Below are 112,519 nucleotides of genomic sequence, written 5' to 3'. Positions count from 1 at the left end.
CGTGGTACGTGGCCGCTTGCTCCGCTGGCTGGAGGAATGCAAGGTCAACTGCCGAATCGTTGGCGAGTTCGATGACAGCGCTCTGATGCAGGCATTCGGCTTGGCTGGTAGCGGGGTATTCGTGGCGCCCCGAGTGATAGGCGCAGACCTGATACGCCAAGGGGAACTGAAACTGCTAGGGGAAACCGACGCGGTCATGGAAGCCTTTTACGCAATTTCCGTGGAACGTAGGGTAAACCATCCAGGCATACTGGCCGTCGCCGAGGGTGCGCGTCAGGGGTTGTTTCATTCTTAGAGCGCTACCGCGAAGGGTGGCTTGCCCCTACTCTATAGGCCCGCCCCTTCAGGTACCTCGCCATGACCGACGCTAGCGCCCCTAACCCTCCTGCCCTTAGCGACGTGGACATTCGTATTCTGGGCTGCCTGGTTGAGAAGCAGGCCACTAACCCCGAAACGTACCCACTTACGTTGAACGCACTGGTGCTGGCCTGTAACCAGAAAACCAGCCGAGAGCCGGTGATGCAACTCGCTCCAGGCCAGGTGGGCCAGCAGCTTCGAGCCTTAGAAAGCGCAGGCTTGGCCCGGCTAGTGATGGGTAATCGCGCCGACCGCTGGGAGCACCGCCTGGATAAAGGCTTGGAGCTGGTTCCGGCACAAGTAGCCCTGCTAAGCCTGTTGTTCTTGCGCGGAGCGCAAACCCTGGGTGACCTGTTGACCCGCGGCAGCCGACTGCACCCCTTTGACGATGTGGAGCAGGTGCGCCATCAACTCGAACGCTTGATAGCCCGCGAGTTGGCTCAGCAACTGCCCCGTCAAGGTGGCCAGCGTGAGGCCCGCTATGCTCATGGCTGGGCAGACCCCACCGAATTGACCGTCACGGCCCAGGCTGCCGGAACAGCCTCAAGCACCGCCGACAGCCGGATCGAAGTCTTGGAGGCACGCGTAGCGGCATTGGAAGCGCGCCTGACTCAACTGGCCCTGGATTAACCTACTTCACGGCCGCGAAAGCCGCCGCCTCGATGATCAACGAAAGCGGCGGGCGCTCGCCGGTGTACAGCACAAACTGTTCCAGTGCCTGCAGGGTGGCCACGTCTTGGCCTGTAATCACCGGTTTACCCGCTGCTTCGGCCGCCTGGATCAAGGGCGTGCGCGCGGGCAGCGCCACCACATCGAACACCACCGCCGCCCTAGCCAAGGCCCCATGATCGAACGCCATCGCATTGGCCTCGCTACCACCGGCCATGCCGATAGGCGTGACGTTGATCAGCATGTCAGCCTCGATGCCTTCGGCAGTGGCCTGCCAGGCATAACCGCAGCGCTGCGCCAGGGCCTGGCCTGCTTCAACGTTGCGAGCGATCAGCGTGCCCTGCTTAAAGCCCGCATCGCGAAACGCACAGGCCACAGCCTTGGCCATGCCGCCACTGCCGCGCAAGGCCAGGCGCAGGGAGGTATCAAGCTGATGGCTACGGATCAACTCGCGAATCGCGATGTAGTCGGTGTTGTAAGCCTTCAGATGGCCGTCGGTATTGACAATGGTGTTGATGGACTCGATGGCAGCGGCGGAAGCATCCAGTTCATCCATCATAGGGATACTGGCTTCCTTGAACGGCATGGACACCGCGCAGCCACGAATGCCCAAGGCGCGAATACCGCCGATGGCAGCGGCAAGGTCGCTGGTGGTGAAGGCTTTGTAGAAGTAGTCCAACTCTAGCGCGCGGTAGAGGTAGTTATGGAAGCGCGTGCCAAAGTTGCCTGGGCGCGCCGCCAGGGACATGCAGAGCTGAGTGTGCTTGTTGGGAAAAATAGCCATTGAACAGTCCGACAGGTGTTTGATGTACAAGGAAACCACAGCCGTGAACTTACATAAACTTTACCCTGCCCGCCCATCAGTTTTTGAAGTTCCCTGGCATAGTAGGCACGGCAGCCCCAGAACCCACGCGCGGGTACCTGGCAGGCTGTTATCCGCGGAGGAACCCTCAAGATGCGTCAATTACCCAAGATTGCCTTATTGGTAGGCGCGCTGAGCCTGGCCGGCCAGGCCTCGGCCCATGGCGGCGGGATCGGCCCTGGCGTACTAGGCGCAGTGCTCGGTGCCGCCGTGGTAGGCGCGGTGGTAGCCCGTCCCGGCCCGGTGGTGGTAGAGCGGCCCGTGTACATGGCGCCACCGCCTGTCTACGTACAACCCCAGCCGGTTTACGTTCAGGCACCGCCCCCACCGGTGTACTACCAACCGGCGCCTGTATACGTTGCACCGCCTCCGCCACCGGGCTACTACGCGCCCCAGGGTTACTATTACGGCCCGCCTCGCTGGTAAAACTTACACCCTCGATAGGGCCAACGATGCACAGTGGCCACTATCGACGGGTGCCCGTTTGCGCGGGTGTCACGCGCCCTCAAATGAAGAAACATTTAGCCTGCCAGCCAATCGACAGGCTGCTGAGCATAAAACTACAATGCGGCCACATTTGATGGCATTGCTGCCTTATTTCTATCCTTACCGCGAGCAATTTTCGTGAAAATCTCTTTTTCGATACTTAGCCTGTGTTTCGTGCTCGCAGGTGCTTGCATCGCGCCTACCGCCAGCGCCGCAGATAGCGTGTTCAAGCGTGACCCCTCCCAACTGCACTTGGCCTCCCATAGCGCATTGCTTATCGACCTGGAGACCAAAGATGTCATTTACCAGAATCAACCGGACCAGGTAGCGCCCATCGCATCGGTGACCAAGTTGATGACAGCCATGGTGGTACTTGATGCAAAGCAGTCCATGAGCGAAGACATCACCGTGGACATCAGCCAGACTAAAGAAATGAAAGGCGTGTTTTCCAGGGTCAAGTTGGGTAGCACCTTGAACCGTCGGGACATGCTGTTGATTACCCTGATGTCTTCGGAAAACCGCGCTGCCGCCAGTTTGGCCCACCACTACCCGGGCGGTTACAACGCATTCATCGCGGCCATGAACGCCAAGGCCAGGGCCTTGGGCATGAGCCATACCCGCTATGTAGAGCCTACCGGTTTGTCCGAGCAGAACGTGTCTACCGCCAGGGACTTGAGCAAGCTACTGATTGCTGCGCGCAACTACCCAATGCTCTCGGAATTAAGCACTACCAAGGAAAAAACAGTTGCCTTTAAAAAGCCCAGCTACACCTTGGGCTTTCATAACACCGACCATTTGTTGAACCAGAAGAATTGGGACATCCAGATCACTAAAACTGGCTTTACCAACAAGGCAGGGCACTGCCTGGTGCTGGTGACCCATATGGGCGGGCGGCCAGTGGCCATGGTCATTCTCGATGCCTTCGGCAAATACACCCACTTCGCCGACGCCAGCCGCCTGCGTACGTGGGTAGAAACCGGTCGCGGCGGCAAGCCCCCCGCGGTGGCGATGCAATACAAAGCCGAGAAACACCGGCAGTTGGCCGACTGACGTTTAATCTGAAGCGGCCGGCCAGGCGACCGCATTGCACCCGGTCGCGGCCGAGGCCTGCTGCTACGGCGGCGCTTACCACCTGTAAGAGCGAGCACAAGCTCGCGAAGAGACGGCGCGGGCCTCAATGACGCACTGGTCGCCAGCTTTGCTGGCTTCTACAGGATGAACCGCACACCTGCTGCGCGACAGCGCGGCGCCTTGGCGGCGGGACGGCTTCTGTCATGGGAACCCTATGGGCGGTTTATGGGCCTACCCTGAGTCGGCGGCTAGTCTGCAATCTTTAGGGGCTTGGCTCATTCTACGGTGATGCAACGCCGCCAGATGAAATAATCTTCAAATAGCGCCCTCAGGAAACTTGGCACAATGCCAGGGTCCGCTTATGACTTTGCAGGTACCTCAATGACACGCGTACTGACCATCGAAGACGATGCCGTTACCGCCCGGGAAATCGTGGCCGAGCTGAGCAATCACGGCCTGGATGTAGACTGGGTCGACAATGGCCGCGAAGGCTTGGTCAAGGCCGTCAGCGGTGTCTACGACGTGATCACCCTGGACCGCATGCTGCCGGAGCTTGATGGCCTGGCCATCGTGACTACCCTGCGCACCATCGGTGTGTCCACGCCGGTGTTGATGATCAGTGCGCTGTCAGATGTAGACGAGCGGGTTCGCGGGCTGCGCGCCGGCGGTGACGATTACCTCACCAAACCCTTTGCCTCCGACGAAATGGCTGCACGGGTCGAGGTGCTGCTGCGGCGCAAGCAGGCGGTTACGCCGCAGGACAACACCCTGAAAGTGGCGGACCTTGAACTGGACCTGATGACCCGGGAGGCTCGCCGGGCGGATCAGCCGCTGAACCTGCTGCCTACCGAATTCAAGCTGCTTGAGTTCCTGATGCGCAATGCAGGGCAGGTACTTACCCGTATGATGATCTTCGAAGAAGTATGGGGCTACCACTTCGACCCAGGCACCAACCTGATCGACGTGCATATTGGCCGCCTGCGCAAGAAAATCGACCCTGCCGGCCTGCCGCCGCTGATCAAGACCGTGCGGGGATCGGGCTATGTCATTGCCGAACCCCTCTAAGGGGTGGCGCTCTTCCAGCAGTCGCTTGCTGGCGCTGTACAGCTTTTTATTCGTAGCCTGGAGCAGCATTCTGCTGGGGGTGCTGTACTTTGAGGTGTCCGACTACCTCAACAGCCTAGCGCGGCACTCACTGATGCAGCGCCAGCACCTGTTCGCCCGCTTTGGTGGGCGAGACCTTGAAGACGCCTTGGCCGCGAGCCAGGCCTTCGACGACCGCGCCTTTGACGCCTATGGGCTGTTCGACGACGAACTCTTCCCGGTAGCCGGCGAGCTGCACCGCATCCCTCGGGGCCTGGCGCTGGATGGGGATATCTACGAACTGGACGACTGTATCGACTCTACCGACCCTAAGCTTCCACAAGACAGTTGCGCGGCGGTTGCCATGCCTACCCGAGACGGACGCTGGCTGGTGTTGGTGCGCGATAACGGCTCGGTATTCGCGGTGACCCATATCATTCTACGCGCCCTGCTGTGGGGCGTGTCGCTGACCATACTGCCCGGGATTGCCGGCTGGCATTTGCTGCGTCGCCGCCCCTTGCGGCGGATCCGTCAGATCCAGGTAAGCGCCGAGGCCATCATGGCTGGTGACCTGTCTGGGCGCTTGCCACTGTCGGCGCGGCGGGACGAGTTGGATATGCTTGCGGCCATCGTCAACGCCATGCTTGATCGCATTGAAAAACTCATGTTGGAGGTCAAGGGCGTGTGCGACAACATCGCCCATGACCTACGTACCCCCCTTACCCGCCTGCGCGCCCAGTTATACCGTATCAAGCAGCAGACCGAAGACACCTCGCCACAGGGCATTCAGTTGGATCAAGCCATCGCCGATACTGACACCTTGATGGCGCGGTTTCGCGGGTTGCTTAGAATCTCCGAGATAGAGGACCACCGCCGCCGCTCAGGTTTCGTGGTACTAGACCCCCTCGAGCTACTCCGTGAGCTTCATGACTTCTATCTGCCACTGGCCGAGGAAGGCGAACTGGAACTGCTGCTCAAGGCCCCTGAGGCCCTGCCTGCCATTAACGGGGACCGGGCATTGCTGTTCGAAGCCATCGGCAACCTGCTCAGCAACGCTATCAAGTTCACGCCGGTGGACGGGCGGGTAATACTGCGAGCGCTGGTACACGAGGGCAGTACTCGAATCCGCGTGGAAGACTCTGGCCCAGGCATTCCCCAGCAAGAACGCCAGGCAATTTTCCAGCGGTTCTATCGCAGCGATGAATCGGCCCAGGTCGGGTTTGGCCTGGGATTATCCATCGTTGGCGCGGTCGTGAACCTTCATGGGTTTGGGCTAGAGGTCAGCGACAGCCCCCTGGGCGGCGCCTGCCTGACCCTTGACTGCCGGCCCACCAACGCACTGGTTGCCACATGAACCTTCTCTACATCACCGAACAGCCTGATCACGCCCTGGTGCAGATGTTCACCGATCACACCGGGGCCATCGTCAGCACCCTGCCCGAACAGGCAGACCAGCATTTGCAAGGGCACTACCGCTTTATCGTGCTGGACCTGCCCAGCGCTCGGCCCGAGCTGCTGAACAAGGCCCTGGCGCGACGGGGAGATGCGCGCTTACTGGTGTTGTTGGGGCAAAGCGACTCCAGCACCCGGGCCCAGGCTCTGCACGCCGGGGCAGACCTGTGCCTGCCACGGCCGCTGGCCGCGGTAGAATTGCAGGCACGGATGCAAGCCCTCAGCCGTCAGTACCCCGCTGCAGCGGCCGAACCACAGCCGGCGGTAGGCTTATGGCTGTCTAGCAATCGCCTGCTGCTCGGGCGTGGCAGTGCGCAGCAAAACGTGACGGTAACCGAGCAGCGGCTACTGGCGTTACTGGCGCACCAAGGCAAACCCACCAGCCGCCAGTTGATCGAAGAGCACCTGTGGGGCACCGAACAACCAACCCGCGGCCCGCTGATCGAGCGCCATGTATGCAACCTGCGGCGCAAGCTCAGCGAGCTAGGCGTGCCCTACGCGCTGCAAACCCTGCGTGGCTACGGCTACTGCCTGAACGAAGCCCTGCGCCTGCGTATCGATTGATCAGCAAAACCCATCAGCCGTGGGTGAAGCCCGGCGGGCGTTTATGAATAAAGGCCGACATGCCTTCTTTCTGGTCAGCAGTGGCAAAAGCAGCATGGAACACCCGCCGCTCGAAGCGAACCCCTTCGGCCAGGCTCACCTCGAAGGAACGGGCCACGCTCTCCTTCACCATCATGGCCATGGGAAGGGATTTTTCGGCGATCACTTTCGCCACGGCCAAGGCTTCTTCGACCAGTTTTTCCTTGGGCACGATGCGCGCCACCAGCCCTGCCCGCTCGGCTTCTTCGGCGTCCATCAAGCGCCCGGTAAGGCAAAGCTCCATGGCCTTAGCCTTGCCCACGGCGCGGGCCAGGCGTTGGGTGCCACCCATGCCAGGTAGCACACCGAGGCTGATTTCGGGCTGTCCAAAGCGGGCGTTGTCCGCCGCCAGGATAAAATCGCACATCATCGCCAGCTCGCAGCCGCCACCCAAGGCATAGCCGGCCACCGCCGCGATCAACGGTTTGCGTCGGGCAGCGATGCGGTCGGCTTCGCGGAACAGGTCGTCCAGGTAAATCCCGGGGTATTGGAGCTCGGCCATTTCCTTGATATCAGCCCCTGCGGCAAAGGCTTTTTCAGACCCTGTGATCACCACACAGCCAATACCTGGATCGGCTTCCAATTGGTCCAACGCCCGGTTCAATTCAGCTACCACCTGTGCATTGAGGGCATTCAACGCCTGGGGACGGTTTAGGGTAATGAGCGCGACCCGCTCCTCGGTCGACAGCAAAATGGTTTCAAAGCCTGGCATATCAAACGTCCCCGTCGGTTAGCTTACGCATTCAATGGCCATCGCCGTGGCTTCGCCGCCACCGATGCAGATGGCCGCCACCCCGCGCTTGAGCCCACGGCGCCGCAGGGCCGCGATCAAGGTTACCAAGATCCTCGCCCCCGAGGCGCCTATAGGGTGGCCCAGGGCGCAGGCCCCGCCGTTGACGTTGACCTTTTCATGGGGCAAGCCCAGGCGTTGCATGCAGGCCAACGCCACCACTGCGAAGGCTTCGTTGATTTCGTACAGGTCCACATCGGTTAGAGACCAGCCGGTACGCGCCAACAAGCGCTTGATTGCGCCCACCGGCGCGAGAGGGAACAGGCCTGGTTCATCGGCGAAGCTTGCGTGGCCGTGAATCACCGCCAGAGGCCGCAAGCCCCGGGCGCCGGCCTCGCTCTGGCGCATCATGACCAGCGCGGCGGCGCCATCGGAAATCGAACTGGCGTTGGCGGCGGTCACCGTCCCGCCCTCCCGAAACGCGGGTTTGAGCGTCGGAATTTTGTCCGCGCGGGCGCGGGGGGGCTGTTCATCTTCAGTCACCTGCCGCTGCTCGCGGCCCGCGGGCGCCGTGACCCCGATGATTTCCTCGGCGAAACTGCCGTCTTCCATCGCCCGCACCGCTCTTTCCAGCGAGGCCAGGGCGTAGTCATCCTGGGCCTGGCGGCTGATGCCTTCGCTCGTGGCGCAGTCCTCGGCAAAGGTGCCCATCAAGCGGCCGGGATCATAGGCATCCTCCAAGCCATCGAGAAACATATGGTCCAGCACCTGGCCATGGCCCATGCGATAGCCGCCGCGGGCCTTAGGCAACAGGTAGGGGGCATTGGACATGCTTTCCATACCACCGGCCACTACCGTGGCAGCGCTGCCAGCCACCAGTAGGTCATGGCCGAGCATTACCGCCTGCATGCCCGAGCCGCACATTTTGTTAAGGGTGGTGCAAGGGGTGCGTTTGGCAAGGCCTGCGCCTATGGCCGCCTGCCGGGCGGGCGCCTGCCCTAACCCAGCCGGTAGCACGCAGCCCATCAGCACCTCGTCAACCGCATCAGCTGCCAGCCCAGCGCGCTGCATGGCCCCGGCGATGGCCGCACTGCCCAGTTCGGTGGCGGTCAGCCCCGCCAACGCGCCCTGTAGCCCGCCCATGGGTGTACGGGCGATGCTGACAATTACGATCGGATCGTTCATAGGTCGTGTCTCCAATTAGCGCGCGGCCATGCGCAGAGCGCCATCAAGGCGAATCACTTCGCCGTTGAGCATGTCGTTAGCAATGATGTGCAGGGCCAAGGCGGCGTATTCGGCCGGCTTGCCCAGGCGGGGCGGGAAGGGTACCGCCGCGGCCAGCGAAGCCCGTACCTCCTCGCTCATGCCGGCCATCATCGGTGTTTCGAAGAGGCCGGGCGCGATGGTCATCACGCGAATGCCGTGGCGGGCCAGCTCGCGGGCGGCGGGAAGCGTTAGGCTAGCGATGGCGCCCTTGGAGGCGGCATAGGCGGCCTGGCCGATTTGCCCATCGAAGGCGGCCACTGAGGCGGTATTGATGATCACCCCGCGGTTGCCGGTGGCGTCCGGGGTGTTATTGGCCATGGCGGCAGCGGCCAGACGGAGCAGGTTGAAGCTGCCGATCAGGTTTACGTTCACAACGCGGGCAAAGGTATCCAGGCCGTGGGGGGCGTCGCGGCCCAGAATGCGCTCACCGAGCACCACGCCCGCGCAATTGACCAGCCCGTGTAGAGCGCCAAAGGTTTCGACCGCCGCGCTCACGGCGGTTTGGGCCTGCTGGGCATTGGCGATGTCCGCTACAGCGTGGGGCATTCCCAATTGCTCGGCATAGGCCTGTAAGGCCGGGCCGTTCAGGTCTATCAGAAGGACATCGGCTCCGGCTTCGACCAGCGCGCTTGCGGTTTCCGCGCCCAGCCCTGACGCTGCTCCGCTGACGATGAAGTGCTTATTATTGATGTCCATGGTCGCTCCTAATGACTCACCGTACCGCCGCATGCTGCGGCTTGCACGGCCTAGGAACAATGGCAGGGCCGATCAATCGGCTTGAGCGTTTTCGCCAGTGCCCAGCACCAGGCCGCGGTAGTGGCCGGGGTTGGAACCGAACCACTGGCGGAAGGCGCGGTAGAACGAGCTTTCGTCGGCAAACCCTAGGCGTTCGGCGATCTGCCCCATGCTGCTACCCTCCTCCGCCAGCCAGGCCAGGGCGCGCTCTTTACGCAGCGCTGCTTTGAGCTGCTGCAGGCTCTGCCCTTCGACGGCCAGGCGCCGACGCAAGGTGGCAACCGACATGCCATAGGTCGCCGCCAAGGCCGCGGCTTCTGGCCATTGGCCGGGCGGCGTAGCCTTGAGCAGGTCCCGCACCCGCTTGGTCAAGCCAGTGGACGCGCGGTATTTCACCAGCAAGTTACCCGGCAACCGGGCGCAGAAGGCGTGCAGGTCCGACTCGGTCCGCCGCACCGGCAGCTCCAGGCAGCTAGCGGGAAACACCAAGCGCGTTGCGGGCTGGTCGAAGCGCAGGTTGGCGCCGAAGAACCGCCGGTAATCGGCGCAGTCCGCAGGGGCGGGGCCTCGCAGCTCTACCGCGAGAATGGGCACCCGCCGGCCGGCCAGCCAGCAGGTCAGCCCATGAACGATCATCCAGAAGGTGAAATAGGTAAAGGGCCGAGTGGGTGCGCCGGATTCGGCGAGGGTGACTACAGCAATGCCCTGCTGATGCGCCAGCCTGGCGTTCAGCGCCCCTAGCATCAGCCGGAGAAACTCAAGCGCCAGGGCCAGGCCGGCTTCTACCGTCGCCTGGCCCGAGGCTGCCCGCCATACGAAGGCCAGGCTGCCCGCGCGCAGGGGGCGGGGTGCCATGGCGAAGAACTCGTCGTCCAAGGCAGTGGCAAGGGCTTGCCAGAGCGTGGCATAGGTAGACGCTTGAACCCGCTGGGTCGCATCCATGGCGCTGGGCCAGGCAAGGCCTGCCGCCCCCAGGGCGCGCGCCGCCACCGCGGGGCAGGCTCCCTGCAATGCCTCTCGCACCAGCGTTATGGAAATGCTGTCTTTGCTCATGGCCATCCGGGTAGACGAGTGATTACCCATGGTAGAGTGCGGCGGCGGGAAAGTCAGCGTGGGTGTGCTGCGCTGTTACCTTACTTGTGAAAGGAATTGCCTTATGCGCCTGCGCTTGGTCCGTCGCGTTATCGCCGGGTTGATCACCGCTCCGCTGTTGGCTTGCGTGGCCCACGCCGCCGAGCCATCTTCAGTCTATGGCCCAGAGCTACAAGGGTTCGATTACCCCTATACCCTGCGCCACTATGCCTTCGAGTCTCAAGGCAAGGCCTTGCAAATGGGCTATATGGACGTACCGGCCGCGGGCAAGGCCAACGGCCATACCCTGGTGCTGATGCATGGCAAGAATTTCTGCGCCGCCACTTGGGAGAACTCCATCAAGGCCTTGAGCGGCGCGGGCTACCGGGTGATCGCTCCCGACCAAATCGGCTTTTGCACCTCCAGCAAGCCTGAACATTATCAATACAGCTTCCAGCAACTTGCCGCCAATACCCACGCCCTGCTGGCTGAACTTGGCATCAAGCAGGCCTCGATCCTCGGCCATTCCACCGGCGGCATGCTTGCTACCCGCTACGCGCTGCTCTACCCGGAGCAAACCGAGCGTTTGATGCTGGTAAACCCTATCGGCCTGGAAGACTGGAAAGCCTTGGGCGTGCCTTACCGCAGCGTGGACGATTGGTTCGCCCGGGAAGTGAAGCTCACTGCCGATGGCATTCGCGAGTACGAGCGCAAAACCTACTACGGCGGCCGCTGGAAGCCTGAATACGACCGCTGGGTCAACATGCTCGCGGGGCTCAATCAGGGGCCTGGGCACAATGTGGTGGCGTGGAACTCTGCCTTGATCTACGACATGATCTTCACCCAGCCGGTGTACTACGAGTTTGGTCAGGTCAAGGTGCCCACGTTGCTACTGATCGGCACCGCCGATACCACCGCCATCGGCAGCGATGTTGCCCCTGCCGCGGTGAAAGCCAAGCTCGGCCACTACGACGTGCTAGGCAAGCACGTGGCGCAGATGATTCCCGGCGCCACACTGGTTGAATTCCCTGGCCTGGGTCATGCGCCACAAATGGAACAGCCCACTGCCTTTCACCAAGCGCTATTAAGCTGGTTGTCCAAACCGCCTGCCCATGCGACAAGCCCCGCCACTACGGGGCAACAGCCATGAGCGAACTACGGATCGCGGTAATCGACGACTGGCAAGGGGTGGCCCAAACCGTGGTGGACTGGAGCGTGCTGGCGCCCATTGGCCAAGTGGAATTTCTGCATCAGTATCCGGCCGATGAAGCTACCCTGGCCGAACGGCTGGCGCCCTATAGCGTTATCTGCGTGATGCGCGAGCGAACGGCCTTCACCGCCGGGCTGCTGAAGCAGTTACCCCTGCTCAAATTGCTGGTTACCGGTGGTATGCGCAACGCCGCCATAGACCTCAGTGCTGCCCAGGCGCTAGGCATTGCGGTGTGCGGCAGCGATAGCTACCGCCAGGCCACGCCCGAACTGACCTGGGCGCTGTTGATGGCGTTGACCCGCAACCTGCTGCCTGAAACCCTCTCGTTACAGCAAGGTGGCTGGCAGATAGGGCTGGGCGGTGACTTGGCGGGCAAAACCCTGGGCTTGCTGGGCCTGGGCAACATCGGCGGCACCGTGGCCGGCTATGCCAAAGCGTTTGGCATGGAGGTAGTGGCCTGGAGCCAGAACCTGACCCAGGAACGCGCCGATGCCTTGAGTGTGCGCAAGGTGGATAAACAAACGCTGTTCGAGCAGGCCGACATCCTAAGCATTCACTTGGTGCTAAGCAAGCGCACTCGGCACTTGGTAGACGCTCAGGCGCTGGCCTGGATGAAGCGTGGAGCACTGTTGGTGAACACCTCCCGCGGGCCCATAGTCGACGAGCAGGCCCTGATCGCTGCCCTTGAAAGCGGCCGGTTGGCAGGCGCTGCGCTGGATGTGTTCAGCGAGGAGCCTCTGCCCAAGGACCACCCCCTACGTCGTTTGCCGCGGGTATTGGCCACTCCGCACATCGGCTACGTCACAGAAAACAATTATCGGGTGTTCTTCAGCGCCATGATCGAGAACATTCAGGCATGGCATGCGGGCGCTCCCATACGCGTGCTTAAGTAAACTCAACGGCGCGCACCTGGGGTAGGCCGCACGTACGGCGGGTTGCTCGGCATGCCGTCCGGTTGGCTATAGGGCCGGCCGGCCGGCTGGCCATTTCCAATACCACGGTTTTCCAAGGTAGGTGCCTGCCTGGGGGGTACCGCTTGCTGCCCTTGGCGCTGGGCCGGGTTACTGGGCACCGTGCCCTGCCTGCTGTTGGGGTTGATGCGCCGAATAGGGCTGCCCAAGGGGTTGGTGCTAATCCCCGGCCGAGGCTGGGCAGCTTCTATAGGCTCCAAGGCACCCAGGCCCATCAAGGCTGCTAAGCACAACGGCATCCACTGTTTAAGCATGCTGCTCTCCACGTCTATAAGGGTTGATCGAAGCTGAGCGCGGCGAACGCCCTGGCGCTAGAGCTGTCGCAAGACAAAGCCCCACGGAGTTTTTCATGCCCGCTTCGCTTTGCCGCGCCCTCGCGCTGGCTGTGCTGTATCTGAGCCTTGGCGCCTGCGCCTTGTTCAGCCCCAATGATCCATTGGTGGTCCAGGTCGCCGGCCTGGAGCCGGACACCGGCAATGACTTGGAGTGGCGCATACTGGTGAAGGTGCGGGTGCAGAACCCAAACCGAAACTCGATCGAGTATTCCGGCGTAGCCCTGGCCTTAAGCGTCAATGGGCAGCCCCTGGCCAGTGGCGTCAGCCCGGCCCAAGGCACTGTCGCGGGTTATAGCGAAATCGTACTGGCTGTTCCCATGACCGTCTCGGCATTTTCCGTCTTTCGCCAAGCGTTGGGCCTGGCTAATCTGCACCCTGGCCAGGATGTGCCTTACCGGATCGAAGGGAAGCTGGATCGCCCAGGGTTGCTAGGGGCGGTAAGGTTCAACAACAGTGGCCACTTGAGCACGGCCAGCCTAGGGTTACCCAGCGCTACGCGATAACTCAACGAGCCGCAGCCATCGCTTTGTTTACCTCGCTACGCACCAGGTTGGCGTAGTCTGGTGGCGAAAGTTGCTCGAGTTCGGCGCGTACCCATTCGGCCCATTTGCCTTTGCGCCGAGGTTTTTCAGCAATCAGCCGAGCAGCGTCGGCCTTGGCACGGCCCAGGTTGGCCTTCCAATTTTCGAAATGCCGGGCTTTGTCCGATTCGATGGCTTGACGCTCGGCATAGGTTTTATTCGCAAGATTCAGGCTCATGCGCCCCTACCTGTGTTGATGGCGTGAAGGGGGTAGTTTACACCGCCTGCAACTTTCAGGCTTGCAGGTAATCCGAATGACACAGCCGTGAAAGAGGAACCCGCTATGGCCCGTACACCATCTAACCCCTTGATTGATGAGCAGATCATGGATCAGGCCTTCAGCGAGTTGGCCGCACTTGTGGAAGAGTCCGAGGGCCTGCTGAACGAGGGCCGTGGCCGCCGCTGCAGCCGCAAGCTGCGCCGCCAGTTGGACCAACTACTGCAACGAGCCACAGACCTGGCAAACCAGTTGGCCGAGCAAGCCGCCCCAGCCGTGCGTGGTACCGAGGGCTATGTTCGCCAACATCCGGGCCAGGCCCTGGCTATGGCCGCGGCCGCAGGGGCTCTGGTAGCCCTGCTGGTCAACCGCCGCTGATCAGCCTTCTGCCCACTGTTGTAACTGAGCCAGACACTCTGGCGCCAGCGCGATGCCATGTCGTAAGGCATGGTTTCGATTCTGGTAACGCCGCTCCCCTGCCAGGCGGGTAACCCCCGCTTCGGTCATGCGCTCTACCAACACCTGCGCGCGCTCCGCGAAGGAGCGGCCCCCCGCGCGAGCTGGGTCGATGATGATCATCAGCTGGCCCGTCCACGGCGTTTGTGCTCCCGGATGCTTTGCCCAATCGAACTCGAATGAAAAATTCCCACCCGTGAGCCCAGCTGCCAGTAGCTCGACCATCATCGACAGCGCCGAGCCCTTGTGCCCGCCGAACGGCAATAGCGCGCCACCGTCCAACACCGCGCGCGGGTCTGTAGTAGGTTGACCTTGGCTATCCACACCCGCCCCGGTAGGCAGGGCCTTGCCCTCACGGGCGGCGATTTGCACATCCCCATGGGCCAGTGCGCTGGTAGCCATGTCAAACACCAGTGGCGGCCGGCGCGCGCAGGGAGCGGCGAAGGCGATGGGGTTGGTGCCGAACACCGGGCGCTGAGCGCCCTGGGGAACTACGCAGGTCATGCTGTTGACCACCGATAGGGCGATCAGGCCCTCTTCGGCGAAGGGCTCCACGTCGGGCCAGAGCGCGGCGAAATGATGGGAGTTGCGGATGGCCATTACCGCTATGCCTGCCTCTCGGACCTTGCGCAGCAACAGGGGCCGGGCCGCCGCCAGCGCAGGTTGAGCAAAGCCATTGGCAGCATCCACGGCGACATAGCCTGAGGCAATATCGTCTACAACAGGGGTAGCTGCCGGATCGACCCAGCCGCTAGCGATGGTGGATCGGTAACCGGGGATACGAAACACCCCATGGCTATGAGCCCCATCGCGCTCGGCCGCGGCGCAATTGGCCGCCAGCACCGCAGCTACGGAGCCCGAAGCGCCCTGCCGGAGGAACACCTGCTTCAACAGCGCCACTAGCGCCGTGAACTCGATGGTGGCTTCACCCGCGCCCGTATCACGTTTTTCACCCATAGCGCTGCCTCGTGTTGTCAAGTCACCGAACCCTTTGTGCACTCGAGGGTAGGCTGCCTTAACGGCGCACCTTGCGGCGCATCACCCCGTTGATGATCACGGCCACCACCGCCACGGCGATGGCCAGATACTGGAAGGTCTTTTCATCCAACCGCCCCTGAGCCTGGAGCCACGAAAGCCCTAGCATGATCGCCACGATCACCACGCTAAGCAGTAGGGAATATTTCAAACGCTGCACTTGTGTCATAGCAAACTCATCATGTATCGGTATGCATACCTGGTGGAAACCAAAACGCGGCAATAGCGGCGCCTTTGGGCGTCATAGTACCGCGCCCACTTAAACAGTGGCATGCAAACCACAAGGAGCACCTGATGTTGCGTCGAATTTTCTGGGCTATTGCTCTGCTGTTAACCCTGAGCTTAAGCGGCTGCTGGATGTTCATGCCACCCGGCGGCGGGCACGACGGGCCAGGCCACGGCGGGCCAGGGGCCATGGGCCCGCGCTAAGTCAGGGCTAGGGTAGCGGTTTCCCGTTCAAGTCGTTCCTGCTTAATAACCTTTGAGTGAGCGCGCAGGCTCTTGGGCCTTGCCTACGGAAGGTTATTGTATGCGTATCTTTCTAGCGCCACTGGCGTCCCTCAGCTTATTCACCACGCCTGCCGCGGCGCTGACCGTTGAACAGGTCAGCGAAAAGGAGCTGCGTGGCTATACCGCTACCTTGGCCGAGCACGCTGGGGCGTCCCAGTGGCAACAACTTTGGAGCAATACCCGGCAACAACATCATTTCGATACGTCCGGGCCGCAAGCGCGGTTCACGTTGCCCATGCGTGAAATTCCGGCGCTGGTCAGTCAAACCCTTATGTCCCCTCTACAGGTGCAGCTGCTACCGCCTACGCGTACCCAGGTACGGCGTGATTTCAGCCCAAGGGTCACGGGGGTGGCACAGGATCAACCGCTGACCGCTATTTGCGTGGGGCTGGATTGGCGCGGGGCACCAGAGCGTACCGATCGCCCATTGAGCGCCGCCGACCTACGCTATGTCAGCCTTACCAGCGCCAAGCCTTGCTAGCAATTGCCTTACCTGCTGCTAAGACTTGCCTTTCAAACCAGGCGGAAATTTCCTCTGGGCCAAGCGTAGCCCATGCCCATGTAACCAGGGGTTGGCCTAGGGACAATGCCTGGGCCAACCGGCATAACGGATACCCTCCCTGAAAGGATTTCACATGACTACTCCAGACTTGTCCCAGGTTGATACCACCCGCCTACCCCATTCGCTGCGTGCATTGATCGAGTGCGTGGGCGTAGAGCAAGCGTACCGTTTGACACTTCTATACGGCGGCCGCCCGCGTTACATCCCTAAAAATCCTGCGCGCTCGGCCTTGGCTAAACTCCTACCCGCCGGTGCCCTGCAAGCCCTGACCGCACGCTTTGCGGGCACCTCCCTGGAAATCCCCAAGGCCGATCATTTCGAGCGTCAGTTCCGTGATCGGCAAATCCTTGCAGAAAGCAGCCAGGGGTTGTCACGGGCAGAGTTGGCCAATCGGTACGGTTTGAGCCTGCGGCAGATCGGCAACATTCGCCGCGGCCAAGTCAGTGCACAGGCATAGCTTCCGTCTTCAACGGCCCGCTAAAGGGCAGCACAGTTGACACGCGCGGTAATCGCCGCGCTGACTTTTTAGGAATGGACATCCACTATGACAACACAACATAACGACCTCATTGGATCAGTCATCAATGCTCTACCGCTGGACCGCATGATCGCCGGGCCACTTCAAGCAATGATCCAGGCACAGACCGCTGCGAGCAAATCCTATGCAGACTTTCTGTTGGGCGTGTGCGTGAAAGACGGCAAGGCGGTTTCGGTACAATTCGACTACGACGAAACCATCACTGATGAAAATGGTACCTACAAAGGTACCGTGGCCAAATCCATGCAGGTTCCGCTGCTGGCAGCGGTGACCCACCCCAATATTTCCATCAGTGAAGGTACGATCGAGTTCGAACTCAATATTACCCAAGCTTTCGAAGACACCAGCCAAACCGGCGGCAGTGCTGACCTTCAGGCCGAGCTGGGTTGGGGACCTTTCAAACTGGCTGTCAAAGGCCAGGTAAGCCATAACAAGGCCCAAACCCGCAAAACCGACACCCGCGCCCGCTATGCGTTTAACACCAAGGTCGTGCGGCAGGACCCACCCGAGGCATTGATGCGGGTGATCGATATGCTCACCGAAGCGGCTATCAAACCTGTTCGGTTGGCCACTTCGACCCTCAATGAAGATGAAAAAGCCTACGGCGCCACGGCGCTCCCGTCACCCCAAATCTTGAACGGTACCGTCATACCGACAGCGAGCAATCAGCCTACGGCCACCGCCGCGCCCTGACCCTGGCACTCTCTTCCATCGCCTGAACGTTACCCCGGCTAACCTGGGGTAACACCGCCAAGGAGACCCTCGCATGGGATTTTTTTCACGGAAAGAACCCATGGTCCCCAGCGACCTGCGGGATATCACCCGCGGCCTTCACGAAGCCGCCAGCAGCGCCAACAACCTCATCGCCCAGCAATACATCAAGCTGTTCGACCAGTTTTTCGACTATGACCCTGATGACCTGGGCACCCCAATGAAGGCCAAGATGGTAGAGGTTGCGCTGGATGAGCACCACCGCATGCAGGTACCGCTCATAACGCTGGTATCGCCCCGTGGGCTAGCCCTGGAAACCATGAACGTGGACCTGTCAGTGAAAGTATCCGGCACCGAAGCCGAAGCGGTCAGCCATGCCCTGGAAAACGGCGAACTGACGTGCGAGCGCTTTTACGTAACCATGGGCGGGCCACGCCAGGACCCTGCGCAGCGCAGCCCGGACGAGGTGCAGATCAGCCTGACCTTCAAGGCCTGCGAGCCCCCCGAAGCAGTGCACCGGCTCATCGAGGAGTACACCCAGCTGATTTCCCCGCTGCGTACAGTGCGCGATAAGGCCGAGCCAGACTTGCCCACCGATTAAAAATCCTTCTTGTAGAACAGGTCCAGCGAGCTGGCCACACCGCTGGCGGCCTCTAAGTAGAGCTGGCGGGTCAAGGCGTAGCGCAGCGCTACGGTACTGGCTGGCTCGAACACGCCCACGCCGTAACGCAGGGTAAGGCGCTCACTCAAGTTACCGCTGGCCACCACACTGGTGCTGTTGCCGCTGCCTTCGGTGTCGAGTTGGAAGTCCTGCACGCCGAGGTTCCGCGCAAGCCGGCTGGTAGTGGATGCGCTGCCCATCAGGCCCAAGCCCAAGGCAGCCTGAGCCAGCAGGTTGCTGTCCTCGCCGTTGGTGCTCAGTGGCCTGCCCAGTACCAACCAGGAGAGGGCCTCTTCCTGGCTCATGGCAGGCTCGCCGAATACTTCGCTGGTCGGCTGCTGCGCGCTGCCGTTGAGGCGAATACCGGCGACCACATCGCCTGTCTGGCGGATCGCTTCGACATCCAGATAAGGCTGGTCGATAGGCCCGGTAAAGAACAACCTGGCACGGCGCAGGGTCAGGCGTTGGCCATAGGCGCGGTAGCGTCCGTTACGCAGCTCCAGCGCGCCGCGGGTATCGACATTATCGCCGATGTGCAAGTGGCCAGCGAGGTCGGACTGCAGCCCAAAACCGCTGAAGGTCAGCTTGTCGCTGCCCACATCCACGTTCACATCCATGGCGATCCCCAGCCGCGCCTGAGTGGGTGCTTCACGACCCACGACAACGGCATCGCCGGACACCTTGACCGTGGAAGGCGGCAACTGGCGCACGGTAATGGCGCCCTTGGGTACGGTCACGGTGCCCGCAAGCGAAAGCTGCTGGTCAGCCATTTTCAAGCGCAGGTCAGCCCCTGCCTCAACGTCGGCATAGGGCTGCACGGTGACGGGTAGCCTGCTGGCCCGTACCGCCATATCTAAGCGCAAAGCCCCTGCCCACTCCACCGTGCCTTCGATGTTGCCCTGCCCCTGTGCGCCGCTGCGCCAGCCACCGTCCAGTTGCAAGTGATCGCCACTCATGCGTGCGTTCAGGGCCAGATCCTCCACGGCCAGCGGCAACCCAGGCGCGGACAATGCCCCACCGTTCAGGGTGAACGCACCCTCTACCCTTGGCTGCAATAAGGTACCGCCCAGCTCGCCACTGCCTTGCAGCGTACCTGCCACGTGATCGGCCTGCTCCACCAAGGGCCCAAGCACGGCAAGGTCTACGCCTGCTAAACGGAAGCTGCCTGACAAGGGCTTGGCATCGCCAAAGGGATCAAGGCTGGCGCGCAGGTTCAGTTGGCCCAGGCGGTGGCCATCGAAGTTGAATTCAGTATCGACGCGGCGTGGCGCGACCTGGCTGGTCAGGCGCAACGTGCCATAAGGAAAGGCTAAGCGCTGATCGCCCTGTTTCACACTCAAGGTGCCGCCGCTGGCATCCACTACCAGGCTTCCCCGCGGGCCCGTCTCGCCAAGGTTCAGCTGCACATCGGCGCTGGTGGTGCCTTCCCAACCCAGGTTAGTCGGCAACCACGGCTTCAAGCTGGCTAATGGGAAATCCCGCAGGCGTAGCGTGAGCTGAGGGTTAGGGGCCAGGCGCTGCTGATCGGCGCACAAACTGGCCTGGCCCGAACGCCAACAGTGAGCGCCTAAATCCACCTGGCCGTCAGCCAATCGGCGCAAGCTGGCAGGTGTCTGTAGCGCCCAGGCCTGGCCGTGGCTGGCCACTTTACCGCTAGCCAGGCGCCCGCTCCACGCCCCGGCACTCCACGCACCCTCGGCGTCCAGGGCTACCACCGCCTGCGGTCCATTAAGCCCCAACCGCACGTTATGCCGCTGTGCACTGCCACCGCCATCGACCGTAAAGGTGCCCAGGTCGGTGTCGCCTGCGGCAACGCCTGTTGCTTTGAGCGCGACCTTGGCCTGTTCCCGTACGTCCAGGCTCGCGGCGAGCGTTAAGGCGCCCACGCGGTTGCTTTGCCAGGCCAGGCGTCGACCTTCGAGCTGCAACTGGCCTTCAGGGTGTTCTACGCGCCCAGCCAGGTTCAAACGGCCGTTCACTGCGCCCGCCAGGCCAGGCCAGAGCTGGTCCAGCCGTGGCGCGTTCAGCGCAAGCGTGCCAGCGAGTGCAGGCTTGCTGCTAGCCTGGCCGGTAAGCTGGTTGGTACCCAGGGCGAAATCCAGCCCGGAAAGGGACCACTGCTCGCCCCGCCCCTGGATGCCGCCATTAAGCCGCGCAGCCTGGCCACGCAACCGCCCGCTAAGGCCCAACTGAGCTTCCAGGGCCAATTGCCCGTCTTGCCATGCGCCTTTGCTGCTGACCTTACCTTCCAACTTGCCTGGCAGGCTGGCGACCCAATAGGCGGGGTTCAGGTTAGCCAACGTCAAATCCGCCCCCCATGCCACGCCTTGAGCGAAGGCAAGCTTCACTTGCCCAGCGAGTTCACCGGCACCGGCGCGCAACTGCAACTGAGGCAGCACCAGTTGGCTTGCATCGCCGCTAAAGGGGGTGATCAGCGAGAATGGCCCGGCGGGCCCGGTGAACTGCCCGTCGAGGTTGCCCAGGTAATTGCCATTGCCGTAGCGCACCAAGGCGGTAAGCTTATTGGCCCGTACCGGTGGGGGCGCGGCTTGGGGGTAGAGGCTGGTCCATGGAAAGTCTTGCCAATCCAGGTTCGCTTCGCCGGTCAGGCCGTTCGCCCAACTGGCCTCACCCCGCACCCGTGCACGGTGGTCAGGGTCGGCCGTCAGGCCAAGCTCGCTGACGCTTGCGCCTTCACTGTTGGCCTTACCCTGTAGGCTAAGCGTGACCGGCCCTTGCTCACCCGGCAAGGTGGCGCCGCCTTCAATCACATAGCCCGCCGCCAGGTTACCCTCGGCACGTATTTCCAGGCCTTTAAGGGTCAGCGTAGAGGGCAGTGCCTGCTGGGGCGTAAAGGCATCGGCCTGCAGCCGCACTCGTGCTGGAAGGTGTTCGGCCAACGCCTGCACGGTGCCGGTGAGCGTTGCTGGCAGATAGCCTGAACTGCGTGCGTCCAGTGACAAGGTACCGGCTACTTCACCTTTCAGGGTACCGGTTACGCCCCACGAACGGCCATCGACCGCCGGCAAAACCAGGGCCAGCGACGCCTCCAAGGGCCATTCACCTTCTGGTGCTAGCGTACCTTGCAACGACAGCCGTATGTCGCCATAGGTCAGGTTCAGGTTACCCACCTGCAAGCCTGACGCGCTCCAGCCCGCCGCCAACTGTACGTTGGTAAGCAACGGTCGGCCTGCATAAAGGACTTCATCGACACTTAGCTGTTTAATCGCCAACCCTACCGGCAACTGCACGGCAGGCAGTTTCGGGGGGCCTGAAGACGGCGCGGATTCGTCGGCAGGCCCTGGCTCGATGTTCAGCCGGCGCGCTTGGAACAGGTCGACGCATAGGGTAAGCCGCGTCAGGCAGTTGGGCCGCCATGCCCAGCGTGGCTCATCAAGGGTAACGCGCAGCCCGGCCGGCCCAGCCCAAGTCAATTGGCTGGCCTGCCAGTGCCCACCCAAGCGGCCTTCAAAGCCCTCCACGGTTACGCCAGGGGCATGGGCCAACAACCACCGACTGCCACGTTCGCTGCCCAAGCCTGCTGCCAGCAGGCCCAGTACCAGTGCCACCAGCACCAGCAGCACGCACAACGCCATAACCACCCAACGCCGTACGCGCGTCATAGTTCCGGCCCCATGGAAAAGTGCAGGCGGAACCCGCCACCTTCATCCAGGCCGCGTGCTACATCCACCCGAATCGGGCCCACGGGCGATACCCAGCGCAAGCCCACCCCTACCCCGGTTTTCATGCTGGGCAAGCTCAAACTGTTGAAGGCATTACCCTGATCGACGAAGGTCGCCACCCGCCACTTGGGCGCGAAGGTGTATTGGTATTCAGCGGTACCGGCAATCCGGTAGCGCCCGCCGATATGGTCGCCATCGCTGTTTTCCGGCGAGAGGCTCTGATAATCGTAGCCGCGCACGCTCTGGTCGCCGCCGGCGAAAAACCGCAACGACGGCGGAATGGCCTTATAGCCGTTGGTAGCACTACCGCCCAGTTGCAAGCGGCCGAGAAAACGATGGCGCTCGAACACCGTGGTCAAGCCACGCCATTGCACATCGGCCCTAAACAGGTTGGCGTCTGACAATAGCCCTTCTTTGGCCACTTGCGCCTCAAAGCCGAGGCGATAGCCCCTGTTTGGGTCCATCCGGCTGTCACTGTGCAGGTAGCTGTAGCTGATACCCGGCATGACCAGGTTGCTCAACCCGCTGTCGTCACCCAGGCGGTATTGTTCACGTTGCCATTTGAGCGAGACTACCCGCTGCCAGCCACCGGGTAGCTTGCTGTGCCACTCCGGCCCCAGGGTCAGCAGCTTGCTCAGGCTGTCGGTGTCGGCGATTTCTTCGTACTGGTACCCGGCGGCGTAACGGATTTTATCGGTCAGCGGAGAAGCCAGCGGCACGTCGTACCACAAGCCGATGTTTTGCCGAGGCGCGGCCAACTCTGCCTCAGCCCCATAACTATGCCCTTGAGGATTGACCCAATGGCGCGTCCAGTTGGCTTTGAGCCGCGGCCCCACATCCGTTGAGTACCCTGCGCCCAACCCCAAGGTACGCGGCTCGCGGGCCGAGAGGTCGACGGTCACAGGCATCTGCTGGCCGCGGTTAGGCTGAGGTGCGGCCTCCACGATAACGCTCTGGAAATAGCCGCTGGCTTGCAGGTCATGGTTGAGCTGGGCGACCAGGTCAGCGTTGTAAGGGTCGCCTGCCTTGAAGGGCACCAGGCGCTGAAGGAGTTCGGTCGCGATGATCGAATTACCCTTGAAGTCGACGCTACCGAAGCGGTAACGGGGGCCGCTTTGGTAATGCAGCGCGATATCGGCCGTGCCAGCGGCCGGGTCTATGCGCAACTGTTGCTGTTCGAAGTGACCTTCGAAAAAGCCAAAGCGCGAAGCCTGGTTGAGGATCAGCCGCTTGGCGTCTTCATAGTGCCCATGGTTAAGGGTGGCGCCCGGTACCAATCCTAGACTCCCTGGCAAGCTGAAAGCGGGCAGCGCGGAGGCCGGCCCTTCAACCTTTACCGAGACCTGGCGCAGCTTTACCGGCTCCCCTGGACGTACGCGCAACCTCAAGGTAGGCGACTCGCCTTCACTGACCTCCCCGTCAATCACCGCGTGGTAGTAGCCCAACGCTTCGGCGGCACTGCGCGCCTGGACCTCGGCGGTACGGCGCAGTTGCTCCAATGCGCGCGCGTCACGGTCGGCCACGCTACCTACATACGCCTCGATATTGGCGCGCAGCGCCGCGTTGGGCGGGCTCAGCTCTACCTGAAGGCGGCCTTGTGCCGCGGCGTTTGCCGCAAGACAGGCGAGCAATAGCCCACCGCTTGTTCGTCCTGAATACCTCATGGGGGCAATCCTACCATGATAAGCCTATCGGCCCGAACCTCAGCCCCCGGCTGGCTTGAGCGTGGCGGCTCCGTTAGGATCAGTGTTTTGCGTAAAGGTTGCTGGGTCATGAAAATCGTATCGTTCAACATCAACGGCCTTCGTGCCCGGCCGCACCAGCTGGCGGCGTTGATCGAAAAACATCGCCCAGACGTCATTGGCTTGCAGGAAACCAAGGTAGCGGACGAGCAGTTCCCCTTGGGCGATGTCGAGGCTCTGGGCTATCACGTCCATTACCATGGGCAAAAGGGTCATTATGGGGTGGCCCTGCTTTCACTCAAGCCGCCTCTGAGCGTGCAAAAGGGTTTTCACAGCGATGAGGATGACGCCCAGCGGCGGTTTATCCTGGCCCAGTATGAAGATCAGCATGGGCAACCGGTCACCGTCATGAACGGGTATTTTCCGCAAGGCGAAAGCCGCGATCACCCCACCAAGTTCCCCGGCAAGCAACGGTTTTACTCAGACCTGCAGCAACTGCTGGATACCCAGCACAATCAGGCCCAGCCACTGGTGGTGATGGGCGACCTGAACATTTCGCCGGAAGACACCGATATCGGCATCGGTACCGACAGCATCAAGCGCTGGTTACGGGCCGGAAAATGCAGCTTCCTGCCAGAAGAGCGGGAATGGTTGAGCCGCCTCAAGGGCTGGGGCCTGGTTGATACCTGGCGGCATTTGCACCCTGAGGTCAACGACGTGTTTAGCTGGTTCGATTACCGCAGCCGAGGCTTCGAGGACACACCCAAGCGCGGGCTGCGTATCGACTTGATCCTGGCCTCTACCGGCTTGCTGCCTAGGGTGCAAGCGGCGGGCATCGACTATGAATTGCGGGGGATGGAAAAGCCCTCGGACCATGCGCCGATCTGGTTGCAGCTAGGTTGAGCACTGTCATGGGACGGTAACCTAACTGTCTTAATCTGCGGGCCATTGATAGAGGGTCCGCCATGTTGTCAATCAAGGCTCGCCATTTGCTCTGCGCCTGCTGGGCCGTGCTTGCGATAGGGTCTTGCCTCGCGGCCGAGCCACTGACCGTGCTGCGCGTTCAAGGCTCGAACACCATCGGCTCGCGCTTGCTACCGGCCTTGGTACAGGGTGTGTTCGAAGCCCGTGGCCTGGGTAATGTTCAGCGGCAAGCCGTTGGCGAAAACGAATGGGTGGTCACCGCGGTTTTGCCATCCGGCGATCGAGTACAGGCCAGGCTTAGCGCCCATGGGACCGCTACCGGCTTCGCCGCCCTCGCGGCAGGCTCGGCAGACCTGGCGGCCGCATCGCGGCCTATCAATGAACAAGAGCGCGCGCGCGTATATGTGGCGGCTAATTCCGCTCAACAGGGTACCGAACAGGTCATCGGCATCGATGGCGTAGCGGTGATCGTCAATCGGAACAACCCCCTGCGCAGCCTGGATGCCGAACAACTCGCTGCCGTATTCGCTGGCGCCATCACCCGTTGGGAAGAGCTGGGCGTGGGGCTGGGGCCTGTTCACCTGTATGCCCGGGACAATCGTTCCGGCACCTGGGAAACCTTTCGTGACCTGGTACTGGCGCCTCGGGCGCTCACCCTGGCCGAAGGCGCTCGGCGGCTGGAATCCAGCGAAGCCTTGAGTAGCGCCGTTAGCAGCGACCCTCAGGCCATTGGCTTTATCGGCCTGCCGTACGTATTGCAAAGCCGTGCCCTGGCGATTGGCGAAGCCGAAGGTCGGGCTCTGTCTCCCACCGCTGATAACGTCGCCACCGAGGACTATCTGCTGTCCAGGCGGCTATATTTGTACAGCGCTCCAGGTGCGATCAATCCGTGGGCCGCCGCCCTGCTGGAGTTCTCACAAAGTACCGCCGGCCAGCGGCTCGTCGCGAGCGAGGGCTTCGTTGCCCAGCAGGTGCATTCGGTGCCGGTGCAACCCAGCGCGGGCATGCCCAAAGCCTACCTCGACCTGGCTCGCGACAGTCGACGGCTAACCCTGAACTTTCGCTTTACAGGCGCCAGTGCCAGCCTGGATAGCAAAGCCCTGGCGGATGTGGATCGGCTGGCCAACTACCTGCGCGGGCGCCCCGCCGAGCGTGAGCATCTGGTATTGGTAGGCTTTGGCGACGCCAAGAGCGAGCCTGGCCGGGCACTGCTGCTGTCCCGCCTGCGCGCGATGACCGTGCGCCGCGAATTGGCCAAGCGGGGAATAGCGCCCAGCGCCGTGCTGGGGCTGGGGGCTCAACTGCCCGTGGCCAGCAATACTACCGAGGGCGGCCGCCTACGCAATTGCCGGGTTGAGGTCTGGATTCAAACGGGTGTGCGGTAACGCGCCAGCTCGTAGCTGGCCACGGCAGCGCGGTGGACTTCGTCCGGCCCATCGGCGAGGCGCAGACTGCGCTGCATGGCGTACATGTAGGCCAGCGGCGTATCGCTACTGACCCCCGCGGCGCCATACAGCTGTATGGCGCGGTCGATGACCCGCAGCGCAACATTCGGCGCGATCACTTTGATCTGGGCGATCTCGCTGCGGGCCCCTTTATTGCCTTGGGTATCCATCATATAAGCGGCGCGCAGGGTCAAAAGCCTGGCCATTTCGATCTCCATGCGCGAATCGGCGATCAGGTCGCAATTACCCCCGAGGTAGGCTAATGGCTTGTTAAAGGCTTGCCGCTCCAAGGCTCGCTGGCAGGCCAAGGCCAGGGCCCGCTCCGCCATGCCGATCGAGCGCATGCAATGATGAATACGGCCAGGTCCCAGCCGCCCCTGGGCGATTTCAAAACCCCGGCCAGGGCCGAGTATCACGTTATCCAACGGCACGCGAACGTCCTCGAACGTCACTTCGGCATGGCCGTGGGGCGCGTCGTCGTAACCGAACACCGTCAAGGGCCTCACTACCTTTACCCCTGGCCAATCCATGGGCACCAGCACCATGGAATGTTGGCAATGGCGGGGAGCGTCGGGGTTGGTGAGCCCCATGAAGATAATCACCTCGCAGCGAGGGTCGCAGGCACCAGAGGTCCACCACTTACGGCCGTTGAGCACCCACTGCTGGCCTTGTTGGACGGCGGTGGCTTGCATATTGGTCGCGTCCGAAGACGCCACCCCGGGCTCGGTCATGGCGAAGGCCGAGCGTATCTTGCCCTCCAGCAATGGCTCCAACCAGCGCTTCTTCTGAGCAGGGGTACCGTAACGCACCAGCACTTCCATGTTGCCCGTGTCTGGGGCCGAGCAATTGAAGGGCTCTGCCCCAAGCACGGATTGGCCCATCAATTCCGCCAGGGGGGCGTAATCCAGGTTGCTCAGGCCAGCGCCGTATTCGGAATCAGGCAAGAAGAGGTTCCATAGCCCCTCGGCTCTGGCCAAACGCTTGAGTTCTTCCATGGTGCCTGTGGCATGCCAGCGGCCCTTTGAAGCCAGCTCTTGGGTAAATCGAGCCTCGGCAGGAAACACAGCAGCATGCATAAACGCACCAATGCGTGCGCGTAGTACTTCAACCTGAGGCGGATAGGCGAAATCCATGGGACGTTTCACGCTCCGGAAAGGCCGGGCGGCCTAGTGCGCCGAGAGTAGAAGAGATAGCAGGTATTTTTCGAGTCTATTATCCTTCTGTATAAACATTCATAAGCTCTATACGTTTTCAGTTAACAATGACGAGTACATCGCCCATGAATCTGAGCAAAGTCGACCTTAACCTCTTCGTTGTTTTCGATGCGATCTATACCGAAGCCAACCTCACCCGCGCGGGGCAGATCGTGGGCATTACCCAACCCGCGGTGTCCAATGCCCTGGCGCGCCTGCGCGAAACCTTCAACGACCCGTTGTTCGTACGCACCGCGCAGGGCATGGTACCTACGCCCATGGCTCAGAACATCATAGGGCCGGTACGCAACGCGCTGGCGTTGCTGAGGGTGTCCGTCCAGGAAAGCCATGTATTCAACCCCGCTCAAGCTGTCAAAACCTTCCGCATCAGCATGAGTGATCTGGTAGAAGCGCTGCTGCTGCCACCGTTGTTGCGACGCCTTCGCCATCAGGCACCCGCGGTTACCATCGAGAGCTATTTGTGCAAACGGCGTGAAACCACCAAGGAGCTGGCGGCCGGCCGCCTGGACTTTGCCGTGGACGCCCCGCTCAATACCGACCCCCAGGTGCGTCACGTGAAACTGATGGAAGACCGCTATGTGTGCGCCATGCGCCAAGGGCATCCACTGCAAGGGGCTTCGCTGACACTGGACGCCTACCTGGCCCAAGCGCACATTCATATCTCCAGCCGTCGCAACGGCCTTGGCGAGGTCGATCTGGCCCTTGGGAAAATGGGCTTGCAGCGAAAGATCACCCTGCGCTCCCAGCACTACATGATGGCCTCTCAGGTATTGCAACAGACCGACATGATGATCACGGTGCCCGAGCACTTCGCCCGGCGTCATGGACTGCCGTTCAGCCCCTTGCCGATACCGGAGGTCAGCAAGGTTGAGTCTCACCTGTATTGGCACGAGAGCACCGACCAGGACCCGGCCAACACGTGGATGCGCGAACAAATCATCGAATTATGCACAGTGATCGCCGAGCTTGAGGGCGCCAGGCCAACACACGCTTCACCTATGTGAAGAAAGTGTTACCCCAATACCACGGCTACACACCGAAACGGGTAACCGCGAAACACTTTGTTGACGAAAAGAGTCAGTGCTTCTTCTTCTGACCTCGCAAGTAATTGATTTATATAGTTTTTTAAAAATTGGCACGGCATCTGCTATCTAGATCAGCATAAGAACAAAAAAAACCATGCACTCCCTAATAACAACAATACGAACGGCTCTGACATAACAAGAACAACCACGGCAGAGGCGAAGCCAACAGATTTTTTTGAAGAAGGTGCGTTTTCCAGGGCATTGCCCGCAACCGAGCTTATAAAAATAAAACTGCCCCGAGGCAGCAAGTGACCGGTTGGACCTGTAGGTGAAGATGAATCAGCGTTCAAAAAAATACGTTTGCTCTTGGCCCCGAATGGGGGCTGGATACGCGCGCGGGCTGCTACCAAAAACAATAACAGGTAGCCTGAAAACAATAAGAAGAGCAAATGCAAAACACCTAGAGGGGAGCTTCGGCTCCCCTTGTGCATTCAGGCCAAAGCCAATATCGCGCGCACCACCACCCCCTTGATACACCAGTTGCCGTCCCAGGCCATTACCGGCCAGGTGGGATTGAGCGCTCGCAGGTAGCGCTGCCCACCCTCCTCGACCAACTCTCTGAATACGGCCTGTTGCTGCCCTGGCACGCTGACAATGACCAGGCTTCCCGCCAAGACTTCGGCCCGAGGGTCCACCAAGATAAGGGCGCCTGCGGGAACACTGCGGCCAAAGGGCGCGCTCATGCTTTCCCCCTCTACCCTTAACCAAAAGGCCGGGCCACAGGCGTGGTAGTCCGAGAGGTGCATGGTGCCGGTACTGTGCCGAGCGATAGAGGGATGATCATCTGCCGCGGCGCCCCACTTCAGTAGCGGGTAGCTGTAGCCCGGGCCATTGACGGCCCATTCAGTGCCCGGGGCCGATGGTGCGAAGCCATAGGCCGAACGCTGCTCATTCACGCGCAGGATCTGCACCACTTCCATATCGACTTCGCCCAATTCACGCAATACCTCGTTCATGGTGTCCAGGTCGGGGCGTCGGCGCCCACTGAGCCAGTGGTTTAGCGCGCCTTGGGAGCGGCCGATACGTTCTGCCAGCTGCTCTTGTGTCAGCCGCCGTTCGCGCATCTTTTGTTTGACGAGTTCTATCCAAGTGTCCATGGGGCGTACCTTACCGGCGCGATGGCCGAGGACCATACATACCGCGTAATAGATTAGGCCGTCAGCGACTACGCGCTGTAATTATACTACGGCCTGAACCACTATTGAGCGACACCGCAAGGACCTGCCATGACCCCGCCCGCACACGCCTCTTGGAACTTACCTTTCCACCCCAGTGCCCATCTGGATATCAACCAGGCACTGACCCATGCCGATGCCTTACTCCGCTGTGCATGCGCGGTGGCTTACGAAAGCGCGGATCAGCAAACAGGCGAAGCCCGTCATCTTGCCTTGACGGTCGTACACTTGGTTGGCATGGCTCGCAGCCTTGTCATACATGGGCTTGAAAGCGATACCTTGAACCCAGGCGGCGAAGTGGCCAAGGCTGATGGCTAATTGGCCTGCAGGCAGGCATTTGTGCTACTAAGGTGTACACTTTGGTTTTGTTCGAAAGCGAATTTTCCATGTCTGTATTGTCATCTGCTGTCGAGATTACCGCTGACTTCGATACCGGAAACATTCAGGTACTTGATGCCAGCGATTCGTCCCTTGTCCGCTTGGCCATCCGGCCAGATACCCACAGCCAGCACTTCCAATGGTTTCACTTCAAGGCCTCGGGCTTGCCCCAGGGCCAACAGTGCGCATTCACGTTGGAAAACGCAGGCAGTTCATCCTACCCACGTGCCTGGGAGGGCTATAACGCCGTTGCCTCCTACGACGGTAGTGACTGGTTCAGGGTACCCAGTACATTCGATGGTCAAACCCTGCGGTTCGAGTTGGTCGTGGAGCACCCGGAGGTGTCCTTCGCCTATTTCGAACCCTATCGCCAAGCCCGTCATCTTGCCTTGTTGGCCCGGGCCAAGGCTACCGCCGGGGTCGAGATAGTGGCCGAAGGCAAAAGCCTTGAAGGCCGACCCCTACCGCTTTATCGCGCTGGCAGGGGCGATTCGCGCAAGCGCAAGGTTTGGGTTATTGCCCAGCAGCACCCTGGCGAACACATGGCCGAATGGTTTATGGAGGGGTTGGTGGAGGCGCTGGAGCGTAATGAGCCCTGGACGCAGGCGCTGCTGGAACAGGCAGAGCTGTATTTCGTGCTCAACATGAATCCGGACGGCGCCTTCCATGGTCACTTGCGTACCAATGCGGCCGGCAGGGACCTCAACCGCGCTTGGAAAGATGCAACCGAGATGGACGCCCCTGAGGTGCATTTCGTGCTGGGCCAGATGGACACCTATGGAGTGGATGCGCTGATCGACGCCCATGGCGACGAAGAAATACCTTACGTATTCACCGCCGCGTGCGAAGGCAATCCAGGCTACACGCCACGTATCGCGAAACTGGAGGCCACCTTCCGCCAGGCGCTCTGTGAGCAAACCCAGGACTTTCAACAGCAGCACGGCTATGTTCGCGACGAGCCTGGCCAAGCCAATATGACGTTGGCATGCAACGCCGTGGGTCAGCGCTTTGACTGCCTGTCGCTCACCCTGGAAATGCCCTTCAAGGACCACTTGAACGCCCCCGACCCTAGGGCGGGGTGGTCTGGCGCCCGTTCCGCCCGCTTGGCCCAGGACCTGCTCAAAGTCATCGGGACGATGGCTCAGCAGCTCCGGTAAAGGCTATACCCCCTCCCTGGGCCGGCAGAGAGGGAATAAGCTTGGGCCCCAGGCGTCTAGCACGGTCACCTAAGGACAGTGTTGCCTCATGCCCAACCTCAACGATGAACTGCGCGAATTGCTGCCCCGGCTGCGGCGGTTCGCTCTGTCGCTCACCCGAGACACCAGCAACGCTGACGATCTGGTGCAAGCCACCTTGGAACGCGCCTTTGCTCGCTGGGGGAGTAAGCGCGCCGAGGGTGATCTGCGGGCCTGGTTGTTTGCCATCCTGTATCGGCGCTTCGTCGATGGCCATCGCAGCGCACGCCGCTATGCGCGCATGCTGGAGCTATTCAGTGGCAGAGAAGAGGCGTTACCTTCGGCTGAACGTACGGTAGTCGCTCAGGCCGCGCTGGGGGCGTTCGATCAACTCAAGCCCGAACAACGCGCCTTATTGTTCGCCGTGACTGTCGAGGGCCTTAGTTACCAGCAGGCCGCCGACATGTTGGGCTTGCCCATTGGCACGGTAATGTCGAGGCTTTCCCGTGCCCGCAAGGCGCTTCATGAATTAACCGAAGGCGAAATCAAGCCCCCTCCCGTGCGGATATTCAAACGATGACCCTCCCCCCGAGTGAACAGGACCTCCACGCCTACGTAGACGAGCGCCTGCCGCTGGAAGAACACCAGCGTCTGCAGGCCTGGCTGGTGAGCCACCCCGACACGGCCGCCCAGGTGCGCGCCTGGCAGCGCGAGGCACAGCAATTACGCGCTGCCTGGAGTGGCGCCTTGCAGCTAGACGAGAACCCGCGCCTCGATCCACTGGTGGTACGCCACGCGTTGCGCGCACGTAGAGCCAAACGTTTGGCCCAGGCCGCAGCCTTGGTAGTGGCGGTGGGGATTGGTGCCGTTGGGGGTTGGCAGGCCCGCGGGCCGGAGCAGCCCATGGTAGCCGCCTCCGCCCCCATGACCGATGCGCTGGAGGCTTATCGGATGTTCGCGGTGCAAGGGATGCTGCCTGCCGATTACAGCCCCGGCAGCGCGGACGCGTTGCAGGCATGGCTGGACCGGTATTTCAGCAGCGCACAACGGTTGCCGGACCTGACCGCCGCAGGTTTGCGCCCCCGAGGCGCGCGCTTGCTTACCACTGAGCAAGGCCCGGCAGCCATGGTCATTTACGAAGGGGCCAATGGCCAAAGGGCGAGCTTCTATGTGCGCCCGCCCGGCCCAGGCTATCGCTTACTGCCCCGAGGCAGCCGGCGCGATGGTGAACTGCAGGCAGACTACTGGTCCGACCCCTCCTACAACTATGCCATGGTCAGCGCGGTGGGCTTTGCGGGTCGAAACGTGCTCGAACGCGCCATGGGCGAAGGCATTTAACAGACGCGCCCCGCAGGCCAAGGCCAGGGCTGTGTATACTCCGCCTTTTTCGGCAAGCGGGGCCCCGTGGATACGCTAGAGAAACTTCGAGCTGGCGAGCTGGCCGGTGCTACTCGGCTTGATTTGCACAACCTGGGCCTGACCCAGGTACCCCAGGAGGTGTTCACCCTCGCGAACTCTCTGGAGGTGCTTAACCTAAGCGGCAATCAGCTAACCTCGCTGCCCGATGAGCTGCCCAGGCTGCACCGGCTCAAAGTGCTGTTTTGCTCAAACAATCCTTTTGAAGAATTGCCGAAGGTATTAGGTAGCTGCCCGGCGCTTGAAATGATTGGGTTCAAGGCCTGCCAGATCGCCAGGGTCCCGGCCGAAGCACTGCCTCCTCGGTTACGCTGGCTGATTCTGACCGACAACCATATTAGAGAGCTTCCCGATCATTTCGAACGCTTTCCTCGCTTGCAGAAACTGATGTTGGCAGGCAATCGCCTAAGCCACTTGCCGCCCAGTTTGGGCCAGTGCCATGAGCTGGAATTGTTGAGGCTGGCCAGCAATGAACTGCAAGGGCTACCTTCCTTACTGTTCTCGCTGCCTAAACTGGCGTGGCTGGCCTATGCGGGTAACCCCTGCTGTTGTTCACCCAAGGCGCAAGTACCGCTCACCCAGAGCATTGCCTGGCACGCCCTTACCCTCAAACAGAAGCTAGGGGAAGGTGCCTCCGGCGTGGTGTACCAGGCTGCCATGGGCAACGCGCTCGTAGCGGTCAAGGTATTCAAGGGTATGCGCACCAGTGATGGGCTACCGGCCGATGAGATAGCGGCCTGCTTGCAAGCCGGTCATCATCCCAACTTGGTACCTATGCGTGGGCAGCTTACGGAACATCCAGAGGCTTTGCCTGGCTTGGTGATGGACTTGATAAGCCCGGCCTATCACATGCTTGCGGGCCCGCCCACCCTAAACAGCTGCACCCGTGACGACTATTGCAGTGATGCAAGCTTTAGCCCCAGCCAGGCCCATTCCCTATTGCTCGGCGTTGCCCAGGCCGCCGTGCATTTGCACCAGCACGGCGTGATGCACGGCGACCTCTATGGCCATAACCTTATGGTGCGCGGCGACGGGCATGCCCTGCTGGGAGATTTTGGTGCCGCCAGCCGTTACCTGCCGGACAACGGCGCGATGGCCAGTGCCCTGCAAGGCATCGAAGTACGGGCTTTTGGGATTCTTCTGGCTGAAGTGCTGTTGCGGTGCCAAACACCACCTGCGGGCTGGCAGGCGCTCGGTGAGGCTTGCCAGCAACCTAACGTGGCCGCGCGGCCACGCTTTGCAGAGGTGGTAGCCGCTTTAGGCTGAAATCAACCCGCCAGGCCTACGTACACATTCTGTACGTCGTCATGGCCGTCAATAGCATCCAAAAAGGCTTCAACGTCGGCCAGTTGAGTTTCGTCCGACAGGGTAACCGGGTTCTTGGGCACATAGCCAATCTTGGCGGAAAGTACGTTGAACCCTTGATCGGGCAGGGCTTTTTGTACCGAGTCCAGGTCTTCGGGGGCGGTCAGGAATAGGGTCGCGCCCTCTTCCGCGGGCTCGCAGTCTTCGGCGCCCGCTTCGATGGCGGCCTCTTCAGCGTCCAGGCCCTCTTTGATAGGCGCCGCCTCGATCATGCCGCAGTGCTTGAAATCCCAGGACACCGACCCCTCGGCCCCCAACTGGCCCTTGCGGAACAGCACGCGGATCTCGGCAACGGTACGTTTGACGTTGTCCGTCAGGCACTCGACGATTACGGGTACTTGGTGCGGCGCGAAGCCTTCGTATTTCACCAGGGTGTAGTTCACCACCTCGCCGCTCAAGCCCGCGCCTTTTGCGATTGCACGCTCCAGGGTTTCACGGGTCATGGAGGCTTTTTTTGCCTGCTCCACCGCCAGGCGCAGGCGGGGGTTCATATCGGGGTCGGCACCGTTGCGGGCCGCAATTTGAATTTCCTTGGCCAGCTTGCCGAAAATCCGCCCTTTGGCGTTAGCCGCTGCTTCTCTGTGTTTAGCTTTCCACTGTGCGCCCATGGCTATTCTCTTTTTTCCGCTTGCTCATACGCAGGCCAATCGGCCCGCCGGTGGCGGCCAGTTTATACGATTGGCTTTGCTTAAAAAAACAAAGGCCACCCGAAGGTGGCCCTTGTTACTGCTTGGCGTGAATTACTTCACGGCCCAACCAGTCAGCTCAGCCAGGGCTTTGCCGATGTCTGCCAAGGAACGCACGGTTTTTACACCAGCGTCCTGCAGGGCGGCGAACTTCTCGTCCGCGGTGCCTTTACCGCCAGAGATGATCGCGCCTGCATGGCCCATACGCTTGCCGGGCGGCGCGGTCACGCCAGCGATGTAAGACACCACCGGCTTGGTGACATTGGCCTTGATGTAGGCTGCGGCTTCTTCTTCAGCGGAACCGCCAATCTCACCGATCATTACGATCGCTTCGGTCTTTGGGTCTTCCTGGAACAGCTTCAGGATGTCGATGAAGGTAGAACCTGGGATCGGGTCACCGCCGATGCCCACGCAGGTGGACTGGCCGAAACCGGCATCGGTGGTTTGCTTGACTGCTTCGTAGGTCAAGGTGCCGGAACGCGACACGATGCCGACCTTGCCTGGCAAGTGGATGTGACCGGGCATGATGCCGATCTTGCACTCGCCAGGGGTGATCACGCCAGGGCAGTTAGGGCCGATCAGGCGTACGCCCAGCTCGTCACATTTAACCTTCGCGTCCAGCATGTCCAGGGTAGGAATGCCTTCGGTGATGCAGACGATCAGCTTGATGCCAGCGAAGGCCGCTTCAAGGATCGAGTCCTTGCAGAAGGGTGCTGGAACGTAGATGACCGAAGCTTCGGCGCCGGTTGCTTCTACCGCTTCCTTGACCGTGTTGAACACGGGCAGGTTCAGGTGGGTGGTGCCACCCTTGCCTGGGGTCACGCCGCCAACCATCTTGGTGCCGTAGGCGATGGCCTGTTCGGAGTGGAAGGTACCCTGGGAGCCGGTGAAGCCCTGGCAGATGACCTTGGTGTCTTTATTGATCAGGACGCTCATTACTTGCCCTCCGCGGCTTTGACGACTTGTTGCGCAGCGTCGGTCAGGCTGGTAGCCGCGATAATGTTCAAACCACTTTCTGCGAGCACTTTGGCACCCAGTTCAGCGTTGTTGCCTTCCAGGCGAACAACCACGGGGATTTTGACGCCCACTTCCTTCACCGCGCCGATGATGCCTTCGGCAATCATGTCGCAACGAACGATACCACCGAAGATGTTGACCAGTACGGCCGCGACGTTGGAGTCGGACAGGATGATCTTGAACGCTTCGGTCACACGTTCTTTGGTCGCGCCGCCACCTACGTCGAGGAAGTTGGCTGGCTTGCCGCCGTGCAGGTTGACGATGTCCATGGTACCCATGGCCAGGCCGGCACCGTTGACCATGCAGCCGATGTTGCCTTCCAGAGCAACGTAGTTCAGTTCGAACTTGGCGGCGTGGGCTTCACGGGGGTCGTCCTGGGACGGGTCATGGAACGTCTTGAGCTTAGGCTGACGGTACATGGCGTTGGCATCGATGTTGATCTTGGCATCCAGGCAATGCAGGTCGCCGTCAGCCTTGATCACCAGCGGGTTCACTTCCAGCAGGGCCAGGTCATGGTCCTGGAACAGCTTGGCCAAGCCGGTGAAGATCTTGGCGAATTGTGCAACTTGCTTGCCTTCCAGGCCCAACTGGAACGCCAGGTCACGGCCTTGGAAGGGCTGAGCGCCGACCAGTGGATCAATAGTGGCCTTGAGGATTTTCTCTGGGGTGTCGTGGGCGATCTTTTCGATGTCCACGCCACCTTCGGTGGACGCCATGAATACGATGCGACGGCTGGAGCGGTCCACTACAGCGCCCAGGTACAGTTCCTTGGCGATGTCGGTGCACGACTCGACCAGGATCTTGGTCACTGGCTGACCATTGGCATCAGTTTGATAAGTGACCAGGCGCTTGCCCAACCACTGGGCCGCGAACGCCTTGGCGTCTTCGCGGCTCTTGACCAGCTTTACGCCGCCCGCCTTGCCACGGCCACCGGCGTGGACCTGAGCCTTGACGACCCATTCGGTGCCGCCAATCTTGTCGCACGCTTCTGCGGCGGCTTCTGGGGAATCTACCGCAAAGCCTTTGGATACCGGCAGGCCGTACTCAGCAAACAGCTGCTTACCCTGATACTCGTGAAGGTTCATGCTTATTACCGTCTTCGTTAAGTACTGCGCTATCGGCGCTGCGCTCATGGGAGTGCCGCGCCACCTGTGACTGCTACTCCAGGCAACTGCCCATTGACCCTTTCGTAGGACGATCGGCGGGCTGGTCACCTAAAGGTCGAGTCCAACGTGCGTTCCGCGGCAAGCCTGCTAGAGGCGAACGACGGGCAGCACGCTGTGGTTTCTTGTTGTTAACGCTTCTTGCGGTTGGCAATGTGGATGGCGCCGCCATTCACCGCCAGGGCTGCTTCATGCAGCGCCTCGGACAGCGTTGGGTGCGAGAACACCATCATGCCCAGGTCCTCGGCGCTGGTGCCGAATTCCATGCCGATCGCGCCTTGCTGTACCAGCTCGGCGGCGCTTGGGCCAATCACATGAACACCCAGCACGCGGTCGGTCTTGGCATCTGCAATCACCTTGACGAAACCACCGGTGTCGTTGGCGGCCATGGCGCGGCCACTGGCTGCGAACGGGAACGTACCCACGTTCACCTCAACGCCTTCGGCCTTGAGGGTTTGCTCGGTTTTACCTACCCACGCGATTTCCGGGTGGGTGTAGATCACCGAAGGAATCAGGTCGTAGCTCATGGTGGCCTTGTGGCCTTTAATGCGCTCCACGACCATGATGCCCTCTTCCGAGGCCTTGTGCGCCAGCATCAGGCCGCGCACCACGTCACCGATGGCATAGACGCCTGGAACGCTGGTCGCGCAGTAGTCGTCGACGAAGATAAAGCCACGTTCGTCGATGTCCACGCCGCTGTCCGAGGCCAGCAGATCAGTAGTCACCGGGCGGCGGCCCACTGCTACGATCAGCTTGTCGAAGACGATTTTCTGTTCGCCATTGGCATCGGTGTAGGTGACTTCAACTTCTTCGCCATTAACCTTGGAGCCGGTTACCCGAGCGCCAAGGCGAATGTTCAGGCCCTGTTTGGTCAGGGTTTTGAAGGCTTCCTTGGACACGGCTTCGTCAGCGGCCGGGAGGAATTTCTCCAGGGCTTCGAGCACGGTCACTTCGGCACCCAAGCGGGCCCAGACCGAACCCAGTTCCAGGCCGATCACGCCAGCGCCGATCACGCCCAGGCGCTTGGGAACGCTCTGGAATTCCAGAGCACCGGTGGAATCCACGATGACCTTCTGGTCAACCGGGGCGGGCGGAATGTCGATTGGGCGCGAGCCGGAAGCCAGGATTACGTTATCGGCCTCGACCAGCTCGACGTTGCCATCCTTGCCGGTGACTTCTACTTTCCTGCCAGCCAGTAGCTTACCGTGGCCTTCGAGCAGGGTTACGCCGTTGGCCTTGAACAGGGTAGCCACGCCAGAGGTGAGGTTCTTCACGATCTGGGCTTTGCGACCGACCATGGCCGGAACGTCCATGGTCATGCCAGCGTGGTTGATACCGTGGGCCTTGAAGCCATGCTCGGCTTCATGGAATTTCCACGAGCTGTCCAGCAGGGCCTTGGACGGGATGCAACCTACGTTCAGGCAGGTGCCGCCCAGGGCGGTCTTGCCCTCTTCGCTCTGGTATTTCTCGATGCAAGCGGTTTTCAGACCAAGCTGAGCCGCCTTGATGGCTGCTACATAGCCGCCAGGGCCAGCACCGATCACAACGACGTCGAATTTCTGAGTCATAAGAATTCCTTAGCTACAAGCCTTGAGCAACAAGCTACAAGCTACAAGCTACAAGTCAATGCGGGTAGGAGGCCCGATCATGTGGGTTGACCTACTACTATCCAACTTGCCGCTTGCAGCTTATGGCTTGAAGCTCGCAGCCGGGGCTGCGATTAGATGTCGAGGAGCAGACGAGCCGGATCTTCGAGCAGGTTCTTGATGGTGACCAGGAAGGTTACCGCTTCCTTGCCATCGATCAAACGGTGATCGTAAGACAACGCCAGGTACATCATCGGGCGAATCACCACCTGACCGTTGACGGCCATGGGCCGTTGAAGAATGTTGTGCATGCCCAGGATCGCGGCCTGCGGTGGGTTGACGATCGGGGTCGACATCATCGAACCGAAGGTACCACCGTTGGTGATGGTGAAGGTGCCGCCGGTCATCTCTTCGATGGACAGCTTACCGTCGCGAGCCTTCTTGCCGAAGGTAGCGATGCCGTTCTCGATCTCGGCCAGGCTCATCTGCTCGGCGTTACGTAGTACCGGTACCACCAGCCCACGGTCGCTGGACACCGCAACACCTACGTCCGCATAGCCGTGGTACACGATATCCGAACCGTCGATGGACGCGTTCACCGCTGGGAAGCGCTTGAGCGCCTCGGTGGCAGCCTTGACGAAGAACGACATGAAGCCCAGGCGCACGCCGTTATGGCTCTTCTCGAACAAGTCCTTGTACTTCGAGCGCAGGGCCATGACTTCGGTCATATCCACTTCGTTGAAAGTGGTTAGCATGGCCATGTTGGACTGTGCTTCGACCAAACGCTCGGCGACCTTGGCGCGCAGGCGCGTCATGGGCACGCGCTTCTCGACGCGGTCACCGCTGGCGGTGATCGGGGCGGCAGGGCTGGCGGGCTTGGATGCCGGAGCCTGAGCAGGAGCGTTTTTCTTCGCTTCCACCGCCGCGACTACATCTTCCTTAGTGATGCGGCCGTCTTTGCCGGTGCCTTTGATGCTATTGAGCGCGATGCCATTTTCTTCGGCAAGCTTGCGGGCAGCCGGGCCACCCATGGCGTCGTCGTCGGCGCTTGCAGGCGCGGCGGCAGCGGCGGCAACGGTCGCTTCGGCGCTCGCGGGCGCAGCGGCCGGTACCGCGGCTGGCGCGGCACCGCCTGCTTCGATCGAGCCAAGTAGCTCATCGGAAAGCACGGTGTCGCCTTCATTCTTGACGATAGCGCCCAACACGCCATCAGCGGTAGCCAGCACCTCCAGCACAACCTTGTCGGTTTCGATGTCGACGATCAGTTCGTCGCGCTTAACGGCGTCGCCCGGCTTCTTGTGCCAGGTAGCAACGGTACCGTCAGCGACCGATTCCGGGAAAGTGGGGGCTTTGATCTCGATAGCCATTATCAGTGGTTCCTTAATTCGGTTTCAGTACGCGTTGGCGTTAAACGGTAAAGGCATCACGCAAGAGCTTTTCCTGCTGCTCGGCGTGCATCGAGGCGTAACCCACGGCAGGCGCGGCTGAAGCTTCGCGGCCCGCGTACTCCAATACCAGCGACTTGTTGTGGTTACCGATGATGCGACGCATGTGATGCTGGCTGCTGTACCAGGCCCCCTGGTTCATGGGCTCTTCCTGACACCACACCACGTTTTGCAGGTTGGTGTAGGGCGCGAGGATGTCGCCAAGGTCCGTGTCCGGGAACGGATACAGCTGTTCCAGGCGCAGAATGATGGTGTCTTCCCGGCCTTCGGCACGGCGTTTTTCCAGCAGGTCGTAGTACACCTTGCCGCTGCACAGCACCAATCGGGTCACCTTGGCCGGATCGAGGTTGTCCACCTCTGGAATCACGGTCTGGAAGGAGCCTTCGGAAAGGTCCTCGAGGGTTGAGACCGCCAGCTTGTGGCGCAGCAACGACTTGGGCGTAAGCACGATCAAAGGCTTGCGAAGTGGGCGAATCACCTGCCGACGCAGCAAATGGTAGATCTGCGCGGGAGTGGTAGGCACGCATACCTGGATGTTGTGCTCGGCGCACAGCTGCAGGTAACGCTCCAGACGCGCGGAGGAATGCTCCGGCCCCTGCCCTTCGTAGCCATGAGGCAATAGCATGGTCAGGGCACAGAGCCGGCCCCATTTGTTCTCGCCGCTGGTAATGAACTGATCGATCACCACCTGGGCGCCGTTGGCGAAGTCGCCGAACTGCGCTTCCCAGATCACCAATGAATTGGGCGAAGTGGTGGCATAGCCGTACTCGAATGCCAGTACCGCTTCCTCGGACAGCAAGGAGTCGTACAGCTCGAAGCTTGGCTGGCCGGCGAACAGGTTACGCATCGGCACGTAGCTGGTGGCGTCTTTCTGGTTGTGCAATACCGCATGACGGTGGGAGAACGTCCCACGGCCAATGTCCTGCCCGGTCATGCGCACCGGATGGCCTTCGAACAACAGGGTGGCGTAGGCCATGGTTTCGGCATAACCCCAGTTGATTGGCAAGCCGCCGGCCTGCATCTTCTGGCGATCTTCGTAGATCTTCGCCACTTGCCGTTGCACGACCAGGCCTTCGGGCACTTGCAGCAACTTGGCAGACAGCTCTTGAAGCGTCTTGAGGTCGAAGCGGGTGTCGTGGCGGGCGGTCCAGGCATGGCCCAGGTAAGGGCGCCAGTCCACGAACAGCTCTTTGTTGGGTTCCTTGACCAGACTTTTGACCACATGCAGGCCGTTGTCCAGCGCGCTGCGGTATTCATCCACCTGGGCTTGGACCACGTCGTTGCTCAAGGCGCCGCTCTGGATCAGGCGTTCGGCATACAGCTCACGGGTAGTGCGCTGCTTGGCGATCTGCTGGTACATCAACGGCTGAGTGCCGCTAGGCTCGTCGGCTTCGTTGTGACCACGGCGGCGGTAGCACACCAGGTCGATCACCACGTCGCGCTTGTACTGCATGCGATAGTCGATAGCCAGCTGGGTCACGAACAGAACCGCTTCCGGGTCATCGCCATTCACGTGCAGGATGGGCGCCTGGACCATCTTGGCAACGTCGGTGCAGTACTCGGTGGAGCGAGCGTCCTGCGCGTTGCTGATGGTAAAGCCCACTTGGTTGTTGATCACGATGTGCACGGTGCCGCCGGTCTTGAACCCACGGGTTTGCGACATCTGGAAGGTTTCCAGCACCACGCCCTGGCCCGCGAAGGCCGCGTCACCGTGGATAGACACGGGCACGACTTTATCGCCGTTAGGATCGTTGCGGCGGTCCTGGCGGGCGCGTACCGAACCTTCCACCACCGGGGAGACGATCTCCAGGTGAGAAGGGTTGAACGCCAGTGCCAGGTGAACTTCGCCACCGGAGGTCATGACGTTGGAGGAGAAGCCTTGGTGATACTTAACGTCACCGGACCCGAGCTCAACCTTCTTCTTGCCTTCGAACTCGTCGAACAGGTCGCGAGGATTCTTGCCGAAGGTATTGACCAGCACGTTCAAGCGGCCACGGTGGGCCATGCCGATTACCAACTCCTTGGTACCGTAGGAACCTGAACGCTGAATGATCTCGTCGAGCATGGGGATAAGGCTCTCACCCCCCTCGAGCCCAAAGCGCTTGGTGCCTGGGTATTTGGTGCCCAGGTACTTCTCCAGGCCCTCGGCCGCCGTCACGCGCTCAAGCACATGGCTTTGTACCTCGGGGGAATAGACCGGGCGCCCGCGTACGCTTTCGAGGCGCTGCTGGAACCACGCGCGCTGCTCGGAATCGACGATGTGGGTGAACTCCGCGCCGATGGTGCGGCAATATGTCAGCTGTAACGCTTCTTGAATCTCGCGTAGGCTCGCTTCTTCCTTGCCGATGAACAGGTCGCCGGTACGGAAGGTCGTGTCAAGATCGGCATTGGTCAAGCCGTAATGATTGATCGACAGGTCTGCCGGAGTGGGCCGCTTCCATAAGCCCAGCGGGTCTAGCTGGGCCGCTTGGTGGCCCTGCATCCGGTAGGCGTGGATCATGCGCAACACTTCAACTTGCTTCTTCTCGTGCTCGCTGCTCACGCTCCCGGCGGAAACCGGCTGGGCGCGGCGTTGGTTCTTCGCCAACAGAACGAAATGATCGCGGACGGTCGAGTGCGAAACATCGGGGGCGGTGCTGCCTTCGGCGGGCAACTTCTGGAAGTAGGTGCGCCACTCTTCTGGCACAGCGTTAGGGTCGTGCAGGTAAAGCTCATAGAGCTCTTCCACATAGGCAGCGTTACCACCTGAAAGGTGGGCGCTTTCCCACATGCGCTGCATCACGCTTTCTTGCATGCTTGGTCACCCTCGGTTAGGGGCCACCATCGGCGCGAACCACGGTAGACGTGTACAAATCCGATCCAGCGACTTGTACAAAAGCCACCACAGGTCTCGCAGATAGTCCGGGTACCAGCCCGGATGCCCCTGCTGGTCTCATTTCTTCAAAGTAAGGGCCACGGCTTGCAAGCCGCTACCCACGTTTACGCCGTAACCAGGCTGGCGGGCCCGGGTACGGCGCTTGTACGTGCAGCTGGTGTATCAGATACCGCTTTGCAGCAGCATGTTACGAACGTGGCCGATGGCTTTTGTCGGGTTCAAACCCTTGGGGCATACGCTCACGCAGTTCATGATCCCACGGCAACGGAAGACACTGAATGGGTCGTCCATGGCCGCCAAACGCTCGCTGGTGCGGGTATCACGGCTATCCGCCAAGAAGCGATAGGCCTGCAACAATGCCGCGGGGCCCAGGAACTTGTCTGGGTTCCACCAGAAGGACGGGCAGGACGTCGAGCAGCAAGCGCACAGGATGCACTCGTACAGGCCATCGAGTTTTTCACGATCTTCCGGAGTTTGCAGACGTTCTATAGCCGGCGCGGGGGTATCGTTCTGCAGGAACGGCTTCACCTTCTCGTACTGCTTATAGAAGATGCTCATATCCACGACCAAGTCACGGATAACCGGCAGGCCCGGTAGCGGACGCAGGATCAGCGTGTTGCCCTTGACCGCGGCCGACAGCGGCGTGATGCACGCCAGGCCGTTCTTGCCGTTGATGTTCATACCGTCGGAGCCACACACCCCTTCACGGCAGGAGCGACGATAAGAGAAACCCTCGTCCTGCTCCTTGATGAGCGCAAGCACGTCGAGCACCATCAGGTCCTTGCCGCCGGTATCGACCTGGAAGTCGATCATCTTCGGCGCGGCATCCTGGTCCGGGTTGTAACGATAAACACTGACTTGCAACATAGCGGTCATCACCCTTAGTAGGTACGGACTTTAGGTTCGAAAGTCGGCACGGTTTTCGGCGAGAAGTTAACGGCCCGCTTGGCGACTCGTTTCTCACCCGGGAAGTACAGGGTGTGGCACAGCCAGTTCTCGTCGTCGCGGTCTTCGTAGTCTTCACGTGCATGGGCACCACGCGATTCCTTGCGCTCCTCGGCCGCGATAGCGGTGGCCTCGGCGACTTCCAGCAAGTTTTGCAACTCCAGCGCCTCGATACGGGCGGTGTTGAAACCCTGGCTCTTGTCGTTGATCTTTACATTACCGATTCGTTCACGCAGGGACGCCAGCTGATCAATACCCTTTTGCATGTATTCGCCGGTACGGAACACCCCGAAGTAGTTCTGCATGCAGCTTTGCAGCTCGCGCCGCAGCGTGGCCACGTCCTCGCCGGTGGTGCGCTCGTTCAAGCCGCTCAGACGAGCCAGTGCAACCTCCACGTCAGTGGAGCTGGCATTGCGGTATTCGATACCATCGCTAAGGGCTTTTTCCAGGTGCAGACCGGCGGCGCGGCCGAAGACCACCAGGTCAAGCAGCGAGTTGCCACCCAAGCGATTGGCGCCGTGTACGGATACGCAGGCCACTTCACCCACTGCGAACAGGCCAGGGATGATGGTGTCGGTGCCGCTGGCGTCCTGGGTGATCGCCTGGCCATGAATGTTGGTGGCCACGCCGCCCATCATGTAGTGGCACGTTGGGACAACCGGTACCGGCGCAACCACGGGGTCGACATGGGCGAAAGTCTTGGACAGCTCGCAGATCCCTGGCAGGCGGCTATGCAGCACTTCCTCGCCCAGGTGATCGAGCTTGAGCATTACATGGTCACCGTCCGGGCCACAGCCATTGCCGGCGATGATTTCCTTGACCATGGAGCGAGCAACCACATCGCGGCCGGCCAGGTCCTTGGCGTTGGGCGCATAGCGCTCCATGAACCGCTCGCCATGCTTGTTGATCAGGTAACCACCCTCGCCTCGGCAACCTTCGGTGACCAGTACACCTGCCCCGGCGATGCCGGTTGGGTGGAACTGCCACATTTCGATGTCCTGCACCGGAACACCCGCGCGCAGGGCCATGCCCACGCCATCACCGGTATTGATCAGGGCATTGGTGGTGGACGCATAGATACGCCCGGCCCCACCGGTGGCCAATACGGTGGCCTTGGAGCGGATGTAAACGGTTTCACCGGTTTCGATGCAGATGGCGATAACGCCCACGAAGGCGCCGTCCTGGTTCTTCACCAGGTCGACCGCATACCACTCGTTGAGGAAGGTGGTGCCGGCCTTCAGGTTACCCTGGTACAGGGTGTGCAGCAGCGCATGGCCGGTACGGTCGGAGGCCGCGCAGGTACGTGCGGCCTGGCCGCCCTTGCCGAAGTCCTTGGATTGGCCACCGAACGGGCGCTGGTAGATACGGCCGGTTTCGGTACGGGAGAATGGCAGGCCCATGTGGTCCAGCTCGAAGACCGCGGCCGGGCCTTCCTGGCACATGTATTCGATTGCGTCCTGGTCACCGATGTAGTCCGACCCCTTTACGGTGTCGTACATATGCCAACGCCAGTCATCGTTCGGGTCCGCTGAAGCGATCGCGCAGGTGATCCCGCCCTGGGCCGATACGGTGTGGGAACGGGTTGGGAATACCTTGGTGACCACTGCGGTCTTGTGGCCGCCCTGGGCCAGTTGCAGCGCGGCACGCATGCCAGCACCGCCACCACCAATGATGATGGCGTCGTAATTGAGCGTACGAATGTTGGACATGGATCAAATACCCCAGAGAATCTGCACACCCCAGACGAAGTAGGCGAACATTGCGACGCCACATACCGCCTGGAACAGGAAACGCACGACAGTCGCCGACTTGCCCAGCGCCATGGGCGTGAGGTAGTCGGTGGAGATGGTCCACATGCCGACCCAGGCGTGAGCGCTCAGGGCCACGAGGGACAGCAAGCTGAAGATACGCATCCAGTTGTTGGAGAACAGGGCATGCCACTGGGCATAGTTCAGGCCTGGGTGAGCTACCATGTAGCCGATCAGGAAGATGAAATATACCGCGAGAACAACGGCCGAAACCCGCTGTGCCATCCAGTCGTAAAGGCCCGAACGGGACAGGTTAGTGACATTGGTTACCATATCCAGACTCCCGCCAGAACGATCAGCACTACGGAAACGACGATCACGATCTTCGAGCCCAGCTTGCCGCCCTCGAGCGTCTCGCCTACGCCAGTGTCCATGATCAGGTGGCGTACGCCGGCCACCAGATGATAAAGCAGAGCGGAGAGTAGGCCCCACATCACAAGCTTGGCCAGCGGACTGGTCAGATACGCCTTCACCTCGCCAAAGCCTTCCTCGGACTCCAGCGATTTGCCCAGCGCGTAGAGCGCGATGGCAATGCCGACGAACAGGATGACACCGGAAACGCGATGGAGAATGGACGTGTAAGCAGTGACGGGGAGTTTGATGGTCCTTAGGTCTAGGTTTACAGGTCGTTGGCTATTCACGGCTTTTTTCACACTGAAGAGCCCCCAGCTAGCAGGGCAAAGTTGTAGGGAAGTGTACTGGTCAGGTACCCACACCCGGGGAATGACGACGACAGCGGAACGGGCCAAAAAGCCCCTGACGGTCGGAGGCCGAGTATAGACAGTTAGGCTACTAATGACAACGTAAAGGACTGTTCCACAATACGCATTGCAACACCTGGGCAAAAGGCGTAAACGGCATTGAAAAGAATAGAAAAGGCAGCACTCTCAAGGCCCTGCGGCAGGGTTTTGGCAAATTGACTTTAGGATTTATCACACTATAGTGGTGCGGGCCCTGCGTGGGGGGTCTGTCTGATGATTTGAAGCATTAATAGGAGGCCACATGGCTGACAAAAAAGCGCAGTTGATCATCGAGGGCGCAGCCCCCGTCGACCTGCCGATTTTAACCGGCACCGTTGGTCCCGAAGTTATCGACGTGCGGTCCCTGACAAACACCGGCCGCTTCACCTTCGACCCTGGCTTCATGTCCACCGCCTCGTGCGAGTCGAAGATTACCTACATCGACGGCGACAAGGGCATCTTGCTCCACCGCGGCTACCCTATCGAGCAGCTCGCCGAACAATCCGATTACCTCGAAACCTGCTACCTCTTGCTCAATGGCGAACTGCCAAATGCCGAGCAGAAAGCCAAGTTTGTCAGCAACGTCAAGAATCACACCATGGTTCATGAACAGCTGAAGACGTTCTTCAACGGTTTCCGCCGTGACGCCCACCCTATGGCTATCATGTGTGGCGTGGTGGGTGCCCTCTCGGCGTTCTATCACGACTCCCTGGACATCAAGAACCCGCAACACCGTGAGATCTCGGCCATTCGCCTGGTGGCCAAGATGCCTACCCTGGCGGCGATGGTATACAAGTACTCCATGGGCCAGCCCATGATGTACCCGCGCAACGACCTGTCCTATGCAGAGAACTTCCTGCATATGATGTTCAACACGCCGTGCGAGATCAAACCGATCAGCCCTGTGCTGGCGCGCGCCATGGATCGGATCTTTATCCTCCATGCCGACCACGAACAGAACGCCTCTACCTCTACCGTGCGCCTGGCAGGCTCCTCCGGGGCCAACCCTTTCGCCTGTATCGCCGCAGGCATCGCGGCGCTCTGGGGCCCCGCCCACGGTGGCGCCAACGAGGCGGTGCTGGCGATGCTCGACGAGATCGGTGATGTGTCCAACATCGAGACCTACATCGCCAAGGCCAAGGACAAGGACGATCCATTCAAACTCATGGGCTTCGGCCATCGGGTATACAAGAACTTCGATCCGCGCGCCACGGTGATGAAGCAAACCTGTGACGAAGTGTTGGCCGAACTGGGTATCACCAATGATCCTCAGTTGGAACTGGCTATGCGGCTGGATGAAATCGCGCGTAACGATCCTTATTTCAAGGAGCGCAATCTTTATCCAAACGTAGACTTCTACTCAGGCATTATTCTGAAGGCTATTGGTATTCCAACCAGTATGTTCACTGTGATCTTCGCACTGGCGCGCACAGTGGGCTGGATTTCACATTGGAAAGAAATGCTTTCAAGCCCGTACAAGATTGGCCGCCCGCGCCAACTTTATACCGGTGAAACACAGCGCGATGTAAAATCGCTTGAAACACGTTAAGTTTCTGACTTAACCGTTTCAGTTATAAGAAAGGCCACCTGTTCGGTGGCCTTTTTATGCAGAGTCAAGGCTGTTCGGCACGCGCCTTGAGGTTTTTCAGTGTATTGAAGGGTGCGTCCACCACAAACTTATTGGCAATCATCGAAGGTACGCTACCACCGGGTTCGGTGTGTACCTGGTAGGTCACCACCGTAACGCCAGGGCCTTTGGGTTCCAACTTCCAGTACCCGTCTACCTCTGCCACTCGCACGAAGCCTTTTTCCTCAGGCAGGTATTTGGGTACCCCCTTAAGGGTGCGGGTAACAGCGCCGTCCTGGTTCACCTCAGTGGTTACCTCGATAACGGAATCGCGCGGTGTTACCGGCCAGGGGGTGTTGAACTGGCTATAGGTCCAACTTTTGGCGCCTTCGACCTTTAGTAACTTTTGCAGTTTGCATTCGTGAATCCACGCGCAGGCGCCGCTAGCGTCCTCCTGCAAGGCCCGCACCTTGGCCAGGCTGGCATTGATGGTGGCAACGCCCTTATAGGCCTTGTAATCCGAGCCCGACACTTTGCTCAGGGAGACCTCGATGCCGTTTTCCTGCTTGGCTACCTCCCAGGTTTCGGCCTGCGCCTGCGCAACCAGTAGGGGAAGCACACACAGTGCGGCCAGTCGATACATCGCTCTCATGATTTTTCCTTTTTGTTAACGAGATGGCGGTGGTTTATCCGCGCCCCTTCGTCTCCCCTTCTAGCCAGCCGAGCACACGCATGGCTTCGTCGTCATCGCTGCCGCAAATGGCTGAGTCTGCCTTGAACGCACCGCAGACCGCCGGACGCTCCGGTTGCCCAAATAGCTTGCAAAGGTTATCAGCGCCCAACTGAATGCAGCGCATACCCGCGGGTTTACCCAACGGCATGCCAGGTATGGGGGACGAAATGGAAGGGGCGATGCAGCAAGCCCCACAGCCAGCGCGGCACAGCATGGTCAGGCGACTCCAAAGGGCAGAAGCGAACAGGGTAATGCCCCGCGATACTAACGCTGTAAACGGCCGTTTGAAACTGCTGCTGGCGCTGCTGGTACCCAGCTACTGGCGAAATTTGAAGTCCAAGGCCGCGCCTTCGACGTCCCGGCGGTTTTCACTGCGCAACTGCAAGTCCATTTCATTGGTCAACAAGCGTCCATCGAGCTGGAACGGCTCAGCGTTGGTTTTGGGGCCAAAAAGGGACGGCAGTAGGGGTTTACCCTCGGTGCCTTGGGCGACTTTCGCTTTGGAAGTAGCCTGCTGGCCGGGGGGTTGCAGCTTGTCAACCATGTCTTTTGGCAGCGTGAGGTCGATTTTCGCAGGGGGTACACCGTTAGCAATCACATCGGCCTTTTTACGGGATTTGCTTTTCGCCGCGGCTTTACCCGTACTCTGGGAACGCTTGGTAGCGGTTTTTTTCGAGGCTTGGGCAGGCTTGGCCTTGGCGCCCCCGGGCTTGCCAGGCTTTGTCGTAGCATCCGTAGCAGACGCGGGCAGCGCCTTAGGTGCCGCGATAGGCGCGCCAAGCTCAAAGGCGGCCGATGCTGCCATTGAAACGGGCGTTACGCCCCACAAGGGCACGGTTAGCGTTAATGCAAGCAGCGCGGGCTTTAAGTGCCTCATGATAGAACCACCACCCCTGGTCATACACCCTATGCTCCCTCTGGCCAACGCCGTTGGCAAGTAGGCGTGTTCGTTAAATATGACCTTTGGTTACCACACACTGTTCCCAGCGTCTTCGCACAGCTGTGTAGCCAGTACCCCTAGGGTCATCAATGCGCGTTCAGCCTCGCGATTCCATGGAATCCCACAGTTGAGGCGAATACAGTGATTGAACTGCTCTGTATTGCTGAAGATCATCCCAGGCGCGATGCTAATCCCCTGTTCCAAGGCCCGTACGTGTAAATCCTGCGTGTTCACCCGCCCCGGCAGGCTGACCCACAGAATGAACCCCCCCAGGGGGCGCGTCATCTGAGTGCCTTCTGGAAAGTGCTGTTGTACCGCCAGTTGATAGGCAGTGAGGTTCTTGCGGTACTCTTGGCGAATATGCCGCAGGTGCCGGTCGTAACCGCCGTTTTCCAGGTAACTGGCGATCGCCATCTGGGTGACGCTGCAGGCCGAATGGGTACTAAAGGTCTGCAGGCGTTGAATCTCAGGCTGATGCTTGCCCGCGATCATCCAGCCAATACGCACACCGGGCGACAGGGTTTTGGAAAAGCTCGAGCAATAGATAACCTGGCCCTGGCGATCATAGGCCTTGAGGGCTTTATGCCGGCCTTGGTCGAACATCAGCTCGCCATGAATATCGTCTTCAATCAGCTGAATGTTGAAGTCGCCGGTCAGCCGCAATAGTTGTTTCTGCCGTTCCTCGGGCACTACCCCACCTAAGGGGTTACTCAAACGGGAAGTGACCATCAAAGCCTTGATCGACCACTGGTTGGCGGCCAGTTGCAAGGCTTCCAGGCTGATACCGGTGTTAGGGTCGCTGGGGATCTCAATTACCTTCAGCCCTAACAGGTCGGCCAATTGCAATAGCCCGTAATAGGTAGGCGATTCCGCCGCGATCAAGTCTCCAGGCCGGGTGACCGTGCGCAGGGCCATCTGCAAGGCGTCGACACACCCATGGGTGATCACAACGTCGGCAGGGTCCACTACTACGCCGGCGTCACGCATGCGAATCGCGATCTGCCGACGAAGCGGCTCGTAGCCAGGGCTGAACATGTAGCTAAACGCGCGAGGGCTTTGGAAGCGGGTGACCTTGGCAATCTGCTGGTGCAACGCCCGCACTGGCAAATACTCCACATGGGGCACCGCGGCGCCTAGCGCAAATACGCCGTCGCGACGGGATTCATCCAGCACTTGTTGAATGATACTACTGCGGGTGACCAGCCCAGGCCGCTCTACCCGGGCGATATCGGGCGTAGGCGCGGTGAGGGCGGGTGTTTGGTGAACATAATAGCCCGACTGCGGCCGCGCGCGAATAAGGCCCTGATCTTCGAGGTTGGCGTAGGCCTGCAACACCGTGGCATGACTGACGTTGAGCTGGGCGCTCATCTTGCGCACTGAAGGTACGCGTTCACCGGGCTGGTAGACGCCTTTTTGGATATCGGCGGCCAACTGTTTGGCGATGCGTTGGTACAACAACAGGTTGGTCATCGGCGCGGCCACTTCGGCAATGAAGCACTGCAACAGTTATGAACTGTATGGGAACAGTTCGCTCAATGCGCGAAGAATAACGTGCAACGCCAGTCATTGCGACTGGCAAAGGCCGGCGCACGGGCAGTGCCCGGCGCCTGCCCATGGCCTGATATTAACGCTTCTGACCCAAAACCCCGTCACGGTCGGAAATCACGACTTCCACCCGGCGATTGAGCGCCCTGCCCCGCTCAGTGGCATTGGCCTCTACAGGATACTGATCCCCATACCCCTCCACTTCGATACGCCTTTCTTCCACACCCAGGTCAACCAGCATATCGGCCACGGCCTGAGCACGATCACGCGATAACTTAAGGTTGTCCGCCGCCATGCCGGTACTGTCGGTGTAGCCCTCGATGCGTATCGCGCGCTTTGGATTGACCTGCAGGAACTGCACGAGCTTGAGCACTGTGCGATTCGCCGCAGGCTTGAGGTCCGCTTCGCCAGTGTCGAACAGCACGTCCCCCAGCGTGAGTACCAGGCCACGATCGGCATCGGTGGTGGTCAAGGCCAACAGCTGCTCTTCGAGCCACTGGCCCTGGCGCTGCACGCTTACCAGTTTGGATTCGCGCAGCGCCAGCTGAAGCCGCTCCCGTTCCAACGCCTGACGCTGGATTTTTTCCTGGTTGATACCCACTTCGCCGTGGGCCATGGCGATGTCACTGTAGCGAGTACTCAGGTAAGCGTAGTGAAGCACGTCGTCTTGGGCGCCCCAATAACCGGACAGCCGCTCGGCACGTGCCAGGGATTCCCCCGCCCGAATCACATCCTTGGGCGCGAAACGCAGAACCTGGGTATTGTCCCGCACGCCTTGGAAGCGCGCCGAGGCCTGGGCCAGGGCATCCTCGGTGTTATGGCTGGCACAACCGGACACTACACCGGCCAGGCAGGCGCTGATCGCCAGCGCCAGATAGCTATGCACGCGGGTCATTGCGTATCTCCCAACTGCTTGTGCAGGCGCTGGATACGGGCGTTGACCTGGGCCAATTGTTCGCTGCTTTTACGTGACAGCTCGTTGGCCTCCGCCAGGCGAGCATCGAGTTCGGCCTGCTCAAGGGCCATGCGCGCGGCTTTATTGTGTTGGCCAGCCATGTCCGCACGGGCCTGTGCTGTTTTGGCCAGCGCTTCGGCCAGGGGCGATATGGTATCGGCAGCGCCCACGGCCCGGGCCTGGTCGATGGCCTGCTCGGTCAGCTTCAGCTGTTCGTCCGGTGCCGGCGCCGTGGCGCAGCCAGCCAGGGCCATCAGCACCCCGGCGAAGATCACTCGCTTATTCACACCGCATTCCTACTCATTTAGTAACCAAAAAGTAAAAGATGATGCCAGTTCATATCAGGCGCAGCCAGCCCAAAGGCGCCAGCGCGCTTTAAAGGCTGCACATGATCAGTGCACCTCGGTGGCGCTTGCCGCACCGCGCACGAACACGGTGCCGCTGGAGCCGGACATTGGTTCGCTTCTGGGCGAACCAATCCCCCATAGTAAGGGATCCGTGATCGGACCAATCATCGATTGGCCCAGGCCTGGGCCGGGTATTACCCGGCCTTCGGGCTCACTTCCCCTCTCAATTGCGAACCAATTTTCATTGGCACCACTATTGCTACTGCTTTCATACGATCGCCCGCAGGCCTGGCCTGTCGGCCAAGGCTGCATTGAGCGCGTTGCGAGGGGAAGGATGGAAAGGTTCGAGAGCCACACCTCACAGGATGCGACGTCAAAGCTGGCACTGGATGCATTGCGCCAGATGATCGCCCAGCACGCAGCCTTTCCCCAGCGGCCGCTGCCTACCGAGCGGGAATTGGCCGCCGAATTCGCCGTCAGCCGCCGCGCCATTCGCCGTGCGTTGGCCGTTTTGGAAGCCGAAGGCCAGATCTGGCGCAGGCAAGGTAAAGGCACGTTTGTAGGCCCTACCCCACCAAGCGCGGCCATGAGTTTCGCCAAACTATCGAGCCGAACCAATTTCACTGAGGTCATGGAAGCCCGGCTGCACCTGGAGCCTGCGCTGGCCTCCCTCGCCGCCCTGCGCGCCAGTGGTGAGCAGATGGCGATCCTGCGCCGGCTCACCGAACGCACTACCGGCCAGCAAGGGGCCGTGGAGGTGGACCCTGACAGCCTAGAACTGTGGGACAGCGCCTTGCACCGAGGCATCGCAGAAGCGGCCGGCAACCGTCTACTGCTGGATATCTTCGAAATGCTCGATGCGATTCGCCTAGACCCTGCCTGGCGCCATCTGCGCCAGCGGGCCCGTAACAGCGACCGCCTGACGACCTATAGCCACGACCACGACGACATTGTTCAGGCTATCGAGCAGCGCGACCCCATCAAGGCGGCAACCGCAATGCGCAGTCATTTGAGGGCGCTGCAACACGCGCTCGATAACGTCATTCATCACGACCTGGAGGCTAGCGCATGAGCCAGCAATCCCCCGCCGCCGGGCGGCCTGTATTAAGCGTAAGCGACCTGACCGTACGCTTTAAAGGCGCGCCCGCCAACGTAGTGGATGGCGTGTCGTTTTCCGTACAGCCCGGCCAAACCCTGGCCATCGTCGGTGAATCGGGGTGCGGCAAGAGCGTAACCTCCATGGCGCTGATGGGCTTGCTACCCGACACCGCCCAGGTGACTGCCAGCGCCTCTGACCTGCTAGGCGAACCTTTGCTGGGAATGCCTGCGCAGCGCCTGCTGGGCATACGTGGCAATCGCATGGCGATGATTTTTCAGGAGCCGATGACCTCCCTGAACCCGGTGTTTACCATCGGTGATCAGATCGCCGAAAGCGTGATGCGCCACCAGGGCCTGAGCCAGGCGGCGGCCCGCCAACGCGCCTTGCAGATGCTGGAGAAAGTGCGTGTGCCGGATGCCGCGCGGCGCCTGGAGGCTTACCCCCATGAGTTGTCCGGGGGCATGCGCCAGCGGGCGATGATCGCCATGGCGTTGGCCAACGACCCGGCGCTGATCATCGCCGATGAACCCACCACCGCCCTGGACGTGACCATACAGGCCCAAATTCTGGCCCTAACGGGCAACCTGCAGGCTGAAACCGGTACCTCTATGATCCTGATCACCCATGACCTGGGGGTAGTCGCCGAAGTCGCCGATCAGGTCATGGTCATGTATGCCGGCCAGGTGGTTGAAAGCGGCTCGGTCAAGGCCCTGTTCGATGATCCACAGCACCCTTACACCATTGGCCTGATGGGCTCGATGCCCTCCATCGGCCCTCGCGAAGGCCGCCTGGCAACCATCAACGGGCGCGTTCCAACACCTGCCGAGATGCCCAGCGGCTGCCGCTTCGCCGGGCGTTGCCCGTTCGTTATCGACGCCTGCCGACAAGCGCGCCCACCCTTGTTGGAGCTCTCCCCTGGGCATAGCGCTGCCTGCATCCGAGCCCCCCTTGAACTGCACCTGGGAGCCAGCGCATGAGCCGAACCGACCACACTATCGCACCACAGGCAGATGCCGCCAAACCCATCCTCGAAAGCATCGCGGTGAGCAAGCATTTCGGGACCGCGCAAGGTTTTCTACAACGCAAAAAGCCGCCAGTACAGGCCGTAAATGAAGTATCCCTGGCCGTGCGACGGGGCGAAACCCTGGCGCTGGTGGGCGAGTCCGGCTCGGGCAAATCAACCCTTGGCCGGCTGCTACTGAACCTGCTCAAGCCCACCGCTGGCGATGTGATCTACGAGGGCCGCAACCTGGGCAACCTGGCGCCAGAAAAACTGCGCCAAGTGCGCCGTGACTTGCAGATCATCTTCCAAGACCCCTTCGCCTCGCTGAACCCGCGCATGAGCGTAGAGGCTATCGTGGGTGAGCCGATCTGGCTGCACCGTGACGACAGCCGTAGCGCGCGCCAGGACAAGGTAGCCGAACTGCTGCGCACGGTGGGCCTGGCACCGGAACACGGCGGGCGCTATCCCCATGAGTTTTCCGGCGGCCAGCGCCAGCGCATCGGCATTGCCCGGGCCCTGGCGTCCGAACCGCGGCTGATCCTTGGGGATGAACCGGTGTCGGCGCTGGACGTGTCGGTACAGGCCCAGGTGGTCAACCTGCTGGAAGACCTCAAGCATCAGTTCGGCCTGACCCTGGTCATCGTTGCCCACGGCCTTGCGGTCATTCGCCATATGAGCGATCGGGTGGCGGTAATGTACCTGGGTGAGATCGTCGAGCTGGCGCCCGTCAACGCGCTCTTTGATACCCCCCTGCACCCCTATACCCAGGCGCTGATGGCCGCGGTGCCGGTCAGCCACCCAGATTTGCGCCAGGCCCGCCCCGTGCTGGGCGGGGACATGCCAAGCCCTAGTCAGCCGCCCTCCGGTTGCCGTTTCCATACCCGCTGCCCGCACGCCCGCGCGCTGTGCAAGGCGGTCAAGCCTGTCTTCGAACCGGTGGCGGGCGGGCGGCAAGTGGCTTGCCATTTCTGGCGGGAGATCGCCAACGCCGGTGGCGATGCCCTGATCGCGCCCGCGCCCAGCGCGGCCTACACCCAGCGCCTGAATCTATTCAAACACCATCAAGCCCTAGCCTTGGAGAGTCAGCCATGAAAGTCGCCCACCTGATGACAGGAACGCTCCTACTGCTGGCCGCCAATGCCGCCATCGCCGAGACCACCCTGCGCATCGGCATCCAGGATGATCCGGATGTGCTCGACCCGCACCGCTCCCGCACGTACTCAGGCCGGCTGGTGTACACCGCGCTGTGCGACAAGCTGGTGGACGTAAGCCCCCAGCTTGAGTACCTGCCTCAGCTGGCTACTGCCTGGGCCTGGAGCGCCGATGGCAAAACCCTGACCATGACCCTGCGCGAAGGGGTGACCTTCCACGATGGCGAGGCCTTCGACGCGGCAGCGGTGAAGTTCAACCTTGACCGGGCGCGTACCCTGCCGGACTCTCTGCGCAAGAGCGAACTGGCCTCGGTGGACAGCGTAGAGGTGATAGACCCGAAAACCGTGGCGATCAAGGTCAAGCAAGCGGACGCCACCTTGATTTCTCAACTTTCCGACCGCGCCGGCATGATGCTCGCGCCCAAGGCTTCGGCCACGGATGTGGCGGCCAAACCGGTGTGCTCCGGCCCCTATAAGTTCGTTCAACGGGTTCAGCAAGACCGTATCGTGCTCGAACGCTTCGATAACTATTGGAACAAGCAGGCCTATCACTTCGACAAAGTAATCTTCTTGCCCATCCCCGACACCTCGGTACGCCTGGCCAACCTGCGCTCAGGGGACCTGGATATCATCGAGCGGGTGGCACCCACGGACGTCAAGACCGCCAAGGCCGACAGCAAGCTGCAGGTGTTCAACACCCCTGGACTTGGCTACATGCAGTTGGTGTACAACGTAGGCAACGGCGAGCGGGCCAAAACGCCAATGGGCCAGGATGCGCGCGTGCGCAAGGCGTTCGAGCTGGCCATCGACCGTGATGCCATCAACCAGGTGGTGTTCGAAGGCCTGTATACGCCTAGTGCTCAACCCTTCCCCAGCAGCAGCCCCTACTACGATAAAACCCTGCCCATCCCGGCCCGAAACGTGGAGCAAAGCAAGAAACTGCTGGCCGAAGCTGGCGTGAAGCTGCCGTTGAGCATTGACCTTAAGGTTGCCAACAACCCCATTGCCCAGCAGGTGGGGCAAATCATCCAGGCGATGACGGAAGAGGCAGGGTTCAAGGTCAACCTGATTGCCACGGAATACGCCACGCTGCTCAGCGAGCAAGGGGCAGGCAACTTCCAGATTGGCATGAGTGCCTGGTCGGGGCGGCCTGATCCCGACGGCGATATTCACCAATTCGTGACCTGCAAGGGCGCCCAGAACGACGGCAAGTTCTGCGACCCGAAGCTTGATGAGTTGCTGGACAAGGCGCGCACCGTGAACGACCAGGGCCAACGCCAGGCACTGTACAACCAGGCCCTACGCTTGCTGGCCAGTGATGTACCCACCAGCTACCTGTACTTCGACCCGCGCATCATTGCCATGAGCACCAAGCTGACTGGCTTCGTGCCTAACCCGGACGGCCTGATCCGGCTTGCCGACATGGCCTTCAAATGAGCCACGCCCCGCGCTTCGAGGAGCCAACATGCTGACGTTTATCCTCCGACGGTTGCTCAGTGCCATCCCCACATTGATTCTGGTGTCGCTGTTCGTGTTCACCCTGCAAAAACTGCTGCCCGGCGATCCCGTTTTGGCCATGGCAGGCGAAGAGCGTGACCCGGCAGTGATGGAATACCTGAGGGAGAAATACCGCCTCAATGACCCGGTGCCGCTGCAGTACATCCATTGGGTCGGCAGCGTGCTGCAGGGCGACTTCGGCACGTCGTTGCGCACCGAGCAGCCGGTGACCACACTGTTGGCGTCGAAGCTGCCAGTGACCCTGGAGCTGGCGGTATTGGCGTTGCTCATCGCGCTACTGATCGGCCTGCCCACTGGGGTGATCTCGGCGGTACGCAAAGGCACCGCGGTGGACTACGGGGCTAACGTCGTGGCGCTGTCGGGGATCTCCATCCCGCACTTCTGGCTGGGGATCTTGCTGATCCTGGTGTTCGCGGTGAAGTTGCAGTGGCTGCCGGCATCGGGGTTTGTGCCGCTGGGCGAGGACCTGGGGCAGAACCTCAAAACCCTGATCCTCCCGGCTTTCGTGCTCGGGGCCGGGCTATCTGGGGTACTGATGCGCCATACCCGCAGTGCCATGCTTGAAGTGCTGCGTGCCGATTACGTGCGTACGGCGCGGGCCAAGGGCCTACTGCCACGGGCGGTGATCCTCAAGCATGCCCTGCGCAACGCGCTGATGCCTATCGTAACCCTGACCACGCTGTTGTTTGGGGAGCTGCTGGGTGGCGCGGTGCTGACCGAGCAGGTATTTAGCATCCCAGGTTTCGGCAAGATGATCGTCGATGCGGTATTCAACCGCGACTACGCCGTGGTGCAGGGCGTGGTGCTGTGCGTGGCGGTGGGCTTTCTACTGCTGAACCTGCTGGCCGATGTGCTGTACCGGATGATAAACCCGCGTTTGAGGACGGCCTGATGACTGCGACCCTGACCCCTGCTGCAAGCCTCGTCGACGTTGCGCCCATCCCCCGTACACGCTCACCCTTCGTGCGCAAGTTTCTCGCCAACAAGGGCGCGGTACTGGGCCTGGCGGTGCTACTGGTGTTTGTCCTTGCCGCGCTTCTGGCGCCGTGGATCGCCCCTTACGACCCGCTGAAGGCGAATTTTCTGGCGGTGCGCAAAGCGCCGTCGATGCTGTACTGGCTGGGCACCGACGAACTGGGGCGGGACTTGTTCTCGCGTTTGCTGTGGGGCGCGCGCAGTTCGCTGCTCGCGGGCGGCGTGTCGGTGGCCATCGCCATCGTCATAGGCGTGCCCCTAGGGCTGCTGGCCGGTTACTTTGGCGGCAAGCTGGACGCGGTGATCTCACGCATTATGGAAGCGCTATTGTCATGCCCGTTTCTGGTACTGGCGATCGCTCTGGGGGCGTTTTTAGGGCCCAGCCTCACCAACGCAATGATCGCCATCGGCCTGTCAGCCATGCCGATCTTCGCCCGGCTGACCCGCGGCCAGGTACTGGCGATCCGTCATGAAGATTACCTGGAAGGCGCTCGCGCCATCGGCTTGCCAGACCGCTGGATCATCTGGCGGTATGTGCTGCCGAACGTGCTCTCGCCCCTGGTGGTGCAAGCAACGCTGACCATTGCCTCGGCGATCCTGGCCGAAGCCAGCCTGTCCTTTCTAGGCCTGGGGCAGCAACCGCCCTCGCCGTCCTGGGGCTCGATGCTCAATACCGCGAAGAACTTCATGGAGCAGGCACCCTGGATGTCCATCGCGCCAGGCGTGGCGATCTACATCACCGTGTTGTGTTTCAATCTGCTGGGCGATGGCTTGCGTGACGCCCTGGACCCTAAAAGCTGACCCCTTGCCAAAGAGACGACCCTATGTTCGATGATCTGGATTACCGCCAACCCTACCCCTCGGCCCGCTCGCCGGTGATGGGCAGCAATATGGTGGCCTGTTCTCAGCCGCTGGCCGCCCAGGCCGGGCTAGACATGCTGCGCAAGGGTGGCAACGCCGTGGACGCCGCCATCGCCGCCGCCATGGTGCTGACCGTGGTGGAACCCACCGGTTGCGGTATTGGCAGCGACGCCTTTGCCATCGTTTGGGACGGTGAGCGCCTACAGGGCTTGAATGCCTCGGGCCGGTCACCCAAGGCCTGGACCCCGGAACACTTCGCCGGGCACACTCAGATGCCTCAGCGGGGCTGGGGGGCGGTTACGGTGCCAGGCGCAGTATCGGCGTGGGTGGCGTTGTCGGAACGCTACGGCAAGCTGCCGTTTGAAACCCTTGCGCAGCCAGCCATTGGTTACGCCCGGGACGGTTACCAGGTGACCCCGATCATCGCTGAACTCTGGCGTCGCGGCGGCGCCCTGCTCAAGGATGAACCCGGTTTTGCCGAGTGCTTCCTGCCAGGCGGGCAAGCACCCAAGCCTGGGGAGAAAATCAAGCTCCCCGATCATGCCCGCACGCTCGAATCCATCGCCGAAACCAAGGGGGAGTCCTTCTACCGTGGCAAGCTGGCCCAAGCCATTGTCGCCCATGCCCATATCCACGGCAGCGTGATGAGCCTGGACGACCTGGCCACCCACAGCGTGGACTGGATCGATACCCTGGCCGTGCCCTACGCTGGTGCCGTGGTGCATGAACTGCCACCCAATGGCCAAGGTATCGCTACGTTGGCTGGCCTGAGCATGCTGGAAACGCTTGGGGTGGGTGAACACCCGGTTGATAGCGTGGATACCGTTCACCCGGTACTCGAAGCCATGAAACTGGCCCTGGCGGACCTCAACGAGCACGTAGCCGAGGACGCCCACATGCGTTTGCGGGCCGAACAGCTGCTGGCCCCTGATTACCTGGCCGAGCGTGCCGCGCGGGTCACTGAACAGGCCGCCAACCCTGGCCATGGCGCGCCCAAGGCCGGTGGTACGGTGTACCTGGCCGCGGCGGATGAGAACGGCATGATGGTGTCGTTCATTCAGTCCAACTACATGGGCTTCGGCTCCGGCGTGGTAGTGCCGGGTACCGGGATCAGCCTGCAAAACCGCGGCGCCGGGTTCACCCTCGACCCCGATCACGTTAATACCGTCGCGCCCGGCAAGCGGCCCTTCCACACCATCATCCCAGGCTTCGCAATGAATGCCGACGGCACGCCCTTGATGGCCTTCGGGCTGATGGGCGGGCCGATGCAGGCTCAAGGGCATTTGCAGATGATGATGCGTATTCTGCGCTACAAACAAAACCCCCAAGCCGCTGCCGACGCGCCCCGCTGGCGGATCGAATCCGGCGTAAAGGTCGCCGTGGAACGCAGCTTCGACCCGGCCGTGGTGCAGGCGCTCAAGGCCAAGGGCCACGCTATCGAGGTGGAAGAACCCAGTGGGGTGTTTGCCTTCGGCGGCGCGCAGATCATTCAGCGCACCGAACAGGGCTATGTGGGCGGCACCGACCCACGCAAGGATGGCTTGGTCGCGGCTTACTGAGCCGAACCCTTGGCCTGCTGCTCAAGCTTCCAGCGCTCGGCATTGCGCTGAACAATGGCCTGGATGCCCCCGGATGCGGCCAGCTCGGTCATTTTCTTGGCCAACTGGCCGCGCAGCCAGCCGTCGTTGCAGGCCGAATCCTGAGCGATGGCCAGGTACACCCCGGGGCGGTCCACGGTCAGGGCCTGAGGCTGCAACTGGTCGGTAAAGCCTAGCGCCGCCACTGCCGCACTGCCGGCATAGCGCGGCGCGATGGCGTAGTCGGCCTGCCCCAACATCAACTGCTGCAAGGTACGGGTAAGATTCTCGGCGGTTTTGAGCTGCAGGTGCTCGCTGGCAAAGCTGGCGAACGCAGCCGTTGGGCGGGCCTTGGCCGAGATCAAACCCGCATGCCCGGCCAGGTCCGCAAGCGCGACGTAGCGCGTGGGTGCACCTTGCCGCGACCAGATCAGGTAGTCGTTGAACGCCAAGGGTGGATACACGTAGTCCAAACGGTCCAGGTTGGCTTCGGTCAAGGCAGCATCGGCCAGGATGTCCACCCGCCCATTTCGCACCTCCTCCAGTGCCTGAGAGCGCTTGCCGCTGTACAGCACGTCCACCTTCACGCCCAGTTCGGTCGCTACCTGGTTCAGTACGTCGATGCTGGCGCCAACAAGCCGGTGAGGGTCTGCGGGGTCACGCCAGGCGAAAGGCGGCGCGTCGGGGCTGGCGGTGGCCACCAGGCGCTCACAGCTGCCCGCCCCTAACGCCAGTGAGGGCAGCAGCGTTATACCAGCCAGCCAGCGGAGGGGGATAGGCATATCAAAAACGCTCCAGGGCGGGCTGCTACGCGTGTACCCGCGTTCGTGTGTAGCAGCAAGCCTTGGCCGCGACCGGGTTCACACCGTGGTGAGGCCAGTCGCTGGCAAGCCAGGCTGCTACGCGTGTACCCACGTTCGTGTGCAGCAGCAGGCCTTGGCCGCGACCGGGTTCACACCGTGGTGAGGCCAGTCGCTGGCAAGCCAGGCTGCTACGCGTGTAGAACCTGATCACTGCGCCTGCTCAATCACACCAGCTTTTCCAGCTCCGGGATGATTTCGAACAAGTCACCGACCAGGCCATAATCGGCCACTTGGAAGATAGGCGCTTCTTCGTCCTTGTTGATCGCCACGATCACCTTCGAATCCTTCATGCCCGCCAAGTGCTGAATCGCACCGGAGATACCCACGGCAATGTACAGCTGCGGTGCGACGATCTTGCCGGTTTGCCCCACCTGCATGTCATTGGGTACGAAGCCTGCGTCCACGGCGGCGCGAGAAGCACCCACTGCCGCGCCCAACTTGTCGGCCAAGCCATACAGGTGCTTGAAATTATCGCCGTTCTGCATGCCACGGCCACCGGACACCACGATCTTCGCGGCGGTAAGCTCAGGGCGGTCAGACGCGGCCAGCTCTTCATTGACGAAAGCGGACACGCCTGCATCCTTGGCCTCAGAGACCGCTTCGATCGCTGCCGAGCCACCCTCTGCGGCAACGGGGCCGAAGCCTGTGGTGCGCACGGTGATGACCTTGACGCTGGCGCTGGACTGCACGGTAGCGATGGCGTTACCGGCGTAGATCGGCCGCTTGAAGGTGTCCGCGCTTTCAATGGCGATGATTTCAGACAGTTGATCGACATCCAACTGAGCGGCCACGCGCGGCATGAAGTTCTTGCCATTGGTGGTCGCCGGGGCCAATACGTGGCTATAGCCCGAGGCCAGGCCCACGATCAGCGGCGCGACGTTTTCCGGCAGTTGGTGCGCATAGGCGGTGTTGTCTGCCACCAGTACCTTCGCCACGCCACTGACCTTTGCGGCGGCCTCGGCAACGCTGTCTACGCCTTGCCCGGCTACCAATACATGCACATCGCCACCGATTTGCTGGGCGGCGGCAACGGTGTTGAGGGTGGCGCCCGCCAATGCGCCGTTTTCGTGTTCAGCGATAACCAGGATTGCCATCAGATTACCTTCGCCTCGTTCTTCAGTTTTTCGACCAGTTCGGCCACCGACTTCACCCTGATACCCGCGCTGCGGGTAGCGGGTGCTTCGACCTTGAGCGTCTTATTGGTCGAGGCGGTGCTGACACCCAGCGCATCGGGGGTGAGGCTTTCGAGCGGCTTCTTTTTGGCCTTCATGATGTTAGGCAACGACGCGTAACGCGGTTCGTTCAGGCGCAGGTCGGTGGTCACGATGGCGGGCAGGCTCAACGCCACGGTTTGCAGGCCGCCGTCGATTTCCCGGGTGACGTTGACCTTGTCGCCGGCGACTTCAACCTTGGAGGCAAAGGTGCCCTGGGCGTAGCCCGTGAGCGCGGCGAGCATCTGGCCGGTCTGGTTGTTATCGCTGTCGATGGCCTGCTTGCCGAGGATCACCAACTGAGGCTGCTCTTTGTCGACAACGGCCTTCAACGCCTTGGCGATAGCCAGCGAGCCCAACTCTTCGGTGGTTTCGACCAGTATGGCGCGGTCGGCACCCAGCGCCAGGGCGGTGCGTAATTGCTCCTGGGCGGTGGCCGGGCCAACGGTGACCACTACCACTTCGGTGGCTACGCCCTTTTCCTTCAAGCGAACGGCTTCTTCCACGGCGATTTCGCAGAAGGGGTTCATGCTCATCTTGACGTTGGCAAGATCGACCCCGGAGTTGTCCGCCTTCACGCGGACCTTGACGTTGTAATCGACCACTCGTTTGACAGCTACAAGAACCTTCATGGATTCCTCGTTACTCTCCGGTGAATAAAAATGTCGCAGGGCGGGCCTTGCGGTCGCTGACGGGCCTGTTCGTGGCAGGAACCCGCAGCGTAGCAGACCGTGACCGCCCGCCCCGGAGCCCTGGGCCCGGAAGCCGCCACACGGCGCGAGACCAGCCGTTGCGGGTAACGACTGACCAGAAACCGCCCGTATCTTGACCGCATAGGAAAACCCGGTCAATACGTGGAACCCGCCAGTCATACCCCTGGGCGGGGCGAGTTTATTGGTCTGCGGCCAATTCAAACAAACGTTTGATTTGGACCACCCGCATGGTGTAGATATAATGCGCCACCTGTGATGAGCGTGTACGGTCCATGCCAAGTAGCGCTATCGAGCGGCTGCTACCGGTAGGGCACGCGCGCCGCTGCCCTTATTAGAAAAGCCGCACCTGCCTGCGTTAGGAGAAAAGCTGTGGAACGCGAATACATGGAATTCGACGTGGTCATCGTCGGGGCTGGCCCCGCGGGCCTGTCCGCTGCCTGCCGTATCAAGCAGAAGGCCGCCGAAGCCGGTCAGGAAGTGAGCGTGTGCGTGGTGGAAAAAGGCTCCGAGGTGGGCGCCCACATTCTGTCCGGCGCCGTGTTCGAGCCCCGTGCCCTGGAAGAGCTCTTCCCCGACTGGCAGGCCCTGGGCGCCCCGCTCAATACCCCGGTCAAGCGTGACGATATCTATGTGCTCAAGAATGCCGAGCAGGCCCGCAAGGTGCCGGGCGGCTTCGTGCCCAAAACCATGCACAATAAAGGCAACTACATCATCTCCCTGGGCAACCTGTGCCGGTGGCTGGGCCAGCAGGCCGAGAACCTTGGCGTTGAGGTGTACCCCGGTTTCGCTGCCCAAGAGGCCTTGATCGACGAGCAGGGCGTGGTGCGGGGGATTCTTACCGGTGACATGGGCGTGGACCGTGAAGGCCACCCCAAGCAAGGCATGTATACCCCAGGCATGGAGCTGCGCGGCAAGTACACCTTGTTCGCCGAAGGCTGCCGAGGCCATATCGGCAAGCAGTTGATCGAGCGTTACCAGCTCGACAGCGATGCCGACGCTCAGCATTACGCCATTGGCCTTAAGGAAATCTGGGACGTGGACCCTGCTCGCCACGAGCAAGGTTTGGTGGTGCATACCGCCGGCTGGCCACTGGACGACGATAACCCAGGCGGCTCCTTCCTTTATCACCTTGAAAACAACCAGGTGGTGGTGGGGCTGATCGTGGATCTTTCCTATAGCAACCCCTACCTCTCGCCGTTCGATGAATTCCAGCGCTACAAGCATCATCCCGTGGTGCGCCAGTATCTGGAAGGTGGCAAGCGGGTCAGCTACGGGGCGCGCGCCATCTGCAAGGGCGGGCTCAATGCCTTGCCCAAGATGGTATTCGCTGGCGGCGCGCTGATCGGCTGCGACCTGGGCACGCTGAACTTCGCCAAGATCAAGGGCAGCCACACGGCGATGAAATCCGGCATGCTCGCAGCTGATGCCGTGGTGGAGCGTTTGCTGGCCGGTAGCGAAGGCGGCGACGTACTTACCCGTTACCCGGAAACCTTCAAGGCCAGTTGGGTCTATGACGAGCTGTTCACCAGCCGTAACTTTGGCGCGGCCATTCACAAGTGGGGCGCGATCAAGGGCAGCGCGTTCAACTTCGTGGACCAGAACCTGTTCGGCGGCAAGCTGCCCTTTACCTTGCGGGATAAAACGCCCGACTACGCCTGCCTCAAGCTGGCGGCGGACTCGAAAAAAATCGAGTACCCGCGGCCAGACGGCACGTTGAGCTTCGACAAGCTGAGCTCGGTGTTCCTCTCCGGTACCAACCATGAGGAAGAGCAGCCCTGCCACCTCAAGCTCAAGGACCCAAGCATTCCCATCGCCAAGAACCTGCCCTTGTACGACGAACCCGCCCAGCGCTACTGCCCGGCTGGCGTTTACGAAGTGGTGACTCAGGAGAGTGGTGAGAAGCGGTTCCAGATCAACGCCCAGAACTGTGTGCACTGCAAAACCTGCGATATCAAAGACCCGGCCCAGAACATCGTGTGGGTCGCGCCCGAAGGCTCGGGCGGGCCTACTTACCCTAATATGTAATTGCAGGTACAAAAAAACCCCGCTTTTTATAGCGGGGTTTTGATGAGCTATGCCGTAAAGGTTAGAGCGTCCACTTAAGTGAGAACATCACGTTGCGGGGGTCGCCATAGACGCCGCTACCGGAGCCGGTGGGGATACCCTGCCAGTAACGCTGGTCGAACACGTTATTGAAGTTTACGCGGCCATCCCAGTGTTCATCGAACTGATAGCCGGCCATCAGGCCGACTACGGCGTAGGCGTCTTGATGAGCGTTCGCGGTCTGGCTGACTTGCTCGAAGGTTTTGCTCTGTGCAAACACATCAGCGCCAACCCTCAGCTTGCTCAGGTCGCCGCTCAGGTGATACGTCGTGGCCGCTTTAAACAAATGCTTAGGCTGGTTAGGGGCGAACAGTCGGCCCTCATTGCGCTCGTTCTTATCCTCAGATACTTGGCTAAGCACATAGGTATAGGAGGCCGAGAACTGCCAATCCGGCGTCAAGGCACCCGTCAACTCCGCATCAATACCCTGGCTACGCACTTCGCCAGCAGCTTCGTAACACGTGCGGTTTGCCGCCTTACATAGTGCAGGTTGCGGCGCCATGCGGTACGCGCGGTTATCTTGAGTCATGTTGAACAGGGCCAGCGATGCATTCAGCGCCCCGTCAAAATACTCACCCTTGATCCCAAGCTCATAACTTTCGCCTGTCATTGGATCAAGTGCCGCCCCACTAAGGCCTTGCTCGCTCTGCGGTTTGAAGATCTCCGTATAGCTGGCATAAACGGAGTAAGTGTCGTTCAGATCATAGATTACGCCGGCATACGGGGTCACCTCGCGGGTGACGGCGTAGTCATTCTGACCATTGACTCGATCCTCGTAGTCAAACCAGGTGACCCGGCTGCCTACGATCACATGCAAGGGATCGATGGGGTTAAAACGCGCAACGGCGTATACCGCTTTTTCAGTGCTGGTATTGCGGCCGCTGTAAGGTGAGCGATCTGCCAATGCAGGCTTGGCTATCACCCCTGGGTTAAAGTTGTAAGGGTCTATCTTGACGCCTTCGTTCCAGTACCCACCGACCTGATCGAACTTTTCCTGCCGCCGGCTAGCCCCTACGCTCAGTTCATGTTCACGCCCAAACAACTGGAAGGGCCCACTCAGCGATGCATCCAGGTTGGTCTGCACATCATCGTCTTTATACTGGCCCGAATATTGGTACAGGTCTGCGTCGATATAGCTAAGGTAATTAGAGAAGGTATCAGCCTTGGCCCAGATCTTCGACCCGGCCACCTTGGCCGTCCAGCCATTATCGAAATGGTGGGTAACGTCGGTGAAGAGCGAGTAGTTGTCTTTGTCCCAATAAGCCCAGTCGTTACTTAAAAAGGCGGAACGCTTCAGGTGCAGGTCTTCACCATTAGGCCCACTGGGCAGGCTGCCCCAGTCCGAGGTATTGTCGTCCCGCTGCTTGGAAGCGCCGATGGTCCAGGTGGTGGCTTCGCTCAGGTCCGCTTCCAATACTCCATAGAAGGTTTGGCGCTGATTATCTTTCTGATCGGTAAAGCTGTTGCCATCTTGGTACGCCGCTACCACGCGGCCGCGCAGCGTGCCGGCTTCGTTAAGCTTGTTGGAGGCATCTACTTCGGTGCGATAACGGTCCCAACTGCCCGCGCTGGTAGTCACACTGACCTGCGGCTCGGACGTTGGGCGCTTGCGCACTAGGTTCAAGGTGGCCGAAGGGCTGCCCGCGCCAGACATCAACCCTGTGGCTCCGCGTACCACTTCGATACGGTCATACATGGCTAGGTCGGCCGATGAAATCGTATCCTGGGTATAGGTGCCGCTGCTGGTGGGCAGCCCGTCATACATGATGTTGTCGATCTTGAACCCACGGGACAAGAATGACTGCCGGTCCCCGCCATATTTGCGCAGCGTAATACCCGGCGCATATTTAACCAAATCATTCAGGTCATTCATGCCTTGGTCTTCGATACGCTGGCGAGTCATTACGCTGACCGACTGCGGCGTTTCGCGCACGGACAACGGCAGGCCCGTGGCGGTGCTCATCGCCCCAGTGGTGTAGGACTGGGTGCCTTCAGTGGTGCTCTGCCCCCGCAGCGTTGCGTCGGCGTTGACGTTGACCGTGCCAAGGGTGATGGGGCCTTCCACGGGCTCCTCGGCGTAGGCGGTGCCATACAGGCCAAGCGAGATCGCAACGGTAAGGGCGGAAAGAGCGGGACGAAGCATCTTGTGATTCCTGTAGAAGGCAAAATGCACGTATCACCCAAGGCTGGGAGCGGCCAACTAGACGGCCAGATAGCAAAGGGCTACGTGAGGGCCCGCAAAGTAACAAAAAGTTTAGGTCCGTGTAAATGGGAAGGATTTGCGTTCTTGTTCGTTCCAGTGCCAGCCTACCGACGCCGCTCCAGGCTTTGCACGGTCAGCTCCAACGCTTTTTGCATGTCCAGGCGAGCGGAGCGGCCTACATCTGGGTGCTTGAGGTCGAAGTTACGCTCCGACGGTAGAATAGGCGCGGTCAGGTCTTCTCCGTCCACGGGTTCGAAGTCATCGTCAGTGCCGATAGGCAATGCACTGCGGCGCAGCAGCATGCGCAGTTGTTCAGGGGTCAGGCGCGGGTTGATGGACAACATGGCCGCTACTGCCCCGGCCACCAGAGGCGTGGCGAAAGACGTGCCGCAGTGCACGCTGCCCTGCCCGTCCACCCCTGGGTCTACCCCATGAGTGCAGGCCGCGGCGGCGATGTCGACCCGCCGGTCCAGGTTTGAGGAGGCGCGGCGCACGGCGTAATCCGGGCTTTCCAGGGCGACACCCGCGCGTTCGCTGCGCTGGTGCCCGCCCACCACCAGCAATTGATTGGTTACAAATGAGGACGGCAGGCGGTATTCGTCCTGGCTAGCGGCGGCCGCGGCATTGCCCGCGGAGTTGATCACAACGACGTCCGGGTGTTTGTCCCTCAGCCAGCGAAAGAACGCTTCGAGCAGTTCCTCGTAACCTGCCATGGCCAGCCCGGAACGCAGTTGAGTGTCCGCTTCGCCGCCCTCAACGGTGCGCGTGCCAATGCGGTGCAGGCCCCAGCTCCAATTGAGGATGCGCGCGCCGTCTTCCACCACATTGACCGAGGCTGCGACATTGGCGGTGATACCCGCGTCCGAATCGCGCTCTACGATGACTTCAAAGCCCTTGCTCACCCCCTCTAACCCCCGAAGGAACCCGGTATTGCCGCCCTTTTGCCAGTGCGCCATCAGCACACCGGCCACGGTCGACCCATGGGCCTGGGGCGATTGCGCGTCCCCTGCGTACAAACAGGTGCGTGGCAGTGCGCAAGGGCCCGCATAGTCGGCAAAATCCGCCGAGTCGAAATCCACGTTGCGTTCGATCACGCCGATTCGGATGGGGGTTGGGTTTATTTCCGCGCTCCGAGCCGCCACCCGTCGGCGATAGTAGTTGAGCGCGTCGGCAAAGCGGTTGGCGGCCCACTCGTCCCCGCTCGGCTGGCGCGGCACCTCGTGCTCGGCTTCTTCGGCGGAGGTTTCCTCGATCACCACCGCGTCCACTTCCAGCTCATGGCTGAGCCGAAGCAGTAGCGCATCGCGCTCGATCAAGGTTTTGACCGGCAAACGCAATTGCCAGGTATTGAGCGCAGCAATGCCCCCTACCACGCTGGCGCCATAGCGCTGCGCAAGCTGACGGGCGCGCTCCAAGCCGTTGTAGCGCTCCTCGATCACCACGCTTATCAGGTTCAGGTAAGTGTTCAGCCCCTCGGCATTGGTAGCCATTTCGTTGGGCTTGGCCGCCAACACGTGGTTGCCCGCCATGCTCACCCACACGCTGTTGCTGCTGCGCCCTGCCTGCTCCAGGCGCAAGGGGCCGCTGGCATCCTTACCGCTGCGCAAGGTCAGGCGCAGTTGATTGCCCTCGCGCTCGATGGGCTTGGCCACACCGCCCAACCACGCCTGTACCGGCTCGGCGCTCAAGCCATTGGCTTTGAGGCAAAACACCTGGCTTTGACGCTCAAGCAGGTCATCGCAACGCTCGAGGCGCTCGACCCGCAGGGGTGATTCCGCGTAAGCCGTGGTGGCGAGCCCGCAGAGCATCAAGGTAAGCAGCCAGCGTCGTTCCATGAGAGGGCCTTGTTGTGTTTGCTGGTGTGACTGTCCACCGCGCCGCTTGGTTCAGCTAACAGCCCCCAGCGCCTGGCTCAGGGCCAATGCCGTGGCTTGCACCTCGGGCGTAAGGGCCTGCATGCGTTCCAGCGACATATAGGGGGCGGTACTGGCCACGCTGATGGCGGCTACGATGCGGGCACTGGCGTCTCGCACTGGAGCCGCCACGCAGCGAATGGACGGCTCGTTGTCTTCCAAATCGAAGGCGTACTGCCCGGCCACGTAGGTCAGCATTCGCTCATGAAACGCACCCCAACCGGGCTCTTCCCGACCGGGCCAGAGCGTAGCGGGCGGGGGTTGCTCATCGAACAGGCGGCGCCATTCGCTTTGCGGGCTGTCCAGCAGCAGGGCCTTACCGATGCCGGTGCGGGTCAACGGCATGCGCAGGCCTACCCTGGAGCGCATTTCCGGGCCGTTGCGCCCAGGGTTCTTGTGCAGGTAAAGCACCTGGTCGCCATCGCGCATGGCCAAGTGAACAGTGTCCCCAGTCAGTGCAGACAACTCGTCCAACAGGGGGCCGGCGAGTACCGGCAACGGTAAGTCATCCCGGGCCTGGAACCCCAGTTCGATCAACTTGGGGCCTAGGCGGTAACCGCTGTGGCTGGTCATGCGCAGGTAGCGCTCCTCCACCAGGGCACTGGCTAACCGGTGGGTGGTACTGCGGGTAGTGCCCACATGGGCGGCAATGGCCTTGAGGTCGTGAGCGCCGGCCGCGACTGCCTGTATCACCGCCAGCCCCCTTAACAGGGTTTGGGTGCCGGCGGGCGCGGCCGTGGAAGTATCGCTGGATGTCATAACTCGACCTGGCTGGGAAAGCGGCGAACATTATCGACGGGGCGGCTGGCGCCGTCATCCTGGCTAGGCATCGATACGCTGCACCTTACCCACCAGCAGCACATAACACAGCGCCCCCACCAGCGCCGTAGCGGCCACATAGGTAATGGCTGGCGCGAAAGACTCCCCAGTCGCCAGTAGGCCTATGACCACGGGGGTGACGATGGCTGACAGGTTGCCGATGAAATTAAACATGCCGCCGGTCAGCCCCAGCAGGCGCGCAGGTGCCAGGGTGGACACCAGCGACCAAGTGATAGACGCCAGCCCATTGCCGAAGAACGCCAGGGCCAGGCACGCAATGACCATAGGCGTTGAGTCGAACCAGTTCGCGCCGATGATACAGGTGGAAATCAACAGCCCGGCAATGATGGGCAGCTTGCGCGCCAGGCCAACGGTTGCTCCTCGGCGAATCAGCCAGTCGGAGAACAGCCCGGAACACAGCACACCCACGAAGGCGGCCAGGAAAGGTACCCCGGCCAGCCAGCCGGACTTGATAAAGTCCATGCCGCGGTACTTCACCAGGTAGGTGGGGAACCACGTGAGGAAAAACCACAGGGTGGAGTTCAGGCAAAACTGCCCGATGTAGATGCCCCATAGCTTGCGCTGGGTCAGTACGATCTTCAGGTCACCCAGGTCGATGCCACGGCGCTTGGGTTTGCGCGCGATGTCCACCAAGCCGCCGCCGTCGCGGATCAGCGCCACCTCAGCGGCATTGGCCCCACGAACATCCTGCGGTTCCCGATACAGCGCATACCAGGCCAGCGCCCACAGAATACCGATGGCACCGGTGATCACGAACACCATGTGCCAACCATAGGCAAGCTGCAGCCATGCCAGTATCGGCGTAAGAAATGCCAGGCCAACGAACTGCCCGGAGGTGTAAAAACCAATGGCCGTGGCGCGCTCGCGTTCGGGAAACCAAGTGGTAACCACGCGGCTGTTGATAGGATAAGCCGGCGCTTCCAGCGCCCCCACCGCCATGCGCAAAACGAACAGCGCCACGAAACTGCCCACAAAGCCCAAGGCCACCGTGGCCACCGACCACAACAACAAGGCTACGCTGTAGAGAATGCGCGGCGGCACGCGGTCCACCAGCCAGCCGCCGGGAATCTGCATGGCGGCATAGGTCCAGCCAAAGGCTGAGAACACCAGGCCCACATGGGCTGGGTCCAGGCCCAGTTCGGCGGTCAGCGCCGGTGCCGCGATGGACAGGTTGGAGCGGTCCAGGTAGTTGATCACCACCGTGATGAACAGCAGCACCATGATAAAGAACCGCTTATGGGTCGGCCGAGCCAGCGCGGCCTGGGTGGCTACCGGGGTTGATGCCTGGGTATGCATGCCTTGGGTCTCTTGTTGTTGTGGGGCGTTCCACGCGGTGGGCTATGGCTTCACCATTCGGCGAAGCTGCCATCGGCATGGCGCCAGATGGGGTTGCGCCAGCGGTGGCCGACCGTCGCGCGTTCGCGCACGTACGCTTCGTTGATCTCGATGCCCAGCCCTGGGCCATTGGGGATCTTCACAAAGCCTCTGTCGTAGTCGAACACCTCTGGCTTGCGCACGTAGTCGAGCAGGTCGTTGCTCTCGTTGTAGTGAATGCCCAGGCTCTGTTCCTGAATAAAGGCGTTGTAGCACACCGCATCGAGCTGCAGGCAGGCGGCCAGGGCGATGGGCCCCAGTGGGCAGTGCAGGGCCAGGGCCACGTCGTAGGCCTCGGCCATGGCGGCGATTTTGCGGGTTTCGGTAATGCCGCCGGCGTGGGAGGCATCAGGCTGGATGATGTCCACGTAGCCTTCACTGAGGATGCGCTTGAAATCCCAGCGTGAATACAGCCGCTCGCCCAGGGCGATGGGGGTGCTGGTCAGCGGCGCCAGCTCCTTGACCGCCTCGTAGTTCTCGCTGAGTACGGGCTCTTCGATAAACATTAGCTTGTAAGGATCCAGCTCTTTGATCAGTACCTTGGCCATGGGCTTGTGTACCCGGCCATGGAAGTCCACCCCGATGCCGACGTTAGGCCCTACCGCATCGCGTACCGCAGCCACACTGGCCAAGGCGCGGTCTACTTTTTCGAAGCTGTCCACGAACTGCATCTCTTCGGTGCCGTTCATTTTCACCGCGGTAAAGCCCCGGGCCACGGCTTCGCTGGCCGCCTTGGCGGTTTCGGCCGGGCGATCACCGCCAATCCAGGAGTACACGCGGATGCTGTCGCGCACTGGCCCGCCCAGCAGGTCGCTGACCGACACCCCCAGGGCCTTGCCTTTAATGTCCCACAGGGCTTGGTCGATCCCTGCCAGGGCGCTCATGTGAACCGCGCCGCCGCGATAGAAGCCGCCTCGGTAGAGCACCTGCCAGTGGTCTTCGATATGCCGAGGGTCTTTGCCCACCAGGTAATCAGACAGTTCTTCAACAGCCGCGGCCACGGTATGGGCACGCCCCTCGACCACAGGCTCGCCCCAGCCGCAAATGCCCTCGTCAGTCTCGATCTTCAGAAACAGCCAGCGCGGGGGAACGATAAAGGTGCTCAGTCGGGTAATTTTCATCGCGTATCTCTTGTTATCGAACGTAAAAGCGGTAAAGGGGCTGGATCAGCGAGCGCCCTGCCAGCCGCGCATGTAGGCATCGGCACGGTCACGTACCTGCGCTGCCGACAGGCCTGGCTTGAACAGCCCCGAGCCTAGACCAAAGCCGGCGACCCCAGCCTCCAGGAAGGGCGCCATGTTGTCCGGGGTGATTCCCCCAACGGGTACCAAAGGCGTGCCCTTGGGCAACACGGCCAGCAAGGCGCGAACCACGGCGGGAGTGAGTGCCTCGGCGGGGAACAACTTGAGCGCGTCGGCCCCCTCCTCCAGGGCCGCGAAGGCCTCCGTCGGGGTCATCACCCCTGGGGCCAATTGCAGGCCAGCGGCCTTGGCCGCGCGCAGAACCTTAAGGTCGCTGTGGGGCATCACGATCAGTTGGCCGCCGGCGTCACGTACAGCCAATACGTCCGCTTCGCTGAGGACCGTACCGGCGCCGATCAGGCAGTCGCCAGGCAAGGCGTCACGCAGGGTACGGATGCTGCGCAAGGGCTCTGGGGAGTTGAGCGGCACTTCGATGACCCGCAGGCCGCTGGCATAGAGCTGCTCACCCATGGCCAGCGCTTCTTCGGGGCGTAGCCCACGTAAAATGGCGATCAGCCCATTGGTGGCCATGGCGTCTTTAAGCAACATGCAAAGCTCCTTGAGAAAGGGTTAAACCAGGCCGGCCGCCAAGGCGATGCGCCATAACCCACGTTCGGTGGCGTTTTCGGCGATATCGACGTGGCCCAGGCCACAGGCGGCGAGCGCCCGCTGGTAGCGCTGGCATAAGCGGGTGTTGCCGATCAGCACCACCCGTGCGCCAGGTTGAGAAAGGTCGCGGTTAGCGTTAACGAGGGCCGCGATTTCATGGCCAATCATTAGCCCAGAGAGGTAATCCGCTTGTTCGGTGGGCGCCAGGGCACCGGTCAGGCCGAGGGTACGGGCGCTGAACAGCGTGGCGAGCACGCCTAGTTGCCCGGCGTCGGATAACGCGACCTGAACGCCCCGGTCAAAGGCCTCAGCCTGGAAACTGTCACTAGGGCGCTGAGTGCGGGCCAGGATGGTGTGGGCACAAGCAGCGGCGTAGAGCTCGCCGGTCATAAAGGTGTCGAAGTGCTGAATGCGCTCGGCATCGGCCTTGACCCATTTACTGTGGGTGCCAGGTAGGCCGATCAGCATGGGGAGTGCGGTATCCCCTTCTACCTGTGGCTGCTTGGCTTGGCCGCGACCAGGCTGCAATGCTTCGAGCAGGCCGAACACCTGGGTTTCTTCCCCACGCATCACGTTGGGCAAGGCGCCGTTTTGCAGAATGCCAGGCACGATATGTAGGTGCCCACCGCCCTGCAAGGGTACGGCCAGCAGGCCATCGGCAAGGCGCTCGGCGCTGGTCGGCGCGGGGCAATACGGCACTTCCCGCCAGCCCTGGGCGCTGCCAATCATGCCGCAGGCTATCAATGGCACAGCCCGTTCAGCGGCACGCCAGTCACCGCATGCCTCAGCCAGTGCCTGGTCGAAGGCACCGTCCTGTACCTGCATGATGCCCTGCGCCAGCTCCCGGGTATCCAACACCCGCCCGCCTTGGCCAAAGCGATAGGCGCGCAGTGAGGACGTGCCCCAGTCCAGCCCGATCAAGTGTGCCTGCATCGGATTACCTATTGTTGTTTTGATAAGCGGTGAATAGTCAGACTATAAACCCAGCCCTAGCAATATCTCAATATATAAATTTGATTCCCACATTATGGGACATAGCTGCGCCTGTAGGAGGCAGCTAAGCGGCCGAATAGACCTAAAAGAGGTTGTTCGCAAGCTTTGCTCGCTCTCATCAAACAAACATAACCTATTGATTAAAAATCTAAATCACACCGCTTTAACTGGCGCTATGCGCGGACGTGTCGGCCCTATTCGCCAGCTTCGCTGACGCCTACACGATGACCTGCGCACCTGCCCAACCTTCGGGTGCATCAGTGTGTAGGCGTGAGCGAAGCTGGCGAAAGCTGCACCGCGAGGGTTGCCGTCAGGCGCCATGTACCCCTGTTTGCTGTGCGACAGCCCGGCGCCTTGGCGGCGGGACGGCTCTTACAAAGAGTAACGGGGTGGCGCAGTGGCGGGGTCAATCGAAACCGCGGCGGCCTTGCAGGCCACCGGTATGCACGAACATCACGCGAGTGCCCGGCTTGAGCTGGCCCGTGAGCACATGGTCATGCAACGCTAACAGGGCTTTGGCGGTGTAGAGCGGCTCCAAGGGCACACCCGCCTGGGCTTCGCACTGGCGCATAAAGGCCATGAGTAAGGCATCGACCTTGCCAAAGCCACCCCGGCTAGCCTCGTGCCATTCCACGCCTTGATCGCCAGCCAGGGCCCGTACGTTCGCCTCGGCGCCCTGCCCTGCCGGTACCGCCAGGGCCCCGTGAACGCGGCGCTTGCCCGCTTCGCCGCAAACCAGGCCTGCCAGGGTGGTACCGGTACCCGCCGCCAGCCACCAGGCGTCGAAATCGTCCCAGCCCAGGGTGGGCAACCGGGCCTCCACCCGCGCGACCAGCGTAGCGCAGGCGAGCATGCCCTCGGCGCAGGCACCGCCTTCGGGTATGGCGAGCATCCCAGGGTAACGGGCCAGCCAAGGGTCCCAGAAGCCTGGCTGATAGCGCGCGCGGTAACCACCATAGCCTAACCAGTGCAGGTGCATGCCCATGGCCTGGAGGTCTTCGACGGTGGCAGTGTGCTGAGGCTCGCCGCGTAGCAGCCCCACGGTCTGCAAGCCTTCACGATGCCCCGCGGCGGCCAGTGCATGCAGGTGGTTGGACCACGCCCCACCCAGGCTGATCAGGCCAGGGGCACCGCTACGTTGTGCCCGCGCCAGCCAAGGCTTGAGCTTGAACCATTTGTTGCCGCTGACCAACGGGTCGATAAGGTCCAGCCGTAGCACCGCCGCCTTAACGCCTGCGGCGGTCAGCCAAGGCAGGCGCAGGCGTTGCAGGGCCAGGGGAACGCTTGCCAGGTTGGCCTCATTCACAATACGGCTGCCAGCCGCGCCCCTTGGCCGATGGCCCGCTTGGCATCAAGCTCGGCGGCCACATCGGCACCGCCGATCACGTGCACCTTCAACCCGGCCTCTAGCAGGCCTTGTTCCAGCTCGCGCAGTGGGTCCTGGCCGGCGCACACCACCACGTTGTCTACCGCCAACAATTGCGGCTCACCCTGGCCTACTCGAATGTGCAGGCCTTGGTCATCGACCTTCAGGTACTGCACCGCATTGAGCATCTGTACTCGCTTACTTTTAAGGCCAGCCCGGTGAATCCAGCCGGTGGTCTTGCCCAGCCCATCGCCGACCTTGCCGGCCTTGCGCTGCAGTAGCCATACCTGGCGCGCGGGCGGGCTGACCTCGCCCTGAACACCCGCAACCCCGCCGCGTGCTTCCAGGGCAGGGTCGATCCCCCACTCACGCCAGAAGGCCTCCGGGTTCAGGCTACTGACCGTGCCCTGGTGAACCAGAAACTCGCTTACGTCGAAGCCAATACCACCGGCGCCTATCACCGCCACTCGATCACCCACGGGGCAGCGACCCAGCAGCACGTCCAGGTAGGTGAGCACCATGGGGTGGTCGATACCGGGGATTGGCGGCACCCTAGGCACAATACCGGTCGCCAGGATCACTTCGTCGAACCCTTCGGCCAGCAGTTGCGCCACCCCTACCCTTTGCCCCAGTTTCAGGGTCACCCCCGTGGTATCGAGCTTTCGGCGGAAGTAGCGCAGGGTTTCGTTGAATTCTTCCTTGCCTGGAATACGCCGAGCCACATTGAACTGCCCGCCTATCTCAGGCGCGTCGTCAAACAGGGTCACCTGATGACCACGCTCGGCCGCTACGGTGGCGGCAGACAGCCCCGCCGGGCCCGCGCCGACCACCGCCACCCGGCGGACCGCCGTGGTAGGCAGATAGCGCAATTCGGTTTCGTGACAGGCACGGGGGTTGACCAGGCAGGTGGTGAGCTTGCCGGCGAAGGTATGGTCCAGGCAGGCCTGGTTGCAGGCGATGCAGGTGTTGATCTCATCGGCACGGCCGGCCGCGGCCTTGGCCACAAAGGCAGGGTCGGCCAAAAATGGCCGCGCCATGGAAACCATATCCGCGTAGCCACCGGCCAACACTTGCTCGGCAACCTCGGGCGTATTGATGCGGTTGGTGGTGATCAGAGGCACGTTGACCGCGCCGCGCAACTTGGCCGTTACCCGTGCGAAAGCGGCGCGGGGGACCTTGGTGGCGATGGTGGGAATGCGCGCCTCATGCCAGCCGATGCCTGTGTTGATCAGCGTGGCCCCTGCCGCTTCTACGGCCTGCGCCAACTGGACCACTTCCGGCCAGTCGCTGCCGCCTTCGATCAGGTCCAGCATCGACAGTCGGAAGATGATGATAAAGGCTTCGCCTACCGCTGCCCGGATCTGGCTGACGATCTCTACCGCCAGGCGCATGCGGTTTTCATAGCTGCCGCCCCAGTGATCGGTGCGATGGTTGGTCCAGGCCGCCAGGAACTGATTAATGAAATAGCCTTCCGAACCCATGATTTCCACGCCGTCGTAGCCGGCCTGCTGGGCTAGCCGGGCGCAGCGCACAAAATCAGCGATCTGCTGTTCTACCCCCGCGTCGTCCAGCTCCCGTGGTTTGAACGGGTTGATCGGTGCCTGTAGCGCGCTGGGCGCGACCAGGTCGGGGCTATAGGCATAGCGCCCCGCATGGAGGATCTGCATGCAGATTTTCCCGCCCTCGGCATGTACCGCATCGGTCACCAGGCGGTGGCGCGCGGCTTCCTCAACGGTAGTGAGCTTGGCGGCGCCCTTGTATACACCGCCCTCTTCGTTCGGTGCGATACCTCCCGTAACCATCAGGCCCACGCCACCGCGCGCGCGCTCGGCAAAATACACCGCCATGCGTTCAAAGCCGCCTTTGACCTCTTCCAGGCCCGTGTGCATCGAGCCCATCAGCGTACGGTTAGGCAAGGTGGTAAAGCCTAGGTCGAGGGGGGCCAACAGATGAGGGTAGGCTGCGTTGCTCATGGGGTACTCCGGCATCAGGCCCGACTGCTCGACACGTCGTCCAGGGGCGGTAAAGGTGTGCAAAGCCCTTCCAAAACCGGGCTATCACACTGATGGCTGCGACAGTAAAGAGCCAAGGGGCTCGGCTCAATGATCCGAAGTAACAAGTCGTTGATCGAAATGCACAGGGTGCTACCCTGTGCGTCACTGTCTGCCGTGTTGTGCCGTTATGCGTAAAGTTGCTGTGCTGTGTTTCTTCGGGCTGTTGCTAGCAGGCGTGGCTGGGTATTCCTGGTGGGCCGCGCAACGGCCGGTGGCCCATTACCTCTCCGACCTGCGCATCGAGGAATTGTCGAACCAAGGCACCCCAGGGGCCGTGGGTAATCTGCTAGGGCTTGAGCCGCACATGGCCCCGGCGGACTACCAGACCCCCCACCGCTTGCAAATGAAGTTCGAAGCCTACCTGCGCCAGGCGCGGGCCATGGGGTTGCTAAGCTCCAGAACCATCGTAGTGCTCCCTGAACATATCGGCACTTGGCTATGGCTCAGTGGCGAAAAAGGCCAGGTGTACCAGGCCGACCACCTGCAAACGGCCAGCAACTGGCTGACCTTGAGCAACCCTGTGGCTTTCGCGCGAGCCTGGTTCGGGGGCGAAGGTAAACATCGCTTTAGCGAAGCCCAACTGCGCATGAAGGCCACGGGCATGGCCGAAGATTACCAGCGGGTATTCGGCGGGCTTGCCCGGCAGTTCGGGGTGACCTTGGTGGCCGGGTCTATCATCCTGCCCGAGCCCAGCGTGCGTGGGGGCCGCCTGGTAATCGACGATGGCCCGCTCTACAACGTAGCGGTAACCTTCGCCAGCGACGGCCGCCCTTTGGCTGAGCCTTTGCGCCAGCACCAGGTGCGCTGGCGGCGCTTTTTAAGCCCAGGGCCCGCCCCTGCCATGCAAGTGCTGCAAACCCCGGCTGGCCCCTTGGCTTTGGCCTTGGGCGAGGACGCCTGGAGCCTGGCGGTACAGGCCAAGGTGCGGGAATCCGGGGCTCAAGCGCTGGCCGTGCCAGCATTCATGGCCGCTGATGTGGGCCAGGCAACGCAGGCTGCGGGCCCGCTGCCGCTCACCGGGGCAAGCACCGCGGGCCTGGTGGTTTACCTGCATGGGCGCTTCTGGAACCATCGCGGCGAGGGTGAAGGTTACAGCTGGCAGGCGGGGCAAGCCGCGCCAAGGACCGCTGGCGGCAAGGGCGCCGGGCTGTTCAACCTATGGCTGTGAGCGCCACGCCCATTCGCTTGGGTGAGGTATCGGTAGGCTTTCTTCAAGCCTTGGCGGGCGCTGTATCTGCCCATGGCCTGGACCCCGCGCCCTTGTTGCAGCGCTACGGCTTTGACCCCGCGCGGCTGGCGCAACCGGAAGCAAGCTTGTCCATTGCCCGGTATATGCGCCTGGGCCATGGGGCCATAGAACTCACCGGTAACCCGGCGCTGGGCTTGGCCATGGGCCAGGCCGCGCGGCTGGCCCAGGCAGGCTTGGCGGGGGTAACTGCGGCCCAGGCGCCCACCGTGCGCGAGGCGGCGCGGGCACTGATTCGCTTTGAGCCGCTCTATGGCACCAACTACCGGGGGCAGTCCAGTGTGGTGGAAGACGCCCAAGGCGCCTGGCTGAACTTCTATTCCATCAGCCCCTATAACGACTACAACCGTTTCGTGGTGGAGGCCCTACTGAGTGGCTGGCTGCGGCAACTGGAAACCGTAGCCGGGCAACCACTGCGCGCGCAGCAACTGGAGATCGAATTTGCCGCCCCGCCCTACGCCAGTGCCTATGAGCCGCTGTGCGAAGGGCCGGTGCAATTCGGCGCCAGTGGCAATCGTCTGCGGCTGGGTAAAGCCGTATTGGCCCTGCGTAATGCCGAGCATTGCCCCAGCACCTGGCACCAATTACTGGGCCTGTGCGAAGAAGCGCTGGCCCGGCGCACCCGCGCCCGTAGCCTGACCGAGCGTGTTACGGCGCTGCTGGGGCCTTTGCTGGAGGGCCGCCGCGAACCAGACCTGGACCAGGTAGCCGCGCGCCTGAAACTGCCGCCCTGGACCCTAAGACGCAAACTGGCCGAGGAAGGCACCGGGTTTCGAGATATCCTCAACCAGACCCGCCGCGACCTGGCCCTGGCCTATATCCGTGATACCGAGCTGAGCCTGGGGGAGATTACCTACCTACTGGGGTTCACCTCCGCCGAGGCCTTTCAACGGGCCTTCAAACGCTGGGCTGGCCATCCGCCGGGGGCGTATCGGCGGCTGTGCAAGGCCGACCGAGCCTGACCCACGCTGTACTCCCTATTGTTGAGGCTCAGGCTCGGGCGTGGGCTCGGGTTCTGGCGCTGGCTGCGTGGAAACGGCAGGGCTGATCGCCGTGGGCTGCGCAGGAGGGGCCAACGGCTGCGAACCCTGTGCTGGTTCAAGACCGCCATCTGGCTGTGAAGCAGGCTCTGGCGAAGGCCTGGGTGCAGGTGCAGGGGTTGGCACCAGCGCGGCAGGTTCAGGTACGCCCAGGTCCGCCTTGGGTTTATCCGGGAGGTGCCGGGCTTCTTTCACGGCCTTGGGCAAGAAGCTTTCCACCAAACCGAAATACCGCTCATAGAACTCAGTAGCCGCTACCGTTTCGCTGGCCACCTTCACCATGGAGTCATCGGTGGAGCCGATCGGCATGGACACCGACCCTAGTACACCCACGCCCAGGCTGGCCGAGTTGTTGACCTTCTTGAGGGCGTAACGATCCTGCAAGGCATTGGCGAACATGGTGGAGCTACGGCCACTGTCACTGTCTGCGGCACACACCACACTGAAGGAAATCTCCAGGTGCGTATCGCCGTTTTGTTGGAAGCTCTTGTGGCCGCTGACCAGCTTGGGGTCGCTGCTGGTGATGATATAACCCTGGCTGAGCAAGGCCCGCCGCGCGGCTTCGCAGGAGGCCGCGTCACTGACCGGGTAGCTGCGCGAAAAGGTGCCCGAGTCGTTGAAGTGCTCGTGTTCGTAAATGGCCTGCCTTGGCGAAGAGCAGCCAGTGGCGGTGGCCACGATCATGGCCAGCACGCTCCCGGTACGCGGGGCAGTGGCGGCAATGGTTTTGAGCATGGAGGTAACCTGCAAGACAGTCGACAGGGCATTGTGCAGCACAAGGCCGGCCCTGGTGTGAAATTGGCATGAAGGGCGGGATTTTACTACGCACCGCCTTTGGGCGACACCCGTCACATGGCCGCGCCCTGCTCCGTGCCGTATAGTGCGCTGCGGCGCGCGCTGCCCGAGCCCGCCTTTCGTGTGTTGGTTACCGCCTTGAGGAGCCGGTTATGTCCCGCCGCCTGATGCCTTCGATGACCGCCCTGCAATGCTTCGAAGCTGCCGCCCGGCACCTTAGCTTCACCCGCGCCGCCCAAGAGCTGCACTTGACCCAGAGCGCGGTGAGCAAGCAGGTCGCGCAACTCGAAGACATGCTGCGCCATCACCTGTTCCAGCGCGTGCGCAGGCGCTTGCAGCTCACCCCGGCCGGCTCGCTGTACGTGGCCGAGGTGAACAAAATCCTCACCCAGATCGACATGTCCAGCCGCTATATCCTGTCCTACGGGGCTGAAACCGAGGTGCTCAGGGTAGCCACGCAACCCACCTTCGGTGCCCGCTGGCTGATCCCGGCGCTCAAGGGCTTCGGCAAGCGCTACCCACAGATTCACCTGGACATCAGCAACGCCCTGGAACCCTTCGACCTGTCTCAGGCCCGTGCCGATGTTGCGTTTTTCTTTGGCCAAGGCACCTGGCCGGGCGCCACCTGCCTGCCGTTGTTCAAAGAACAGGTGGTACCGGTGTGCGCGCCAGAATTGCTGGCTGAACAGCCCCTGACCGATGCCGTGGCCCTGGCCGATGTGGTGCTGCTGCAATGCACGTCACGCCCAGAGGCCTGGCACGAGTGGTTCCTCGCACAGCAGTTGCACTCGCCCAATAGCTACCACGGGCCGCGCTTCGATACCTTTTATATGTGTATCCATGCCGCGGTGGCGGGCTGCGGCGTGGCCCTGATCCCCCGTTACCTGGTCGAGGACGAGCTCGCCTCGGGCAAGCTGGTGATCCCGGTCGGGCCGGCCATGCCCAGCAACGGCGCGCACTTCATTGCCTATTCCGAGCACGCCGCCGAAGTGCCTAAGGTCAAGCACTTCGTCGAGTGGATTCTCGAACGAGCGCGGCAACCCTAGGTTGCCTGATAACCACCCGGTGCTTCGCGCCCAGGAACGCCGTATCATTACCGGCATTTCATCTTCGAGCGCTCCCCATGCATTCCGCACCCTCGTTGTCCCCGGCCCGTGGCTGGTCCTTTTGGTGGAAACCTGCGCTGTTCCTGCTAGTGGCGGCGCTGGGGCTGTACTACGTAAAGTGGTCGCCGTATTACCTGAAGTCATTCGTGGCCGCGCAGAACCACAGCATCGGCGGCTCGATCATCGCTGACAACCCGGCCTCGCCTCTACTGGCCGCGCTGACCTATGCCCACGTGTATTTCCTGGCGATCTGGAAAGCAGCGGTGCTGGCAGTGATTCTGGGTTCGCTGTTACAGGTGCTGATTCCCCGCGACTGGCTATTGCGCCTGTTCGGCAAGGCTGGGCTGGGCTCCGCGCTGCGCGGCGGACTGTTCGCGCTGCCGGGCATGATGTGCAGCTGCTGCGCCGCACCGGTAGCGGCGGGCCTGCGTAAGCAGCAGGTGTCCGTGGGCGCGGCCTTAGCGTTCTGGATCGCCAACCCGGTGCTCAACCCTGCCACCCTGGTGTTTATGGGCTTCGTTCTGGGCTGGTCTTTCGCGGCTTTGCGCTTGGTGGGCGGGGTGGTGCTGGTGCTGGGGGTGGCGCTGTTGGCGCAGCGTATTTCCCGCCCCCAAGCCCTGCCGGAGCCAGCGGTGGATGCGGTACAGGCCGCTACGGCCAACCCTGAAGGCAGCGTGTTGCAGCGCTGGGCCGTAAGCCTGTGGCAGCTGTTCTGGAGCACCATTCCGGTTTACGTGCTGGCGGTGCTGCTACTGGGCGCGGCGCGGGTATGGCTGTTCCCCCATGTAGAGGGGGGCTTTGGTGAAGGCCTGGGCTGGCTGGTACCCATGGCGGTGGTCGGTACCTTGTTCGTGATCCCCACGGCGGCGGAGATTCCCATCGTACAAACCCTGATGACTCTGGGCCTGGGAACCGCGCCGGCAGTGGCCTTGCTTATGACCCTGCCTAGCGTAAGCTTGCCCTCGCTGCTGATGCTGCGTAAATCCTTCGACGCACGGGTGCTATGGCTCGTGGGCGGGTCGGTGATGGCTTTTGGCGTGGTGTGGGGGCTGCTGGCGACGCTAGTGCTTTGAGGCGCCAAGGCCTGGCGCCCGCCAGGCCTCGCTCATTCCCTCAACTCAACCGCGCTGACGCAAGTACTCGATAACCTCTACGCGCTCCCCGGCAAACTCGATGCGCTCGGCCATGGCATCCCGTTGGTAGGCGTAGATTGGGTCGTAGTATTCGGTCAACAGGCCCTCGATCCAGCCGTGGTGGCCCTCGACTATCCCGCTTGAGCCTTGCGCTTGTAAGGCACTGTCCATAATCGCGTTCAAGCGCTGATAACGTTCGCCACCCAGGCGCTTAGCGATGCCTGCCAGGCTTTGGCGCAAGCGCTGAGCAAAGGCGTCGAACCCCGCCTCGGGGCCATGCAACACCACAAACTCCGCGCACAAGCCCACTACATAATCCTGAAGAATGCGCGCCACCCGAGACTCAAGCCGGTCCTCTAGCCAAATCACAGGGCTGTGCTGCATGCGCCGGTACAAGGTCAACGGCAACGCGCAACTGCCGATCATGCGGCTTTCATCTTCTACCACAAAGGCATGTTGCCCCCGGGCGCGGCGCTTGAGCAGGTCTACGGCCAGGGCGTTCTCGAAGGAAATGGGCGCGGGCTGCGCGGTCGCACGCTTGCCGAAGCCAGAGCCTCTGTGGTTGGCCAAGGCTTCCAGGTCTACGGCGTTGCTTAGCTCGGCCAACACTTCGGTTTTGCCGATACCGGTCAGCCCACCCAGGCAGACGAAATCACACTCATGCACCGCCGCCTCGATGTGCTCCATCAAAAACGTGCGCATGGCCTTGTAGCCGCCGACCACTCGCGGATAGTCGATACCGGCCTCATCCTTGAGCCACTGCTGGGTGATCTGCGAACGCAGGCCGCCCCGGAAACAATACAGGTAGCCTTCAGGGTGAGCCTTGGCGAACGCGGCCCAGGCGTCGAGCCGCCCCTGTTTGACCTCACCGGCCACCAACTTGTGGCCCAGCTCCAGCGCGGCCTGTTGGCCGTGATGCTTATAGGCGGTGCCCACCCGCTCGCGCTCACGATCATCCATCAGCGGCAGGTTCACCACGCCAGGGAAGGCACCTTTGTGAAACTCGACTGGGGCGCGCACATCCATCATCGGCGCGCCTTCCAGGAACAGCCGCTGGAAGTCGGTGGCGTTTTCGGCCATCACACAACCTCGACCGCGTGAGGGCCACGGGCGATCATTTCGCCTATAGGGTTCAGCATCAGGCCCAGCGACTGAGCACAGGCCAGAAAGGCTGCTTCTGCTTCCGGCGCCACTGCTACCAATAAGCCACCGCTGGTTTGCGGGTCACACAGCAACTGCCGGGTAAGCTCATCCAGTGGGCTGACGCCGGTGCCATAGCTGTCGAAATTGCGCTGGGTGCCGCCGGGGGCGCAGCCTTGGGCCAGGTAATGTTCCACCTCCGGCAACCGGGGCACCGCCTGGGCGTTGAGGCGCGCGGTGAGCTTGGCGCCATCGGCCATCTCCAGCAGGTGGCCCAGTAAGCCAAAGCCAGTGACATCGGTCATGGCCTTTACCCCTGGCAATCGAGCGAAGTGCTGCCCTGGGGTATTAAGGGTACACATCCAGTCCCGCGCCACGCCCGCGTCGGCCTCACGCAGCAGGCCCTTTTTCTCGGCGGTGGTGAGAATACCGATGCCCAACGGCTTGGTCAGGTACAGCCGGCAGCCACCGGTGGCGGTGTCGTTGCGTTTGAGGTGAGCTTTTTCCACCAAACCCGTGACCGCCAGGCCGAAGATGGGCTCAGGGGCATCGATGGAATGCCCGCCAGCCAAAGGAATACCTGCCGCGTCGCATACCGCCCGGCCACCGCGGATTACCTCACGGGCGATTTCCGGCGCCAGTACGTTCACCGGCCAGCCCAGAATGGCGATGGCCATCAAGGGTGTACCGCCCATGGCGTAGATGTCGCTGATGGCATTGGTGGCAGCAATACGCCCAAAGTCGAACGGGTCATCGACGATAGGCATGAAAAAGTCCGTGGTGGACACCACGCCCCGCTCGTTATCGATGCCGTACACTGCTGCGTCATCCCGCGAGGCGTTACCTACCCATAGTGCGGGGTCGAGGTTCTGCGCGCCGCTGCCGGCCAGTATCACGTCCAGCACCTGGGGTGAAATCTTGCAGCCGCAACCAGCCCCATGGCTGTATTGAGTGAGGCGAACGGGTTGGGTCATGGATGAGCCTCCAGGTAAGGGCCGGCCAGTTTACCACCCATAAGCCCGCCATGGCCTGGCCTCGGCAACAGTCAAGTTGCCGCCCTCGGTGCCGATAGACTGGGCACACCCCTGTTTTGCCATCAACGGATAGCGCCCATGCCCTACGCCTGGCCCCTGCGCCTGAAACGCACCGCTTATGCGGCCGCGGCGCTATTGGCGTGCCTGGCGGGCCCTGTGCTGGCGCAAAGCGCCACGGCGCTGCAAGTGGTGAGCGAAGAGCTGCCGCCTTACAACATGACCGTGCAGGGCAAAGTCAGCGGCTTTTGCACCGAGGTAGTACAAGCGGTACTCAAGGACATGGGCCTGGAGCCGCACATCCAGATGATGCCCTGGGCCCGCGCCTACGACCTGGCTCTGCATGCCGAAAACGTGATGATTTACTCCATTGCCCGTACCGCCGAGCGCGAAGCCCTGTTTCAATGGGTTGGGCCCATCGCCCCGACTCGCTGGTTTTTGTTTTCTACGGCCGCCCGGCCGATCCAGCTCGCCAGCCTGCGGCAGGCCCTCGAACAGCGTTATCAGATCGCCACCGTTCACGAAGACGCCGGTGAACAGTACCTGCGCAGCCAGCATTTCGAGGTGGGTCAAACCTTGCAGCAGAGCAATAATTACGCGCTCAACTACGAGAAGCTCAAGCAGGGCCATGTGGCCCTATGGATCTCCGACGGCCTCAGCGCTTCCTATACCGCCCGGAACTTGGGCGACATACCCGGTCGGGCCCTGTATCGCAGCCTGGAGTTACCAGAGCTGGGAAATCCAGGCTTGAGCGTGGCCTTTAGCCGAGGTACTCCGGTACAGACCGTGGAACGGTTCCGCGCCGCCTTGCAGCGGCTACAAGCTGACGGCCGCTACGCAGCCATCGCACACAGGTGGACAGGGTTGTGAAACACGAACACTACGACGACCCCACTCACACCACCCTGCACACCGAGCGCCCGTTGGCGCACCGGCTGGTGGTGGCTACCTTGGTGTTTTGCCTGGCCTTTACCTTCGCCACGGTGGGCGTGCGTACCTGGTTTGCCTGGAATAACGGGGTGCAGGCTGAAACCCGCGAGTTGGAGCTGATCGACCAGGTATTCCAAGGGTCGTTGTCCAAGGCCATCTGGGAAATGGACCGCGACAGTTTGGAAGACCAATTGCAAAGCGTGGTGCAGGCCGCGCCTGTGGGGCGCGTGACCTTACGCATCCCGCGACCCGAGCGTAGCGAGGAAGTGCTGGTACGCCAGCGCGAAGGCTTTATAGGCACGGGCCCGGCGCCCTCCCTGGAGCGGGCACTGACCATCGCGCCCTACCCCGGCACCGTGCAAGCGGTGGGCAGCTTGCTGATCGAGGGTGACCCCAATCTACTGCGTGAACGCCTATGGAAAGACCTATGGAGCATCATGCTCACCCAGGTCATACAGGCGCTGGCGCTGGCCGGGCTCACCATGCTGATGTTCAATAACCTGGTCACCGTACACGTGCGCCATATCGCCCGGCACCTGGAACAGCTGACACCGGCGACCCTGAGCAAGCACCTGCGCCTGAACCGGCTGGGCACCCGCAACGACGAGCTCGACCTGCTAACGGTGCGCATCAACAGCTTGCAGGAGAACATGGCCCAGTACCTGCAACGGCAACACCAGGCCGAGCGTGCCCTGGCCGCCAGCCGTGACGATCTGGCGCTGAAGGTAGAGCAGCGCACGGCTGAGTTGGTCAACGCCAACGAGCAGTTGCAAAACCTTTCACGGCTTGACCCGCTCACAGGCCTGGCCAACCGACGTTACTTCGATGAGCTCAAGCATGCCGAATTCAACCGTGCCATACGTAGCGGGCGCCCGTTGACCGTGCTGATGTGTGACGTGGATTTTTTCAAGCGTTACAACGATACCCACGGCCATGGCGGCGGCGACCGCTGCCTGCAGGAAGTGGCCGAGCTGATGAAAAACCTGTTCACCCGGGGCGGCGAAGTGATCGTTCGCCTAGGTGGTGAAGAGTTCGCTGTGTTGCTGCCTGACAACGACGCAAGCCAAGCGCGTCTTGCTGCTGAACGCCTGCGCGAAGCCCTGATGACCAGGAGCATACCCCATGGGGCCTCCCCCATCTCGCCCTACCTGACCATGAGCATCGGCATTGGCGAGCTGGACGCGCGCGTGATGACAGCCTTTGACCACGTGCTCAGCCGTGCTGATGAAGCCTTGTACCGGGCTAAGAATGGAGGCAGGAACCGAGTATGCGAATAAAGGCTTGGGTACGCGGTTATTACCGTGCGGCATTGGTTACGGTCCTGTTCAGCTGGCCCCTGGGCCTGGCGAGCGCTGCGATGCTTGAGGCAGTAACCGAGGAATCCTCTTACAGCTACCTGGAGAACGGTCGAGTGGCTGGCCCGGCTACCGCAGTAATCACCGCGACCTTGGAGCGCGCCGGATTGGAAGATTACCGCCTGACGATCTACCCTTGGGCCCGGGCCTATGACTTGGCCCTGACCGAACCTGACGTGCTGATTTACCCTCTTATCCGTACGCCCGAGCGCGAGCAGCGCTTCAAGTGGGTCGGCGAGTTCGAAGAAATCAAAAGCGTGCTGTATAAACTGCGAGGACGAACCGACCTTCAGTTGCAAGGGCTCAATGAGGCAAGGGGCATGAACATAGGTGTGGTGCGCGACGACGTTCGTGAGCAATACCTGAGAAAAGCCGGGTTCAACCGGCTGGTGGTGTCGGCGTCGGCCATGGACAACCTGCGCAGGCTGCTCACCGGTCAGGTAGACATTGCTCCCCTTTCCCCCCAAGACGCCAAGCGCTTTTGTGAGCAACTAGGTGTACCTTTCGAAGATCTGGAAGCTGTACTGACCCTAGACCAGATCACCGCCCATGCTTACCTGGCGTTCAGCAAGCAAACCTCAGATGAAGTTGTTCAGCGCGCCATAGCGGCCTTCGGCCAACTCAGGCAAGAAGGCCAAGTGCAGCGGCTGATGAAAGGGCGCTAAACGCCAGCTTCGGTGGGAAAGAACTCGCCCTCAAGCTGCTGCTCACGCAAGCGTTGCTCGATTGCCGGGCGCAGCCGATCAGCTGTCGCTTGCGCTTGCGGGTCGGCCACCTGTAGCCATACGCGGCGAACATTCTGCTCGTGGGTACCCTCGCTGAGCATTTCATGGCTGACGACCGGGCGGCCACGCCAAAGGCACAGGCCCTGGGGTTCGTCGCCTGCTTCAGGGTTGGCGCCAGGCGCCACCAGCCACAGCTCTACCGTGCCGCGCAGGTCCAGGGTACTGATATTGGTTTCTTCAATGGTTATGTTCATGGAACTCCAGTGTGTAAAACAGGTGTCGTAACTACGAGCCTGCCCTTGGCCACGGGTTCATTTCCATTTTACGGCCCCCTCGCTCACAAGGACACCCGATGAAACTTTACTACCTGCCTGGCGCCTGTTCCTTGGCCCCTCATATCATCGCCAACGAGTTGGACACCGCGTTCACAGCAGTAAAAGTCGATCGTCAGACCAAGCAAACCGATGACGGCGAGAACTACATGGACATCAACCCCAAGGGGTACGTGCCCGCGCTTAAACTGGACAACGGTACCGTGATCACAGAGGCGCAGGTGGTGCTGCAATTTCTGGCAGACCAGGCGCCAGAGCGCGGCCTGGCACCCAAGCCCGGTACCCCGGAGCGCTACAGGCTGCAGGAATGGCTAAGCTTCGTGTCGACCGAGTTGCACAAGAACATCGGCTCGATGTTCAACCCCAAGCAGACCCCGGAATGGCGCGCCATGGCTACCGAAGTATTGGACAAACGCCTAGGCTGGCTGGAAAAACAGCTGCGAGGTCGTGAGTATGTGCTCGATCAATTCAGCGTGGCAGATGCCTACCTGTTCACCGTGCTTAACTGGACCGGCCGAGTCAACTTCAAGCTCGATGCCTGGCCGGCCGTGCAGGCGTATCATCAGCGCCTGAGCCAGCGGCCTTCGGTGCAAAAAACCCTGAAAGACGAGGGCTTGATCTAACGTCCTCCCTGCTCGCCCGTGGGTTGGGATCTACAGGCCTGCAGGTAGCGTGCCTGGCCTACGGGTACTGGATATTTTTTCGCACGGGGCAGCGCCTTGCTGCCTATTGTCAGTTCAGGTTGATAACCGCTGTACCGGCCACATCGACCACCACACCGGCCAAGCGGATGGTGCCATCGGCGTTCATCACCAGGCTGCTCGCCCCCACCTCCAGGGTGATTGAGGTGGCTGCCCGGATCGTCACCGCGCCTTGATCCACACAAACGCAATAGCTGCCCTCTTCCACGGCAAGGCCGGTGTCCAGCCTGATGGTTTCGTGATGGGTGCCCTCAACCTTGATCGAGCGGTGTCGGCCCACCCAGTGATGCTCATCCACCTCTACCGTGGTCTCGAAATTGCGCTCGGCATGCAGGCTTATCTGCTCGGCGCCGGCCTTGTCATCAAAGCGCAAGCTGTTGGCGTTAGCCCTGTGCCCTTTGATGGACCGGGTCAATACACCACTCTGGGTTTTGTTCGCCGGCAGGGCCCAGGGGGGCAGATTAAGGCTGTTGTACAGGCTGCCGACGATCAAGGGCCGATCAGGATTGCCATCGAGGAATACCACCACTACTTCATCGCCCACACGAGGGATTTGAAGGCTGCCAAAACCGCCGCTGGCGCTGGTTTGAGCCACTCTTACCCAACAGGAACTGCTGTCGTTGTACTGGCCAGTACGGTCCCAGTGGAACTGCAGCTTCACTCGGCCCAGAGCGTCGGTAAAGATTTCTTCGCCGGGTGGGCCGACCACAATGGCGGTTTGTGGGCCGGGTACAGAGGGCCTGGGTGTGGTCAGGGGCGGCCGAAAGGGGATTTTCCGGCGGATGCAGGTGAAGGTGTTTCGGTAGCCTGCTTCATCTTGCTCGCTATAGTTGTTCTGGCCCCAATGGCTGACTGACAGGAGCAAAAACTGGCGGTCTCCCGGGGGGTCCTGATCATGGTCGTAGTGCTGCGACAATTCAAAGGTAAACCCTGGCGCCATTGCTCGGCAATTGCTTGCGCCACTGAATACCTTGCCCTGAACTTCCATGGCCTGCAGCCGATGCCGCACTTTGCTCAAACCCTCTTCATGAGTTGCATAACCGTAGGGCCCGTCGTAGGTGTATACCTCGAAGCGCCCCACGTCGCCCTGCTCGCTCACGGTGTTCAGCCCTACTTCCCCCTGATTACGCGGCTGCTTGTAATCGAAGGACTTGTATGCCAGGCGGGTGGGATGCATATGGCGGCTGGCCGCCCAGGCAGTGATCGCGTCTTCGGTTTCCGTCATTGCAGCGCGGTGGTAACGGATCACAGGTTGCGCGGGCAGTGGCTCAAATTCGCTGCTGTCCGCGACGATGATCATGCGGTGAGCATCCTGACTATGCTCGAACCTGAAGAACAAGCCTTCGTTTTCCAGCAAGCGCAGCACAAAATCCAGGTCGGTTTCCTGGTACTGGGTGCAATAGCTGATGGGCTTGAGTGGCTCGGTCAGGCGAAATTCGTAATCGGCCAACCCGGGGTAGCCAGCAAAAACCTCTCGAACGATCTGCTCAGTGGTTTTGGCCTGGAAGATACGGGTGTCCTGACGCCGGCTAAGCATCCATAACCAGGGTACCAACCGCGCCTGGTAACTCGCGACACCGCCATCGGCTCCCGTATGGGTAAAGTCTGACACATAGCCGTTGATATATTTAAGGTCGCCATTGGCCAAGGCAATACCCAAGCTGACCTTCTGGCTCATCAAGCTTTTTAACTCGATCCGAGCATCCTTGGACAGCAATGCCAGTTCAAAAAGGAAAAGTTCCGACAACGCCTCGCTGCCACTGAAGCGCTTTAAGATTAGTTCTTGCTCACTACCGCCCAATGGCGAATTGAATGCAATCAAACGCCGACGTTTGGAAGATAACGACTCAAGAGCGACCCTACTCATCAAATGCTTCCTGCTTAACCTATGGAAGGTTGCATAAAAGAACCAAGTGCTACGGGTGTCAAGCAGAAAATCTGTTGTTACGATTTCAAATATTACTTAACAATATCAGCCACCACTTCAAAAAATCTTCTGCTACCCAGACAGGGAAAGGCTCCAGCAAAAAACATTTAGCGGATTGACATAAATTAATCCACTTTTCTAACGTTACCCTGCACTACATGAGTCTCGGTATTTGAACCAAAAAAAATTCAGCGTGTAAGCTCATGCGCCGTGAACGCTAGTACGCCGAGCCGCAGCCCAGACAACAAGGAGAGTTCTGTATGCGCCTGCCGTCCAGTGCTTTGGATCAACTAGGTATCGAGCTTGATCGCAACCAGCACGAACTGGTTGTGTTGCCTGTAACCCCAGCTCTTGTAAACACAGCGAAAGCTCGTTCAAATGCCCTATCCACGCCTGCTCTTCGGGCATGGCAAGGGCAGTATTCAGACACCTTCGCCCATGCGTGGGATACACGTCAATCTGTATACAGGGCAACCCTAAGCCCTTATGTCAATACCCCATGGGGTATTCCCGCAGCTCTTGGGATCTATGCCCTATATGGTATTTGGCCTGCTAATGGTTCCGCCTGCTATCGTCATCTTGGTCATCGGCGCAGCAATTTCGGCCTGGACCGGGAAAAAGTTTGACCCACCCAAAGGTTCACGCCTTTTTCGTTTCCAAAACTTTATGCTATCAAGCTCGTTCAAAACGCTTAAATACATTGTGCCCACGCTTATCATCTTGACCACCACAGCCCTACTGGCACGAGGCTATTCTCCCTGCCCAAAACTTCTTATCTCGGGTTCGGCATGGCAATTGTTTTGGGTTAACGACGAACGCGCTTGCTTTAAGCCCGATTATTACATCAACGACAACTGGCCCTGTAGACGCGTCGATCAAGAAGATATCAGCATCCAGGCTGACGGTCGCTAGCAATGCAAGGTTAAGTGGGCGACAACGGACCGCGGCGCTCGCCGTTAAAGAGCACTTCGGTAGGAGGCGCTCCCTGGGAGCCTGATGCACACCGGTAGCCTCACTACCGATGAGCGCCGGCGCCCAAGTGATACACCGGTTAGTGAAGCGCCATGGGCGCGGCACCAGCAACCGGCACAGGGGCACCGTAGCGCCGGGTGGACCAGCCACACAAGGCCAGCCCTACCAGGGCCAGCACGCCACCCACCCAACCCACATGCCCGGCTCCCAGACCACTGGTGACCACGCTACCGAGCAATGCGCCGCCACCAATGCCGATATTATAGATACCCGAGTGAAGCGCCATGGCCACGTCGGTGGCATCAGGCGCCAGGTTCAACACACGGGCCTGCAACACCAGGCCAAAGCACATGATGAAAATGCCCCAGAGCGCGCTCTGCAAGGCTAGCGCTGGCAAGGCCCCGGCCACGGGCGTCATCAACAGCAGGCAGGCCGCCAAACCGCCGATCACCACCAACAGCAACCCGCGTGGAAAACGGTTGTTATACCGGCTAAACAGGACCGACCCGAAGATACCGGCGCCACCGAACACCAACAGCAGGCCAGTGGTGGTTTCGCCTTTGAGCTTGGCTACCAAGGCCACGAAAGGCTCGATATAGGTATAAGCGGTAAAATGGGCCGTCACGATCACGGCAGTAAGTACATATTGCAGCATCAAAGCCCGACGTTTGAATAACACCGGTAGGCTGCGCAGCGACCCCGAGTTATGGCTGGGCAACGCAGGCAGCGCCCGCACTAGCACGATCATGGTGGCACAGGCCGCCACACCGATGGCAGCGAAGGTCACGCGCCAGCCAAAGGCCTCTCCCAGCACGCGGCCCAGCGGAATGCCCAATACCATGGCCAGGGACGTGCCAGTGGCCAGCAAACCCAGGGCCTGTACCTGCCGCCCTGGCGGCGCTACCCGTACCGCCAGGGACGCGGTAATGGACCAGAACACCGAATGGGCGAACGCAATACCGATTCGGCAGGCGAGCAATAACACGAAGCTACTGGCGAATGCCGACAGTAGGTGGCACAACACGAACACCGCGAAGATGATCACCAGCAACCGTCGCCGCTCGATGTTGCGGGTCAGCAGCATGATGGGCAGAGAGATGAGGGTCACGATCCAGGCATACACCGTGAGCATCAGGCCCACCTGCGCGCTGGTCATGTCGAAACTACCGGCAATGGCCGACAACAGCCCTACGGGCACGAACTCGGTGGTGTTGAAGATAAAGGCACCCAGGGCCAGGGCGATCACGCCCAACCAGCTCTCAGTGGCAGGTGCTGCTTGTGAGGTCATGCTTGTCACTCGAATCAAGGGCCGCTCACACAGACGCGTTATGAACGGCAAAACGGAAAAACGCCCCGCGCCGGAGCACGCGCACGCCGCTATGGACCTTGAGGCCAGGCAAGTGTGCGGTCTGATTATTATGAGTGGCAACGCGAGGGGTACGTGGGGCGGATGCTACCCTGTGCCCTCAGGCCGGGGCAATCCCATGGTCAGGCCCGGTGCTTGGCATGGGTGCGTAGGCGTGAGCGATAGCTCGCGAAGGCGGTACCGACAAGGGTTGCTGTCAGTCAGGATTCGCCAGCTTCGCTAGCTCCCACCTGCTGATTTGCACCTGTCCTGCCTTCGGGCGCGGTTCACCCTGGCGGAGCATGTTCATCCTGCTTCAGCGCCTCGCAACTCCTGGGCCAGCGTTTGTATCAACTCGACGGCCGGTAGCCTTCTGGCCAGGGGCGCGCCCTGCCCGGCCCACTGCACCGCAAACGCATCGCTGCCCTGGCGCGCAGCCGCGGCGGCCAAGGCTTTCTGCCCGTCATAGGTCAAGGGGTACGCTGGCAGATGGTCCTGGGGCAGGCAGGTAAAGTTACGGTTCACCAAGCCTCTGGCTGGGCGGCCCGAGATCGCTGCGGTGACTTCGGTGCAATGGCCTCTGGGACCGGTCAGGGCCTCTCGGTAAGCATTATTGGCGGCGGACTCCGGGCAGCCGATAAAGGCAGTGCCCATCTGCACCGCGCTGGCCCCCGAGGCAAGGCAGCCTCGAATGGCCAGGCCATCCATAATGCCCCCCGCCGCAATTACCGGCAAAGGCTGGCGCTCACACAGCAATCGCACCAAGGGCAGGGTACCGGTGCAGGTATCTCTCTCAGGCACGAACACGCCGCGGTGCCCACCCGCCTCATACCCCTGGGCAACCAGTGCATCGACCCCAGCGGCCAAGGCCAGTTGGGCTTCTTCCAGGCAGGTCACCGAGCACAACAACAGGCAACCTGCCTGCTTCAAGGCCGCGATAGCCCCGGCGCTCGGCAGGCCAAAGTGAAAGCTCACCACCGCTGGCTGCTGCTCCACCAACAAGGCCAGCATAGGTTCGTCTTCATTAAAACTGCGATAGCGTTCACGCAGCCCCGCCGGTGGGGTGGCGCCAAATGCATCGAAGCAAGGCGCGATCTTCGCCAGCCACTGGGTTTCCAGGGCCGGGTCAGGCCGCGCAGGCGCGTGACAGAACAGGTTGTAATTCACCGGCCCTTGGGTCAAGTCGCGCACCTGAGCGATCAGCGCCCGCGCCTGCTCGGGGTTGCAGGCACCTAGCCCAATCGAACCCAACCCACCCGCTTGGGTAACCGCTGCCGCCAAGGCCGGTGTGGACACGCCCACCATAGGCGCCTGAATCACTGGCACGGTGAGGTTTAAACGCTCTAGCAACGATGTAGTCATGGACGGTCTCCTAGGGGTGGGAAGCTGTGGCCCTGTACTTTGGCCTTGAAGAAGCAACGGCCCGCGCGTTGTTCGGGCCAGACCGTAGCCCTACATCCATTGCCGGTGTACGGGACTGGCTACGGGATCATCTGTCGGTCCACCCAGCCCTTCCCTGCACCCGGGCGGCCAGTTAGCACCAGGATCGACCGGCGTATGCATTCCGCGCTCAAGCCAATGCCAGTCCATGCCGATAGCAGTAACAAGCCCAGCGCGAGGGTGGCCTGTACAGGCTGCGGCGGGGAGGCTATCGAAGAGATGGGAGTGCGCCATGGAACACAGCAATCAGGTAGGGTCGTATACGGTTGCCCATAAAGGGCTGATGAACCTGTTGACCGATAGCGTCATGGCCCAGCTTTGCCAGCCTGTGAAGCCAGACGCCCCTGCCCTTGCCGAACAACCCCTGGACCTAGGCGGCCTGGACACTTTTTATTTTCGTGCTCGCGGCAAGCGCTGCGGTTGCGCGCAATGCAAGGCCGTACGCGCCGCCATGTAATAAAAAAGGGCCGCCCCCGAAAGGTGCGACCCTTATGTGTACCACTACGCGATCAACGCTTGGCTTGCAAATCCGGGTTTTCGGAGCGGCCCAAGAATTGCTGCGTGGTCGGTGCCAGGTGCTCAAGAATCCACTGAGCCATGGCCTTTTCCTGCTCAAGAATCTTTTCGCACACCGTGGCGGTCTGCGTGTCGCCGGCTGCCTTGGCCGCTGTGATAATCACCGTGTACGTAGCGATCTCCAAATTCTCAAACACGTAGCCGCTCATGGAACCTTTGATCACTTCATCGGACATGGCCGAACCCGCGACTGCCTGGCCAAAGGCCATGAGCTTACCGGTCATGTCCTTGAAGGTTGATGGGCTGCCACCGAGCCGCTTGATAGCCGCGTCTACTTCTTGCTGCTGCCACTTGGTTTCTTCAATGTGCTGTTGAATACGCTGCTTAAGGTCGGGGTAGTTCTCCAGCCGCTCGGCCTGGGCGGTAAGCATGCTCTCGGCTTGCTGCTCCATGGCGTGCGCGTCTTTGAGCCAGTCGAGCAAGTTCTCTTGTACCGTTGCCATGATGCTGTTCTCCAAGGGTGATATGAAATCCCGAACGGGCCTTTGAATAAGACCCAACGCTTTGGGGCCTAGCTGCTTTTAATCGGCCGAGGGCTGACCAGCGGCAAGCCTAAGCCGCTATAGCACGGTCTCAGCCTTCGCTTTGGCTAGGGTCGGCGCTACGGGGATAGGTGCGTTCTTCCTGAATGCTGCCGTCGATTTTATGAATCTTCACCGATGCGGTCTTACCTTCAAGAAACAGTGCGGTTTCCTTGAGCAGAGCCTCTTTGGTCGGGGCTGTTTTGGACGCACGGCTGGCACCCTCTTTTTTCAGCTCCCAATGATCTCCAGCGTGGGTAACGTGGTAGTTGTCCATGGTTTCCTCCTAATGGCGATAAGTCTGTAGAGGGAAGAAAAACGCAAGGGTTCTAACGGATGTGAGTTCGTTTTGTTTTTTCGCCATAACGCTCGTTGGCGGGGATCGAAGGGCGTTACACAGGGTCCTAGAGGTAGCCTTTGTATATGCCTGAGAATCTTGTATGAATGAGTACATCGCCCCGGTCCCTCTGGATAAAGCCTATCGGCTGATTAACCATGGCCCTACGGTATTGGTATCTGCAAGCCACGCTGGGGTGGATGATGTAATGGCTGCGGCCTGGGCCTGCGCGCTGGACTTCGCACCGCCGAAGTTAAGCGTGGTACTGGATAAAAGCACCCGTACCCGCGCACTGGTGGAACAGGCCCGAACCTTCGTGGTGCAAGTGCCCTCGGCGGCCCAAGTGCAAATGACCCACGATCTGGGCAACCGCTCCCTCTACCAAGACCCGGCCAAGCTGGCCCGCTGCGGTACTACCCTGATGCAATTAGGCGAGCAAGCCCTGCCCTTCGTTGAGGGCTGTAGTGCCTGGCTGGCGTGCCGGTTGATCCCTGAGCCGCATAATCAACACACCTACGACCTGTTCATTGCCGAAGTGATCGGTGCTTGGGCAGACAGCCGGGTATTCCGGAACGGGCATTGGCATTTCGGGGAGGCCGACCCTGATCTACGCAGCATTCACTACGTGGCCGGGGGGCAGTTTTACGCCATTGGCGAGCCCTTGGTGGCTCGCCATGGTGAAGAAGCGCAGCCCTTATAACGGGCTGCCGGGTGTGATGCCTTGATAGCCGTCACACCGCATGGGGCGGGGAATTACAGCGCGATGTCAGCGTTCGGAGCATCCGGGCCTGGCGTCGGTATCTTGGATGCTGGGGTTTTGCTGGTATCCGGTGCCTTGGCATCCATCACCGGCGGCGGGGCCAGTTGCAGTACCTTGCTGGTGTAAGCCCATTCTTCGGCAACGTGCTCACGGCTATCGTTCAGGTGAGTGCCGTAGCTCGGTATGATTTCGTGGATCTTCGCCTGCCACTGCGGGGTGGCGACTTTATCCTTGAACACCTTTTCCAGCACACCAAGCATGATAGGCGCAGCGGTCGAAGCACCTGGGGACGCGCCCAGCAGGCCGGACATGCTGCCGTCCGCGGAAGTGACCACTTCGGTACCCAACTTCAGTACACCACCTTTGTCTGCGTCACGCTTGATGATCTGTACACGCTGGCCGGCTTGCCACAGGCGCCAGTCTTCTTTCTTGGCTTGCGGGAAATACTCACGCAGTGCGTTCATGCGGTCTTCGTCCGACAGCATCAGTTGGCCGGCCAGGTATTCCACCAGCGGGTATTCCGCGATGCCTACCTTGGTCATGGGCCAGATGTTATGCGTGGTGGTGCTGGTGAGCAGGTCGAAGTACGAACCATTTTTCAGGAACTTGGTGGAAAAGGTTGCAAATGGCCCAAACAGCAGCACCTGCTTGCCATCGAGTACGCGGGTGTCCAGGTGCGGAACAGACATGGGGGGCGAACCGACCGAAGCCTTGCCATACGCCTTGGCCAGGTGCCTCTCGGCCACGCTCGGGTTTTCAGTCACCAGGAACGAACCACCTACCGGGAAGCCCGCGTATTCCTTGGCTTCTGGAATGCCAGACTTCTGCAGCAGGTGCAAGGCGCCACCGCCAGCACCAATGAACACGAAGCGGGCGTCGGTGGCCGTAGTGGTACCGTCTTTCAGGTTCTTGTACTCGACGTGCCAACTGCCATCTTCGTTACGCTTGATATCGCGCACTTCGCTGGACAGCTTCAATTTGAAGTTCGGCTGTGTTTGCAGGTGGCTAACGTACTGTCGAGTGACTTCACCCCAGTTGACGTCGGTGCCTATTGGCGACCAGGTGGCTGCGATCTTCTGCGCAGGGTCCCGGCCTTCCATCATAAGCGGTACCCACTGCTTGATCTGCGCAGGGTCTTCGGAATATTGCATGCCAGCGAACAGCGGGCTTGCCTTCAGGGCCTCATAGCGCTTCTTGAGGAACGCAATGTTCTCATCGCCCCATACAAAGCTCATATGTGGAGTAGAGTTGATAAACGAGTGCGGGTTCTTCAGCACATCGCTACGTACTTGCCAGGCGAGAAACTGCCGGGTGACCTGGAACGCTTCGTTGATCTCGACTGCCTTGGGGATCTCGACCTTCCCGTCTTTGTTCTCGGGGGTGTAGTTCAACTCGGCGAGGGCCGAGTGGCCGGTACCCGCGTTGTTCCAGCCATTGGAGCTTTCTTCGGCCACGCCGTCGAGGCGCTCGACCATCTCCATGGTCCAGCCAGGTTCCAACTCATTGAGCCAAACACCCAGGGTCGAACTCATGATGCCGCCACCGATGAGCAGTACATCCACAGGTTTGCCATCGGCCGCCAGCGCGGAACCGCTAGCCAGGGAGACCGCCAGGGCGAGCAGCGCCCCGCTTGCTTTGTTAAACATATTCACGTCCAGATAATGAGGCCACTAGCCTGCGTATGCGCCAAGTACTCGGCACAGCCAGCCGCATGAGCCAGCCAGGCATGACCGCCAAAAAAGGCAGGAGATCTTAAATTCGCCGCGCCCCACTCTCTGGGGCACCATTGGCGGAACTGCGCGCGCAGGCCATGGCCCGAGCGGCCGGGGCCACTGCCCTACCGTCAATGCGCGGCCAGGGTAGTGGCACATCCTTTCACGAAGCTTTCACCAGCCTTTCATTTATTTCCTACAGAAATACGATCTTTGGCCGAGGGGCTTCAATCCTTGTGCTTATGCGAAACGGATAATTTCTGGAAAACCACTCGCCCGCCTTCGCTGCTGTAGCCGGTGTTGTCCTGAGTATATACGCCGGCTTTGAAGTATAGCGGCTTGTTCTTCCAAGACGAGCTCAAGTCGGTTTTCCAGCCGTAATCCGCGGCAGCGACAGACAGCATGCCCCCCTTAGTGAGCGTGATTACATAAGAGAAGGGTTTTTGCAAAGGCACTTTTTCCGCCACGGTGATAACCGTAGGGTCATTCTGACCTGGCGTTTTGCGCAGCTTGGCCACGATAGTGCCTAGCCGTTGATTATCCACCCATTGGTACTCAACCTTCAGCAGGGGGTCGTTGCTGTTGTACTGATGAATCTGGCCAATCACCACTCGCCCACTGGACGGTACCTCGCTCACGGTGAGCTTGGCACGCAGGTAGTTGTCAGCCTCGGTGTACTTCCAATTACGCAAAGAACCATCGCTGTAGGTCTCGCGCAACTCGCTACGGGGGTACTTGGCGCTGTCAGTGGTAGACCCGTTTACCGGTGCCCAAAAGTAGAGCCTGCTTCCGTCTTTGCGGAAGTACTTGTCCTTGTAGCCCTTCATCAATACCGGGGTTTCGATGATTTTAGCGGGCGAGCCGACCGGAACACTGAGGTTCCACGTGGAGAGATCAATCATGTCAGGCGTTACCTGTGGTTCGGCTCACACTTACGTGCTACCGCCGATTGCGGATAAGACCTAGCACCGTCCAGGAGCTAAGCGGGGCGGCAGGTTTTATATACGCCTTGGTCACACTTGTTAATGATGGCACGCCAACAGAACGGCGCCTGATAAATGACAAACGTGTTTAAGCCTTTATGTACAGGCAATTACGTTCCACGACCGTTAGTCGGGAATTTTGCACGATGACAATTCATGGCTTATTGCTACCATTCAACTGGCTGGGATCCTTTCTAAGAGGCACCCGCGTACCAATTAGGGGAAAAGACGCTATTGAGTAAAAAATTGAATTTTATTGCAACCGCCTGTCGGGTAAATCAAGCCCATTTTAGAGCGATGTTAAGTCCTAAAATAGAATGCGCCAATTATCAGACGCCATATTAACAGCGCAAAGCCTTACCAGCCGTGGCTGCTACTATTGAGCCACTACCTTGAGGAATGATATCTCATTGATATCGCCCGAGCCGTTACGTCGTTTTTCTGGCGAAACCCCCGAAAACACGGGGCTTTAGCCCTGGCAACCGGTGCCGAAAACCCAAGTAACCAAATGGTGAGCAGCCTGCTCGCCGGCCCCTACTAAGTTTTCTGGAGTTCGCCATGATTGACCTCGACACCTGGAACCTGAGCATTCCCGTCGGCAGCCCTGCTATCACTATCGACACCCCTAAACTCGCTTCCGGCTATAAAGACGGGTTTTTCAAGTCCGGCGATACCCTGTTCTTCTGGGCACCGGTTACCGGCAGCACCACCAAGAGCGCCAAGTACCCCCGTACCGAGCTGCGCGAAACCAAGCCTGACGGCAGCCTAAACAACTGGAAATACAACGCTGCGGACAATATGCTGCGGGCAGCGCTTGCCGTTAATCAAGTGCCTTCGTCCGGCAAGATCGTGATTGGGCAGATCCACTGCAATGGCAGCACCGAGCCGATGCTCAAAGTGGAATACCAGTGGATGGACGCCAAGCGCCTGGGCAACATTGTGGCTAAATACCGCGCCACCCCTACTTCCGAGCCTTCGGTGGTCATCATCGCCCAAAAGGTACCGATGAATCAGCGGTTCACCTACACCATCCACTTGACCCCATCGGGCAACCTCACCGTGAATGCCGCCAACTTCCAGTGGGGCGTCAAGGTGGATAACAAGTGGGCCTCCTCGGCGCTGTATTTCAAGGCAGGCGTGTATACCCAGGACAACACCGGATACGCCACCGAAGGCGGCGCGGCGACCTTCTACAAGCTGGTGATCGAGCACAACGCAAAGGGCTGATCTAGCGGCGTTCAGTGAACCTACATTTTCGCCTGTCTTCGGACAGGCTTTTTTTTTGCCTTGCATTTGCCCGCAGCCCGCGAGAACCGTGCTCATTGAACGAGTCTATGGTTATGATAGTTTTTTTAAATGAACCATCGGCCCGCTCAGCTCCCTATATCCCTGTAACCGAGAAAAAAGCATTTTGGTTATTAGCCGGGGCCTGCAATCACCGGCACGCAACACAGATGAAAGTGGACTACCGGATTAAAACCCATCTGCCTTGAAGCAGGGGGGGATACCAGGCGATGACTTGGCTTACATCCTAAAACCGTGACGAACCGAGGACGAACGTATGTTCATACATAACAAGCGTCTACAGTACACCGTACGCGTAGCAGGGCCTAACCCAGGCCTGGCAAACCTTATGCTGGAGCAATTCGGCGGTGCCCAGGGCGAACTCGCGGCAGCAATGCGCTACTTCACCCAGGCCGTGACCGAAGAAGATGCAGGTCGTAAAGACATGCTCTACGACATTGCTACCGAAGAGTTGAGCCACCTGGAAATCATTGGCTCGATCATCGTAATGCTGAACAAAGGTGGGCGCGGCCAATTGGCTGAAGGCGTGCAAGAAGAAGGCGAGCTGTATCGTTCGCTGACTGGCGCGGGCAACGATTCCCACATCACCAGCCTGTTGTACGGTGGTGGCGCGGCGCTGGTGAATTCGGCCGGGGTCCCATGGACGGCCGCTTACATCGATACCATCGGTGAACCCACCGCTGACCTGCGCTCGAACATTGCGGCCGAATCCCGTGCCAAAATGGTTTATGAGCGTTTGATCAACGTCACCGATGATCCAGGCATCAAAGACGCCCTAGGCTTCCTGATGACCCGTGAGATCGCTCACCAGATGTCCTTCGAGAAGGCGCTGCATTCCATACAGCCAAACTTCCCGCAGGGCAAGATTCCGCCAGTTCCGGAGTTCACTAACGTGTACTTCAACATGTCTCCTGGCAATGACATTAAGGGTCCATGGAACACTGGTGAAAACCCGATGGGTGAGTGGGAAATCCGCGAGGCTGAGCCCGCGGTGGATGGTGGCGATGGCCTGGCTAGCGTCGACCTGCCCCCAGCGGACTTGGCAGCGGTCGAAGCCATGAAACTTCGCACCATGTCCGACCCTGATGCCACGCCGCAAACCGGCGCTGACATCGGCAGCAGCGGCGCGCCAAAGCTTAACTAAGCTTAACGCGTGACTGTTGTAACGAAGCCGCCCTAGGGCGGCTTCGTTGTATTTGGCGGTTAAATATGTTCGCTAAAAGGCCTAAGCGCCCTCGCCTTTCAACGTGCGTTGGTGGTACGCCTTAATGCCTGCCAGTGCATGGTGAGCTGCCTGACGGATCACCTCGTCGCGGTCACCTTTAAACCGTTCGGTATGCGTAAACACCGCTTGCTTACCTTCGTGGGCAAACGCCCAGGAAAAGCACACCGTGCCAGGTGGAATGTCATCCATGGGCTCAGGGCCCGCCACGCCGGTCGTCGCCACTGCAACATTAGCCTCACTGTCGAGCAAAGCCCCTACAGCCATTTCCCGCGCCACCTCCTCACTCGTCAACCCGTAGTTATCGATAGTTTCAAAGCTAACGCCAAGCAAGCGGTGTTTTGCCGTGGGCGAGTACACCACGTAACCGCTTTCCATGATCTTCCCACCGCCAGGCACCGCTCCAAGCGCAGCGGCGATCAATCCGGCCGTGCAGGACTCGGCCGTGGCCAAATAGAGCGAGTGGTTCATCAGGTAGTCGACAACGGCTTCGAGTTCTTCCAGCTTTTTGTTTGGCAATTCCATAAGGCAGGCTCTTCTTAAGTTATTAGGTGCGCACAGCAAGCGTATTGCCTTGTCCTGCGATTAGAGCCGTCCAGAGACAAGACGGGTTCAATCAGTTGGCTCATCGGTCCCTTACCTAAAAAGCTCGACCGCTGATCGCCCAACCATGACCGCTGGCGCCCTGGTTTGAACTTGGCAGGCCTTCGCTTAACTGAATACACATATACGTTGGCTGCACGGTTGTACATTAATTTGCCAACGACAGTGCCGATCACACTCAGGAGGTTTAACAATGAAAGCGTTACGCTGGCATGGAAAGAAAGACATCCGCTGCGATGATCACTTGCCCGACCCCACCATTGAAGACCCACGTGACGCCATCATTAAAGTCACCTCTTGCGCGATCTGTGGGTCGGACCTGCATCTGTACGATGGTTTTATGCCTGGCATGAGCCATGGCGACATCATGGGCCATGAGTTTATGGGCGAAGTCGTGGAAGTCGGCTCGGCCAACAAAAAGCTTAAAATTGGCGACCGCGTCGTAGTGCCGTTCACCATTTGCTGTGGCGAATGCCACCAGTGCCGCCGGGGTAACTTCTCGGTGTGCGAACGCAGCAATCGCAACAAGGACCTTGCCGACAAAGCCTTTGGCCATAGCACTGCTGGCCTGTATGGCTATACGGCCCTCACCGGTGGTTATCCAGGCGGGCAGGCTGAGTACGTGCGTGTGCCCTTCGCTGATTTTTCACCCGTGATCATTCCCAATGGCCTGACTGATGAGCAAGTACTGTTTTTAGGGGATATTTTCCCCACTGGCTGGCAGGCAGCGGTGCAATGCGACATCCAGCGCACCGATACAGTGGCCATCTGGGGCGCAGGCCCTGTTGGGCAATTTGCGGTTCGCAGTGCGGTCATCCTTGGCGCGGAGCAAGTGGTATGCATCGATAACGTACCTGAGCGTTTGGCCATGGCCAAAGCGGGCGGCGCCATTACCATCAACTTTGATGAAGAAAGCGTGGTGGAGCGCCTCAATGAACTCACCAAGGGCCGGGGCCCTGAGAAGTGCATTGATGCGGTCGGGATGGAAGCCCACGTAACGGGTTCATTGGACTCCATGTATGACCGGGTCAAGCAGGCGGTAATGCTCGAATCCGACCGGCCCCATGTGCTGCGGGAAATGATGTACGTGTGCCAACCAGCCGGGACGCTGTCCATTCCAGGTGTGTATGGCGGGCTGATCGACAAGGTGCCCTTCGGCGCGGCCATGAACAAAGGCCTTACCCTTAAAATGGGGCAAACCCACGTTAACCGCTGGACCGATGACCTGCTCAACCGAATCCAGGAAGGCCAGATCGACCCAAGCTTCGTGATTACCCACACCGTGAGCCTGGAAGAAGGCCCGGAAATGTATAAAACCTTCCGTGACAAGAAAGATGGCTGTGTGAAGGTTGTTATCAAGCCCTGATCGCGGCGCCTTGTTCGCCAGCTTGGTTGGCTCTTACGGGATTGAAATCCAACTGTAGGAGCCAGCGAAAGCTGGCGAATCACCCTCCCCTACCTCCGCCTACCGCTATTTTCCCCGCGTTTACATCCCACTTTCAGCGCATTGACACCCCGAAAACACCGTCATAGGATGTCGTACGAATCCATTCGTGCCTGTTATCGAAATGGACGCCGGTTGTCTCGGCAATAACAAAAACAAAAAAGGAAGCCACCTCTATGACCCTACAGGTCCCTTCACAGGCCTCGGCCCAAAGCCGCCCCTTGGTTCATGAGCAGTCGCGCATCGGTCGATACCGGTGGGTGATCGTTGCCCTGCTGTTTATCGCCATCGGCATCAACTATATCGACCGGCAGATGATCGGCATCTTGAAGCCCACGCTGGCCGCTGAACTCAAATGGTCGGAGACCGACTACGCCAATATCGTGTTCTGGTTCCAGTGCGCCTATGCCATTGGCTTTCTGACCTTTGGCCGTATGATCGATAAAGTTGGCGTACGGGTAGGCTACGCCCTGGCATTTACCGTGTGGACGGTGGCCAGTATCGGCCACGGGCTGATCAGCACCGTCACTCAATTCGCCTTGGCCCGCTTTACCTTGGGGTTCGGCGAGTCAGGTAGCTTTCCTGCCAGCCTCAAGGCCGTGTCGGAGTGGTTCCCACAAAAAGAACGCGCCCAAGCCACCGGTATTTTCAACGCCGGTACCGCCATGGGCCCGATCATCACGCCACTGCTGGTGCCGGCTATCACCTTGGCCTGGGGCTGGCGCGCGGCGTTCATTTCCATTGGCCTGGTGAGTTGCCTGTGGCTGGTGGCTTGGCTGCTGATGTACCGTCGCCCCCATGAGCATCCTAAGGTTAGCCCCGAAGAACTGGCGTATATCCAGGCCGACAACACACCGGTGTCAGCCAAGCCAGCCCCGGCGGTTAAAATTTCCTGGTTCAAGCTGCTGCGGTTTCGCCAAACCTGGGCGTACGCGGCGGGTAAGTTCCTAACCGACCCCATCTGGTGGCTGTACCTGTTCTGGCTGCCGGATTTTCTTGGCAAAACCTACGGCCTTAACCTGAAAACCTTCGGCCCGCCCTTGATCGCGATCTACCTGCTGGCGGACTTGGGTTCGGTATTGGGCGGTTGGGGATCGTCGCGGCAAATGAAAAATGGCCTTGGTGCTAACAGGGCACGTAAAACCACCATGTTGATCTGCGCCCTGGCGGTGATTCCGATCGTGACCACGCAGTTTATTTCCAGCATGTGGCTGGTGGTGGCGATCATCGGCTTGGCCGCCGCTGCCCACCAAGCCTGGTCGGCAAACCTGATGACGCTGCCCTCTGATATGTTCCCCAAAGAGGCCGTGGCCTCGGTGATCGGTATTGGCGGCATGGCGGGTGCCATGGGCGGCATGCTGATGACCACTTACAACGGCTACATTTTGGACGTGTTCAAATCCTACCAACCGATCTTTATCGTGGCCGGTAGCGCCTATCTGGTGGCTATCGTTGTAATCCACGTGCTTACGCCTCGGCTCAAGCCTGTCACCCTGGACCGCCTCTCGGCCAACTGACAGCAAGCCATCACCGCTCCACCTTTGGCTGCGTCGCAGGTTGACGCAGCTTTTTTTTGCCTGCAAATCCCCTAGCCGGGGCCGACCTTCCTGAAGAGGCGGTGGTCCAAGCGCCAGCTTCGACGCTGCCGAAGTGCTGTTTCGATACGCTACCGGAGTTTTTACCCATGCCCGCATTGCACCGCCTATTGGCTTTTGGAGACCAGGCCCGACGCGCCGTTGCGCTGGTGTGGGCGACCTCCAAGGGCCTGTTTATCGGGCTGGTAGTAGCCACGCTGATTGCCGGTTTGCTCCCAGCGCTGGCGGCCTGGCTGGGGCAGCGGATCGTCGACGCGGTGTTGCAGGCCATGGCGCTGCATGCCCAACAAGGCCAGGCGCCCTTGTGGCCGGTGCTGCGCTATGTGGTGGCCGAGGGCGGTGTGTTGGCGTTGCTGGCCGGGGCCCAACGGGCGCTTTCGGTTCAGCAATCGCTGTTGCGGGTGCAACTGGGGCAGAAGGTCAACCTGCTGATCCTGGAGAAAGCGCAAACCCTGACACTGTTGCAATTCGAGGATTCAGACTTCTACGACAAGTTGGTGCGGGTGCGCCGAGACGCCTCCACTCGGCCTTTAGGCTTGGTGATCAAATCCCTGGGGCTGGTGCAAAACCTGGTCTCCCTAGTGAGCTTTGCCGTGTTGCTGGTGCATTTCTCACCCTGGGCCTTGGCCATTTTGGTGGTCGCGGCCTTGCCGGTGTTTTTCTCCGAAACGCGCTTTTCCGGGGATGCCTTCAGGCTGTTCACCCGCCGCGCCCCCGAAGCCCGTCGGCAGAATTACATCGAAGCGCTGCTTTCCCAGGAAGCCCATATCAAAGAGGTGCGCCTATTCAGCCTGGCCCCACTGCTGCTGCAACGCTACCGAGATACCTTCGCGCGGTTGTACGCCGAAGACCGTAGGCTGACCCTGCGCCGGGATGGCTGGGGCTTTGCTCTGGGTTTACTGGGCACCCTGGGGTTTTACCTGGCGTACGCCTGGGTGGTGCTGGACACTATCGAAGGGCAGATAACCCTTGGCCAGATGACCATGTACCTGGTGCTGTTCAAGCAAGGCCAGGCCGCGATCAGTTCCAGCTTGAGCGCCATCGGTGGGCTTTATGAAGATGGGCTGTACCTCACTAACCTCTACGATTACCTGGAGCAGCCAGTGCCGGCGAAAACCGGCCACCTAACCCAGGGCGCCCAACCCGGTGATGGCCTGCGTTTCGAGAGCGTGGGTTTTAGCTACCCCGGCGCGCCCCGCCCAGCGTTACAGGGCATCGACCTGCACCTGAGCCCAGGGCGTAGCCTGGCCTTGGTTGGGGAAAACGGCTCGGGCAAAACCACCTTGATCAAACTGCTTACCCGCCTGTACAGCCCCACCGAAGGGCGCATTCTGCTCGATGGCAGTGACCTGCAGGCTTGGGACAGCGAGGCACTGCACCGGCGCATTGGGGTGATTTTCCAGGATTACCTGCGCTACCAGATGACCGTGGGCGAAAACCTGGGCGTGGGCGACGTTGCTGCGTTCAACGATGAACAACGCTGGCGCCAAGCGGCGGACCAGGGCATGGCCTCGGGGTTTATTGAAAGCCTTGGCCAGGGCTACGGGACACAATTAGGCAAATGGTTCGCTGGCGGCCAGGAGCTGTCGGGCGGGCAATGGCAGAAGCTGGCACTGTCTCGGGCCTACATGCGCCAAGAGGCGGACATTCTTATTCTCGACGAGCCCACCGCAGCGTTAGACGCAGGCGCCGAAGCGGCGGTGTTCGAGCACTTCCGCGCCTATGCCCAGGGGCGCATGAGTCTGCTGATCTCCCATCGATTTTCTAGCGTGCGCAATGCCGAGTACATTGTGGTATTGGAGCACGGGCGAATAGTGGAACAGGGGCACCATGCCAGCCTGGTGGCCCAAGGGGGGCGCTATGCGCGCCTGTTCGACCTGCAAGCCCAGGGTTATCGCTAGGCGGCACCCTGCTAGCACCTTGGGTGGACGCCTGGAGCCTGAGGTGCCAGACTGTGGCGCCTGATGTAAAGGCATCTACCTGAACGAGGCCTCGATGGCGGCTCCGCTTTCTACCCCTTCACTGCCCGATGCCGACGTGCCGTTGAGTGGCCAGCGCGCGACCCTGCTGCGCCTGACCCTGGTGTTTACCCTTGGCGTTATCGGCATCATCGTGGCACTGGAAGCGGCGCGCCTCTGGCACGAATACAAGCGGGCCATCGACGACGCCACCATGTCCGCGGGTAACCTCGCCCGTGCCTCGGCCCAGCACGCTGAAGCCGCCGTGCGCCAGGTGGAGTCCATGAGCGGCGGCATTACCGAACGGATCGAAGGCGACGGGCTGGCGAACCTGGACGTGCCACGCGTGCACGAATTGCTCAAGCGTCAGGTCACGTTGCTGCCGCAACTGCACGGCCTGTTTATCTACGGCCCGGACGGCCAATGGCGAGTCACTGATAAAGACAAGGTGCCGCCTAACGCTGACAACGCCGATCGTGAGTATTTCACCTATCACCGCACCCATACTGACCGCGGCCTTCACATTGGCCCGGTGATCATCAGCCGCTCCACGGGCGAGCAAGTGATTCCGATCTCCCGGCGAATCAACAACCCAGACGGCAGCTTCGCGGGCGTGTTCTTGGCCACCTTGCGTCTAAGCTATTTCGAAAACTACTACGCAGGCTTCGAGATCGACGAGCAGGGGATCTTCCTGCTGGCCCTGGCCGATGGCACCCTTCTGGCTCGCCGCCCGCAGTTATCGAGCGCCATTGGCGCCAGCCTGGCCAAGGGTGAACTGTTTTCACGCTACCTGACGATGATGAACAGCGGCGTGGCCGATATTACCTCCAGCCTGGACGGCGAACGGCGCTTTCTAGGCTTTCGCCGGGTAGAGGGTTACCCGTTGGTCGTAGGCGCGGCGCTGTCACGCGCCTCAGTGATGCAGCCGCGCGAGGTAGACCTGATCAAAACCCTGCTGGTGCTAGGCCTGCTCGGCTGCGGCATCGGGTTGTTCGGCGCCGGGCTGATGCGCCAGTTCAAGCAGCGGCTGCTTATTGAGCAAGCGCTACGCGATGCCCAACACAGCCTAAGCCAGATGGCGTTCTATGACGGGCTAACGGGCCTGGCCAACCGCCGCAGGCTGGATATCGCTTTGATCGACGAGCTCAGCCGCGCTCGCCGCCTGAGCTACCCAGTCAGCATGATCATGCTCGACCTGGACAGGTTCAAGCTGTTCAACGACCGCTACGGCCACCCCGCCGGGGATGAATGCCTCAAGGCCGTGGCTCAGGTGCTATCGGCCACGGTCAACCGCACCAGTGACCTGGCAGTGCGCTACGGTGGTGAAGAAATGGCCTTACTGTTGCCCAATACTCCATTCGAGGGTGCCTGTAAGGTTGCCAATGACCTGCTCACCGGGATCCGGGCCCTGGGTATCGAGCACCAGGACAACGACCGAGGCATCGTGACCTCCAGCCTGGGTGTGTATGTGTGCGAACCAGCGCTTCAAGAGGTTACGCCGGCGGCCATGATCAAAGGCGCCGACGCACTGCTGTATACCGCCAAGCATTCAGGCCGGGACTGCTGGCGTGCCCTGGGCGGCGAAGCCATGGCGCAGTCCCAGGTCTAACCCGTGGCCGCGCCAGCGTGAGGGCTCAGGCGGGGTGCCCGGCGCCCAATGCCTGGCGCAAGAAGGGCGCGGTCCGGCTTTGCGGGCAAGCGGCTACCTCTGTCGGCGTGCCACTTGCCACCAACTGCCCACCGGCGCCGCCCGCGCCAGGGCCAATGTCGATCACCCAGTCGCTACCGGCAACCACGCGCATATCATGCTCTACCACAATCACCGTATGGCCTGCTTCGATCAGCCGGTTGAGCTGCACCAACAGGCGGTCTACGTCCAGGGGGTGCAAGCCGGTAGTGGGCTCATCCAGCACATACAGGGTCGCGCCCCGGGCATTGCGTTGCAGCTCGGTGGCAAGCTTGATGCGCTGCGCCTCACCACCAGACAGCTCCGTCGCCGGCTGGCCCAGGCGCAGGTAACCCAGGCCAATGTCCTGCAGTACGTCCAGCGAGCGGCGTACGGGTGCTTCTTCAGTGAACACCTCTAGGGCCTGTTCCACTGTAAGCCGCAGTACCTGAGCGATGGTCAGGCCTTGCCAGGTGATCGCCAGGGTTTCGGGGCTATAGCGGTCCCCATGGCAAGTAGGGCACGGGGCGTACACACTGGGCATGAACAACAGCTCCACGCTCACGAAGCCTTCGCCTTCACACGTAGGGCAGCGCCCTTTGGCCACGTTGAAGGAGAATTGCCCGGCATCAAAGCCCTGGGCACGGGCCTCAGGGGTGGCCGCGAAGCACTTGCGCACATGGTCGAACAACCCGGTATAGGTAGCCAGGTTGGAACGTGGGGTACGGCCGATAGGCTTCTGGTCCACCGGCACCAGGCGTTTCACGTGCTCCAGCCCTTCGCTGATACGCCCTTCACTAGGCGCGGCCGGGGCGTCCTCCAAGCTTAGCTCGTCCGGCTCCGCGACCGGGGCACCCTGCCCTAACCGTGCGCTGACTAGCTCTAACAGTGCCTGGCTGACCAGGCTGGATTTGCCTGAGCCAGAGATGCCCGTCACCGCCGTCAGGCAGCCCAGGGGGAAGGCCACGTCCAGATTTTTGAGGTTATTGCGGGTTACCCCGGCAAGGCGCAGCCAGCCTTGGGGCGTTCTTGGCGCGCGCAGGGCCGAGCTTGCTTGGGCGAATAAATAGGCGCCGGTACGAGACTGCGCAACCTGTGCCAAACCTTCTGGCGGCCCGCTGTACAGCACCTCGCCTCCACGCTCGCCGGCGTCAGGCCCTACGTCCACCAGCCAGTCGGCCCGGCGCAGGGTGTCCATGTCATGCTCGACCACGAACACCGAATTGCCCGCTTGCTTAAGGCGTTGCAAAGCTTCGAACAAGGCTTCGCTGTCTGCCGGGTGCAAGCCCGCGGAGGGTTCATCGAGCACATAGATCACCCCGAATAGCTGGGAATTGAGCTGCGTGGCCAGGCGCAGGCGCTGTAATTCCCCCGACGACAAGGTTGGGGTGGCGCGTTCCAGGTCCAAGTACCCCAGGCCCAGGTCGATCAGCGTACCCAGGCGTTCCAGCAGTTCATTGGCGATGCGCTGGGCAGCCAGGCGCTTTTCGATGGACAGGTTCGGTGTGAAGCGCACGTCCTTGCCACTGGCGTGGGCGCTGCCCCCCGCCGCCACTCGCGCGTCTCGCCCTTGGCGTGCTTGCGCAGGGCTCAATACGTCGCCTGAGGCCTGGCCCTCGCTTAAATAGTCCGCTGAGGCTACAGGTTTGAGCAGTTGCACTACGTCATCCAAAGACAGCCGTGAAAGCTCGACGATATCCAGCCCCGCGAAGCGTACGCTCAGGGCTTGGGGCTTAAGGCGCTTGCCGTCGCACACCGGGCACGGGCTGGCGCGCATAAACTGTCCTACCCGCTTGCGCATCATGGCGCTTTGGCTGTGGGTGAAGGTTTGCAACACATAGCGGCGAGCGCCGGTAAAGGTGCCCTGATAGCTGGGCTCAAGCTTACGCCGCAGGGCCTCTTTGGTTTGCTCCGGGGTAAGCCCGGCATACACCGGTACCGTGGGGGTTTCTTCGGTGAACAAAATCCACTCGCGCTGCTTTTCAGGCAAATCCCGCCAAGGGGTGTCCACGTCATAGCCTAAGGTAACCAGAATGTCCCGCAGGTTCTGGCCCTGCCACGCGGTCGGCCAAGCAGCGATCGCCCGCTCGCGAATGGTCAAGGAGGGGTCGGGCACCAGCGAGCTTTCACTCACATCGAATACACGGCCAATACCATGACAATGGGTGCAGGCCCCTTGGGGCGTATTGGCGGAAAAATCCTCGGCGTAAAGCATGGTTTGCCCGGCTGGATAGCTCCCAGCGCGGGAATACAGCATGCGGATCAAACTCGATAGCGTGGTCACGCTGCCTACCGAAGAACGCGCATTGGGCGTGCCCCGCTGCTGTTGCAAGGCCACCGCTGGCGGCAGGCCTTCGATCGAATCCACATCTGGCACGCCAGCCTGGTCGATCAGCCGCCGCGCGTAAGGCGCCACGGACTCGAAATAGCGTCGCTGCGCTTCGGCATACAGTGTAGCGAAGGCCAGTGACGATTTACCGGAACCCGACACCCCGCTGAATACCACCAGGGCATTGCGAGGGATGTCCACATCCACGTTCTTCAGGTTGTGTTCACGGGCGCCGCGCACCCGCACAAAGCCGTTACCGGGCGTTTCCCCAGGAGCGTCTGGCGTGGAAGTCATCAAGTATTCCCTGCTATTTCAGTTCAGCGTTCGATCTACATCGAACCGTGATCGTTCAGCAGGGGAACCCTATAAAGCCGCTGCGTTTCGCCGTACGGGCTTCAAGGCTTGAGCGGGGCGGCCTCGGGAACGGCAGTGTTGGACGTTGCCGTAGTCGCCAAATGGGGTTTGGTTGAGCGGCGGTCTTCACTGACCATAAATTGCGAGGTAGCAGCGCAACGGTA

General features: G+C 60.9%; 105 protein-coding genes (2 of these 105 only partly in view). 50 read left to right on the top strand and 55 right to left on the bottom strand.

Going from position 1 to position 112,519, the window contains the following annotated elements; genetic code table 11:
* Both nhaR and ACWKV4_RS05965 read left to right on the top strand, forming a co-directional pair.
* Positions 1 to 295: the 3' end of a transcriptional activator NhaR gene (gene nhaR / locus ACWKV4_RS05970; protein WP_483830604.1), read on the top strand. 605 nt of this gene lie to the left of the window's left edge; only the last 295 of its 900 coding nucleotides appear in the window; the start codon falls outside the window, past its left edge; its stop codon occupies positions 293 to 295.
* A gap of 62 nt (positions 296 to 357) precedes the next feature.
* The gene (locus ACWKV4_RS05965) at positions 358 to 987 is read left to right on the top strand and encodes a YceH family protein (protein WP_483830605.1); all 630 of its coding nucleotides are present in this window, start codon (positions 358 to 360) and stop codon (positions 985 to 987) included.
* A gap of 1 nt (position 988) precedes the next feature.
* Here ACWKV4_RS05965 and ACWKV4_RS05960 read toward each other — a convergent pair whose 3' ends face one another.
* Positions 989 to 1,810 (bottom strand): shikimate 5-dehydrogenase, encoded by an 822-nt coding sequence (locus ACWKV4_RS05960; protein ID WP_483830606.1) that lies wholly within the window; start codon positions 1,808 to 1,810, stop codon positions 989 to 991.
* 171 nt (positions 1,811 to 1,981) lie between these two features.
* Between ACWKV4_RS05960 and ACWKV4_RS05955 the strand changes: the two genes are divergently transcribed.
* From ACWKV4_RS05955 to ACWKV4_RS05935, 5 genes are all read left to right on the top strand, one after another.
* A complete protein-coding gene (locus ACWKV4_RS05955) occupies positions 1,982 to 2,314 on the top strand; it encodes a hypothetical protein (RefSeq protein WP_483830607.1) in 333 nt (110 codons plus the stop codon).
* A gap of 198 nt (positions 2,315 to 2,512) precedes the next feature.
* On the top strand, positions 2,513 to 3,424 hold the full coding sequence (gene pbpG, locus ACWKV4_RS05950) for a D-alanyl-D-alanine endopeptidase (RefSeq protein WP_483830608.1): 912 nt from the start codon (positions 2,513 to 2,515) through the stop codon (positions 3,422 to 3,424).
* Positions 3,425 to 3,826: 402 nt separating this feature from the next.
* Positions 3,827 to 4,510 carry a response regulator transcription factor gene (locus ACWKV4_RS05945; RefSeq protein WP_483830609.1) on the top strand — a complete coding sequence of 228 codons (684 nt, stop codon included), beginning with the start codon at positions 3,827 to 3,829 and terminating at the stop codon, positions 4,508 to 4,510.
* Positions 4,488 to 5,882, top strand: a complete 1,395-nt coding sequence (locus ACWKV4_RS05940; RefSeq protein WP_483830610.1) for a sensor histidine kinase — start codon at positions 4,488 to 4,490, stop codon at positions 5,880 to 5,882. The genes ACWKV4_RS05945 and ACWKV4_RS05940 overlap by 23 nt, the downstream gene beginning before the upstream one ends.
* Positions 5,879 to 6,544, top strand: coding sequence for a response regulator transcription factor (locus ACWKV4_RS05935; protein ID WP_483830611.1), 666 nt, complete (start codon positions 5,879 to 5,881; stop codon positions 6,542 to 6,544). Before ACWKV4_RS05940 ends, ACWKV4_RS05935 begins: the two co-directional genes overlap by 4 nt.
* Before the next feature lie 13 nt (positions 6,545 to 6,557).
* Here the strand turns inward: ACWKV4_RS05935 and ACWKV4_RS05930 are convergent, their stop codons facing one another.
* From ACWKV4_RS05930 to ACWKV4_RS05915, 4 genes are all read right to left on the bottom strand, one after another.
* Positions 6,558 to 7,334, bottom strand: a complete 777-nt coding sequence (locus ACWKV4_RS05930) for an enoyl-CoA hydratase (protein ID WP_483830612.1) — start codon at positions 7,332 to 7,334, stop codon at positions 6,558 to 6,560.
* Between the two features lie 18 nt (positions 7,335 to 7,352).
* Positions 7,353 to 8,537, bottom strand: a complete 1,185-nt coding sequence (locus ACWKV4_RS05925) for an acetyl-CoA C-acyltransferase (protein WP_483830613.1) — start codon at positions 8,535 to 8,537, stop codon at positions 7,353 to 7,355.
* Positions 8,538 to 8,552: 15 nt separating this feature from the next.
* Positions 8,553 to 9,314 (bottom strand): SDR family NAD(P)-dependent oxidoreductase, encoded by a 762-nt coding sequence (locus tag ACWKV4_RS05920; RefSeq protein ID WP_483830614.1) that lies wholly within the window; start codon positions 9,312 to 9,314, stop codon positions 8,553 to 8,555.
* A 72-nt stretch (positions 9,315 to 9,386) separates the two neighbouring features.
* Positions 9,387 to 10,406, bottom strand: a complete 1,020-nt coding sequence (locus tag ACWKV4_RS05915; protein ID WP_483830615.1) for an AraC family transcriptional regulator — start codon at positions 10,404 to 10,406, stop codon at positions 9,387 to 9,389.
* 103 nt (positions 10,407 to 10,509) lie between these two features.
* Between ACWKV4_RS05915 and ACWKV4_RS05910 the strand changes: the two genes are divergently transcribed.
* Positions 10,510 to 11,574: an alpha/beta fold hydrolase gene (locus ACWKV4_RS05910; protein ID WP_483830616.1), complete on the top strand. Its 1,065-nt coding sequence runs from the start codon at positions 10,510 to 10,512 to the stop codon at positions 11,572 to 11,574.
* Entirely contained in the window at positions 11,571 to 12,527 is a 957-nt protein-coding gene (locus ACWKV4_RS05905) for a D-2-hydroxyacid dehydrogenase family protein (RefSeq protein ID WP_483830617.1), read from the top strand. Before ACWKV4_RS05910 ends, ACWKV4_RS05905 begins: the two co-directional genes overlap by 4 nt.
* Before the next feature lie 2 nt (positions 12,528 to 12,529).
* Here the strand turns inward: ACWKV4_RS05905 and ACWKV4_RS05900 are convergent, their stop codons facing one another.
* Positions 12,530 to 12,859, bottom strand: coding sequence for a hypothetical protein (locus tag ACWKV4_RS05900; protein ID WP_483830618.1), 330 nt, complete (start codon positions 12,857 to 12,859; stop codon positions 12,530 to 12,532).
* Positions 12,860 to 12,954: 95 nt separating this feature from the next.
* Between ACWKV4_RS05900 and ACWKV4_RS05895 the strand changes: the two genes are divergently transcribed.
* Positions 12,955 to 13,443 carry an LEA/WHy family protein gene (locus ACWKV4_RS05895; protein ID WP_483830619.1) on the top strand — a complete coding sequence of 163 codons (489 nt, stop codon included), beginning with the start codon at positions 12,955 to 12,957 and terminating at the stop codon, positions 13,441 to 13,443.
* A 1-nt stretch (position 13,444) separates the two neighbouring features.
* On the opposite strand, the gene ACWKV4_RS05890 is transcribed toward ACWKV4_RS05895, so the two are convergent.
* Positions 13,445 to 13,699, bottom strand: coding sequence for a hypothetical protein (locus tag ACWKV4_RS05890; protein ID WP_483830620.1), 255 nt, complete (start codon positions 13,697 to 13,699; stop codon positions 13,445 to 13,447).
* A 105-nt stretch (positions 13,700 to 13,804) separates the two neighbouring features.
* Between ACWKV4_RS05890 and ACWKV4_RS05885 the strand changes: the two genes are divergently transcribed.
* A complete protein-coding gene (locus ACWKV4_RS05885; RefSeq protein WP_483830621.1) occupies positions 13,805 to 14,116 on the top strand; it encodes a glycine zipper domain-containing protein in 312 nt (103 codons plus the stop codon).
* On the opposite strand, the gene ACWKV4_RS05880 is transcribed toward ACWKV4_RS05885, so the two are convergent.
* Both ACWKV4_RS05880 and ACWKV4_RS05875 read right to left on the bottom strand, forming a co-directional pair.
* A complete protein-coding gene (locus ACWKV4_RS05880) occupies positions 14,117 to 15,151 on the bottom strand; it encodes an Ldh family oxidoreductase (protein ID WP_483830622.1) in 1,035 nt (344 codons plus the stop codon).
* A gap of 58 nt (positions 15,152 to 15,209) precedes the next feature.
* Positions 15,210 to 15,398, bottom strand: a complete 189-nt coding sequence (locus tag ACWKV4_RS05875; RefSeq protein WP_483830623.1) for a hypothetical protein — start codon at positions 15,396 to 15,398, stop codon at positions 15,210 to 15,212.
* A gap of 125 nt (positions 15,399 to 15,523) precedes the next feature.
* Here ACWKV4_RS05875 and ACWKV4_RS05870 point away from each other — a divergent pair, with 125 nt between their 5' ends.
* The 5 genes from ACWKV4_RS05870 (at position 15,524) to ACWKV4_RS05850 (ending at position 18,151) form a co-directional block, all read left to right on the top strand.
* Complete coding sequence (locus ACWKV4_RS05870; protein ID WP_483830624.1) at positions 15,524 to 15,658, top strand: hypothetical protein; 135 nt, start codon at positions 15,524 to 15,526, stop codon at positions 15,656 to 15,658.
* A gap of 100 nt (positions 15,659 to 15,758) precedes the next feature.
* Complete coding sequence (locus ACWKV4_RS05865; RefSeq protein ID WP_483830625.1) at positions 15,759 to 16,220, top strand: hypothetical protein; 462 nt, start codon at positions 15,759 to 15,761, stop codon at positions 16,218 to 16,220.
* A gap of 154 nt (positions 16,221 to 16,374) precedes the next feature.
* Positions 16,375 to 16,758, top strand: a complete 384-nt coding sequence (locus ACWKV4_RS05860) for a Mor transcription activator family protein (protein WP_483830626.1) — start codon at positions 16,375 to 16,377, stop codon at positions 16,756 to 16,758.
* 87 nt (positions 16,759 to 16,845) lie between these two features.
* Entirely contained in the window at positions 16,846 to 17,532 is a 687-nt protein-coding gene (locus ACWKV4_RS05855; protein WP_483830627.1) for a DUF2589 domain-containing protein, read from the top strand.
* A 73-nt stretch (positions 17,533 to 17,605) separates the two neighbouring features.
* The gene (locus ACWKV4_RS05850; protein WP_483830628.1) at positions 17,606 to 18,151 is read left to right on the top strand and encodes a DUF2589 domain-containing protein; all 546 of its coding nucleotides are present in this window, start codon (positions 17,606 to 17,608) and stop codon (positions 18,149 to 18,151) included.
* Here ACWKV4_RS05850 and ACWKV4_RS05845 read toward each other — a convergent pair.
* Both ACWKV4_RS05845 and ACWKV4_RS05840 read right to left on the bottom strand, forming a co-directional pair.
* Positions 18,148 to 21,834, bottom strand: a complete 3,687-nt coding sequence (locus ACWKV4_RS05845; RefSeq protein WP_483830629.1) for a translocation/assembly module TamB domain-containing protein — start codon at positions 21,832 to 21,834, stop codon at positions 18,148 to 18,150. The two genes, ACWKV4_RS05850 and ACWKV4_RS05845, sit on opposite strands and share 4 nt — an antisense overlap.
* Positions 21,831 to 23,558 carry an autotransporter assembly complex protein TamA gene (locus ACWKV4_RS05840; RefSeq protein WP_483830630.1) on the bottom strand — a complete coding sequence of 576 codons (1,728 nt, stop codon included), beginning with the start codon at positions 23,556 to 23,558 and terminating at the stop codon, positions 21,831 to 21,833. The genes ACWKV4_RS05845 and ACWKV4_RS05840 overlap by 4 nt, the downstream gene beginning before the upstream one ends.
* Positions 23,559 to 23,666: 108 nt before the next feature.
* Between ACWKV4_RS05840 and xthA the strand changes: the two genes are divergently transcribed.
* Together xthA and ACWKV4_RS05830 are read left to right on the top strand one after the other, a co-directional pair.
* Positions 23,667 to 24,479 carry an exodeoxyribonuclease III gene (gene xthA, locus ACWKV4_RS05835; RefSeq protein WP_483830631.1) on the top strand — a complete coding sequence of 271 codons (813 nt, stop codon included), beginning with the start codon at positions 23,667 to 23,669 and terminating at the stop codon, positions 24,477 to 24,479.
* 62 nt (positions 24,480 to 24,541) lie between these two features.
* The gene (locus ACWKV4_RS05830) at positions 24,542 to 25,885 is read left to right on the top strand and encodes a phosphate ABC transporter substrate-binding/OmpA family protein (RefSeq protein WP_483830632.1); all 1,344 of its coding nucleotides are present in this window, start codon (positions 24,542 to 24,544) and stop codon (positions 25,883 to 25,885) included.
* Here the strand turns inward: ACWKV4_RS05830 and ACWKV4_RS05825 are convergent.
* Positions 25,867 to 27,078: an acyl-CoA dehydrogenase family protein gene (locus ACWKV4_RS05825; protein WP_483830633.1), complete on the bottom strand. Its 1,212-nt coding sequence runs from the start codon at positions 27,076 to 27,078 to the stop codon at positions 25,867 to 25,869. The genes ACWKV4_RS05830 and ACWKV4_RS05825 overlap by 19 nt on opposite strands.
* A 146-nt stretch (positions 27,079 to 27,224) precedes the next feature.
* Between ACWKV4_RS05825 and ACWKV4_RS05820 the strand changes: the two genes are divergently transcribed.
* On the top strand, positions 27,225 to 28,163 hold the full coding sequence (locus ACWKV4_RS05820; RefSeq protein ID WP_483830634.1) for a LysR family transcriptional regulator: 939 nt from the start codon (positions 27,225 to 27,227) through the stop codon (positions 28,161 to 28,163).
* A gap of 512 nt (positions 28,164 to 28,675) precedes the next feature.
* Here ACWKV4_RS05820 and ACWKV4_RS05815 read toward each other — a convergent pair.
* A complete protein-coding gene (locus ACWKV4_RS05815; RefSeq protein ID WP_483830635.1) occupies positions 28,676 to 29,341 on the bottom strand; it encodes a LexA family protein in 666 nt (221 codons plus the stop codon).
* Positions 29,342 to 29,470: 129 nt separating this feature from the next.
* Here ACWKV4_RS05815 and ACWKV4_RS05810 point away from each other — a divergent pair, with 129 nt between their 5' ends.
* The 5 genes from ACWKV4_RS05810 (at position 29,471) to ACWKV4_RS05790 (ending at position 33,654) form a co-directional block, all read left to right on the top strand.
* Positions 29,471 to 29,737, top strand: coding sequence for a DUF6124 family protein (locus tag ACWKV4_RS05810; protein ID WP_483830636.1), 267 nt, complete (start codon positions 29,471 to 29,473; stop codon positions 29,735 to 29,737).
* Between the two features lie 68 nt (positions 29,738 to 29,805).
* A complete protein-coding gene (locus tag ACWKV4_RS05805; RefSeq protein ID WP_483830637.1) occupies positions 29,806 to 30,954 on the top strand; it encodes a M14 family metallopeptidase in 1,149 nt (382 codons plus the stop codon).
* Between the two features lie 88 nt (positions 30,955 to 31,042).
* Positions 31,043 to 31,552, top strand: coding sequence for a sigma-70 family RNA polymerase sigma factor (locus ACWKV4_RS05800; protein WP_483830638.1), 510 nt, complete (start codon positions 31,043 to 31,045; stop codon positions 31,550 to 31,552).
* Complete coding sequence (locus ACWKV4_RS05795; protein ID WP_483830639.1) at positions 31,549 to 32,310, top strand: anti-sigma factor family protein; 762 nt, start codon at positions 31,549 to 31,551, stop codon at positions 32,308 to 32,310. The genes ACWKV4_RS05800 and ACWKV4_RS05795 overlap by 4 nt, the downstream gene beginning before the upstream one ends.
* A 66-nt stretch (positions 32,311 to 32,376) precedes the next feature.
* Complete coding sequence (locus tag ACWKV4_RS05790) at positions 32,377 to 33,654, top strand: leucine-rich repeat-containing protein kinase family protein (RefSeq protein ID WP_483830640.1); 1,278 nt, start codon at positions 32,377 to 32,379, stop codon at positions 33,652 to 33,654.
* 2 nt (positions 33,655 to 33,656) lie between these two features.
* Here the strand turns inward: ACWKV4_RS05790 and ACWKV4_RS05785 are convergent, their stop codons facing one another.
* The 10 genes from ACWKV4_RS05785 to sdhC all read right to left on the bottom strand — a co-directional run bounded on the left by ACWKV4_RS05785 (position 33,657) and on the right by sdhC (position 45,931).
* A complete protein-coding gene (locus tag ACWKV4_RS05785; protein ID WP_483830641.1) occupies positions 33,657 to 34,361 on the bottom strand; it encodes a YebC/PmpR family DNA-binding transcriptional regulator in 705 nt (234 codons plus the stop codon).
* 132 nt (positions 34,362 to 34,493) lie between these two features.
* Entirely contained in the window at positions 34,494 to 35,375 is an 882-nt protein-coding gene (sucD, locus tag ACWKV4_RS05780; RefSeq protein WP_483830642.1) for a succinate--CoA ligase subunit alpha, read from the bottom strand.
* Entirely contained in the window at positions 35,375 to 36,541 is a 1,167-nt protein-coding gene (sucC, locus tag ACWKV4_RS05775) for an ADP-forming succinate--CoA ligase subunit beta (protein WP_483830643.1), read from the bottom strand. Before sucC ends, sucD begins: the two co-directional genes overlap by 1 nt.
* Before the next feature lie 209 nt (positions 36,542 to 36,750).
* A complete protein-coding gene (lpdA, locus tag ACWKV4_RS05770; protein WP_483830644.1) occupies positions 36,751 to 38,187 on the bottom strand; it encodes a dihydrolipoyl dehydrogenase in 1,437 nt (478 codons plus the stop codon).
* A gap of 152 nt (positions 38,188 to 38,339) precedes the next feature.
* On the bottom strand, positions 38,340 to 39,572 hold the full coding sequence (gene odhB / locus ACWKV4_RS05765; RefSeq protein WP_483830645.1) for a 2-oxoglutarate dehydrogenase complex dihydrolipoyllysine-residue succinyltransferase: 1,233 nt from the start codon (positions 39,570 to 39,572) through the stop codon (positions 38,340 to 38,342).
* A 40-nt stretch (positions 39,573 to 39,612) separates the two neighbouring features.
* Positions 39,613 to 42,444: a 2-oxoglutarate dehydrogenase E1 component gene (locus tag ACWKV4_RS05760; protein WP_483830646.1), complete on the bottom strand. Its 2,832-nt coding sequence runs from the start codon at positions 42,442 to 42,444 to the stop codon at positions 39,613 to 39,615.
* Between the two features lie 243 nt (positions 42,445 to 42,687).
* A complete protein-coding gene (locus ACWKV4_RS05755) occupies positions 42,688 to 43,392 on the bottom strand; it encodes a succinate dehydrogenase iron-sulfur subunit (RefSeq protein ID WP_483830647.1) in 705 nt (234 codons plus the stop codon).
* A 14-nt stretch (positions 43,393 to 43,406) separates the two neighbouring features.
* A complete protein-coding gene (sdhA, locus tag ACWKV4_RS05750) occupies positions 43,407 to 45,179 on the bottom strand; it encodes a succinate dehydrogenase flavoprotein subunit (protein WP_483830648.1) in 1,773 nt (590 codons plus the stop codon).
* A gap of 3 nt (positions 45,180 to 45,182) precedes the next feature.
* On the bottom strand, positions 45,183 to 45,551 hold the full coding sequence (gene sdhD, locus ACWKV4_RS05745; RefSeq protein WP_483830649.1) for a succinate dehydrogenase, hydrophobic membrane anchor protein: 369 nt from the start codon (positions 45,549 to 45,551) through the stop codon (positions 45,183 to 45,185).
* On the bottom strand, positions 45,545 to 45,931 hold the full coding sequence (gene sdhC, locus ACWKV4_RS05740) for a succinate dehydrogenase, cytochrome b556 subunit (RefSeq protein WP_483830650.1): 387 nt from the start codon (positions 45,929 to 45,931) through the stop codon (positions 45,545 to 45,547). Before sdhC ends, sdhD begins: the two co-directional genes overlap by 7 nt.
* A 349-nt stretch (positions 45,932 to 46,280) precedes the next feature.
* On the opposite strand from sdhC, the gene gltA reads away from it, so the two are divergent.
* The gene (gene gltA / locus ACWKV4_RS05735; RefSeq protein WP_483830651.1) at positions 46,281 to 47,567 is read left to right on the top strand and encodes a citrate synthase; all 1,287 of its coding nucleotides are present in this window, start codon (positions 46,281 to 46,283) and stop codon (positions 47,565 to 47,567) included.
* 64 nt (positions 47,568 to 47,631) lie between these two features.
* Here the strand turns inward: gltA and ACWKV4_RS05730 are convergent, their stop codons facing one another.
* The 6 genes from ACWKV4_RS05730 to ACWKV4_RS05705 all read right to left on the bottom strand — a co-directional run bounded on the left by ACWKV4_RS05730 (position 47,632) and on the right by ACWKV4_RS05705 (position 52,045).
* Positions 47,632 to 48,237, bottom strand: coding sequence for an START domain-containing protein (locus ACWKV4_RS05730; protein ID WP_483830652.1), 606 nt, complete (start codon positions 48,235 to 48,237; stop codon positions 47,632 to 47,634).
* 34 nt (positions 48,238 to 48,271) lie between these two features.
* Positions 48,272 to 48,532 carry a YkgJ family cysteine cluster protein gene (locus ACWKV4_RS05725; RefSeq protein ID WP_483830653.1) on the bottom strand — a complete coding sequence of 87 codons (261 nt, stop codon included), beginning with the start codon at positions 48,530 to 48,532 and terminating at the stop codon, positions 48,272 to 48,274.
* Between the two features lie 102 nt (positions 48,533 to 48,634).
* Positions 48,635 to 49,123, bottom strand: a complete 489-nt coding sequence (locus tag ACWKV4_RS05720) for a translation initiation factor 2 (RefSeq protein ID WP_483830654.1) — start codon at positions 49,121 to 49,123, stop codon at positions 48,635 to 48,637.
* Between the two features lie 162 nt (positions 49,124 to 49,285).
* Positions 49,286 to 50,728 carry an aminotransferase-like domain-containing protein gene (locus tag ACWKV4_RS05715; protein ID WP_483830655.1) on the bottom strand — a complete coding sequence of 481 codons (1,443 nt, stop codon included), beginning with the start codon at positions 50,726 to 50,728 and terminating at the stop codon, positions 49,286 to 49,288.
* A gap of 154 nt (positions 50,729 to 50,882) precedes the next feature.
* Positions 50,883 to 51,698 carry an OmpA family protein gene (locus ACWKV4_RS05710; protein WP_483830656.1) on the bottom strand — a complete coding sequence of 272 codons (816 nt, stop codon included), beginning with the start codon at positions 51,696 to 51,698 and terminating at the stop codon, positions 50,883 to 50,885.
* Positions 51,695 to 52,045 carry a DUF4398 domain-containing protein gene (locus ACWKV4_RS05705; protein ID WP_483830657.1) on the bottom strand — a complete coding sequence of 117 codons (351 nt, stop codon included), beginning with the start codon at positions 52,043 to 52,045 and terminating at the stop codon, positions 51,695 to 51,697. The genes ACWKV4_RS05710 and ACWKV4_RS05705 overlap by 4 nt, the downstream gene beginning before the upstream one ends.
* 394 nt (positions 52,046 to 52,439) lie before the next feature.
* Here ACWKV4_RS05705 and ACWKV4_RS05700 point away from each other — a divergent pair, with 394 nt between their 5' ends.
* The 7 genes from ACWKV4_RS05700 to ACWKV4_RS05670 are packed head-to-tail and all read left to right on the top strand — an operon-like array spanning position 52,440 to position 60,271.
* A complete protein-coding gene (locus ACWKV4_RS05700) occupies positions 52,440 to 53,177 on the top strand; it encodes a FadR/GntR family transcriptional regulator (RefSeq protein WP_483830658.1) in 738 nt (245 codons plus the stop codon).
* Entirely contained in the window at positions 53,174 to 54,181 is a 1,008-nt protein-coding gene (locus ACWKV4_RS05695; RefSeq protein ID WP_483830659.1) for an ABC transporter ATP-binding protein, read from the top strand. Before ACWKV4_RS05700 ends, ACWKV4_RS05695 begins: the two co-directional genes overlap by 4 nt.
* Positions 54,178 to 55,299, top strand: coding sequence for an ABC transporter ATP-binding protein (locus tag ACWKV4_RS05690; protein WP_483830660.1), 1,122 nt, complete (start codon positions 54,178 to 54,180; stop codon positions 55,297 to 55,299). Before ACWKV4_RS05695 ends, ACWKV4_RS05690 begins: the two co-directional genes overlap by 4 nt.
* On the top strand, positions 55,296 to 56,795 hold the full coding sequence (locus ACWKV4_RS05685; protein WP_483830661.1) for an ABC transporter substrate-binding protein: 1,500 nt from the start codon (positions 55,296 to 55,298) through the stop codon (positions 56,793 to 56,795). The genes ACWKV4_RS05690 and ACWKV4_RS05685 overlap by 4 nt, the downstream gene beginning before the upstream one ends.
* Positions 56,796 to 56,823: 28 nt before the next feature.
* Positions 56,824 to 57,768: an ABC transporter permease gene (locus ACWKV4_RS05680; protein WP_483830662.1), complete on the top strand. Its 945-nt coding sequence runs from the start codon at positions 56,824 to 56,826 to the stop codon at positions 57,766 to 57,768.
* An 11-nt stretch (positions 57,769 to 57,779) separates the two neighbouring features.
* The gene (locus ACWKV4_RS05675; protein WP_483830910.1) at positions 57,780 to 58,652 is read left to right on the top strand and encodes an ABC transporter permease; all 873 of its coding nucleotides are present in this window, start codon (positions 57,780 to 57,782) and stop codon (positions 58,650 to 58,652) included.
* 23 nt (positions 58,653 to 58,675) lie between these two features.
* Positions 58,676 to 60,271, top strand: a complete 1,596-nt coding sequence (locus ACWKV4_RS05670; protein ID WP_483830663.1) for a gamma-glutamyltransferase family protein — start codon at positions 58,676 to 58,678, stop codon at positions 60,269 to 60,271.
* Here ACWKV4_RS05670 and ACWKV4_RS05665 read toward each other — a convergent pair.
* The 3 genes from ACWKV4_RS05665 to ACWKV4_RS05655 all read right to left on the bottom strand — a co-directional run bounded on the left by ACWKV4_RS05665 (position 60,265) and on the right by ACWKV4_RS05655 (position 62,995).
* Complete coding sequence (locus ACWKV4_RS05665) at positions 60,265 to 61,071, bottom strand: substrate-binding periplasmic protein (RefSeq protein WP_483830664.1); 807 nt, start codon at positions 61,069 to 61,071, stop codon at positions 60,265 to 60,267. The genes ACWKV4_RS05670 and ACWKV4_RS05665 overlap by 7 nt on opposite strands.
* A 245-nt stretch (positions 61,072 to 61,316) precedes the next feature.
* On the bottom strand, positions 61,317 to 62,246 hold the full coding sequence (locus ACWKV4_RS05660; RefSeq protein ID WP_483830665.1) for an electron transfer flavoprotein subunit alpha/FixB family protein: 930 nt from the start codon (positions 62,244 to 62,246) through the stop codon (positions 61,317 to 61,319).
* Positions 62,246 to 62,995 carry an electron transfer flavoprotein subunit beta/FixA family protein gene (locus tag ACWKV4_RS05655; protein WP_483830666.1) on the bottom strand — a complete coding sequence of 250 codons (750 nt, stop codon included), beginning with the start codon at positions 62,993 to 62,995 and terminating at the stop codon, positions 62,246 to 62,248. The genes ACWKV4_RS05660 and ACWKV4_RS05655 overlap by 1 nt, the downstream gene beginning before the upstream one ends.
* Positions 62,996 to 63,445: 450 nt before the next feature.
* Here ACWKV4_RS05655 and ACWKV4_RS05650 point away from each other — a divergent pair, with 450 nt between their 5' ends.
* Entirely contained in the window at positions 63,446 to 65,101 is a 1,656-nt protein-coding gene (locus ACWKV4_RS05650) for an electron transfer flavoprotein-ubiquinone oxidoreductase (RefSeq protein ID WP_483830667.1), read from the top strand.
* A 61-nt stretch (positions 65,102 to 65,162) separates the two neighbouring features.
* On the opposite strand, the gene ACWKV4_RS05645 is transcribed toward ACWKV4_RS05650, so the two are convergent.
* From ACWKV4_RS05645 to ACWKV4_RS05605, 9 genes are all read right to left on the bottom strand, one after another.
* Positions 65,163 to 67,322 (bottom strand): TonB-dependent siderophore receptor, encoded by a 2,160-nt coding sequence (locus tag ACWKV4_RS05645; protein ID WP_483830668.1) that lies wholly within the window; start codon positions 67,320 to 67,322, stop codon positions 65,163 to 65,165.
* A gap of 164 nt (positions 67,323 to 67,486) precedes the next feature.
* Positions 67,487 to 69,217: a S8 family peptidase gene (locus ACWKV4_RS05640; protein WP_483830669.1), complete on the bottom strand. Its 1,731-nt coding sequence runs from the start codon at positions 69,215 to 69,217 to the stop codon at positions 67,487 to 67,489.
* A gap of 51 nt (positions 69,218 to 69,268) precedes the next feature.
* On the bottom strand, positions 69,269 to 70,054 hold the full coding sequence (locus ACWKV4_RS05635) for an IclR family transcriptional regulator (protein WP_483830670.1): 786 nt from the start codon (positions 70,052 to 70,054) through the stop codon (positions 69,269 to 69,271).
* Positions 70,055 to 70,117: 63 nt separating this feature from the next.
* Positions 70,118 to 71,431: an MFS transporter gene (locus ACWKV4_RS05630; protein WP_483830671.1), complete on the bottom strand. Its 1,314-nt coding sequence runs from the start codon at positions 71,429 to 71,431 to the stop codon at positions 70,118 to 70,120.
* A gap of 50 nt (positions 71,432 to 71,481) precedes the next feature.
* Positions 71,482 to 72,630 carry a galactonate dehydratase gene (gene dgoD / locus ACWKV4_RS05625; protein WP_483830672.1) on the bottom strand — a complete coding sequence of 383 codons (1,149 nt, stop codon included), beginning with the start codon at positions 72,628 to 72,630 and terminating at the stop codon, positions 71,482 to 71,484.
* A 45-nt stretch (positions 72,631 to 72,675) separates the two neighbouring features.
* The gene (locus ACWKV4_RS05620) at positions 72,676 to 73,296 is read right to left on the bottom strand and encodes a 2-dehydro-3-deoxy-6-phosphogalactonate aldolase (RefSeq protein ID WP_483830911.1); all 621 of its coding nucleotides are present in this window, start codon (positions 73,294 to 73,296) and stop codon (positions 72,676 to 72,678) included.
* A 24-nt stretch (positions 73,297 to 73,320) separates the two neighbouring features.
* Positions 73,321 to 74,292: a 2-dehydro-3-deoxygalactonokinase gene (locus ACWKV4_RS05615; RefSeq protein ID WP_483830673.1), complete on the bottom strand. Its 972-nt coding sequence runs from the start codon at positions 74,290 to 74,292 to the stop codon at positions 73,321 to 73,323.
* A 466-nt stretch (positions 74,293 to 74,758) separates the two neighbouring features.
* Entirely contained in the window at positions 74,759 to 75,658 is a 900-nt protein-coding gene (locus ACWKV4_RS05610) for a 1-aminocyclopropane-1-carboxylate deaminase/D-cysteine desulfhydrase (protein ID WP_483830674.1), read from the bottom strand.
* Positions 75,655 to 77,691: an FAD-dependent oxidoreductase gene (locus ACWKV4_RS05605; RefSeq protein ID WP_483830675.1), complete on the bottom strand. Its 2,037-nt coding sequence runs from the start codon at positions 77,689 to 77,691 to the stop codon at positions 75,655 to 75,657. Before ACWKV4_RS05605 ends, ACWKV4_RS05610 begins: the two co-directional genes overlap by 4 nt.
* 208 nt (positions 77,692 to 77,899) lie before the next feature.
* On the opposite strand from ACWKV4_RS05605, the gene ACWKV4_RS05600 reads away from it, so the two are divergent.
* Positions 77,900 to 78,940 (top strand): carbon-nitrogen hydrolase family protein, encoded by a 1,041-nt coding sequence (locus ACWKV4_RS05600; protein WP_483830676.1) that lies wholly within the window; start codon positions 77,900 to 77,902, stop codon positions 78,938 to 78,940.
* The gene (locus ACWKV4_RS05595; RefSeq protein ID WP_483830677.1) at positions 78,931 to 79,980 is read left to right on the top strand and encodes an AraC family transcriptional regulator; all 1,050 of its coding nucleotides are present in this window, start codon (positions 78,931 to 78,933) and stop codon (positions 79,978 to 79,980) included. The genes ACWKV4_RS05600 and ACWKV4_RS05595 overlap by 10 nt, the downstream gene beginning before the upstream one ends.
* A 15-nt stretch (positions 79,981 to 79,995) precedes the next feature.
* Here ACWKV4_RS05595 and ACWKV4_RS05590 read toward each other — a convergent pair whose 3' ends face one another.
* Complete coding sequence (locus ACWKV4_RS05590; protein ID WP_483830912.1) at positions 79,996 to 80,793, bottom strand: DUF2242 domain-containing protein; 798 nt, start codon at positions 80,791 to 80,793, stop codon at positions 79,996 to 79,998.
* A 212-nt stretch (positions 80,794 to 81,005) separates the two neighbouring features.
* Between ACWKV4_RS05590 and gcvA the strand changes: the two genes are divergently transcribed.
* Positions 81,006 to 81,899 (top strand): transcriptional regulator GcvA, encoded by an 894-nt coding sequence (gene gcvA, locus ACWKV4_RS05585; RefSeq protein ID WP_483830678.1) that lies wholly within the window; start codon positions 81,006 to 81,008, stop codon positions 81,897 to 81,899.
* A 77-nt stretch (positions 81,900 to 81,976) separates the two neighbouring features.
* Positions 81,977 to 83,032 (top strand): permease, encoded by a 1,056-nt coding sequence (locus ACWKV4_RS05580; protein WP_483830679.1) that lies wholly within the window; start codon positions 81,977 to 81,979, stop codon positions 83,030 to 83,032.
* Between the two features lie 45 nt (positions 83,033 to 83,077).
* On the opposite strand, the gene mnmH is transcribed toward ACWKV4_RS05580, so the two are convergent.
* Both mnmH and selD read right to left on the bottom strand, forming a co-directional pair.
* Complete coding sequence (mnmH, locus tag ACWKV4_RS05575) at positions 83,078 to 84,172, bottom strand: tRNA 2-selenouridine(34) synthase MnmH (RefSeq protein ID WP_483830680.1); 1,095 nt, start codon at positions 84,170 to 84,172, stop codon at positions 83,078 to 83,080.
* Positions 84,172 to 85,206 (bottom strand): selenide, water dikinase SelD, encoded by a 1,035-nt coding sequence (gene selD, locus ACWKV4_RS05570; protein WP_483830681.1) that lies wholly within the window; start codon positions 85,204 to 85,206, stop codon positions 84,172 to 84,174. The genes mnmH and selD overlap by 1 nt, the downstream gene beginning before the upstream one ends.
* 138 nt (positions 85,207 to 85,344) lie before the next feature.
* Here selD and ACWKV4_RS05565 point away from each other — a divergent pair, with 138 nt between their 5' ends.
* From ACWKV4_RS05565 to ACWKV4_RS05555, 3 genes are read left to right on the top strand one after another with little or no spacing between them, the layout of a single operon-like run.
* Positions 85,345 to 86,133: a substrate-binding periplasmic protein gene (locus ACWKV4_RS05565; RefSeq protein WP_483830682.1), complete on the top strand. Its 789-nt coding sequence runs from the start codon at positions 85,345 to 85,347 to the stop codon at positions 86,131 to 86,133.
* Positions 86,130 to 87,470: a GGDEF domain-containing protein gene (locus ACWKV4_RS05560; RefSeq protein ID WP_483830683.1), complete on the top strand. Its 1,341-nt coding sequence runs from the start codon at positions 86,130 to 86,132 to the stop codon at positions 87,468 to 87,470. The genes ACWKV4_RS05565 and ACWKV4_RS05560 overlap by 4 nt, the downstream gene beginning before the upstream one ends.
* Positions 87,461 to 88,213 (top strand): substrate-binding periplasmic protein, encoded by a 753-nt coding sequence (locus ACWKV4_RS05555; RefSeq protein WP_483830684.1) that lies wholly within the window; start codon positions 87,461 to 87,463, stop codon positions 88,211 to 88,213. The genes ACWKV4_RS05560 and ACWKV4_RS05555 overlap by 10 nt, the downstream gene beginning before the upstream one ends.
* On the opposite strand, the gene ACWKV4_RS05550 is transcribed toward ACWKV4_RS05555, so the two are convergent.
* Positions 88,210 to 88,527, bottom strand: coding sequence for a hypothetical protein (locus ACWKV4_RS05550; RefSeq protein WP_483830685.1), 318 nt, complete (start codon positions 88,525 to 88,527; stop codon positions 88,210 to 88,212). The two genes, ACWKV4_RS05555 and ACWKV4_RS05550, sit on opposite strands and share 4 nt — an antisense overlap.
* A gap of 98 nt (positions 88,528 to 88,625) precedes the next feature.
* On the opposite strand from ACWKV4_RS05550, the gene gstA reads away from it, so the two are divergent.
* A complete protein-coding gene (gene gstA / locus ACWKV4_RS05545; RefSeq protein WP_483830686.1) occupies positions 88,626 to 89,228 on the top strand; it encodes a glutathione transferase GstA in 603 nt (200 codons plus the stop codon).
* A gap of 109 nt (positions 89,229 to 89,337) precedes the next feature.
* On the opposite strand, the gene tssI is transcribed toward gstA, so the two are convergent.
* Positions 89,338 to 91,173, bottom strand: coding sequence for a type VI secretion system tip protein TssI/VgrG (tssI, locus tag ACWKV4_RS05540; RefSeq protein ID WP_483830687.1), 1,836 nt, complete (start codon positions 91,171 to 91,173; stop codon positions 89,338 to 89,340).
* A gap of 320 nt (positions 91,174 to 91,493) precedes the next feature.
* On the opposite strand from tssI, the gene ACWKV4_RS05535 reads away from it, so the two are divergent.
* On the top strand, positions 91,494 to 91,859 hold the full coding sequence (locus ACWKV4_RS05535; RefSeq protein WP_483830688.1) for a hypothetical protein: 366 nt from the start codon (positions 91,494 to 91,496) through the stop codon (positions 91,857 to 91,859).
* A 425-nt stretch (positions 91,860 to 92,284) separates the two neighbouring features.
* Here ACWKV4_RS05535 and ACWKV4_RS05530 read toward each other — a convergent pair whose 3' ends face one another.
* The gene (locus tag ACWKV4_RS05530; RefSeq protein WP_483830689.1) at positions 92,285 to 93,493 is read right to left on the bottom strand and encodes a sugar transporter; all 1,209 of its coding nucleotides are present in this window, start codon (positions 93,491 to 93,493) and stop codon (positions 92,285 to 92,287) included.
* Between the two features lie 363 nt (positions 93,494 to 93,856).
* Complete coding sequence (locus ACWKV4_RS05525) at positions 93,857 to 94,969, bottom strand: NAD(P)H-dependent flavin oxidoreductase (RefSeq protein ID WP_483830690.1); 1,113 nt, start codon at positions 94,967 to 94,969, stop codon at positions 93,857 to 93,859.
* 253 nt (positions 94,970 to 95,222) lie between these two features.
* Between ACWKV4_RS05525 and ACWKV4_RS05520 the strand changes: the two genes are divergently transcribed.
* The gene (locus ACWKV4_RS05520; RefSeq protein WP_483830691.1) at positions 95,223 to 95,447 is read left to right on the top strand and encodes a hypothetical protein; all 225 of its coding nucleotides are present in this window, start codon (positions 95,223 to 95,225) and stop codon (positions 95,445 to 95,447) included.
* Positions 95,448 to 95,499: 52 nt separating this feature from the next.
* Here ACWKV4_RS05520 and ACWKV4_RS05515 read toward each other — a convergent pair whose 3' ends face one another.
* Positions 95,500 to 96,009, bottom strand: a complete 510-nt coding sequence (locus ACWKV4_RS05515; RefSeq protein ID WP_483830692.1) for a ferritin-like domain-containing protein — start codon at positions 96,007 to 96,009, stop codon at positions 95,500 to 95,502.
* A gap of 130 nt (positions 96,010 to 96,139) precedes the next feature.
* Positions 96,140 to 96,364 (bottom strand): DUF2188 domain-containing protein, encoded by a 225-nt coding sequence (locus ACWKV4_RS05510; RefSeq protein ID WP_483830693.1) that lies wholly within the window; start codon positions 96,362 to 96,364, stop codon positions 96,140 to 96,142.
* 163 nt (positions 96,365 to 96,527) lie between these two features.
* Here ACWKV4_RS05510 and ACWKV4_RS05505 point away from each other — a divergent pair, with 163 nt between their 5' ends.
* Positions 96,528 to 97,124 (top strand): flavin reductase family protein, encoded by a 597-nt coding sequence (locus ACWKV4_RS05505; protein ID WP_483830694.1) that lies wholly within the window; start codon positions 96,528 to 96,530, stop codon positions 97,122 to 97,124.
* A 53-nt stretch (positions 97,125 to 97,177) separates the two neighbouring features.
* Here the strand turns inward: ACWKV4_RS05505 and mqo are convergent, their stop codons facing one another.
* Together mqo and ACWKV4_RS05495 are read right to left on the bottom strand one after the other, a co-directional pair.
* Entirely contained in the window at positions 97,178 to 98,830 is a 1,653-nt protein-coding gene (gene mqo / locus ACWKV4_RS05500) for a malate dehydrogenase (quinone) (RefSeq protein ID WP_483830695.1), read from the bottom strand.
* Between the two features lie 293 nt (positions 98,831 to 99,123).
* Entirely contained in the window at positions 99,124 to 99,798 is a 675-nt protein-coding gene (locus ACWKV4_RS05495) for a polysaccharide lyase family 7 protein (protein WP_483830696.1), read from the bottom strand.
* A 639-nt stretch (positions 99,799 to 100,437) separates the two neighbouring features.
* On the opposite strand from ACWKV4_RS05495, the gene ACWKV4_RS05490 reads away from it, so the two are divergent.
* Positions 100,438 to 101,106 carry a polysaccharide lyase family 7 protein gene (locus ACWKV4_RS05490; RefSeq protein WP_483830697.1) on the top strand — a complete coding sequence of 223 codons (669 nt, stop codon included), beginning with the start codon at positions 100,438 to 100,440 and terminating at the stop codon, positions 101,104 to 101,106.
* 334 nt (positions 101,107 to 101,440) lie between these two features.
* Positions 101,441 to 102,328: a manganese catalase family protein gene (locus ACWKV4_RS05485; RefSeq protein WP_483830698.1), complete on the top strand. Its 888-nt coding sequence runs from the start codon at positions 101,441 to 101,443 to the stop codon at positions 102,326 to 102,328.
* Positions 102,329 to 102,409: 81 nt separating this feature from the next.
* Here the strand turns inward: ACWKV4_RS05485 and ACWKV4_RS05480 are convergent, their stop codons facing one another.
* The gene (locus tag ACWKV4_RS05480) at positions 102,410 to 102,931 is read right to left on the bottom strand and encodes a CinA family protein (RefSeq protein WP_483830699.1); all 522 of its coding nucleotides are present in this window, start codon (positions 102,929 to 102,931) and stop codon (positions 102,410 to 102,412) included.
* A 271-nt stretch (positions 102,932 to 103,202) separates the two neighbouring features.
* Between ACWKV4_RS05480 and ACWKV4_RS05475 the strand changes: the two genes are divergently transcribed.
* From ACWKV4_RS05475 to ACWKV4_RS05460, 4 genes are all read left to right on the top strand, one after another.
* Positions 103,203 to 104,375: a zinc-dependent alcohol dehydrogenase gene (locus ACWKV4_RS05475; RefSeq protein ID WP_483830700.1), complete on the top strand. Its 1,173-nt coding sequence runs from the start codon at positions 103,203 to 103,205 to the stop codon at positions 104,373 to 104,375.
* Positions 104,376 to 104,629: 254 nt separating this feature from the next.
* Positions 104,630 to 105,970, top strand: a complete 1,341-nt coding sequence (locus ACWKV4_RS05470; protein WP_483830701.1) for an MFS transporter — start codon at positions 104,630 to 104,632, stop codon at positions 105,968 to 105,970.
* 167 nt (positions 105,971 to 106,137) lie between these two features.
* Positions 106,138 to 107,949, top strand: a complete 1,812-nt coding sequence (locus ACWKV4_RS05465) for an ABC transporter ATP-binding protein (protein ID WP_483830702.1) — start codon at positions 106,138 to 106,140, stop codon at positions 107,947 to 107,949.
* A 94-nt stretch (positions 107,950 to 108,043) separates the two neighbouring features.
* Positions 108,044 to 109,615, top strand: coding sequence for a sensor domain-containing diguanylate cyclase (locus tag ACWKV4_RS05460; protein ID WP_483830703.1), 1,572 nt, complete (start codon positions 108,044 to 108,046; stop codon positions 109,613 to 109,615).
* Between the two features lie 25 nt (positions 109,616 to 109,640).
* On the opposite strand, the gene ACWKV4_RS05455 is transcribed toward ACWKV4_RS05460, so the two are convergent.
* Both ACWKV4_RS05455 and ACWKV4_RS05450 read right to left on the bottom strand, forming a co-directional pair.
* On the bottom strand, positions 109,641 to 112,295 hold the full coding sequence (locus ACWKV4_RS05455) for an excinuclease ABC subunit UvrA (protein ID WP_483830704.1): 2,655 nt from the start codon (positions 112,293 to 112,295) through the stop codon (positions 109,641 to 109,643).
* 101 nt (positions 112,296 to 112,396) lie between these two features.
* A protein-coding gene (locus ACWKV4_RS05450) for a hypothetical protein (RefSeq protein ID WP_483830705.1) crosses the window boundary here: on the bottom strand, positions 112,397 to 112,519 show its 3' end. 141 nt of this gene lie beyond the right edge of the window; the window shows 123 of its 264 coding nt (coding positions 142-264); its start codon lies off the right edge, out of view; the stop codon is at positions 112,397 to 112,399.

The organism is Pseudomonas artemisiae (genome assembly GCF_057128685.1).
The sequence above is the reverse complement of the archived record's forward strand: the minus strand, read 5'-3'. Positions and strand labels throughout refer to the sequence as shown.

Excerpts from the sequence above, each read along its gene's own strand:
- ACWKV4_RS05640 (WP_483830669.1), bottom strand. The coding sequence starts at position 69,217 with ATGGAACGACGCTGGCTGCTTACCTTGATGCTCTGCGGGCTCGCCACC.
- ACWKV4_RS05710 (WP_483830656.1), bottom strand. The coding sequence starts at position 51,698 with ATGACCCGCGTGCATAGCTATCTGGCGCTGGCGATCAGCGCCTGCCTG.
- ACWKV4_RS05945 (WP_483830609.1), top strand. The coding sequence starts at position 3,827 with ATGACACGCGTACTGACCATCGAAGACGATGCCGTTACCGCCCGGGAA.
- ACWKV4_RS05725 (WP_483830653.1), bottom strand. The coding sequence starts at position 48,532 with ATGCTGTGCCGCGCTGGCTGTGGGGCTTGCTGCATCGCCCCTTCCATT.
- ACWKV4_RS05830 (WP_483830632.1), top strand. The coding sequence starts at position 24,542 with ATGTTGTCAATCAAGGCTCGCCATTTGCTCTGCGCCTGCTGGGCCGTG.
- ACWKV4_RS05485 (WP_483830698.1), top strand. The coding sequence starts at position 101,441 with ATGTTCATACATAACAAGCGTCTACAGTACACCGTACGCGTAGCAGGG.
- ACWKV4_RS05590 (WP_483830912.1), bottom strand. The coding sequence starts at position 80,793 with ATGCTCAAAACCATTGCCGCCACTGCCCCGCGTACCGGGAGCGTGCTG.
- sucC (WP_483830643.1), bottom strand. The coding sequence starts at position 36,541 with ATGAACCTTCACGAGTATCAGGGTAAGCAGCTGTTTGCTGAGTACGGC.
- mqo (WP_483830695.1), bottom strand. The coding sequence starts at position 98,830 with ATGTTTAACAAAGCAAGCGGGGCGCTGCTCGCCCTGGCGGTCTCCCTG.
- tssI (WP_483830687.1), bottom strand. The coding sequence starts at position 91,173 with ATGAGTAGGGTCGCTCTTGAGTCGTTATCTTCCAAACGTCGGCGTTTG.
- ACWKV4_RS05645 (WP_483830668.1), bottom strand. The coding sequence starts at position 67,322 with ATGCTTCGTCCCGCTCTTTCCGCCCTTACCGTTGCGATCTCGCTTGGC.
- ACWKV4_RS05855 (WP_483830627.1), top strand. The coding sequence starts at position 16,846 with ATGACAACACAACATAACGACCTCATTGGATCAGTCATCAATGCTCTA.
- ACWKV4_RS05890 (WP_483830620.1), bottom strand. The coding sequence starts at position 13,699 with ATGAGCCTGAATCTTGCGAATAAAACCTATGCCGAGCGTCAAGCCATC.
- ACWKV4_RS05605 (WP_483830675.1), bottom strand. The coding sequence starts at position 77,691 with ATGAGCAACGCAGCCTACCCTCATCTGTTGGCCCCCCTCGACCTAGGC.
- ACWKV4_RS05825 (WP_483830633.1), bottom strand. The coding sequence starts at position 27,078 with ATGGATTTCGCCTATCCGCCTCAGGTTGAAGTACTACGCGCACGCATT.
- ACWKV4_RS05565 (WP_483830682.1), top strand. The coding sequence starts at position 85,345 with ATGCCCTACGCCTGGCCCCTGCGCCTGAAACGCACCGCTTATGCGGCC.
- ACWKV4_RS05960 (WP_483830606.1), bottom strand. The coding sequence starts at position 1,810 with ATGGCTATTTTTCCCAACAAGCACACTCAGCTCTGCATGTCCCTGGCG.
- ACWKV4_RS05615 (WP_483830673.1), bottom strand. The coding sequence starts at position 74,292 with ATGCAGGCACACTTGATCGGGCTGGACTGGGGCACGTCCTCACTGCGC.
- ACWKV4_RS05820 (WP_483830634.1), top strand. The coding sequence starts at position 27,225 with ATGAATCTGAGCAAAGTCGACCTTAACCTCTTCGTTGTTTTCGATGCG.
- ACWKV4_RS05505 (WP_483830694.1), top strand. The coding sequence starts at position 96,528 with ATGAATGAGTACATCGCCCCGGTCCCTCTGGATAAAGCCTATCGGCTG.
- ACWKV4_RS05685 (WP_483830661.1), top strand. The coding sequence starts at position 55,296 with ATGAAAGTCGCCCACCTGATGACAGGAACGCTCCTACTGCTGGCCGCC.
- gcvA (WP_483830678.1), top strand. The coding sequence starts at position 81,006 with ATGTCCCGCCGCCTGATGCCTTCGATGACCGCCCTGCAATGCTTCGAA.
- ACWKV4_RS05475 (WP_483830700.1), top strand. The coding sequence starts at position 103,203 with ATGAAAGCGTTACGCTGGCATGGAAAGAAAGACATCCGCTGCGATGAT.
- ACWKV4_RS05470 (WP_483830701.1), top strand. The coding sequence starts at position 104,630 with ATGACCCTACAGGTCCCTTCACAGGCCTCGGCCCAAAGCCGCCCCTTG.
- ACWKV4_RS05885 (WP_483830621.1), top strand. The coding sequence starts at position 13,805 with ATGGCCCGTACACCATCTAACCCCTTGATTGATGAGCAGATCATGGAT.
- xthA (WP_483830631.1), top strand. The coding sequence starts at position 23,667 with ATGAAAATCGTATCGTTCAACATCAACGGCCTTCGTGCCCGGCCGCAC.
- ACWKV4_RS05550 (WP_483830685.1), bottom strand. The coding sequence starts at position 88,527 with ATGAACATAACCATTGAAGAAACCAATATCAGTACCCTGGACCTGCGC.
- ACWKV4_RS05870 (WP_483830624.1), top strand. The coding sequence starts at position 15,524 with ATGTTGCGTCGAATTTTCTGGGCTATTGCTCTGCTGTTAACCCTGAGC.
- gstA (WP_483830686.1), top strand. The coding sequence starts at position 88,626 with ATGAAACTTTACTACCTGCCTGGCGCCTGTTCCTTGGCCCCTCATATC.
- ACWKV4_RS05715 (WP_483830655.1), bottom strand. The coding sequence starts at position 50,728 with ATGACCAACCTGTTGTTGTACCAACGCATCGCCAAACAGTTGGCCGCC.
- ACWKV4_RS05580 (WP_483830679.1), top strand. The coding sequence starts at position 81,977 with ATGCATTCCGCACCCTCGTTGTCCCCGGCCCGTGGCTGGTCCTTTTGG.
- ACWKV4_RS05720 (WP_483830654.1), bottom strand. The coding sequence starts at position 49,123 with ATGGCAGCATCGGCCGCCTTTGAGCTTGGCGCGCCTATCGCGGCACCT.
- ACWKV4_RS05925 (WP_483830613.1), bottom strand. The coding sequence starts at position 8,537 with ATGAACGATCCGATCGTAATTGTCAGCATCGCCCGTACACCCATGGGC.
- ACWKV4_RS05515 (WP_483830692.1), bottom strand. The coding sequence starts at position 96,009 with ATGGCAACGGTACAAGAGAACTTGCTCGACTGGCTCAAAGACGCGCAC.
- ACWKV4_RS05530 (WP_483830689.1), bottom strand. The coding sequence starts at position 93,493 with ATGACCTCACAAGCAGCACCTGCCACTGAGAGCTGGTTGGGCGTGATC.
- ACWKV4_RS05630 (WP_483830671.1), bottom strand. The coding sequence starts at position 71,431 with ATGCATACCCAGGCATCAACCCCGGTAGCCACCCAGGCCGCGCTGGCT.
- ACWKV4_RS05665 (WP_483830664.1), bottom strand. The coding sequence starts at position 61,071 with ATGCCTATCCCCCTCCGCTGGCTGGCTGGTATAACGCTGCTGCCCTCA.
- odhB (WP_483830645.1), bottom strand. The coding sequence starts at position 39,572 with ATGGCTATCGAGATCAAAGCCCCCACTTTCCCGGAATCGGTCGCTGAC.
- ACWKV4_RS05850 (WP_483830628.1), top strand. The coding sequence starts at position 17,606 with ATGGGATTTTTTTCACGGAAAGAACCCATGGTCCCCAGCGACCTGCGG.
- dgoD (WP_483830672.1), bottom strand. The coding sequence starts at position 72,630 with ATGAAAATTACCCGACTGAGCACCTTTATCGTTCCCCCGCGCTGGCTG.
- ACWKV4_RS05935 (WP_483830611.1), top strand. The coding sequence starts at position 5,879 with ATGAACCTTCTCTACATCACCGAACAGCCTGATCACGCCCTGGTGCAG.
- ACWKV4_RS05910 (WP_483830616.1), top strand. The coding sequence starts at position 10,510 with ATGCGCCTGCGCTTGGTCCGTCGCGTTATCGCCGGGTTGATCACCGCT.
- ACWKV4_RS05865 (WP_483830625.1), top strand. The coding sequence starts at position 15,759 with ATGCGTATCTTTCTAGCGCCACTGGCGTCCCTCAGCTTATTCACCACG.
- selD (WP_483830681.1), bottom strand. The coding sequence starts at position 85,206 with ATGACCCAACCCGTTCGCCTCACTCAATACAGCCATGGGGCTGGTTGC.
- gltA (WP_483830651.1), top strand. The coding sequence starts at position 46,281 with ATGGCTGACAAAAAAGCGCAGTTGATCATCGAGGGCGCAGCCCCCGTC.
- ACWKV4_RS05900 (WP_483830618.1), bottom strand. The coding sequence starts at position 12,859 with ATGCTTAAACAGTGGATGCCGTTGTGCTTAGCAGCCTTGATGGGCCTG.
- ACWKV4_RS05785 (WP_483830641.1), bottom strand. The coding sequence starts at position 34,361 with ATGGGCGCACAGTGGAAAGCTAAACACAGAGAAGCAGCGGCTAACGCC.
- ACWKV4_RS05460 (WP_483830703.1), top strand. The coding sequence starts at position 108,044 with ATGGCGGCTCCGCTTTCTACCCCTTCACTGCCCGATGCCGACGTGCCG.
- ACWKV4_RS05680 (WP_483830662.1), top strand. The coding sequence starts at position 56,824 with ATGCTGACGTTTATCCTCCGACGGTTGCTCAGTGCCATCCCCACATTG.
- ACWKV4_RS05805 (WP_483830637.1), top strand. The coding sequence starts at position 29,806 with ATGTCTGTATTGTCATCTGCTGTCGAGATTACCGCTGACTTCGATACC.
- sdhA (WP_483830648.1), bottom strand. The coding sequence starts at position 45,179 with ATGTCCAACATTCGTACGCTCAATTACGACGCCATCATCATTGGTGGT.
- ACWKV4_RS05815 (WP_483830635.1), bottom strand. The coding sequence starts at position 29,341 with ATGGACACTTGGATAGAACTCGTCAAACAAAAGATGCGCGAACGGCGG.
- ACWKV4_RS05595 (WP_483830677.1), top strand. The coding sequence starts at position 78,931 with ATGGCTGTGAGCGCCACGCCCATTCGCTTGGGTGAGGTATCGGTAGGC.
- ACWKV4_RS05800 (WP_483830638.1), top strand. The coding sequence starts at position 31,043 with ATGCCCAACCTCAACGATGAACTGCGCGAATTGCTGCCCCGGCTGCGG.
- ACWKV4_RS05700 (WP_483830658.1), top strand. The coding sequence starts at position 52,440 with ATGGAAAGGTTCGAGAGCCACACCTCACAGGATGCGACGTCAAAGCTG.
- ACWKV4_RS05465 (WP_483830702.1), top strand. The coding sequence starts at position 106,138 with ATGCCCGCATTGCACCGCCTATTGGCTTTTGGAGACCAGGCCCGACGC.
- ACWKV4_RS05670 (WP_483830663.1), top strand. The coding sequence starts at position 58,676 with ATGTTCGATGATCTGGATTACCGCCAACCCTACCCCTCGGCCCGCTCG.
- ACWKV4_RS05845 (WP_483830629.1), bottom strand. The coding sequence starts at position 21,834 with ATGACGCGCGTACGGCGTTGGGTGGTTATGGCGTTGTGCGTGCTGCTG.
- ACWKV4_RS05940 (WP_483830610.1), top strand. The coding sequence starts at position 4,488 with ATGTCATTGCCGAACCCCTCTAAGGGGTGGCGCTCTTCCAGCAGTCGC.
- ACWKV4_RS05455 (WP_483830704.1), bottom strand. The coding sequence starts at position 112,295 with ATGACTTCCACGCCAGACGCTCCTGGGGAAACGCCCGGTAACGGCTTT.
- ACWKV4_RS05965 (WP_483830605.1), top strand. The coding sequence starts at position 358 with ATGACCGACGCTAGCGCCCCTAACCCTCCTGCCCTTAGCGACGTGGAC.
- ACWKV4_RS05690 (WP_483830660.1), top strand. The coding sequence starts at position 54,178 with ATGAGCCGAACCGACCACACTATCGCACCACAGGCAGATGCCGCCAAA.
- ACWKV4_RS05875 (WP_483830623.1), bottom strand. The coding sequence starts at position 15,398 with ATGACACAAGTGCAGCGTTTGAAATATTCCCTACTGCTTAGCGTGGTG.
- ACWKV4_RS05510 (WP_483830693.1), bottom strand. The coding sequence starts at position 96,364 with ATGGACAACTACCACGTTACCCACGCTGGAGATCATTGGGAGCTGAAA.
- sucD (WP_483830642.1), bottom strand. The coding sequence starts at position 35,375 with ATGAGCGTCCTGATCAATAAAGACACCAAGGTCATCTGCCAGGGCTTC.
- ACWKV4_RS05555 (WP_483830684.1), top strand. The coding sequence starts at position 87,461 with ATGCGAATAAAGGCTTGGGTACGCGGTTATTACCGTGCGGCATTGGTT.
- ACWKV4_RS05600 (WP_483830676.1), top strand. The coding sequence starts at position 77,900 with ATGCGTAAAGTTGCTGTGCTGTGTTTCTTCGGGCTGTTGCTAGCAGGC.
- ACWKV4_RS05760 (WP_483830646.1), bottom strand. The coding sequence starts at position 42,444 with ATGCAAGAAAGCGTGATGCAGCGCATGTGGGAAAGCGCCCACCTTTCA.
- ACWKV4_RS05795 (WP_483830639.1), top strand. The coding sequence starts at position 31,549 with ATGACCCTCCCCCCGAGTGAACAGGACCTCCACGCCTACGTAGACGAG.
- ACWKV4_RS05880 (WP_483830622.1), bottom strand. The coding sequence starts at position 15,151 with ATGGGTGAAAAACGTGATACGGGCGCGGGTGAAGCCACCATCGAGTTC.
- ACWKV4_RS05905 (WP_483830617.1), top strand. The coding sequence starts at position 11,571 with ATGAGCGAACTACGGATCGCGGTAATCGACGACTGGCAAGGGGTGGCC.
- ACWKV4_RS05840 (WP_483830630.1), bottom strand. The coding sequence starts at position 23,558 with ATGAGGTATTCAGGACGAACAAGCGGTGGGCTATTGCTCGCCTGTCTT.
- ACWKV4_RS05660 (WP_483830665.1), bottom strand. The coding sequence starts at position 62,246 with ATGGCAATCCTGGTTATCGCTGAACACGAAAACGGCGCATTGGCGGGC.
- ACWKV4_RS05695 (WP_483830659.1), top strand. The coding sequence starts at position 53,174 with ATGAGCCAGCAATCCCCCGCCGCCGGGCGGCCTGTATTAAGCGTAAGC.
- ACWKV4_RS05730 (WP_483830652.1), bottom strand. The coding sequence starts at position 48,237 with ATGAGAGCGATGTATCGACTGGCCGCACTGTGTGTGCTTCCCCTACTG.
- lpdA (WP_483830644.1), bottom strand. The coding sequence starts at position 38,187 with ATGACTCAGAAATTCGACGTCGTTGTGATCGGTGCTGGCCCTGGCGGC.
- ACWKV4_RS05495 (WP_483830696.1), bottom strand. The coding sequence starts at position 99,798 with ATGATTGATCTCTCCACGTGGAACCTCAGTGTTCCGGTCGGCTCGCCC.
- ACWKV4_RS05860 (WP_483830626.1), top strand. The coding sequence starts at position 16,375 with ATGACTACTCCAGACTTGTCCCAGGTTGATACCACCCGCCTACCCCAT.
- ACWKV4_RS05635 (WP_483830670.1), bottom strand. The coding sequence starts at position 70,054 with ATGACATCCAGCGATACTTCCACGGCCGCGCCCGCCGGCACCCAAACC.
- ACWKV4_RS05490 (WP_483830697.1), top strand. The coding sequence starts at position 100,438 with ATGATTGACCTCGACACCTGGAACCTGAGCATTCCCGTCGGCAGCCCT.
- ACWKV4_RS05955 (WP_483830607.1), top strand. The coding sequence starts at position 1,982 with ATGCGTCAATTACCCAAGATTGCCTTATTGGTAGGCGCGCTGAGCCTG.
- mnmH (WP_483830680.1), bottom strand. The coding sequence starts at position 84,172 with ATGGCCGAAAACGCCACCGACTTCCAGCGGCTGTTCCTGGAAGGCGCG.
- ACWKV4_RS05535 (WP_483830688.1), top strand. The coding sequence starts at position 91,494 with ATGCGCCTGCCGTCCAGTGCTTTGGATCAACTAGGTATCGAGCTTGAT.
- ACWKV4_RS05920 (WP_483830614.1), bottom strand. The coding sequence starts at position 9,314 with ATGGACATCAATAATAAGCACTTCATCGTCAGCGGAGCAGCGTCAGGG.
- sdhD (WP_483830649.1), bottom strand. The coding sequence starts at position 45,551 with ATGGTAACCAATGTCACTAACCTGTCCCGTTCGGGCCTTTACGACTGG.
- ACWKV4_RS05895 (WP_483830619.1), top strand. The coding sequence starts at position 12,955 with ATGCCCGCTTCGCTTTGCCGCGCCCTCGCGCTGGCTGTGCTGTATCTG.
- ACWKV4_RS05520 (WP_483830691.1), top strand. The coding sequence starts at position 95,223 with ATGGAACACAGCAATCAGGTAGGGTCGTATACGGTTGCCCATAAAGGG.
- ACWKV4_RS05810 (WP_483830636.1), top strand. The coding sequence starts at position 29,471 with ATGACCCCGCCCGCACACGCCTCTTGGAACTTACCTTTCCACCCCAGT.
- ACWKV4_RS05930 (WP_483830612.1), bottom strand. The coding sequence starts at position 7,334 with ATGCCAGGCTTTGAAACCATTTTGCTGTCGACCGAGGAGCGGGTCGCG.
- ACWKV4_RS05915 (WP_483830615.1), bottom strand. The coding sequence starts at position 10,406 with ATGAGCAAAGACAGCATTTCCATAACGCTGGTGCGAGAGGCATTGCAG.
- ACWKV4_RS05655 (WP_483830666.1), bottom strand. The coding sequence starts at position 62,995 with ATGAAGGTTCTTGTAGCTGTCAAACGAGTGGTCGATTACAACGTCAAG.
- ACWKV4_RS05755 (WP_483830647.1), bottom strand. The coding sequence starts at position 43,392 with ATGTTGCAAGTCAGTGTTTATCGTTACAACCCGGACCAGGATGCCGCG.
- ACWKV4_RS05480 (WP_483830699.1), bottom strand. The coding sequence starts at position 102,931 with ATGGAATTGCCAAACAAAAAGCTGGAAGAACTCGAAGCCGTTGTCGAC.